The 115,343-nt window shown below is 33.7% G+C and carries 116 protein-coding genes, 12 tRNA genes, 6 rRNA genes and 1 other annotated feature (2 of these 135 running past the window's edge); of the genes, 2 read left to right on the top strand and 132 right to left on the bottom strand.

What is annotated here, in order from left to right:
* The 107 genes from H3N56_RS07875 to H3N56_RS07345 form a co-directional block, all read right to left on the bottom strand.
* Nucleotides 1-1,213 carry the 5' portion of a peptidylprolyl isomerase gene (locus tag H3N56_RS07875; protein WP_185880654.1) on the bottom strand. It extends 530 nt beyond the left edge of the window, so 1,213 of the gene's 1,743 nt are visible here — the first part of the coding sequence; the start codon lies at nt 1,211-1,213; its stop codon lies off the left edge, out of view.
* 123 nt (nt 1,214-1,336) lie between these two features.
* A complete protein-coding gene (locus H3N56_RS07870; protein ID WP_185880653.1) occupies nt 1,337-2,722 on the bottom strand; it encodes a sigma-54-dependent Fis family transcriptional regulator in 1,386 nt (461 codons plus the stop codon).
* An 86-nt stretch (nt 2,723-2,808) separates the two neighbouring features.
* Complete coding sequence (locus H3N56_RS07865; RefSeq protein ID WP_185880652.1) at nt 2,809-5,820, bottom strand: efflux RND transporter permease subunit; 3,012 nt, start codon at nt 5,818-5,820, stop codon at nt 2,809-2,811.
* Nucleotides 5,821-6,894, bottom strand: coding sequence for an efflux RND transporter periplasmic adaptor subunit (locus H3N56_RS07860; protein ID WP_185880651.1), 1,074 nt, complete (start codon nt 6,892-6,894; stop codon nt 5,821-5,823).
* Between the two features lie 40 nt (nt 6,895-6,934).
* The gene (locus tag H3N56_RS07855) at nt 6,935-7,954 is read right to left on the bottom strand and encodes an RIP metalloprotease (protein ID WP_185880650.1); all 1,020 of its coding nucleotides are present in this window, start codon (nt 7,952-7,954) and stop codon (nt 6,935-6,937) included.
* 11 nt (nt 7,955-7,965) lie between these two features.
* On the bottom strand, nt 7,966-8,640 hold the full coding sequence (locus tag H3N56_RS07850; protein WP_185880649.1) for a thymidylate kinase: 675 nt from the start codon (nt 8,638-8,640) through the stop codon (nt 7,966-7,968).
* A gap of 8 nt (nt 8,641-8,648) precedes the next feature.
* A complete protein-coding gene (locus H3N56_RS07845; protein WP_185880648.1) occupies nt 8,649-9,800 on the bottom strand; it encodes a 1-deoxy-D-xylulose-5-phosphate reductoisomerase in 1,152 nt (383 codons plus the stop codon).
* Between the two features lie 48 nt (nt 9,801-9,848).
* The gene (locus H3N56_RS07840) at nt 9,849-10,670 is read right to left on the bottom strand and encodes a phosphatidate cytidylyltransferase (RefSeq protein ID WP_185880647.1); all 822 of its coding nucleotides are present in this window, start codon (nt 10,668-10,670) and stop codon (nt 9,849-9,851) included.
* Nucleotides 10,667-11,359: an isoprenyl transferase gene (locus tag H3N56_RS07835; RefSeq protein WP_185880646.1), complete on the bottom strand. Its 693-nt coding sequence runs from the start codon at nt 11,357-11,359 to the stop codon at nt 10,667-10,669. The genes H3N56_RS07840 and H3N56_RS07835 overlap by 4 nt, the downstream gene beginning before the upstream one ends.
* Nucleotides 11,360-11,457: 98 nt before the next feature.
* Entirely contained in the window at nt 11,458-12,018 is a 561-nt protein-coding gene (gene frr / locus H3N56_RS07830; protein WP_185880645.1) for a ribosome recycling factor, read from the bottom strand.
* Between the two features lie 18 nt (nt 12,019-12,036).
* A complete protein-coding gene (pyrH, locus tag H3N56_RS07825) occupies nt 12,037-12,753 on the bottom strand; it encodes a UMP kinase (RefSeq protein WP_185880644.1) in 717 nt (238 codons plus the stop codon).
* A gap of 69 nt (nt 12,754-12,822) precedes the next feature.
* Nucleotides 12,823-13,713: a translation elongation factor Ts gene (tsf, locus tag H3N56_RS07820; protein WP_185880643.1), complete on the bottom strand. Its 891-nt coding sequence runs from the start codon at nt 13,711-13,713 to the stop codon at nt 12,823-12,825.
* A gap of 93 nt (nt 13,714-13,806) precedes the next feature.
* Complete coding sequence (gene rpsB, locus H3N56_RS07815) at nt 13,807-14,550, bottom strand: 30S ribosomal protein S2 (RefSeq protein ID WP_185880642.1); 744 nt, start codon at nt 14,548-14,550, stop codon at nt 13,807-13,809.
* A gap of 224 nt (nt 14,551-14,774) precedes the next feature.
* Entirely contained in the window at nt 14,775-15,092 is a 318-nt protein-coding gene (locus H3N56_RS07810; protein WP_185880641.1) for a rhodanese-like domain-containing protein, read from the bottom strand.
* 244 nt (nt 15,093-15,336) lie between these two features.
* The gene (gene rplQ / locus H3N56_RS07805) at nt 15,337-15,687 is read right to left on the bottom strand and encodes a 50S ribosomal protein L17 (RefSeq protein ID WP_185880640.1); all 351 of its coding nucleotides are present in this window, start codon (nt 15,685-15,687) and stop codon (nt 15,337-15,339) included.
* A 24-nt stretch (nt 15,688-15,711) separates the two neighbouring features.
* Nucleotides 15,712-16,689, bottom strand: coding sequence for a DNA-directed RNA polymerase subunit alpha (locus tag H3N56_RS07800; protein WP_185880639.1), 978 nt, complete (start codon nt 16,687-16,689; stop codon nt 15,712-15,714).
* 27 nt (nt 16,690-16,716) lie between these two features.
* Nucleotides 16,717-17,304, bottom strand: coding sequence for a 30S ribosomal protein S4 (gene rpsD, locus H3N56_RS07795; RefSeq protein ID WP_185880638.1), 588 nt, complete (start codon nt 17,302-17,304; stop codon nt 16,717-16,719).
* A gap of 82 nt (nt 17,305-17,386) precedes the next feature.
* Nucleotides 17,387-17,776, bottom strand: a complete 390-nt coding sequence (gene rpsK, locus H3N56_RS07790; protein WP_185880637.1) for a 30S ribosomal protein S11 — start codon at nt 17,774-17,776, stop codon at nt 17,387-17,389.
* 55 nt (nt 17,777-17,831) lie between these two features.
* Complete coding sequence (gene rpsM / locus H3N56_RS07785; RefSeq protein ID WP_185880636.1) at nt 17,832-18,188, bottom strand: 30S ribosomal protein S13; 357 nt, start codon at nt 18,186-18,188, stop codon at nt 17,832-17,834.
* A 167-nt stretch (nt 18,189-18,355) separates the two neighbouring features.
* Complete coding sequence (gene rpmJ, locus H3N56_RS07780; RefSeq protein ID WP_185880635.1) at nt 18,356-18,469, bottom strand: 50S ribosomal protein L36; 114 nt, start codon at nt 18,467-18,469, stop codon at nt 18,356-18,358.
* A 28-nt stretch (nt 18,470-18,497) separates the two neighbouring features.
* The gene (infA, locus tag H3N56_RS07775; protein WP_185880634.1) at nt 18,498-18,716 is read right to left on the bottom strand and encodes a translation initiation factor IF-1; all 219 of its coding nucleotides are present in this window, start codon (nt 18,714-18,716) and stop codon (nt 18,498-18,500) included.
* 80 nt (nt 18,717-18,796) lie between these two features.
* Nucleotides 18,797-19,564, bottom strand: a complete 768-nt coding sequence (gene map / locus H3N56_RS07770) for a type I methionyl aminopeptidase (RefSeq protein WP_185880633.1) — start codon at nt 19,562-19,564, stop codon at nt 18,797-18,799.
* A 26-nt stretch (nt 19,565-19,590) separates the two neighbouring features.
* Nucleotides 19,591-20,232 (bottom strand): adenylate kinase, encoded by a 642-nt coding sequence (locus tag H3N56_RS07765; protein WP_185880632.1) that lies wholly within the window; start codon nt 20,230-20,232, stop codon nt 19,591-19,593.
* A gap of 57 nt (nt 20,233-20,289) precedes the next feature.
* Nucleotides 20,290-21,570 (bottom strand): preprotein translocase subunit SecY, encoded by a 1,281-nt coding sequence (secY, locus tag H3N56_RS07760; protein ID WP_185880631.1) that lies wholly within the window; start codon nt 21,568-21,570, stop codon nt 20,290-20,292.
* 57 nt (nt 21,571-21,627) lie between these two features.
* Nucleotides 21,628-22,104, bottom strand: a complete 477-nt coding sequence (rplO, locus tag H3N56_RS07755) for a 50S ribosomal protein L15 (RefSeq protein WP_185880630.1) — start codon at nt 22,102-22,104, stop codon at nt 21,628-21,630.
* 1 nt (nt 22,105) lies between these two features.
* A complete protein-coding gene (gene rpmD / locus H3N56_RS07750; RefSeq protein ID WP_185880629.1) occupies nt 22,106-22,288 on the bottom strand; it encodes a 50S ribosomal protein L30 in 183 nt (60 codons plus the stop codon).
* Between the two features lie 11 nt (nt 22,289-22,299).
* Nucleotides 22,300-22,803: a 30S ribosomal protein S5 gene (rpsE, locus tag H3N56_RS07745; protein ID WP_185880628.1), complete on the bottom strand. Its 504-nt coding sequence runs from the start codon at nt 22,801-22,803 to the stop codon at nt 22,300-22,302.
* A 24-nt stretch (nt 22,804-22,827) separates the two neighbouring features.
* Nucleotides 22,828-23,196, bottom strand: a complete 369-nt coding sequence (gene rplR, locus H3N56_RS07740; RefSeq protein WP_185880627.1) for a 50S ribosomal protein L18 — start codon at nt 23,194-23,196, stop codon at nt 22,828-22,830.
* 43 nt (nt 23,197-23,239) lie between these two features.
* Nucleotides 23,240-23,776 (bottom strand): 50S ribosomal protein L6, encoded by a 537-nt coding sequence (gene rplF / locus H3N56_RS07735; RefSeq protein WP_185880626.1) that lies wholly within the window; start codon nt 23,774-23,776, stop codon nt 23,240-23,242.
* A gap of 21 nt (nt 23,777-23,797) precedes the next feature.
* Nucleotides 23,798-24,193 (bottom strand): 30S ribosomal protein S8, encoded by a 396-nt coding sequence (gene rpsH, locus H3N56_RS07730; RefSeq protein ID WP_185880625.1) that lies wholly within the window; start codon nt 24,191-24,193, stop codon nt 23,798-23,800.
* A gap of 31 nt (nt 24,194-24,224) precedes the next feature.
* The gene (gene rpsN / locus H3N56_RS07725; RefSeq protein WP_185880624.1) at nt 24,225-24,512 is read right to left on the bottom strand and encodes a 30S ribosomal protein S14; all 288 of its coding nucleotides are present in this window, start codon (nt 24,510-24,512) and stop codon (nt 24,225-24,227) included.
* A gap of 21 nt (nt 24,513-24,533) precedes the next feature.
* Nucleotides 24,534-25,085, bottom strand: a complete 552-nt coding sequence (gene rplE, locus H3N56_RS07720) for a 50S ribosomal protein L5 (protein WP_185880623.1) — start codon at nt 25,083-25,085, stop codon at nt 24,534-24,536.
* 18 nt (nt 25,086-25,103) lie between these two features.
* Nucleotides 25,104-25,445, bottom strand: coding sequence for a 50S ribosomal protein L24 (rplX, locus tag H3N56_RS07715; RefSeq protein ID WP_370521060.1), 342 nt, complete (start codon nt 25,443-25,445; stop codon nt 25,104-25,106).
* A gap of 22 nt (nt 25,446-25,467) precedes the next feature.
* Entirely contained in the window at nt 25,468-25,836 is a 369-nt protein-coding gene (gene rplN, locus H3N56_RS07710; protein ID WP_185875511.1) for a 50S ribosomal protein L14, read from the bottom strand.
* A 30-nt stretch (nt 25,837-25,866) separates the two neighbouring features.
* Entirely contained in the window at nt 25,867-26,118 is a 252-nt protein-coding gene (gene rpsQ / locus H3N56_RS07705) for a 30S ribosomal protein S17 (protein ID WP_185880622.1), read from the bottom strand.
* Between the two features lie 47 nt (nt 26,119-26,165).
* Nucleotides 26,166-26,348, bottom strand: a complete 183-nt coding sequence (gene rpmC / locus H3N56_RS07700) for a 50S ribosomal protein L29 (RefSeq protein WP_185880621.1) — start codon at nt 26,346-26,348, stop codon at nt 26,166-26,168.
* Complete coding sequence (gene rplP / locus H3N56_RS07695; RefSeq protein WP_185880620.1) at nt 26,348-26,770, bottom strand: 50S ribosomal protein L16; 423 nt, start codon at nt 26,768-26,770, stop codon at nt 26,348-26,350. The genes rpmC and rplP overlap by 1 nt, the downstream gene beginning before the upstream one ends.
* 2 nt (nt 26,771-26,772) lie before the next feature.
* Nucleotides 26,773-27,429, bottom strand: coding sequence for a 30S ribosomal protein S3 (gene rpsC / locus H3N56_RS07690; RefSeq protein ID WP_185880619.1), 657 nt, complete (start codon nt 27,427-27,429; stop codon nt 26,773-26,775).
* Between the two features lie 15 nt (nt 27,430-27,444).
* A complete protein-coding gene (rplV, locus tag H3N56_RS07685) occupies nt 27,445-27,777 on the bottom strand; it encodes a 50S ribosomal protein L22 (RefSeq protein ID WP_185880618.1) in 333 nt (110 codons plus the stop codon).
* Nucleotides 27,778-27,825: 48 nt separating this feature from the next.
* On the bottom strand, nt 27,826-28,107 hold the full coding sequence (rpsS, locus tag H3N56_RS07680; protein ID WP_023050808.1) for a 30S ribosomal protein S19: 282 nt from the start codon (nt 28,105-28,107) through the stop codon (nt 27,826-27,828).
* 24 nt (nt 28,108-28,131) lie between these two features.
* Nucleotides 28,132-28,962 carry a 50S ribosomal protein L2 gene (gene rplB, locus H3N56_RS07675; RefSeq protein WP_185880617.1) on the bottom strand — a complete coding sequence of 277 codons (831 nt, stop codon included), beginning with the start codon at nt 28,960-28,962 and terminating at the stop codon, nt 28,132-28,134.
* A 61-nt stretch (nt 28,963-29,023) separates the two neighbouring features.
* Nucleotides 29,024-29,311, bottom strand: coding sequence for a 50S ribosomal protein L23 (gene rplW, locus H3N56_RS07670; RefSeq protein ID WP_185880616.1), 288 nt, complete (start codon nt 29,309-29,311; stop codon nt 29,024-29,026).
* On the bottom strand, nt 29,311-29,943 hold the full coding sequence (gene rplD / locus H3N56_RS07665) for a 50S ribosomal protein L4 (protein WP_185880615.1): 633 nt from the start codon (nt 29,941-29,943) through the stop codon (nt 29,311-29,313). The genes rplW and rplD overlap by 1 nt, the downstream gene beginning before the upstream one ends.
* Before the next feature lie 30 nt (nt 29,944-29,973).
* Nucleotides 29,974-30,600: a 50S ribosomal protein L3 gene (gene rplC / locus H3N56_RS07660; RefSeq protein WP_185880614.1), complete on the bottom strand. Its 627-nt coding sequence runs from the start codon at nt 30,598-30,600 to the stop codon at nt 29,974-29,976.
* Between the two features lie 173 nt (nt 30,601-30,773).
* Nucleotides 30,774-31,085: a 30S ribosomal protein S10 gene (gene rpsJ / locus H3N56_RS07655; protein WP_185880613.1), complete on the bottom strand. Its 312-nt coding sequence runs from the start codon at nt 31,083-31,085 to the stop codon at nt 30,774-30,776.
* A 229-nt stretch (nt 31,086-31,314) separates the two neighbouring features.
* Nucleotides 31,315-32,499, bottom strand: coding sequence for an elongation factor Tu (tuf, locus tag H3N56_RS07650; protein ID WP_185880612.1), 1,185 nt, complete (start codon nt 32,497-32,499; stop codon nt 31,315-31,317).
* Nucleotides 32,500-32,591: 92 nt separating this feature from the next.
* Nucleotides 32,592-34,673: an elongation factor G gene (fusA, locus tag H3N56_RS07645; protein WP_185880611.1), complete on the bottom strand. Its 2,082-nt coding sequence runs from the start codon at nt 34,671-34,673 to the stop codon at nt 32,592-32,594.
* A gap of 24 nt (nt 34,674-34,697) precedes the next feature.
* Entirely contained in the window at nt 34,698-35,168 is a 471-nt protein-coding gene (gene rpsG / locus H3N56_RS07640) for a 30S ribosomal protein S7 (protein ID WP_185880610.1), read from the bottom strand.
* A gap of 24 nt (nt 35,169-35,192) precedes the next feature.
* On the bottom strand, nt 35,193-35,561 hold the full coding sequence (rpsL, locus tag H3N56_RS07635) for a 30S ribosomal protein S12 (protein ID WP_078694761.1): 369 nt from the start codon (nt 35,559-35,561) through the stop codon (nt 35,193-35,195).
* Between the two features lie 101 nt (nt 35,562-35,662).
* Entirely contained in the window at nt 35,663-37,570 is a 1,908-nt protein-coding gene (locus tag H3N56_RS07630) for an ABC-F family ATP-binding cassette domain-containing protein (RefSeq protein ID WP_185880609.1), read from the bottom strand.
* A 14-nt stretch (nt 37,571-37,584) separates the two neighbouring features.
* Nucleotides 37,585-38,070: a 2-C-methyl-D-erythritol 2,4-cyclodiphosphate synthase gene (gene ispF, locus H3N56_RS07625; RefSeq protein ID WP_185880608.1), complete on the bottom strand. Its 486-nt coding sequence runs from the start codon at nt 38,068-38,070 to the stop codon at nt 37,585-37,587.
* Nucleotides 38,071-38,072: 2 nt separating this feature from the next.
* Nucleotides 38,073-39,062, bottom strand: coding sequence for a D-glycero-beta-D-manno-heptose-7-phosphate kinase (rfaE1, locus tag H3N56_RS07620; RefSeq protein ID WP_185880607.1), 990 nt, complete (start codon nt 39,060-39,062; stop codon nt 38,073-38,075).
* 19 nt (nt 39,063-39,081) lie between these two features.
* Nucleotides 39,082-40,641 (bottom strand): general secretion pathway protein GspD, encoded by a 1,560-nt coding sequence (locus H3N56_RS07615; protein ID WP_185880606.1) that lies wholly within the window; start codon nt 40,639-40,641, stop codon nt 39,082-39,084.
* Nucleotides 40,641-41,066, bottom strand: a complete 426-nt coding sequence (locus H3N56_RS07610; RefSeq protein WP_185880605.1) for a hypothetical protein — start codon at nt 41,064-41,066, stop codon at nt 40,641-40,643. The genes H3N56_RS07615 and H3N56_RS07610 overlap by 1 nt, the downstream gene beginning before the upstream one ends.
* A gap of 200 nt (nt 41,067-41,266) precedes the next feature.
* Nucleotides 41,267-42,067, bottom strand: a complete 801-nt coding sequence (locus H3N56_RS07605) for a PilN domain-containing protein (RefSeq protein ID WP_185880604.1) — start codon at nt 42,065-42,067, stop codon at nt 41,267-41,269.
* The gene (locus H3N56_RS07600) at nt 42,042-42,587 is read right to left on the bottom strand and encodes a hypothetical protein (RefSeq protein WP_185880603.1); all 546 of its coding nucleotides are present in this window, start codon (nt 42,585-42,587) and stop codon (nt 42,042-42,044) included. Before H3N56_RS07600 ends, H3N56_RS07605 begins: the two co-directional genes overlap by 26 nt.
* A complete protein-coding gene (locus H3N56_RS07595; RefSeq protein WP_185880602.1) occupies nt 42,568-43,110 on the bottom strand; it encodes a prepilin-type N-terminal cleavage/methylation domain-containing protein in 543 nt (180 codons plus the stop codon). Before H3N56_RS07595 ends, H3N56_RS07600 begins: the two co-directional genes overlap by 20 nt.
* Nucleotides 43,097-43,447 (bottom strand): prepilin-type N-terminal cleavage/methylation domain-containing protein, encoded by a 351-nt coding sequence (locus H3N56_RS07590; protein WP_185880601.1) that lies wholly within the window; start codon nt 43,445-43,447, stop codon nt 43,097-43,099. Before H3N56_RS07590 ends, H3N56_RS07595 begins: the two co-directional genes overlap by 14 nt.
* Nucleotides 43,444-43,905 carry an A24 family peptidase gene (locus tag H3N56_RS07585; protein WP_185880600.1) on the bottom strand — a complete coding sequence of 154 codons (462 nt, stop codon included), beginning with the start codon at nt 43,903-43,905 and terminating at the stop codon, nt 43,444-43,446. Before H3N56_RS07585 ends, H3N56_RS07590 begins: the two co-directional genes overlap by 4 nt.
* Nucleotides 43,890-44,357: a type II secretion system protein gene (locus tag H3N56_RS07580; protein ID WP_185880599.1), complete on the bottom strand. Its 468-nt coding sequence runs from the start codon at nt 44,355-44,357 to the stop codon at nt 43,890-43,892. The genes H3N56_RS07585 and H3N56_RS07580 overlap by 16 nt, the downstream gene beginning before the upstream one ends.
* Nucleotides 44,358-44,377: 20 nt before the next feature.
* Nucleotides 44,378-45,544 (bottom strand): type II secretion system F family protein, encoded by a 1,167-nt coding sequence (locus H3N56_RS07575; RefSeq protein ID WP_185880598.1) that lies wholly within the window; start codon nt 45,542-45,544, stop codon nt 44,378-44,380.
* The gene (locus H3N56_RS07570; protein ID WP_185880597.1) at nt 45,541-46,644 is read right to left on the bottom strand and encodes a GspE/PulE family protein; all 1,104 of its coding nucleotides are present in this window, start codon (nt 46,642-46,644) and stop codon (nt 45,541-45,543) included. Before H3N56_RS07570 ends, H3N56_RS07575 begins: the two co-directional genes overlap by 4 nt.
* A gap of 185 nt (nt 46,645-46,829) precedes the next feature.
* Entirely contained in the window at nt 46,830-47,411 is a 582-nt protein-coding gene (locus H3N56_RS07565; RefSeq protein ID WP_185880596.1) for a type II secretion system protein, read from the bottom strand.
* A 53-nt stretch (nt 47,412-47,464) separates the two neighbouring features.
* A tRNA-Thr gene (locus H3N56_RS07560) sits at nt 47,465-47,540 on the bottom strand.
* 36 nt (nt 47,541-47,576) lie between these two features.
* The gene (locus H3N56_RS07555) at nt 47,577-47,750 is read right to left on the bottom strand and encodes a 4Fe-4S binding protein (RefSeq protein ID WP_185880595.1); all 174 of its coding nucleotides are present in this window, start codon (nt 47,748-47,750) and stop codon (nt 47,577-47,579) included.
* A 46-nt stretch (nt 47,751-47,796) separates the two neighbouring features.
* A complete protein-coding gene (locus tag H3N56_RS07550; RefSeq protein ID WP_185880594.1) occupies nt 47,797-47,970 on the bottom strand; it encodes a 4Fe-4S binding protein in 174 nt (57 codons plus the stop codon).
* Between the two features lie 167 nt (nt 47,971-48,137).
* Nucleotides 48,138-48,254: ribosomal RNA gene (rrf, locus tag H3N56_RS07545) — 5S ribosomal RNA — on the bottom strand.
* Between the two features lie 53 nt (nt 48,255-48,307).
* Nucleotides 48,308-51,221, bottom strand: a 23S ribosomal RNA gene (locus H3N56_RS07540).
* A 112-nt stretch (nt 51,222-51,333) separates the two neighbouring features.
* Nucleotides 51,334-51,409, bottom strand: a tRNA-Ala gene (locus H3N56_RS07535).
* A 45-nt stretch (nt 51,410-51,454) separates the two neighbouring features.
* Nucleotides 51,455-52,968: ribosomal RNA gene (locus tag H3N56_RS07530) — 16S ribosomal RNA — on the bottom strand.
* The 16S, 23S and 5S rRNA genes sit together here with 1 tRNA gene alongside, the layout of an rRNA operon.
* A 186-nt stretch (nt 52,969-53,154) precedes the next feature.
* A complete protein-coding gene (locus H3N56_RS07525) occupies nt 53,155-54,273 on the bottom strand; it encodes a D-alanyl-D-alanine carboxypeptidase family protein (protein ID WP_185880593.1) in 1,119 nt (372 codons plus the stop codon).
* A gap of 87 nt (nt 54,274-54,360) precedes the next feature.
* Nucleotides 54,361-54,735: a Fe-S cluster assembly scaffold protein NifU gene (gene nifU, locus H3N56_RS07520; protein ID WP_185880592.1), complete on the bottom strand. Its 375-nt coding sequence runs from the start codon at nt 54,733-54,735 to the stop codon at nt 54,361-54,363.
* Between the two features lie 18 nt (nt 54,736-54,753).
* Nucleotides 54,754-55,920, bottom strand: coding sequence for a cysteine desulfurase NifS (nifS, locus tag H3N56_RS07515; RefSeq protein ID WP_185880591.1), 1,167 nt, complete (start codon nt 55,918-55,920; stop codon nt 54,754-54,756).
* Nucleotides 55,921-56,009: 89 nt separating this feature from the next.
* Nucleotides 56,010-56,645, bottom strand: coding sequence for an endonuclease III (nth, locus tag H3N56_RS07510; protein WP_185880590.1), 636 nt, complete (start codon nt 56,643-56,645; stop codon nt 56,010-56,012).
* 56 nt (nt 56,646-56,701) lie between these two features.
* The gene (locus tag H3N56_RS07505; RefSeq protein WP_185880589.1) at nt 56,702-57,175 is read right to left on the bottom strand and encodes a GNAT family N-acetyltransferase; all 474 of its coding nucleotides are present in this window, start codon (nt 57,173-57,175) and stop codon (nt 56,702-56,704) included.
* A gap of 31 nt (nt 57,176-57,206) precedes the next feature.
* Nucleotides 57,207-58,433 carry a tyrosine--tRNA ligase gene (tyrS, locus tag H3N56_RS07500; protein WP_185880588.1) on the bottom strand — a complete coding sequence of 409 codons (1,227 nt, stop codon included), beginning with the start codon at nt 58,431-58,433 and terminating at the stop codon, nt 57,207-57,209.
* Between the two features lie 108 nt (nt 58,434-58,541).
* Nucleotides 58,542-61,736: an efflux RND transporter permease subunit gene (locus H3N56_RS07495; RefSeq protein ID WP_185880587.1), complete on the bottom strand. Its 3,195-nt coding sequence runs from the start codon at nt 61,734-61,736 to the stop codon at nt 58,542-58,544.
* A gap of 3 nt (nt 61,737-61,739) precedes the next feature.
* Nucleotides 61,740-62,837 (bottom strand): efflux RND transporter periplasmic adaptor subunit, encoded by a 1,098-nt coding sequence (locus H3N56_RS07490; RefSeq protein WP_185880586.1) that lies wholly within the window; start codon nt 62,835-62,837, stop codon nt 61,740-61,742.
* 9 nt (nt 62,838-62,846) lie between these two features.
* Nucleotides 62,847-65,120, bottom strand: a complete 2,274-nt coding sequence (locus H3N56_RS07485) for a TolC family protein (protein ID WP_185880585.1) — start codon at nt 65,118-65,120, stop codon at nt 62,847-62,849.
* A gap of 132 nt (nt 65,121-65,252) precedes the next feature.
* Complete coding sequence (gene eno, locus H3N56_RS07480; protein ID WP_185880584.1) at nt 65,253-66,560, bottom strand: phosphopyruvate hydratase; 1,308 nt, start codon at nt 66,558-66,560, stop codon at nt 65,253-65,255.
* 53 nt (nt 66,561-66,613) lie between these two features.
* Nucleotides 66,614-68,023 (bottom strand): pyruvate kinase PykF, encoded by a 1,410-nt coding sequence (gene pykF, locus H3N56_RS07475; protein ID WP_185880583.1) that lies wholly within the window; start codon nt 68,021-68,023, stop codon nt 66,614-66,616.
* Between the two features lie 228 nt (nt 68,024-68,251).
* Nucleotides 68,252-70,234: a sodium-translocating pyrophosphatase gene (locus H3N56_RS07470; protein ID WP_185880582.1), complete on the bottom strand. Its 1,983-nt coding sequence runs from the start codon at nt 70,232-70,234 to the stop codon at nt 68,252-68,254.
* Nucleotides 70,235-70,313: 79 nt separating this feature from the next.
* The gene (locus H3N56_RS07465; RefSeq protein ID WP_185880581.1) at nt 70,314-71,303 is read right to left on the bottom strand and encodes an FAD:protein FMN transferase; all 990 of its coding nucleotides are present in this window, start codon (nt 71,301-71,303) and stop codon (nt 70,314-70,316) included.
* A gap of 4 nt (nt 71,304-71,307) precedes the next feature.
* Complete coding sequence (gene rpoZ / locus H3N56_RS07460) at nt 71,308-71,517, bottom strand: DNA-directed RNA polymerase subunit omega (protein ID WP_185880580.1); 210 nt, start codon at nt 71,515-71,517, stop codon at nt 71,308-71,310.
* A 12-nt stretch (nt 71,518-71,529) separates the two neighbouring features.
* Complete coding sequence (gmk, locus tag H3N56_RS07455) at nt 71,530-72,084, bottom strand: guanylate kinase (RefSeq protein WP_185880579.1); 555 nt, start codon at nt 72,082-72,084, stop codon at nt 71,530-71,532.
* 1 nt (nt 72,085) lies between these two features.
* Complete coding sequence (locus tag H3N56_RS07450) at nt 72,086-72,331, bottom strand: extracellular matrix/biofilm biosynthesis regulator RemA family protein (RefSeq protein ID WP_370521070.1); 246 nt, start codon at nt 72,329-72,331, stop codon at nt 72,086-72,088.
* A gap of 6 nt (nt 72,332-72,337) precedes the next feature.
* Entirely contained in the window at nt 72,338-73,216 is an 879-nt protein-coding gene (locus H3N56_RS07445) for a YicC/YloC family endoribonuclease (RefSeq protein WP_185880578.1), read from the bottom strand.
* Nucleotides 73,217-73,273: 57 nt separating this feature from the next.
* Complete coding sequence (gene rpoC, locus H3N56_RS07440; protein WP_185880577.1) at nt 73,274-77,218, bottom strand: DNA-directed RNA polymerase subunit beta'; 3,945 nt, start codon at nt 77,216-77,218, stop codon at nt 73,274-73,276.
* Between the two features lie 129 nt (nt 77,219-77,347).
* Complete coding sequence (gene rpoB, locus H3N56_RS07435) at nt 77,348-80,845, bottom strand: DNA-directed RNA polymerase subunit beta (RefSeq protein WP_185880576.1); 3,498 nt, start codon at nt 80,843-80,845, stop codon at nt 77,348-77,350.
* A 181-nt stretch (nt 80,846-81,026) separates the two neighbouring features.
* On the bottom strand, nt 81,027-81,389 hold the full coding sequence (gene rplL / locus H3N56_RS07430) for a 50S ribosomal protein L7/L12 (RefSeq protein ID WP_185880575.1): 363 nt from the start codon (nt 81,387-81,389) through the stop codon (nt 81,027-81,029).
* Nucleotides 81,390-81,470: 81 nt separating this feature from the next.
* Entirely contained in the window at nt 81,471-81,983 is a 513-nt protein-coding gene (gene rplJ, locus H3N56_RS07425; protein ID WP_185880574.1) for a 50S ribosomal protein L10, read from the bottom strand.
* 20 nt (nt 81,984-82,003) lie between these two features.
* Nucleotides 82,004-82,151 (bottom strand) — a sequence feature (ribosomal protein L10 leader region).
* A gap of 32 nt (nt 82,152-82,183) precedes the next feature.
* The gene (gene rplA, locus H3N56_RS07420; protein ID WP_185880573.1) at nt 82,184-82,888 is read right to left on the bottom strand and encodes a 50S ribosomal protein L1; all 705 of its coding nucleotides are present in this window, start codon (nt 82,886-82,888) and stop codon (nt 82,184-82,186) included.
* 83 nt (nt 82,889-82,971) lie between these two features.
* The gene (gene rplK, locus H3N56_RS07415) at nt 82,972-83,397 is read right to left on the bottom strand and encodes a 50S ribosomal protein L11 (protein WP_185880572.1); all 426 of its coding nucleotides are present in this window, start codon (nt 83,395-83,397) and stop codon (nt 82,972-82,974) included.
* A gap of 71 nt (nt 83,398-83,468) precedes the next feature.
* Nucleotides 83,469-84,068 (bottom strand): transcription termination/antitermination protein NusG, encoded by a 600-nt coding sequence (gene nusG, locus H3N56_RS07410; protein WP_185880571.1) that lies wholly within the window; start codon nt 84,066-84,068, stop codon nt 83,469-83,471.
* 1 nt (nt 84,069) lies between these two features.
* Nucleotides 84,070-84,252: a preprotein translocase subunit SecE gene (gene secE / locus H3N56_RS07405; RefSeq protein ID WP_185880570.1), complete on the bottom strand. Its 183-nt coding sequence runs from the start codon at nt 84,250-84,252 to the stop codon at nt 84,070-84,072.
* Nucleotides 84,253-84,293: 41 nt separating this feature from the next.
* A tRNA-Trp gene (locus tag H3N56_RS07400) sits at nt 84,294-84,369 on the bottom strand.
* Between the two features lie 29 nt (nt 84,370-84,398).
* Nucleotides 84,399-84,551, bottom strand: coding sequence for a 50S ribosomal protein L33 (gene rpmG / locus H3N56_RS07395; RefSeq protein WP_023051526.1), 153 nt, complete (start codon nt 84,549-84,551; stop codon nt 84,399-84,401).
* Nucleotides 84,552-84,713: 162 nt separating this feature from the next.
* Nucleotides 84,714-84,830 (bottom strand): 5S ribosomal RNA (rrf, locus tag H3N56_RS07390).
* Nucleotides 84,831-84,882: 52 nt separating this feature from the next.
* Nucleotides 84,883-87,796, bottom strand: a 23S ribosomal RNA gene (locus tag H3N56_RS07385).
* A gap of 111 nt (nt 87,797-87,907) precedes the next feature.
* Nucleotides 87,908-87,983: transfer RNA gene (locus tag H3N56_RS07380), tRNA-Ala, on the bottom strand.
* Nucleotides 87,984-87,986: 3 nt separating this feature from the next.
* Nucleotides 87,987-88,063 (bottom strand) — tRNA-Ile (locus tag H3N56_RS07375).
* A gap of 46 nt (nt 88,064-88,109) precedes the next feature.
* Nucleotides 88,110-89,623, bottom strand: a 16S ribosomal RNA gene (locus H3N56_RS07370).
* Between the two features lie 231 nt (nt 89,624-89,854).
* The gene (leuS, locus tag H3N56_RS07365; protein WP_185880569.1) at nt 89,855-92,464 is read right to left on the bottom strand and encodes a leucine--tRNA ligase; all 2,610 of its coding nucleotides are present in this window, start codon (nt 92,462-92,464) and stop codon (nt 89,855-89,857) included.
* A gap of 108 nt (nt 92,465-92,572) precedes the next feature.
* Nucleotides 92,573-93,175 carry a sigma-70 family RNA polymerase sigma factor gene (locus tag H3N56_RS07360; protein WP_185880568.1) on the bottom strand — a complete coding sequence of 201 codons (603 nt, stop codon included), beginning with the start codon at nt 93,173-93,175 and terminating at the stop codon, nt 92,573-92,575.
* A gap of 18 nt (nt 93,176-93,193) precedes the next feature.
* On the bottom strand, nt 93,194-93,904 hold the full coding sequence (gene rlmB, locus H3N56_RS07355) for a 23S rRNA (guanosine(2251)-2'-O)-methyltransferase RlmB (protein WP_185880567.1): 711 nt from the start codon (nt 93,902-93,904) through the stop codon (nt 93,194-93,196).
* A gap of 12 nt (nt 93,905-93,916) precedes the next feature.
* Nucleotides 93,917-95,185, bottom strand: coding sequence for a UDP-N-acetylglucosamine 1-carboxyvinyltransferase (gene murA / locus H3N56_RS07350; RefSeq protein WP_185881096.1), 1,269 nt, complete (start codon nt 95,183-95,185; stop codon nt 93,917-93,919).
* Entirely contained in the window at nt 95,185-95,757 is a 573-nt protein-coding gene (locus H3N56_RS07345) for a DUF1694 domain-containing protein (protein WP_185880566.1), read from the bottom strand. The genes murA and H3N56_RS07345 overlap by 1 nt, the downstream gene beginning before the upstream one ends.
* A gap of 108 nt (nt 95,758-95,865) precedes the next feature.
* Here H3N56_RS07345 and H3N56_RS07340 point away from each other — a divergent pair, with 108 nt between their 5' ends.
* Nucleotides 95,866-96,714, top strand: a complete 849-nt coding sequence (locus H3N56_RS07340) for a carboxypeptidase-like regulatory domain-containing protein (RefSeq protein ID WP_185880565.1) — start codon at nt 95,866-95,868, stop codon at nt 96,712-96,714.
* 26 nt (nt 96,715-96,740) lie between these two features.
* Here the strand turns inward: H3N56_RS07340 and tsaD are convergent, their stop codons facing one another.
* The 21 genes from tsaD to H3N56_RS07235 all read right to left on the bottom strand — a co-directional run bounded on the left by tsaD (nt 96,741) and on the right by H3N56_RS07235 (nt 109,795).
* Complete coding sequence (gene tsaD / locus H3N56_RS07335) at nt 96,741-97,754, bottom strand: tRNA (adenosine(37)-N6)-threonylcarbamoyltransferase complex transferase subunit TsaD (protein WP_185880564.1); 1,014 nt, start codon at nt 97,752-97,754, stop codon at nt 96,741-96,743.
* Nucleotides 97,755-97,801: 47 nt separating this feature from the next.
* Nucleotides 97,802-98,530, bottom strand: a complete 729-nt coding sequence (gene pflA / locus H3N56_RS07330; RefSeq protein ID WP_185880563.1) for a pyruvate formate-lyase-activating protein — start codon at nt 98,528-98,530, stop codon at nt 97,802-97,804.
* A 66-nt stretch (nt 98,531-98,596) separates the two neighbouring features.
* A complete protein-coding gene (gene pflB / locus H3N56_RS07325) occupies nt 98,597-100,837 on the bottom strand; it encodes a formate C-acetyltransferase (RefSeq protein WP_185880562.1) in 2,241 nt (746 codons plus the stop codon).
* A 188-nt stretch (nt 100,838-101,025) separates the two neighbouring features.
* Nucleotides 101,026-101,757 (bottom strand): 1-acyl-sn-glycerol-3-phosphate acyltransferase, encoded by a 732-nt coding sequence (locus H3N56_RS07320; RefSeq protein WP_185880561.1) that lies wholly within the window; start codon nt 101,755-101,757, stop codon nt 101,026-101,028.
* A 10-nt stretch (nt 101,758-101,767) separates the two neighbouring features.
* Nucleotides 101,768-102,322, bottom strand: a complete 555-nt coding sequence (locus tag H3N56_RS07315; RefSeq protein ID WP_185880560.1) for a regulatory protein RecX — start codon at nt 102,320-102,322, stop codon at nt 101,768-101,770.
* A gap of 19 nt (nt 102,323-102,341) precedes the next feature.
* Nucleotides 102,342-103,322, bottom strand: a complete 981-nt coding sequence (locus H3N56_RS07310; protein ID WP_185880559.1) for a glycosyltransferase family 9 protein — start codon at nt 103,320-103,322, stop codon at nt 102,342-102,344.
* Nucleotides 103,319-104,005 carry a lipopolysaccharide core heptose(II) kinase RfaY gene (locus H3N56_RS07305; protein ID WP_185880558.1) on the bottom strand — a complete coding sequence of 229 codons (687 nt, stop codon included), beginning with the start codon at nt 104,003-104,005 and terminating at the stop codon, nt 103,319-103,321. The genes H3N56_RS07310 and H3N56_RS07305 overlap by 4 nt, the downstream gene beginning before the upstream one ends.
* The gene (locus H3N56_RS07300) at nt 103,999-104,991 is read right to left on the bottom strand and encodes a glycosyltransferase family 9 protein (protein WP_185880557.1); all 993 of its coding nucleotides are present in this window, start codon (nt 104,989-104,991) and stop codon (nt 103,999-104,001) included. Before H3N56_RS07300 ends, H3N56_RS07305 begins: the two co-directional genes overlap by 7 nt.
* A 9-nt stretch (nt 104,992-105,000) precedes the next feature.
* Complete coding sequence (locus H3N56_RS07295) at nt 105,001-106,014, bottom strand: glycosyltransferase family 9 protein (protein WP_370521059.1); 1,014 nt, start codon at nt 106,012-106,014, stop codon at nt 105,001-105,003.
* A complete protein-coding gene (locus H3N56_RS07290) occupies nt 105,989-106,774 on the bottom strand; it encodes a glycosyltransferase family 2 protein (protein ID WP_185880555.1) in 786 nt (261 codons plus the stop codon). The genes H3N56_RS07295 and H3N56_RS07290 overlap by 26 nt, the downstream gene beginning before the upstream one ends.
* 152 nt (nt 106,775-106,926) lie before the next feature.
* Nucleotides 106,927-107,003, bottom strand: a tRNA-Met gene (locus tag H3N56_RS07285).
* A gap of 110 nt (nt 107,004-107,113) precedes the next feature.
* Nucleotides 107,114-107,491: a desulfoferrodoxin family protein gene (locus H3N56_RS07280; RefSeq protein WP_185880554.1), complete on the bottom strand. Its 378-nt coding sequence runs from the start codon at nt 107,489-107,491 to the stop codon at nt 107,114-107,116.
* Nucleotides 107,492-107,524: 33 nt separating this feature from the next.
* Nucleotides 107,525-107,935, bottom strand: a complete 411-nt coding sequence (locus tag H3N56_RS07275) for a Fur family transcriptional regulator (RefSeq protein WP_185881095.1) — start codon at nt 107,933-107,935, stop codon at nt 107,525-107,527.
* 77 nt (nt 107,936-108,012) lie between these two features.
* On the bottom strand, nt 108,013-108,462 hold the full coding sequence (locus H3N56_RS07270) for an N-acetyltransferase (RefSeq protein ID WP_185880553.1): 450 nt from the start codon (nt 108,460-108,462) through the stop codon (nt 108,013-108,015).
* 9 nt (nt 108,463-108,471) lie between these two features.
* A complete protein-coding gene (gene truA, locus H3N56_RS07265) occupies nt 108,472-109,203 on the bottom strand; it encodes a tRNA pseudouridine(38-40) synthase TruA (RefSeq protein WP_185880552.1) in 732 nt (243 codons plus the stop codon).
* A 69-nt stretch (nt 109,204-109,272) separates the two neighbouring features.
* A tRNA-Leu gene (locus H3N56_RS07260) sits at nt 109,273-109,356 on the bottom strand.
* A 2-nt stretch (nt 109,357-109,358) separates the two neighbouring features.
* Nucleotides 109,359-109,434, bottom strand: a tRNA-Lys gene (locus tag H3N56_RS07255).
* A gap of 18 nt (nt 109,435-109,452) precedes the next feature.
* A tRNA-His gene (locus tag H3N56_RS07250) sits at nt 109,453-109,528 on the bottom strand.
* A gap of 11 nt (nt 109,529-109,539) precedes the next feature.
* Nucleotides 109,540-109,616, bottom strand: a tRNA-Arg gene (locus H3N56_RS07245).
* Nucleotides 109,617-109,637: 21 nt separating this feature from the next.
* Nucleotides 109,638-109,713 (bottom strand) — tRNA-Gly (locus tag H3N56_RS07240).
* A 5-nt stretch (nt 109,714-109,718) separates the two neighbouring features.
* A tRNA-Pro gene (locus tag H3N56_RS07235) sits at nt 109,719-109,795 on the bottom strand.
* 134 nt (nt 109,796-109,929) lie between these two features.
* Between H3N56_RS07235 and H3N56_RS07230 the strand changes: the two genes are divergently transcribed.
* The gene (locus tag H3N56_RS07230) at nt 109,930-110,577 is read left to right on the top strand and encodes an OmpA family protein (RefSeq protein ID WP_185880551.1); all 648 of its coding nucleotides are present in this window, start codon (nt 109,930-109,932) and stop codon (nt 110,575-110,577) included.
* A 31-nt stretch (nt 110,578-110,608) separates the two neighbouring features.
* Here H3N56_RS07230 and H3N56_RS07225 read toward each other — a convergent pair whose 3' ends face one another.
* The 4 genes in view from H3N56_RS07225 to H3N56_RS07210 are tightly spaced (at most 22 nt apart) and all read right to left on the bottom strand, a layout consistent with a single transcriptional unit that may run on beyond the window.
* Entirely contained in the window at nt 110,609-110,968 is a 360-nt protein-coding gene (locus H3N56_RS07225) for an FMN-binding protein (protein WP_185880550.1), read from the bottom strand.
* A 22-nt stretch (nt 110,969-110,990) separates the two neighbouring features.
* Complete coding sequence (locus H3N56_RS07220) at nt 110,991-112,523, bottom strand: 5'-nucleotidase C-terminal domain-containing protein (RefSeq protein ID WP_185880549.1); 1,533 nt, start codon at nt 112,521-112,523, stop codon at nt 110,991-110,993.
* 18 nt (nt 112,524-112,541) lie between these two features.
* Nucleotides 112,542-114,389, bottom strand: a complete 1,848-nt coding sequence (locus H3N56_RS07215; RefSeq protein WP_185880548.1) for a bifunctional UDP-sugar hydrolase/5'-nucleotidase — start codon at nt 114,387-114,389, stop codon at nt 112,542-112,544.
* Nucleotides 114,389-115,343: the 3' portion of a YibE/F family protein gene (locus H3N56_RS07210; protein WP_185880547.1), read on the bottom strand. 176 nt of this gene lie beyond the right edge of the window; 955 of the gene's 1,131 nt are visible here — the last part of the coding sequence; its start codon lies off the right edge, out of view — the gene reads right to left on this strand; the stop codon is at nt 114,389-114,391. Before H3N56_RS07210 ends, H3N56_RS07215 begins: the two co-directional genes overlap by 1 nt.

Genomic DNA, 115,343 nt, shown 5'->3' with positions numbered 1-115,343 from the left:
ACGGTTGAACCATGTCTCCTTTAGAGAATGTCCCTAAATCTCCACCATTTGGAGCACTTGGACCTTGAGAATTCTTTTTAGCTATTTCAGCAAAATTTTTAGGTGTAATTTTTTTAATTAGTTCTTCAGCTTTTGTTTTAGCTGCTAATTTATCTTCATCCGATGGCTCTACCTTAACAACTGCAACATCAGCTGTTGCTGCTGGGAATGTATCGTAAACCATTTTATTATCATCAAAATATTTTTTTAAGTCCTCATCTGTTACCTTAACATCAGATTTTAGCTTTTCATATAACCCTTTTTGGTATTCAGCTAATTTATAATCTAGAGGGAAAGATTCGTCAACAAGTACTCCTTTTTCTTTAGCAATATTAGCTATTTTTATTTGATTTTCTATACTTGTTTTAGTCATTTCTTCAGCTTTTTCCTTATCACCATTAGTCATAAGAAGATTTCCTAAAGTTCTTTTTGCCATGTCAAGATTTGTAACTTTGAATCCATCTTTTTCAAAAGCTGTAGTTTCCAAATATTGTTTATATTCTTCAGAAACTCCTTCTAACTTCATTTTTTCTCTAGCTTTAGATAAAAGTAAGAAATACTCTTTTAATCCTTTTTCTTGCTTTAAGTTATTTTCTATTTCTGGAGTTGCTTCTTCTAGTGTTTTTCCAGAATAAAGTGTATACTCATTAGCTATATAATTTTCTTTAATATCCTCTGGAGTTAATTTTGTATTTGCTTTTAAATCTTCTAATGTTTTTTCAATAAGAAGATTCTCTTCTATTTCCTTTTTAAAAGTACTTCTTGTATATCCCTGCGCAGCTAAAGCTCTCTTAAACTGCTCTGCATCTGGGAAAGATTTTTCGATTGAATTATATTGTTCGTCAATCTCATTTCCTGGAACTTTCACTTTCAATTGCTTAGCAATCTCAAGAGTTAAGTACTTGTTTATTAATTCATTAAATGCTAATTGGCTTACTAAGTCTTTATCTGCATTTGGTCCTAAATAATTTCCATAGTTTTCAATGAAATTATTTATTGTTCTCGCTGCTTCATATCCTTCTACTTTTTTTCCATTTACATCAAATGCAATGTTTTCTTGTTTTTTGTTTCCTGTAAATGACATAACATAACCTGCAACTAAAGTGATTAAGAAAAATATTGTAATTATCCATACTACAGGTTTCATATTTTTTCTAAACTTTCTAATAGCCATAACTCACTCCCCTATATTCTTTAGATACTAATTTGGATTATACCAACAAATATCCATTTTTTCAATATCTGACACAATATAAAAATAAAGGGTTCATTTCCAGAACCCCTTATTTTTGTATTTCTATTTAAAATCTAAACCGTATTTTCTTATTTTTTCATACAGAGTTGTTCTTCCAATTCCTAGTAATTTAGAAGTTTCTTGCTTATTCCATCTAGTTTTTTGTAGTGCCATAGCTATAACTACTTTTTCAACTTCGTCTAAGCTGTATATTTCTTGCTCTAATATATCTTTTAATGGTCCAACACCAATAACAGTTTTATTTTCAACTGTATCTGATTTCATCTTTATTTCAAGAGGAAGATCTTCTACTCCAATAGTTCTATCATTAGATAAAATAACCATTCTTTCTATCATATTTTTTAATTCTCTAATATTTCCAGGATATGAGTATTCCATTAAATATTTCATAGCCTCTCCTGAAATAACTGGGATATCTCTATGTAAATCTCTAACTATTTTGTTTAAGAAGTAGTTAGCTAATATAGGAATATCATCTTTTCTCTCTTTTAATGGAGCAACTTCGATTGGGAAAACTGTAAGTCTATGGTATAGATCTTTTCTGAATTTTCCTTTTTCTGTCTCATCTTTTAAATCTTTATTAGTAGAAACTATAAATCTTACATTTACTCTTCTAGTTTTATTTCCACCAACTCTTCTAAATTCACCATACTCTATAACTCTTAAAAGTTTAGCTTGTGCTTTTAAATCCATTGCTGAAATTTCATCTAAGAATACTGTTCCACCATCTGCTTCTTCTAATATTCCTTTTTTACTTGAAGTAGCTCCCTGGAAAGCTCCTCTTTCATATCCAAATAATTCTCTTTCAATTAATTCTTCAGGAAGAGATGCACATGAAATTGTTATAAAACTTTCTTTTCTTCTATCACTTTTTTTGAATATTTCTTTAGCTATTAACTCTTTTCCTACTCCATTTTCTCCAGTAACAAGAACAGTTAAGTCACTCTCTGCAACTTTATCAATTAGATTTTTAACTTCTTTTACTCTAGTTGACTGACCGATTATTTCATTTTCCTCTTCAGTATCATAAAGCTTTTCTTCTAATTTTCTCTTCTCTTTTAATATTTCAAGATTTCTTAGAGCTGGAACAATAATTCTATTCATCTCTTTTATGTCTACTGGTTTTAATAAATAGTTATAGATATCTGCATCTTTCATCTCTTGTATTACTTCATCTTTTTCCTCATCAAGTAATCCAACAACTACAAAATCTTTTCCTATTCCACTTAACTTTCTCTTAGCCTCCGAGAAATTAAACCATGTAAGATACTCATCTAATAAGATAATATCAAAATCGCTCTCTCTTAACATATCTAATCCATCTAATAAATTATTAAAAGTTATTATTTCATAAGAATCAGAAAGTTCTTTTCTTATCTGCTTTAATGTCTCTTTTCTTTCTGAAATCGCAAGTATAGAGTGTTTCATATTTCATCCTCCCAATCTATTTTATTTATTTATGTTATTTTTCGTTTTCCGGTAACACTGTATTATAATAGATAAAATGTCATTTTTCAAGACTTTTTTATTTTTATTGTATAATAAATGAAAAACAATACTGGTATAAATACCAAAGTAAGAACAGTTGAGAACCCTAAACCGAATATTACAGCTATAGCCATTCCCTTGTAAGTCTCACTACCTTGTCCAAGTCCTAAAGCCAAAGGCACCATTCCAAAAATTGTAGTCATAGTTGTCATTAAAATTGGTCTTAATCTTACCTCTCCAGACTTTATTATGGATTCTTTTAGACTCAATCCTTTTTCTAATAATATCTGTGTATAATCGATTAAAACTATTGCGTTATTAACAACAATTCCGGCAAGCATTATTATTCCAACAAAAACCATGGTGTTTGTTTTTTGTCCTGTTAAAATCAGTCCAGCATAAACTCCAATCACTGATAATGGAACTGTTCCCATTACTATTAAAGGTAGAATATATGATTCAAACTGAGCTGCAAGTATAAAGTAAATCAAAAATATTGATATTACAAAGGCAAATTTAAGTTGAGCATTAACTTCTTGTAAATTTCTTCCCTGTCCACCAAAACTATAACTTACTGTTTTAGGTAAATTTAACTCTTCTATTACTTCTTTTATAAATTTTTGTCCTGTTACTAAATCCATTTTCCCAATCGTATTTGCTTGTATTGATATTTTTCTTATTCTATCCTCTTTTTCAATTCCATAAGCTCCCTCAGCTATTTCAAACTGAGCTATATCTCTTAGCTTCACAGAATTTCCACTTGGATTTTTTATCCTTATATCTTTCAAACTATCCAAACTACTTCTATACTTTTTATCCAATTGTAGAGTAACATCTAACTCATCATTTCCAGTTTTTATCTTTATTGGAGCTCCTCCCAATATTTGATAACTTACAGCAAATGTTAAGTCATTCATATTCATTCCATAATACTCTAATTTTTTTCTATCTAGTATTATTCTAGTTTCTGGATTTCCATTCAACATAGAGTTTGTTATATCTGTAAATCCAGGATTTTTAGACATCTCTTCCTCTATCAATCTAGAAAAATAATTTAGTTGATTACTATCATCAGATTTTAAAATAAGGGTTATATCTCTATCCCCTCCTCTACCCCAAGTCATTTTTGGGATAACATTTAATTTAACATCTGGAGTATCCACTAATTTTTTTCTTACTTCTCCCATGATTTCAAAAACAGTTTTATCTCTTTGATCTGGTTTTCCGATATCCACTATAACTGCTATTGAATTTTTTCTAACTGATGTAGTAAATAATTTTGTATATGAATCCTTTGCTACAACATCTTCAAATTTCTTTGAAATTCTATTAGATTTCTCTATATCTAATCCACTTGGTAGCTCCCCTACAACTGTATATACTCCATCGTCTGTATAAGGAATGAACTCTCCACCAATCTTGGTTCCACCGTAGACTACAACCAGTAAAAATAATCCTAATATAGATAAAATTAACAAAGTTTTTCTTCTTAAAGATTGTACCAACAATTTTACATAATTCTTTCTTAAAAATTTTAAAATTTTTCCATCTTCATGTTCTGCATCTTTTCTTTTTAAAATTTTACTAGCCATCATAGGCACAAATGTTAGCGCTATGACTAAAGATGCAAGTAAAGAAAATGTTATTGAGTAACTTAAATCTTGATACATCTCTTTGGCTCTTCCTTCTTGTAGAACAACTGGAAGGAAAACAGCAATTGTTGTGGCCGTAGAGGCTATTATAGGTACAATAACTTCGGTAGCACCTTTTTCGGCTGCTACTTCACTAGTTTCTTTATACTCAGTTAAATGACGGAATATATTATCTATAACTACTATCGAGTTATCTACCAGCATTCCAATTCCCAAAGATAACCCCATAAGTGAAGTTATATTTATAGTCATTCCCTTTGCTCCAAAGAATCCAAATGTTGCTATTACAGAAACCGGTATAGAAACTGAAACTATAAGTGTAGCTCTAATATCTTTTAAAAATACATATAAAACAACAGTAGCAAGAATTAAACCTAGTATCGCACTCTTTGTTACTGAATCTATTGAATTTTGAATATCTATAGAACTATCTCTATTTATATTAAATTTCGCTCCTCTAGGTAGCATAGACTCAATTTTATCAAGTTCATTCTTCACTGTATCTGATATAACGATTGCATTTCCATTATCAGTTTTTTCAACACTTACTATTATATTTTCAGAACCATTAGTTCTTCCATAACTTTCTAAATCTTTAACTGATAAACTTACATCTGCAACATCCGTTAGATATACCGGATTATTTTCATCATTTTTTATAACAATCTCTTTTATATCTTCTAATGTCTTTGCTTCTCCGTAAACTCTTACAAGATATTCCTTATCCCCTTCTCTAATGTATCCAGCAGGGAAATTCAAACTAGATTTCTTTAAAATAGAGTAAAGTTCTGAAATATTTAAATTATATGCTTCTAGTTTATTTGGATCTAAGCTTATTAGAACTTCTCTTTCAAATCCACCAAAGACTGATATCTCTCCAACACCTTCAATTCTTTCTAATCTTGGAATTAAAAGATTATCAGCAAAACTCTTTAGCTCTACTTGATTTTCACCAGTTATACTAAACATCATAACCCTATCAGCAAATGCTCCAGCTTTACTTACCCAAGGCTCATCCATATCTTCTGGTAAATTATTTCTTATTCTACTAATTGCAGTTGTAATGTCATTAACCTTAGAATCAACATCTGTTCCAAACTCAAATTCAACTGTTACACTTGATTTTCCCATAGATGAATCAGTTGTAACCCTTTTTATTCCTTCAACTTTTGTTAATCCATCCTCTATCTCTTGAGTGACAAGCTTTTCCATATCCTCTGGAGAAGCTCCCTTCCAGCTAGATCTAACTGTTACAGTTGGAATATTATAATTTGGAAGTAATTGAGTTTTTAAATTTATAAGAGTCATTATTCCAAAAATTACCATTGAAACAATTATCATTGTTGTTACTACTGGTCTTTTTATTGAAAATTGAGAGATATTCATTTATACCTCCTCAGAAAGTACTTTAACTGTATCTCTGTCTTCTAATATAAATTGACCATCTATGACAATATTTAAAGGCTCTTTAAGTTGATCACTTATAATTTCCTGATTTTCTCCGTTAGAGTAACCTCTATCTATTTTTATTCTTCTTACTACATCTGAATCTACTACAAATATATAAGATGAAAGATCTTTAATTACAATAGAAGATTTTGGAACTACATATCCAAAATTCTTTCCCGACTCAACACTTACATCACTATACATTCCTTTTCTTAATTTTTTGTCATCATTATCTAAACTTATTTTTATTTGATATTTTTTACTATCTTTTTGAGCAACAGGATTTATTTCATATACTTTTCCAAGTAATTCATTTTTTAATCCTGAAACTTTTAATTTTGCATTTGCTCCAACTTTTAAATCTTCTATTTCATCTGAAGATACGTATGTCTTTACTAACATGTTTTTATCATCTACCAAAGTATACACAACTGTATTTGGCATTATTTTTTCATGCATCTTAACTTCTAAATCTGTTATTACTCCATCTTCTTTTGCTAAAAATCTTAAGTTTTCATAATCGTCTTTGGCCTTCAAATAACTAGCTCTATTTCCCTTAACCGTTGCTTCAGCATGATTAAAAGCATTTTTCGAATTCAAATACTCATCTTCTGAAACTAGCTGTTTTTTATAAAGACTTTCAATCTTTGTAAAATTGATTTTTTTTATTTTGTAATCTATTTCTCCAGACTTTTCCAAAGCTTCAGCTTTTAAATAATTTGATTCAACATCTTGATCGTGAAGTTCTAATACCATCTGACCTTTTTTTACTCTATCGCCATTTTTAAAATTGATTTTAGATACAATTCCACCAGTTGTACTTATTCTCTTTATCTCATTTGCTGGTTCTATTATTCCACTAGAACTGCTGATTTTAATAATATCACTCTGGTAAATTTCCTCTACTTTTACACTTTTAACTCTCGCTTCTTTTATCTTATTTTTTTTACCTGAATCCCCACATCCTACAAACAACAATGTGCCAATCAGAATTATGTATAATTTCTTCAAAATTTACTCCTCCCTGATTTTCTCTTAACCTCATTTAAAATTAATGACTTAAATTAAATAAATCATTTGCTGTTGCAAAAATTATTAATCCAAATAGAATAAACATTCCAATCATATGGAACTTCTCTTCTAATTTTTTATTAACTTTGATTCCAACCATCTCAAGAATAACAAATATTATTCTTCCACCATCTAAAGCTGGGAATGGTAAAAGGTTGAAGATTCCAACATTCACTGAAAGTATTGCAATCAACCAAAACATTACAAGTCCACCACTTTTACTAACTTCTCCAACTATCTTTACTATTCCTACTGGTCCACTTATTTCTTTGGCTTTAACTTTTCCAGTTACAAGCATTTTAAGACCATTTAAAGTTTCTTTAAACATAGACCCAAACATTTTAAAACTTGCACCTGCTGCATCTATAACTCCATACTTTTGGATACTGTATTCTGGAACTATACCTAGCATGTATCTGTCATTTTCTGCTTTAGTTAAAGGAGCATTTATACTTAAATCTTTCCCTTCTCTCTCTATAACTATAGGTGGATTTTCTGTTTTCTTACTTGCATCCTGAACAGCTTTTCCTATGTCTTCCCATTTATTTATCTCTATTCCATCTATACTTTTTATTTTATCACCTTTTTCAAGTACTGATGTTATATTGGCTTGTTTCATAACCTCACCAATTACAGGTTCATGATTTTGTATAGCTTTTCCACTTATTAAAAGCATCATGAAGATTGCAATATAAGCTAGAGTAAAATTCATAAATACTCCAGCAAAAAGTACTACAAATCTTTGAAAAGGAGTTTTACTGTTAAATCCATTTTTTACCTTACTATCAACTTCCATTCCATCTATATTAACATATCCTCCGATAGGAATAGCTCTCAATGAATAGCTTGTTCTCCCACCATAGTATGAATAAATTTCTGGTCCCATTCCTATTGCAAATTCCGATATTGGCATTTTAAATAATCTAGCAGCTAAAAAATGTCCGAGTTCATGTATTATTATTATTATCCCTAATACTAAAAGTGCTATCAATATATTCATTTTTCCTCCATCTATTTAATTAGTTTTTCTACTAGGTCATATATTTCTTTTGATATTTCTTCTCTAGTTTTCAATCTATCTCCATCTACACATTTTACTTCTGCCCAATTGTATTTTTTAGCAATTTCACAAGCATTTTCATATGATTTTTTTAAATATTCTTTATCACTTTCATGGATATCTTTTTGATCCTCACCAGTAATTTTATTTTTTCTCTCCTCCATAAGTTTTATAGCTACTTCTGTAGGCATGTTTAAAAATATTACTAAATCTGGTTTTGGAATTCCAATTTTATTATATTCAAGATCTTCTAACCAATCTAAATATTCATATTTTTCCTTTAAATCTGAAATTTTAGAAGCTTGATGCACCATATTTGATGTAACATATCTATCCGTTATAATGATTCCATCACTGTTATAGAAATTTTCCCAATCCATTTTAAAAGATGCATATCTATCAATTGCAAACATTGTAGATACAGGATATGGATTTATTTTTGTTGCTTCTTTTCCAAAATTTCCAGCTAAATACATTTTTACTGGCTCACAAGCTGGACTACTATAATTTGGAAATGATATTTTCTTTATATTTTTCTTCTCATTTAAAAGAGTTTCATAAATTCTTTCTGTTTGAGTTTGTTTTCCACTGCTATCTGTTCCCTCTATAACTATAAGTTTTCCCATCTTTTCTCCTATTTGTTGTAATTTTTATTAACCCAATTTCTTGTTTCTAAATCAGATTTTTTAACAGTTTCTATATTTTCTATCTCCAAGATTTCATGTTGATCCATTGCAGATTCTATTATTTTATATATTTCTAAAAATTTTATTTTCCCTTTTAAAAATAGGTCTACAGCAACCTCGTTAGCGGCGTTAAACACTGATGGCATTGTTCCACCTGCTCTTCCAGCTCTAAATGCTAAATCTATCCCTTTAAACGTCTCTCTGTCTGGTTCTTCAAATGTAAGCGTACTAGCTTTTCTAAAATCAATAGATTCAAATATTTTATTCTCTTTTCTTTCAGGATATGTAAATGCATATTGAATAGGTATCTTCATATCAGGAACACCCATTTGAGCGATTATTGATTTATCACAAAATTCAACCATAGAATGAACTATACTCTGTGGATGAACTAAAACCTCTATATCATCATAACTAACTCCAAATAGTTCATGAGCTTCAATTATTTCAAGACCTTTATTTACAAGAGTTGATGAATCGATAGTTATTTTTTTTCCCATTGACCAATTTGGATGTTTTAGAGCATCCTCTACTTTCACATTTAAAAGATCCTTTGTTTTTTTCCCTCTAAAAGTTCCACCACTTGCTGTTATTATAAGTTTTGATACCTCATTCTTTTTTCCACCCAAAAGAGATTGGAATATTGCTGAGTGCTCACTATCTACTGGAATTATCTCAGCTTTTGGATTTTCTTTTAAAAGTTTATTTATATATGGTCCCGCAGCTACCATAGTTTCTTTATTTGCTAGAGCAATTCTTTTTCCATTTTTAATTCCAGCAACTGTTGCTTCAATTCCAACAGCACCACTTACTGCCGTTAATAAAATATCTGTTTCTTGCAGTTCTCCAAGAGTCTTTAGTCCTCTCTCACCAAAATAAATCTCTATATTTTCAAATGTTTTTTTTACTTGATTATAACCTTCTTCTGTTCCAACACAAACATATTTCGGATTGAATTCTTTTATCTGTTCAATAAGTAACTTATAATTAGAATGTCCACTTAATCCTATAACTTCAAATTTTTCATCAGAATTTCTAATTACTTCAAGAGCATTTGTCCCTATACTACCAGTTGACCCAAGTATTGTTATCTTTTTCATCTGTCTCTCCTTGTAAAAAAGGCAGCTCTAAAGCTGCCTTTATATTTGTTAAAATATAAATAATTTCAAGATATAATATACAGTCGGAACAACAAACAGCATACTGTCGAATCTATCTAGTACTCCACCATGTTCTCCCAATACTCTTCCTGAATCCTTTATTTTAAATTCTCTTTTAAACATAGATTCACCTAAATCACCTATTTGAGCCACTACACTTATTGCAAATCCTAATAGAACTATTACATATGTAGAGTAACTAACAGTTATTAATCCAACGTATTTATTTAAAAAATACAGAGCTAAAATTGTAAATAGAGTTCCTCCAATTGATCCCTCTATCGATTTTTTAGGACTTATTATACTAAAACCATCTTTGAATATTTTTCTTCCAATACTCATTCCTGTAAAGTATGCAAATGAATCACAAACCCAAACTAAAATTTGGACTGATAATAACCACTTTCCACCATTTGGTAGGTAACTCATAAGTAATAAATGACTAAATAATACCGAAACATACACTACACCTAAAAGCGTGATTCCGACATCAGTACTAGAATTTTCTACTTTATTTTCTAAAACCCTTTTACTCATACAGCCTAAAACTGTTAATACAATTGGAAAAGCAATTGCAACTCCAATGTTATCAGGACTACTAAAATAAATTAAATTTGGTATAAGAATACCTGCAACATACCCTAATCTTTTAGAAGGTCTTTTTCCACCTAACTCAGCCATTCTATAAAACTCGTACATTCCTATTGCTATTATCAAATTACAAAATATAAGCAGTAAGAACCCACCCTTAATTAGAACTAAAATTAAAATAGGAATTCCTATAAGTGCAACTAACAATCTATTTATCATACTTCTTTAACTCCTCCAAATCTTCGTTCTCTACATTTATAACTTCTAATAGCTTTATCAAATTCCTTTTCATCAAAGTCTGGCCAATGAGTTTCTGTTATATAAAATTCAGAGTATGCTATTTGCCACAATAAAAAATTGGATATTCTCATCTCTCCACTAGTTCTTATTACAAGCTCTGGATCTGGAATATCTCTATATAAATATTTTTTAAAACTTTCTTCTTCTATCTCTTTTACGCCGTCTGATAAAATTTTATTTACAGCATCAATTATTTCAGATCTACCACCATAATTAAAAGCAATATTTAATGTCGTTCCCGTATTCATTGAACTTATATTTTCTAAATTTTTCATTTCTTGTAACAAAGATTTACTAACTCCTTCTTCTCTACCAGAAACTATAAATTTTATATTATTTTCCATAATATTTTTTCTTTCATTTTTTATATAAGTTTTGAATAAAAACATCAAAGCATCAACTTCTTCTTTTGCTCTTTTCCAATTTTCTGTTGAAAAAGCATATACCGTCAAATACTTAACTCCCATTTCACTCGCATGTGTTAGAATTTTTCTAAGAGTTTTTGCTCCTTCTTTATGTCCAAAAGTTCTAGGTAAACCTTTTGACTTAGCCCATCTTCCATTTCCGTCCATAATTATGGCTACGTGCTCTGGAATTTCAAATTTCATAATTTTTAATCACCTCACCATATCTCAATAAATTTTAACATATTTATCAGAATTTTTCTATAAAAAAAGAGGTTCTATTAAGAACCTCTGTGCATTTATTATACAGTTGTTATCTCTTTTTCTTTTTTAGCTAATAAATCATCTATCATCTTGATAGTGTTATCAGTTAACTTTTGAACGTCATCTTCCATTCTCTTAAGATCATCTTCAGTTATTTCTGAATCTTTCTCTAATTTTCTAAGGTGGTTGTTAACATCTTTTCTAACGTTTCTTGCTGCAATTCTTCCGTTTTCAGCTTCTGATTTAGCAAACTTTACGTATTCTTTTCTTCTATCTGCAGTTAATTCAGGTATCATTAATCTGATAACTTTCCCATCATTGTTTGGAGTAAGTCCAAGGTTTGATTGCATAATAGATTTTTCTATAGCAGGTATAACTGACTTATCCCAAGGATCGATTACAAGTAATCTAGCCTCTGGAGATGACACTGATCCTAATTGATTTAGTGGCATTTCAGAACCATACTGAGTTATTTTTATTCCATCTAACATTGCAACGTTAGCTCTTCCAGCTCTGATACTAGCAAATTTATTTTTTGTAGCTTCTATTACTTTATCCATTTTATCTATACAATCATTCATTAAAACTTTTGCACTCATTTATTTTCCCTCCTAAAATTATCCTTCTATTACTATAGTTCCGATGCTTTCACCCATAACTACTTTCTTTATATTTCCTTCAACTAAAGAATCAAATACTATTATTGGTAATTTATTTTCTCTACATAATGAAATAGCAGTTGCATCCATAACTTTTAAATCTTTATTTAAAACTTCTGTGTATGTAACTTCATGATATTTTACTGCATCCGCAAATTTAACTGGATCTTTATCATAAATTCCATCTACCTTTGTAGCTTTTATAACTACATCTGCGTGAATTTCAATGGCTCTTAAAGCCGCTGCTGTATCTGTCGTGAAATAAGGATTTCCTGTTCCAGCTCCAAATATTACAACTCTACCTTTTTCAAGATGTCTTTGAGCTTTTCTTTTTATGAAAGGTTCTGCTATTTGTGGCATTTCTATTGCAGTTTGAACTCTTGTTGGAACTCCTAAACTCTCAATAGAGTTTTGAAGAGCTAAAGAGTTGATTACTGTAGCAAGCATTCCCATATGATCTCCAGTAACTCTATCAATTCCTTGCGAAGCTCCCGATAATCCTCTGAAAATATTTCCTCCACCAATAACTATCCCTACTTCTACCCCTAAGTCTGCAACTTCTTTTATTTGCTTAGCATAAGAAGAAATAACCTCTGAAGAAATACCAAATTCTTGTTCCCCCATTAGAGCTTCTCCACTCAACTTTAATAAAATTCTTTTATATATAGGTTTCATGCGCTTCTTCTCCTCAGCATTTATTTTTTTAAAAAAAGGGGATGCAGATGCATCCCCTATGCTTTTTTATTACCCTTTAATTTGAGCTGCAACTTCTGCTGCGAAATCTACTACTTCTCTCTCGATTCCTTCTCCAACTTTGTATCTAGCAAATGATACAACTTTGATGTCTCCTGCATATTGAGCAACTGTTTCTTTGTTTTCAGCTTTAACAAATATTTGATCAACTAGACAGTTGTCTTCAAAGAATTTGTTCATTTTTCCAACAAGTATCTTTTCGATAATTTGAGCTGGTTTCCCTTCAGTTTCTAATTGTTTTCTAGTGATTTCTTTTTCTCTCTCTAAGTCATCAGTAGTAACAACCGATCTATCAACATACTTTGGATCCATAGCAGCAACGTGCATAGCGATATCTTTAGCTTTTACTATGTTAGCTTCTGTAGGCTCTCCAGTCATCTCAACGATAACTCCAAGCTTTCCTCCAAGGTGGTTATAAGTAGTTACGAAACCAGTTGTAGTAACTTTTTCGAATCTTCTTATAGACATGTTTTCTCCGATTTTAGCGATTAACTCAGTAACAGCAGTTTCAACAGTCTTTCCTGGTACAAATTCAGCAGCTTTTAATTCTTCAACAGTATTGATTGCTGGAGTTAAAGCTAACTCTACTAATCTGTTTCCGAATGATTTAAACTCATCATTTTTTGCAACGAAATCTGTCTCAGAGTTGAACTCTAATACTACTGCAGTTTTTGAATCTGCAGAAATTCCTTCGAATATTAATCCTTCAGCTGCAGTTCTTCCTGATTTCTTAGCAGCTTTAGCTATTCCTTTCTCTCTTAAGTAGTCAATAGCTTTTTCTATATCTCCATTAGTTTCTCCTAATGCTTTTTTACAATCCATCATTCCAGCACCAGTTCTATCTCTTAGTTCTTTTACTAACTTAGCTGTAATCTCTGCCATTTTAATCCTCCTTAAATTTTAACTCGAATTTATAACCTATATAGTACAAGGAATTGAGTACTAGTACTCAATTCCTTAATTTTTATGTATTAATTACTCAGCTGAACCTTCAGCAATTGCTAATTCTGCAGAAGCAACATCAGCATTTTCTCTTCCTTGGTTTCCTTCGATGATAGCGTTAGCCATTACAGATGAAATTAATTTTACTGATCTGATAGCGTCATCATTTGCAGGAATTGGGTAAGTTATTAGATCTGGATCTACGTTTGTATCGATCATAGCGAATACAGGTATTCCTAATCTAGCTGCTTCTACAACTGCTAGAGTTTCTTTCTTAACGTCAACTACGAATATAGCTGCAGGAACTGTTTTCATATCTTTGATTCCAGAAAGGTTCTTAGAAAGCTTTACTAATTCTTTTCTGAAGTTAGCTGCTTCTTTCTTAGTGTAAGCAGTATCTAAAGTTCCGTCTGCTTCCATTCTTTCTAATTCTTTTAATCTCTCTACTCTAGTTTGGATAGTTTTGTAGTTTGTTAACATTCCACCTAACCATCTGTTGTTGATGTAGTACATTCCTGATCTTTCAGCTTGTTCTTTCACAGCTTCTTGAGCTTGCTTTTTAGTTCCAACGAATAATACTTTTCCTCCAGCTGCAGAGATTTCTCTCATAACTGAGTAAGCTTCTTCAATTTTCTTTAAAGATTTGTGTAAATCGATTACGTGGATTCCGTTTCTCTCAGTGAAGATGTACTTAGCCATCTTTGGATTCCATCTTTTAGCTTGGTGTCCGAAATGAACTCCAGCTTCAAGTAATTGTTTCATAGTAATTACTGCCATATTTTTTTCCTCCTAAAATTTTGGTTATTCTTCCACTGACCTCAAAACTAAACATCCCCAAAAGGGCACCCTGTCTAGAAATAATCAGTGTGCATTTTAATAGCAAGTTATTCTATCATTTTTTTGGGGTTATGTCAAGATTGATTTAAATGTTGTTCAACACTCTGAACTATGTGAATTTATTTATTTTGTTATTCTAACCTAGAAATATAGTATTAAAACCCTCAGCAAGAGTTATCTTTATCTAATCCAGTTAATCCTTCTGTTAAGTTGTAAATTGTTTCAAATCCTTTTTCTTCCAGAATTCTAGCCAGTCTTATTGAAGCAATTCCATTATTTGAATAAATTAAATATTCAAGATCTTTAGAAAGCATTTCTACCATCATTTCAAAATGATCTTTATTAGATATATCTAAATTTATTGCATCTTCTGTCAATAACTCAGAGTCATCTATTTCATAAGGCGTTCTTGCATCAATTACCATAATACTATTATTTTCTAAAAGTTCTAAAGCTTTAGCGTTATCAATTTCTATTATCATTATTATCCTCCTTTTATAAAATTTATTCCAAAAAATGGGAGAGGCCCGCGTATAGCGGGCCTTTTGGGGGGAGTATTTGTTAAGTTACTTGGGGATCAACCCCATTTAAAACCAACAATAGAAAATTACTTTTACTATTCGCTCCTCCCTTATGCCCATATTATACATCAATATTCTGGTCTTTCCTCTTTTTAGTAAGAAAAAAAAGATCGACAAAAGTCGATCTCTCCCAAAGAGCTAGTAATTAAACTAACTCGATTATAGCCATCTCTGCAGAGTCACCTTTTCTTACAGAAGTTTTGATGATTCTAGTGTATCCACCATTTCTCTCAGAGTACTTAGGTGCTAGTTCATTGAATATCTTAGCAACGGCCTCTTCACTTCTTAAGAATGCAAATGCACTTCTTCTAGAAGCTAAAGTTCCTTTTTTACCAAGAGTTACCATTCTGTCAGCAAACTTTCTAAGTTCCTTTGCTCTAGTTACTGTTGTTTCTATTCTATTAGATAAAATTAGAGATATAGTTAAGTTCATTAGCATTGCTTTTCTATGATCAGATCTTCTACCTAATTTTCTATATGATTTATTGTGGTTCATTAGTTAGCTATCCTCCTTGTCTAATTATTCAGCAGATCCATTGCCATTCAGATCGAATCCTAATTCTTTCATCTTCTCAAGGATCTCATCTAGGGATTTTCTTCCTAGATTTTTTATTTTCAGAAGTTCGTTCATTGACATTCTAGCCAATTGCCCAACTTCCTCAATTCCAGCTTTCTTTAAACAGTTAAATGATCTAACTGTTAAATCTAGCTCTTCTATTTTTATGTTTAGTACATTATCATCTTTAGCTGTATAAGCAGGAGATTCTTCCTCTTCTTCTATATCCAGTCTTAAATGATCCATTTTGTTTCCTAAGTCTAGGAAAGGATCTAGATGCAGTTTTAATAGTTCTACTGCATAAGAAATAGCATCTCTTATTGCAATACTACCGTTAGTTTCTACCTCAAGAGTAAGTTTATCAAAGTCTGTCATTCTTCCTACCATTGTATCTTGTACAGAGTATGATACTTTTCTAATTGGAGTATATATAGCATCAACTGCTATATAATCTACTGCCCAATCTTTTTTCTCAATATCTTCAGATACAACAAACCCTTCACCTGTATCAACAAGGAATTCCATGTCGATTTCTCTATCTGTAGTTAACGTACAGATAATTTGATCTGGGTTTACAATTTCTAAGCCAATATCAGGTATGATATCAGCTGCAGTTACTACTTTTGGTCCTTTTGCAGAAAGAGTCATTCTTCTTTCTCCAGCAGATTCAGTTTTTATAACTACTTCTTTTATGTTAAGAATTATTTCAGTTACAGCCTCTTTAACACCTTCTACAACTGAAAATTCACTTAGAACTCCGTCAATTCTTATTCCCTTGATAGCTGCACCAGGTATAGATGAAAGTAATACTCTTCTTAAAGCATTCCCGATTGTATGTCCGTATCCTCTATATAAAGGTTCAATTATGTATTGCCCTTTGAAGTCACTTTCTTTTAATTCGGTAATGTTAATACCTCTTGCATGTTTTTCGATTTTTAACATCTGATCAACTCCTATTAAAGGGTTTTATTATCTAGAGTAGAACTCAACTATTAAAGCTTCGTTTAGATCGAAATCTAAGTCATCTTTACTAGGGTTCTGAAGAACTTTACCAGAGAAGTTAGCTCTATCAAGCTCTAACCAAGCTGGAACTGTGCTTCCTTCAACTGCAGTTTTAATTATATCTATATTTTTAGAGTTTTCTATTACTGAAACTACATCTCCAGCTTTTACTCTATAAGAAGCTATGTTAACTTTTCTTCCATTTATAGCTATATGTCCGTGAGCAACGATTTGTCTAGATTGTCTTCTTGTTTTAGCGAATCCTAATCTGTAAACTACGTTCTCTAATCTTCTCTCAAGGTATTGGATAAGGTTTAAACCTGTAACTCCATCCTTTCTTGAAGCTTCCTCATAAAGCTTTCTAAATTGTTTCTCCATCACGTTGTATATGAATTTAGCCTTTTGCTTTTCGTTTAATTGAATTGCGTATTCAGTAGGCTTTTTATTTGCATTAGGTCTTGGCCCTCTTTTTGAAGATTTGTTAACTCCTAAAACAACTGGGTCGATCCCAAGAGCTCTACATTTCTTTAAAACAGGCTGTCTATTTCTTGCCATCTCTTATCTGTTCCTCCTTCACTTATTAAATTTAGCTCCGAAAATGAGCACACATTCTTAGTAGAATCAATTAAAGTCGAGATTACACTCTTCTTCTTTTTGGTGGTCTACATCCGTTATGTGGAACTGGAGTTACATCAGTTATTTTTGTAACCTCTAATCCAGCTGCCGAAAGAGATCTTATACAAGCTTCTCTTCCTGATCCAGGACCTTTCACTTTAACTTCTACTTTTTTCATTCCATTTTCCATTGCAATATGAGCAGCTTGCTCAGCAGCGATTTGTGCTGCGAATGGAGTACCCTTCTTAGTTCCTTTGAATCCAGAAGTTCCTCCTGATTTCCAGCTTATTACTTTTCCTTCAGTATCAGTAATAGCAACTATTGTATTGTTGAAAGTTGAATGTATATGAGCAACTCCGTTAGGAATATTTTTCAGTTTTTTCTTGATCTTAGCTACTTTCTTTTTAGCCAACTTAAGCTACCTCCTTACTTTAAAATCAATTTTAGTTATTAAAAATTAGATTTAATTATCTTTTTATAGGCTTCTTAGGACCTTTTCTAGTTCTTGCATTTGTTTTAGACTTTTGTCCTCTTACTGGTAGGTTCATCTTGTGTCTTGATCCTCTGTAACATCTAATGTCCATAAGTCTCTTGATAGCAAGTCTAACCTCTTTTCTAAGGTCTCCCTCTACTTTGATACCTTCAACTATCGCTCTGATTTTATTTAACTCTTCTTCAGTTAAATCTTTTACTCTTGTATCAAAGTTTACTCCTGCTTCTGTTAAAACTTTTTGTGAAGTTGGTTTTCCAATTCCATAAACGTAAGTTAATGCAATTTCAACTCTTTTGTTTCTAGGAATATCTACTCCTGCGATTCTAGCCAAAATTCGTTCCTCCTATTCCGAAAATTTATATATTTGCTGATATTTAAAATCAGCTAAAGACTTTCTTCGGTATGCCCCGTACCAAATTACACGAGAGACAGCTCTACAGCCCAGCATACCTTTACAGTACTTCCAATGTCAGTACTAGTTTGTTAAAAAACTTCAAGTTATCCTTGAACTTGCTTATGCTTAGGATTGTCACAGATTACTCTGATCTTTCCATGTCTCTTGATAACTTTACATTTGTCACAAATAGGCTTAATTGATGCTCTAACTTTCAATTCGTTACCTCCTTTCGTGATTATAAAATTATTTTTTTCTGTATACTATTCTACCTCTTGATAAATCGTAAGGTGAGATTTGTACCGTTACCTTGTCTCCTGGTAAAATTTTAATGTAATTCATTCTCATTTTTCCAGAAATGTGACCTAATATTGTGTGACCATTCTCTAATTCAACTTTAAACATCGCATTTGGAAGGGCCTCAACAATAGTGCCTTCTAATTCGATAACATCCTTTTTTGACATAATTCCTCCTATCGAACAGAACTTCAAAATATTCTAACATTTTTACCACAAAAAGTCTAGGTCTTTTTTGATAAATTTTATCAGTCCAGTTCACTCAAAATAATAGGTTTTCCATCAACTATTGCAATAGAATGTTCAAAATGTGCAGACCTTTTTCCATCTCTTGTAACTACAGTCCATCCATCATTTTCAATGGCAACTTTATAGCTTCCAACATTTACCATAGGCTCTATTGCTAAAACCATACCGTTTTCTATTTTAAGTCCTCTTCCTCTTCTTCCAAAGTTAGGAATACAAGGATCTTCGTGCATACTTTTACCTACTCCATGCCCTGAAAAATCCCTTACAACAGAAAACCCATTTTTTTCAACATGCTCTTGAATCGCATAACCTATATCACCAAATCTATTTCCTACAATAGCAGCTTCAATTCCGATATCTCTAGCTTCTTTAGTAACTTTAAGTAATTTTTTTGCTTCTTCGTCTATTTCTCCAACTGGGAATGTTATAGCTGAATCTCCAAAAAATCCATTTAAATTTGTTACTACGTCAATTCCTACGATATCTCCATCCTTTAAAATTTTATCCGCTTTTGGAATTCCATGAACAACTTCATCATTCAAAGAAATACAAGAACCAGCAGGATAAGGATTAAAAGGACCACCTACACCAATAGTTGCTGGAATTGCTCCCGCACTTCTGATATAGTCTTCTATAATTTTATTTAACTCCATTGTAGAGATTCCAGCTTTTATATATTTTGGCAGAACTTCTTCATAAAGTCTGGCAATAATTTGATTAGCTTTTCTTATCTCTTTTATTTCGTCTAAACTTTTTAATATTATCATATCAATCCTTTCTAGATTCTAAAAAATTATCCTAAAATTGAGAATATCTCATTCTTAATTTCTTCTATTTCTTTAGTTCCATCTAATTCAGCTAAAACTCCCTTTGCTTTGTAAAAATCAAATAATGGAGCTGTCTGATCATGATAAGCTTCTAATCTCTTAGTAACTGTTTCTTTTGTATCATCTTTTCTAGTAATAAGTTCTCCACCACAATAATCACAAACACCTTCAGATTTTGGAGGATTAAATTCTACATGGAAAGATGCTCCACATTTAGAACAAACTCTTCTGCCTGTAATTCTTCCAACTATTAATTCATCAGGAACATCTAAAGATATAACTTTATCTAAAGATATATTTAATTCCTTCATTAATTCGTCCAAAGCTTCAGCTTGAGCTAAAGTTCTTGGGAAACCATCTAAAATAAATCCATTTTTGCAATCTTCTTCAGATAATCTCTCTTTTATAATTCCTATTATTGTAGAATCAGGAACTAATTTTCCTTCATCCATAAATTTTTTAGCTTCCATACCCATAGGTGTTCCTGCAGCTATAGATGCTCTTAAAATATCCCCCGTTGAAATTTGAGGTATATTATATTTGTCTATAATATACTTTGCCTGTGTACCTTTTCCGGCTCCAGGTGCTCCAAATAACATAATATTCATTTATCCATCTCCTTTTAATAAAAAAAATGACACGACTTTCTTGCCGTGCCATAGATATTATAAGAATCCCTTATACTCTTTCATGATAAGATGAGCATCTATCTGTTGTATAGTATCTAGAGCTACTCCAACAACTATTATTATTCCTGTTCCTCCAAAGAAAATTGGAAGTCCAAAAGACTTGAATAAGATCATTGGTAATATGGCAATAGCAGCTAAAAATATAGCGCCTCCCCAAGTTATTCTAGTTACAACTCCTTCAAGATAATCAGCTGTATCTGATCCAGGTCTAATGCTTGGAATTGTTCCTCCACCTTGCTTTAAATTTTCAGCAACCTTTTCAGGATCGAAAACTATAGCTGTATAGAAGAATGAGAAAAATATAATAACTAAAGCATACAGTATTAAGTATACCGGGTGCTGATCATTAAACAGTCTCGCAAGCATTACTCTTCCAGGAAAAGTTCCCGGTAGCATATTTACAATCAATGATGGTATCATCATTACAACTGACGCAAAGATTACTGGCATTACACCAGAACTGTTAAGCTTTAAAGGAATATATGAGTTTTGACCCATTCCACCTTTTCCACCAAATCCTCTACCCACATAGTGAACAGGAATTTTTCTTTGTCCCAATTGAAATATAACTATTCCCATTACAGATAACACAGCAGCAAAACCAACTAATAATAAAACAGGTATTAAGAATTTACTTCCTTGCATATCCTGAATAGTTTGAATGATTGCTCCTGGTGCACCAGAGATTATGTTTAAGAATATCAGAAGAGATACTCCATTTCCGATTCCTTTTAAAGAAATCTGTTCTCCAACCCACATTAAAAATACTGTACCAGCAGTTAATGTAGTAATTGTAGTTAACATAAATATAAATCCTGGTGTAGTTACAAGTCCTACAGACTGTAACCAAGTACATACTCCAATTCCTTGTACTATGGCAATTGCAATAGTTAGGTATCTTGTCCATTGAGAAATTTTATTTCTCCCAGACTCCCCTTCTTTTTGGACCTCTTCGAGTTTTGGTATTATTACTGCTAATAAACTAAATACTATTGAAGCATTGATATATGGAACTATTCCCAATGCAAAAATAGAAACTCTTTGAAAAGCTCCTCCTGAGAACATATTAATATATCCTAGTAGATCGTTTTGCGCAGTCATCTGTGCTAAACGATCTATATCTACACCAGGAGCAGGGATGTAAGTCCCTACCCTAGCTACTAGGAACATCAATAAGGTGAAGATAATTCTATCTCTCAGTTCAGGAATTTTAACAATACCTCTAAGTTTCATGCTAACCTTTTCAATTAACGTCACAACTCTTCACCCCACCCTTAATAACTAATTTTTTCTACTTTTACAAGTATACTATGATTAGTTATTTTTTGCAACATCAGCAAAAGTTTTTACTTCGATTATCTCTACAGATCCACCTTTTGCTTCGATTGCAGCTTTTGCAGTTTCAGAAACCTTGTGAGCTTTTAAAGAAACTTTCTTCTCTAACTCTCCGTTTCCTAAAACTTTAACTCCAGCTTGAAGTTTCTTTAGTAATCCAGAAGCTACTAATAGCTCAGGAGTTACTTCAGTCCCATCTTCAAATCTATTTAAATCAGATAAGTTTATGATAGCATAATCTTTTCTGAATAGTGCGTTAGAGAAACCTCTTTTAGGAACTCTTCTGTAAAGAGGCATTTGCCCCCCTTCGAAGTAAGGTTTAACTCCTCCACCCGCTCTTGATTTTTGTCCGTTACTTCCTTTTCCAGCTGTCTTTCCAAGTCCTGAAGATTCTCCTCTTCCAACTCTCTTTCTAGCTTTCTTAGGTATAGAAGGCTTTAATTCGTTAAGTTTCATATTATTGCACCTCCTCTACTTTTAATAGGTAAGAAACAAGAGCGATTTTCCCTTTTAATTCAGGAGTCACGTTATGCTCTACTACATCGTTCATCTTCTTAAGCCCTAGCGACTTTACAGTTGCTATATGGTTAGGCTTTCTTCCGATTATGCTTTTAACAAGCTCTATTCTCAGCTTTGCCATTTTTTTACCTCCTAGCTTAAGATATCCTTTACTTCTTTTCCTCTTAAAGCTGCAACCTCTTCAGCAGTTCTTAACTGTCTTAAAGCCTCGATTGTAGCTCTTGCAACGTTATGCTTATTTCTCGATCCTTTGATTTTAGTAAGAATATTGTGTACTCCTGCTAATTCAAGAACCTCTCTACAAGATGATCCTGCGATTACTCCTGTACCTTCATAAGCTGGGGCCATCCATATAGATGTTGCTCCCCATTTACCTACTAGTTCGTGAGGAATAGTTGTACCTTTTAAAGATACCTTTATCATATTTTTCTTAGCCGCAGCTATAGCTTTTCTGATTGCATCAGGAACGCCATTGGCCTTTCCTAATCCTATTCCAACATTACCTTCAGCGTCTCCAACACCGGCTAAAACTGAGAAAGATATAGTTCTTCCTCCCTTAGTCGTTTTAGAAACTCTAGAAATCTTTAATAATTTCTCTTGAAATTGTTTCTCTTCTCTATTTACAAACTTAGACAAGTCAAGTCCTCCTCTCTACAAGAATTAGAAGTTTAATCCCGCTTCTCTTGCAGCTTCTGCAAGGGCAGCTATTCTTCCTGTGTATTTATATCCAGATCTGTCAAATACTACTGCAGAAATTTCTTTCGCAGTTGCTCTCTCAGCAAGAACTTTTCCTACTAATTTAGCTGATTCAACATTTCCTCCGTGTTTTACAGTTGCTTTGATCTCTTTATCGATAGTAGATGCAGAAGCTAAAGTTACCCCATTTACGTCATCGATTAGTTGAGCAAAGATGTTGTTGTTAGATCTATATACAGAAAGTCTTGGTCTCTCAGCTGTACCAGAAATCTTGTTTCTGATTGATAAGTGCTTTCTTCTTCTTATAGCGTCTCTATTAACTTTCTTAAACAACGCACTAACCTCCTTCATTAAAGCAAACTAGTTTAATCTAGTTTTACGATTTCTTACCTTCTTTTCTTCTGATAACCTCATCAGAATACTTAACTCCTTTTCCTTTGTAAGGCTCTGGAGCTCTCTTAGATCTGATGTTAGCGGCAACTTGTCCAACTACATCCTTCTCTATTCCTTCAACGTTGATAGTAGTGTTTTTCTCTACTGTCATAGCGATTCCAGGAGCAGCATCGATAACAACTGGATGTGAATAACCTAAAGCCATTTCTAATCCACCGTTTTTCTCAGCAGCTCTGTATCCAACTCCTACTAATAGAAGAGTCTTCTTGAATCCTGAAGAAACACCCATTACCATATTGTTTATAAGAGCTCTAGTTGTTCCGTGTATAGCTCTTACAGTTGGTAAATCATTTGGTCTTTCTACAGTTATTTCGTTGTTTTCCATTTTTATAGTTAATTCTTTGTTAAATTCTTTAGTTAAAGTACCTTTAGGACCTTTTACAGTTACTACATTTTCAGGAGTAACTGTAACTTCTACCCCAGCAGGTACCACTATTATCTTTTTACCTACTCTTGACATTAATGGTCACCTCCCAAGTTATTACCAAACGAATGCAAGAATTTCTCCACCAACGTTTTCTCTTCTAGCGGCTCTATCTGTGATGATACCTCTTGAAGTTGAAACGATAGCGATTCCTAATCCTGATAATACTCTTGGCATATCTTCTACTGAAGCATATACTCTTCTACCAGGTTTAGAGATTCTCTTGATTCCTTTGATTATTCTTTCTCTTCCTTCATACTTTAAGTAAACTCTTATGTTCTTTTTATTTCCATCAGTTACAACTTTGAAATTTGAAATGTATCCTTCTTCCTTTAAGATTTCAGCAATCTTTTCTTTAAGGTTTGAATGAGGCATATCAACTTTCTCATGCATAACTGCGTTAGCATTTCTAATTCTTGTTAACATATCTGCGATTGGATCTGTTAAAAACATCTATTAAAATCCTCCTTTCATCATCAATTAATTACCAAGATGATTTTGTAACACCTGGTACAAGTCCAGCACCAGCAAGTTGTCTGAACTTAATTCTTGAAATTCCGAATTCTCTCATGAATCCTCTTGGTCTTCCATCTAATTGACATCTATTTTTCTTTCTTACAGCAGAAGAGTTTTTTGGTAGTTTATTAAGTTCGAACATAGCTTCCATGTCTCCCTCATTAACTCTCTTCTTTAGCTCTGCTCTTTTTTCAGCATACTTATCACTAAGTTCCGTTCTTTTAACATCCCTAGCGATCATTGACTTTTTAGCCATTTATTCTTAACCTCCTCACTATTACTTTTTGAAAGGCATTCCAAACGCCTTAAGTAAAGCTCTTCCTTCTTCATCTGTTTTAGCTGAAGATACGATAGTGATAGACATTCCTAAAAGCTTGTCAACTTTATCAAACTCGATCTCAGGGAAAACTAATTGATCTCTTAATCCTAAAGAGTAGTTTCCTCTTCCATCGAATGAATCAGCTGGAACTCCTTCGAAGTCTCTTACTCTTGGAAGAACTACATTAACTAATCTATCTAGAAAATCGTACATTCTCTCTTGTCTTAAAGTAACTTTTGTACCGATTGGCATTCCTTCTCTTAACTTAAATCCAGCTTCTGATTTTCTTGCTTTTCTTACAACTGGTTTTTGTCCTGTTATGATAGCTAAATCTCCCATAGCAGCGTCAATTAACTTAGAGTTCTGAGTAGCTTCTCCAACTCCCATGTTAACAACTATTCTGTCTAATTTAGGACATTGCATAACATTTGATAGTCCTAACTCTTTCATAAGAGCTGGTATCATTACTTCGTTATATAATTTATGATATCTAGAAACGTATTTAGACACTTACGTTCTCCTCCTCTCTTATAAAGTTTCTCCAGATACTTTAGAGTATCTTACTTTTTTACCATCTACAAACTTGTAACCAACTCTAGTTGGTTTACCAGCTTTCTCATCAAATAGCATTACTTTTGAAGAGAACATTGGAGCTGGTTTAGTTACAACTCCACCTTGTGGGTTTATTTGAGATGGCTTCATATGTTTAGTAACCATATTTATCCCCTCAACCACAACTTTACCTTTTTTAGGGAATACTTTTAATACTTTACCAGTGTTTCCTTTATCTTTTCCAGAAATTACGAAAACTGTATCTCCAGTTTTAACGTGTATTGTTTCTGGCACAAATTTAATCTTAGGTTTAGCCACGACAATTAGCCTCCTCTCTCAATTATATTACTTCTGGAGCTAGTGAAACTATTTTCATGAAGTCTTTAGCTCTAAGTTCTCTTGCAACAGGTCCGAAGATTCTAGTTGCTTTTGGTTCGTTGTTATTATTTAAAATAACTCCTGCGTTATCATCAAATTTGATGTATGATCCGTCTTCTCTTCTTAATTCTTTTCTAGTTCTAACAATAACTGCTTTTACTACGTCTCCTTTTTTAACGTTTCCACCAGGTATTGCTTCTTTAACTGATGCCACAACAATGTCACCGATTCTACCGAATCTTCTTCTCGATCCACCAAGAACTCTTATAACCATAAGTTTCTTAGCTCCTGAGTTATCAGCGACATTAAGGATAGTTTGTTGTTGTACCATTAAAATATCCTCCTCTCAACAATAATTGGATTATTTAGCTTTTTCTACGATTTCAACTAGTCTCCATCTCTTATCTCTAGATAATGGTCTAGTTTCCATAATTCTTACTTTATCTCCAGTTTGAGCTACATTGTTCTCGTCATGAGTCTTAAACTTTGTAGTCTTCTTCATTCTCTTCTTGTAGATTGGGTGTAATACCATTGTTTCGATTGCAACAACTATAGTTTTATCCATTTTGTCAGAAACAACGATCCCTTCTCTCATTTTTCTCTCGTTTCTCAAGATTTTGACCTCCTCTTCTTAAGAATCTATATAAACTGTAGATTTAATTATCTATCGTTTAATATAGTGTTTATTCTTGCGATTTCTCTTCTAACTTCTCTAATCTTAGCAGTGTTAGTTAGTTGCCCTAATGAAAGTTGAAACTTTAGGTTGAATAATTCTTCCTTCAGCTCTTTGCACTTAACTACTAAGTCTTCAGTAGATATTTCTCTTATTTCCTTAGCTCTCATTAGTTATCACCACCGTTCTCTCTTTTTACTATTTTACATCTGATTGGAAGTTTCATAGTAGCTTTTCTTAAAGCCGCTAATGCTTTCTCCTCAGTCACTCCAGAAACCTCAAACATGATTCTTCCTGGCTTAACTACAGCAACCCAACCTTCTACATTTCCTTTACCTTTACCCATTCTCACTCCAGCTGGTCTAGCAGTGATTGGCTTATCTGGGAATATTCTAATAAAAGTTTTACCTTCTCTTTTGAATGTTCTGTTGATTCCAACTCTACAAGATTCAATTTGTCTGTTTGTGATCCATGCAGGCTCAAGAGCTTGTAATCCGTAATCTCCGAATGCTACAGTATTACCTCTTTGGGCAGTACCTTTCATTCTTCCTCTAAACATTTTTTTATGTTTCGTTCTTTTTGGCATTAACATGATTAAGCTTCCCCTCCTTCCCTCTTAGTTGGAAGTACTTCACCGTGGAAGATCCATACTTTTATACCAAGAGCTCCGTAAGTTGTATGAGCTGTTGCAGTTGCATAGTCGATATCTGCTCTTAGTGTATGAAGAGGTACTTTACCTTCTACTACCCACTCAGATCTAGCGATTTCAGCACCGTTCAGTCTTCCAGAAACCATAACTTTGATTCCTTTTGCTCCTGATTTCATTGCTCTCATTACAGCTTGACCGATTGCTCTTTTAAAAGCTACTCTCTTCTCAATTGATGTAGCTATGTTTTCAGCAACTAATGTTGCATCTTTATTGAAGTCTTTAACTTCTTGTATTTTAACAGTTACTTTTCTTCCAGTTAACTTTTCAAGATTAGCTCTAAGTACTTCTATTTCAGCACCTTTTCTTCCAATGATTATTCCTGCTTTCGCAGTGTGAATCAGAACAACTACGTTAGATGGAGATGTTCTCTCTATCTTAGTTTTTGCTATTCCAGCATGGAAGTAATTCTTCTTGATAAGTTCTCTGATTTTTGCATCTTCGTGGAAATACTTAGCGTATTCCTTTTTATCTGCATACCAAATAGAATCCCAAGTTCTTGTTATTCCAAGTCTCAGTCCTCTAGGGTCTACTTTTTGTCCCACAGTCTTACCTCCTTACTACTTTTCAGATACTGCCACAATAATGTGCGCTGTCGGTTTTCTTATTATATCTGCTCTTCCCATCGCTCTTGGCATAATTCTCTTCAGAGCTGGTCCTTGGTTTATCATCATAGTCGATACTACTAACTTCTCTTCATCTAATTTGAAGTTGTTAGTTGCATTAGCAATTGCTGATGCTAGTGTCTTCTTTATAAATCTAGCTGCTTTTTTATTAGTAAATTCTAATATATCTAAAGCTTCTAAAGCTGATTTTCCTCTCACTAAGTCTGCTACAAGTCTAGCTTTTCTTGGAGATAATCTTACGAATCTAGTTATTGCTCTAGCTTCCACTAGTCCAACCTCCTTTATTACTTATCAATTAAATCTTAATTAAATTGATTATTTTTTCTTTTTCTTTTTGTCAACACCGTGTCCATAGTAAGTTCTAGTAGGTGCGAACTCTCCTAATTTGTGTCCAACCATTTGCTCAGTAACGTGTACTGGTATATGCTTCTTTCCGTTGTAAACACCAAATGTTAATCCTATGAAGTTAGGGAATATTGTTGATCTTCTAGACCAAGTCTTTATTACCGCTTTAATGTTTTCAGTAGCTACCGCTTCTTCAACTTTCTTCATTAAATGGTGGTCACAAAAAGGTCCTTTTTTTAATGATCTAGCCATTACCTATTAGCCTCCTCTCGAAAATTACTTTTCGTTTCTTCTTCTTACGATAAACTTATCTGAAGTTTTCTTTCCTCTTGTTTTAACACCAAGAGTAGGTTTTCCCCATGGAGTAAGTGGAGATTTTCTTCCAACAGGAGTTCTTCCTTCTCCTCCTCCGTGAGGGTGATCACATGGGTTCATTGCTGTTCCTCTTACATGAGGTCTTCTTCCCATATTTCTGTTTCTTCCAGCTTTTCCGATTACTACTAGGCTATGCTCTGCATTTCCTACTTCACCGATTGTAGCCATACATTCTCCGTGAACTAATCTAAGTTCTCCAGATGGTAACTCAACGTGACAGTAAGTACCTTCTTTTGCAACTAATCTAGCTGCAGTTCCAGCAGATCTTACTAGTTGTCCACCCTTTCCTCTTTGTAGTTCAACATTATGTATTTGAACCCCAACTGGCATATCTTTTAATTTTAAAGCGTTTCCTGGCTTGATCTCAGCATTAACACCAGCCATTATAACGTCACCTTTCTTAAGTCCTTTTGGAGCAAGGATGTATCTCTTTTCTCCATCAGCATAAGATAGTAAAGCGATATTCGCAGTTCTGTTTGGATCGTACTCTAAAGATACAACCTTTGCAGGTATATCTAATTTATTTCTCTTAAAGTCGATTATTCTGTAAAGTCTTTTGTGTCCCTTGTCTCTGTTTCTACAAGTTCTGTGTCCATAGTTATCTCTACCATAAGCAGATTTTAATGGGACAGTTAAAGACTTTTCAGGTCTAACTTTATCTAACTCGTCGTTAACTAATCTAGACATATGTCTAGTACCGTTAGTTATAGCATTCATCTTTCTAATTGCCATTTGTTAACCTCCAAAATTTTTCCCTGACCTATAATTATCTTTAGCCGTTTATTCTACTCGATTAAACTTCTGTGAAGTAAGTTATAGTGTTTCCAGCTGCTAATTTAACTACAGCTTTCTTCTTAGCTTGAGTTTTGTAAAGCTTCATACCATGTCTCTTAGTTACTGGCTTTACATTTAAAGTAGCAACGTCCTCAACTTTAACGTTAAATAAAGTTTGGATAGCTTTCTTTATCTCAATCTTGTTTGCTTTCGTATTTACTTCGAAAGTGTATTTGTTGTAATCTCTTCTTAAGATTTCAGTCTTTTCAGTGATTACTGGCTTCTTAACGATATCGTAAGCAGTCATTATGCAAGCACCTCCTCGATTGTAGTTAGCGCTTCCTTAGTAACGATAACCTTCTCTTGCTTTAGTAACCAGTAAACTCCAATCTCATTTGGTTGAAGAACTACTGCGTTTTCTAGGTTTCTTACTGATAAATATAAATTGTAATCAGCTTGAGCAGCAAGGTCGTTTACAACAAATAATTGCTTAGTCATAGCTTTAACAGCATTTGTTAGAGCAATTATTGTTTTTGTTCTTGGAGTTTCGATAGTTCCATCAAGAACTAAGATTTCTCCAGCAGCAACTTTAGCAGAAAGTGCAGATCTTAAAGCAAGGTTTCTAACTTTTTTGTTTACCTTTTTTTCATATGATCTTGGGTGTGGACCAAATGTAACTCCTCCACCTACCATGTGTGGAGCTCTTGTAGAACCTTGTCTTGCTCTACCAGTACCTTTTTGTTTGAAAGGTTTTCTTCCTCCACCTCTAACCATAGCTCTAGTTTTAGTAGCTGCAGTTCCTTGTCTAGCAGCTGCTAATTCTGCAGTTAACACTTCGTGTAGTACTGCTTGATTTGGCTCGATTCCGAAAACAGAATCTTTAACTTCTACAGTACCAGTTTGGTTTCCTGCTAAGTCATATATGTTTAAAACTGCCATTATTTTCCTCCTTCCTTATTTACTAATCAATTATTTTTTTACAGCTGGTTTAACAACGATGTAACCGTTCTTTGGTCCAGGTACTGCACCTTTGATTAGTAATAAGTTGTTTTCAACGTCAACTTTAACTACTTTTAAGTTTTGCACAGTTACAGTTGTGTTTCCGTATTGTCCAGCCATTTTTTTGTTTTTAAGTACTTTTCCAGGCCAAGTAGACATACCGATAGATCCACCTAATCTGTGGTTTCTAGAAACACCGTGAGATGCTCTGTTTCCACTGAAATTATGTCTCTTCATAACTCCTGATGTTCCTTTACCTTTTGAAGTACCAGTAATATCAACAAAAGTAACTTCTGCTAGAGTATCAACTTTGATCTCTTGACCAAGTTCAAGCCCCTCTACTGAATCTACTTTAAGTTCCTTAACAAATCTTAATGGCTTAACTCCTGCTTTGTTAAAGATTCCCATTAATGGCTTAGTAGTATTTTTTTCTCTTTTCTCATCGAATCCTAATTGTACTGCTGAATATCCATCAGTCTCAACTGTCTTCTTTTGAAGAACGAAGTTTGGACCAGCTTCAACAACAGTAACTGGAATGAATTTCCCATCTTCAAATATCTGAGTCATTCCAATTTTCTTAGCTAAAATTCCTGACATGTTTTACCTCCATCAAATAATATATTGGTTGACAACTTGACCTCGTGGTTCTACCACTCTTCTTTAAAAAAAACCGCCAACTTGTATTATTCTGTAAGGATAATTTAATTTTTATAATATCAAATTACCCGAAAATCAGTTGTTTGCTTTTTTAAAATCGTTTTAAGTAGCTATTACGCTTGCTTTATTTCGATTCCAACACCAGCTGGTAAGTTCACTGCTGTTAAAGAAGCAATTGTCTTTTGGTTAGAGTTTTGAATCTCTACCATTCTTCTGTGTACTCTCATCTCGAATTGTTCTCTCGAGTCTTTGTTTACGTGTACTGATCTTAGTACAGTATATTTTTTGATTTTAGTAGGCAGTGGCATAGGTCCAGCAATTTCTGCTCCAGACTTTTTAGCAACTTCCACTATTTTCTTTGCCGACTGATCTAATAGAGTGTGATCATAAGCTTTTAAGTAAATTCTTAACTTGTTAGAAGCCATTTACCTTTCGCACCTCCTTAAAAGTTTCGATTAAAAGAATAGTAACTATCCTTTGTACACTTCAATCAGTATATCACATTTATAAAAAAATGCAAACTCTTTTTTGATGTTTTTGAAAAGTTTTTTGTTACTACTTTTTTCTCTTACCTTCGATAAGTTTTTTAATAAAAATTGAGAAAGGGAGGTTCTCCCTTTCTCAATGAAAAGAACATTTTCTATTTAGAAAGAATTACTTAGTAATTTCTGCAACAACTCCAGAAGCTACTGTTCTTCCTCCCTCTCTGATTGCGAATCTTAATCCAGGTTCCATTGCGATTGGGTGGATTAACTCTACAGTCATCTCTATGTTATCTCCTGGCATTACCATTTCCACTCCCTCAGGAAGGTTGATTGCTCCAGTTATATCTGTAGTTCTGAAGTAGAACTGAGGTCTGTATCCAGAGAAGAATGGAGTATGTCTTCCACCCTCTTCTTTAGTTAATACGTATACCTCTGATTTGAATCCTGTATGTGGTAAGATTGATCCAGGTTTAGCTAATACTTGACCTCTTTCAACGTCTTCTTTCTTGATTCCTCTTAATAGAGCTCCAACGTTATCTCCAGCTTGACCTTGATCAAGAAGTTTTCTAAACATTTCTACTCCAGTACAAGTTGATTTGATTGTTGGTTTAATTCCTATTATCTCAACTTCTTCTCCAACTTTAACTATTCCTCTTTCTACTCTTCCAGTAACTACTGTTCCTCTTCCAGTTATCGTGAATACATCCTCGATTGGCATTAGGAATGGTTGGTCTACTGCTCTTGCAGGTGTTGGAATGTAAGAATCTACTTCGTTCATTAGATCCTTAATTTTTTCTACCCATTTCTCTTCTCCGTTCATTGCACCTAAAGAAGATCCCATTATTACTGGTACTTCGTCCCCTGGGAATCCGTACTCTGTTAATAACTCTCTTACTTCCATTTCTACTAACTCTAGTAATTCCTCATCGTCTACCATATCTGATTTGTTTAGGTATACTATGATGTATGGAACTCCAACTTGTCTTGATAGTAAGATATGCTCTCTTGTTTGAGGCATTGGACCATCAGCTGCTGAAACTACTAATATAGCTCCATCCATTTGTGCTGCTCCTGTTATCATGTTCTTAACGTAGTCAGCATGTCCTGGACAATCTACGTGAGCGTAGTGTCTTTCTAATGTTTCATACTCTATATGAGCAGTATTGATTGTGATTCCTCTTTCTCTCTCTTCTGGAGCAGCATCGATGTTTGCGAAATCTACTCTTTTAGCTAGTCCCATATCTGCTAGAACTTTAGATATTGCTGCTGTAGTTGTTGTTTTTCCATGGTCAACGTGCCCTATTGTTCCAATGTTAACGTGGGGCTTGCTTCTTTCAAATTTTTCTTTAGCCATTTAAATTCTCCTCCTAAATCGTTAAATATATTTATGGTTTTGCTAAAACTCTTTCGAGTTTTAGCATTTTTAAATTTGAGTTATGTAATTAATTACTTTCCTCTTTGCTCTTGGATAGCTTTTTGAACTGAGCTAGGTACTTGAGCGTACTCTTCAAAGTCCATAGCGTAAGTTGCTCTTCCTTGAGATTTAGATCTTAAGTCAGTTGCATATCCAAACATTTCTGATAGAGGTACTTTAGCTGTTATTATTTTAGCTCCGTTTCTATCGATCATTCCACCGATCATTCCTCTTCTAGAGTTCAGATCTCCAATGATATCTCCCATGTAATCTTCTGGAGTAGTTACTTCTACTTTGAAGATTGGCTCAAGGATTACTGGTTTAGCTTTTGCAGCAGCTTGTTTAAGAGCCATTGATCCAGCTATTTTGAATGCCATCTCAGATGAGTCAACCTCATGGTATGATCCATCATAAAGAGTTACTTTTACGTCAACTAAAGGATATCCAGCTACAACTCCAGCATCTAGTGCTTCTCTACATCCCTTTTCAACTGCAGGAATATATTCTCTAGGAATTGCTCCTCCAGTTACTTTGTTAACGAATTCGAATTCTTTACCTGGGTTTGGCTCAAGAGTGATCTTAACGTGTCCGAATTGACCTTTTCCTCCTGATTGTTTAGCATACTTAACTTCTTGATCTTGTGCAGCAGTGATAGTCTCTCTGTAAGCAACTTGTGGTTTTCCAACAGTTGACTCAACTTTGAATTCTCTTCTCATTCTGTCTACGATAATCTCAAGGTGAAGTTCTCCCATTCCAGAGATGATAACTTGACCTGTTTCTTCGTCAGTTTTAACTCTGAATGTAGGATCTTCTTCAGCAAGTTTAGAAAGTGCTAATCCCATTTTTTCTTGGTCAGCTTTTGTTTTTGGTTCAACAGCAACTGAAATTACTGGCTCTGGGAATTCCATTTTCTCAAGAACGATTGGTGCATTCTCAGCACATAGAGTATCTCCAGTAGTTGTATCTTTTAATCCAACTGCTGCTGCGATATCTCCACAGTAAACTACTTCAATCTCTTCTCTTTTGTTAGCATGCATCTGAAGTATTCTTCCCATTCTTTCTTTCTTACCTTTTGTTGAGTTAAGAACATAAGAACCTTTCTCTAAAACTCCTGAGTAAACTCTGAAGAATGTTAACTTTCCAACAAATGGGTCAGTCATGATTTTGAATGCTAATGCTGAGAATGGAGCCTCATCTGTAATTTCTCTTGTTAGAGCAATTTCAGAATCTTTCATATCAGTTCCGTTTATGATTTTTCTATCAGTTGGAGCTGGCATGTATTTAATAACTGCATCTAGTAAAGCCTGGATACCTTTATTTTTGAATGCTGTTCCACAAGTAACTGGTACGATTTGGTTAGCTATAGTAGCTAGTCTTAATGCATGGTTGATTTCATCTGTTGAGATTTCTTCTCCACCAAAGAACTTTTCCATTAAAGCATCAGAAGTTTCTACTACTGATTCGATCATGAATGTTCTAGCTTCTTCAGCTGCATCAAGTAATTCAGCTCTGATTTCTCTAACTTCGAAGTTTTGTCCGTTGTCAGAATCTTTTGGCCAAACTATTTCTTTCATTTCTATAAGATCAATTACACCTTCGAAATCATCTTCTGCTCCGATTGGTAATTGGATAGGTACAGGATTAGATCCTAACTTTTCTCTTATATCATTAACACACATTTCGAAGTTAGCTCCAATTCTGTCCATCTTGTTAAAGAAAGCCATTCTTGGTACTTCATACTTGTCTGCTTGTCTCCATACAGTTTCTGATTGAGGTTGAACTCCATCAACTGCTGAGAATACAGCAACAGATCCATCTAGAACTCTTAGAGATCTTTCAACCTCTACAGTAAAGTCCACGTGTCCTGGTGTGTCTATTATATTAACTCTGTGATTTTTCCAGAAACATGTAGTAGCAGCAGAAGTAATTGTTATACCTCTCTCTTGCTCTTGCTCCATCCAGTCCATTGTAGCGGCACCTTCGTGAACCTCTCCAATTTTATGAGCAACTCCAGTATAGAATAAAATTCTTTCTGTTGTAGTTGTCTTTCCTGCATCGATGTGAGCCATGATACCAATGTTTCTAGTCATTTCTAACGAAACGTTTCTAGCCATTTAGTTTTTCCTCCTCGATATAAATTAGAACTTGTAATGTGCGAATGCTCTGTTAGCTTCTGCCATTTTGTAAGTATCTTCTTTCTTCTTAACAGTAGATCCTTCACCGTTTGAAGCAGCTGTTAATTCTGCAGCTAACTTTTCAATCATTCCGTACTCTTTTCTTTGTCTTGTGTAAAGAGTTAACCATCTGATTGCTAGAGTTTGTTGTCTTTCGATTCTAACTTCTACTGGAACCTGGTAAGTAGCTCCTCCGATTCTTCTAGATCTAACTTCGATCTGTGGCTTTATGTTATCTAAGGCTTGCTTAAATACATCATACCCCTCTTGACCAGTTTTCTCTTTTATTAAGTCCATTGCTGAATAAAATATTGACTCAGCGATTGATTTTTTTCCATCTACCATGATTGAGTTGATAACTTTAGTTACAACCTTATCTGAATATCTTGAATCAGGTAGTACATCTCTTTTTACTGCTGCTCTTCTTCTTGACATTTTTAACTGTCCACCTCCTTATTATTATGCTTTTTTAGCTCCGTATTTAGATCTTGATTGTTTTCTCTTAGCAACTCCTGCTGTATCTAGAGCTCCTCTGATAACTTTATATCTAACTCCCGGTAAATCTTTAGTTCTTCCCCCTCTTACTAGAACGATTGAGTGTTCTTGTAAGTTGTGTCCTTCTCCTGGGATATAACTAGTAACTTCTATTCCGTTAGTAAGTTTTACTCTGGCAACCTTTCTTAACGCTGAGTTTGGTTTCTTAGGAGTAGTAGTATATACTCTTACACAAACTCCTCTTCTTTGTGGGTTTCCTTGTAATGCTGGTGATTTTTTAGTCTCTTCTAGAGTCTGTCTTCCTTTTTTTACTAATTGACTTAAAGTAGGCATTTGACCCTCCTTCCTCGAATTTTATTTATTATTTTAAATAATATTATAACTTAGATATTATAATCGCTTTATTTCAAAAAGTCAACATTGTGTTTTTTAATTTACAAACCTTTTTTTAGTTCCTCTAATTCATTGCCTGTTTTTTCCCATTCTTCTAAGCACTCCAGTATGTCTAAATCGGCTTTATCGATTTTTTCTTGAATGTCCATAAGAGCTGTCACATCATTTTTTATTCCTGCTTTTTCATACTCAACCTCAAGCTCACTTTTTTTACTTTCTAACTTCTCTAATTTTTCCTCAAACTGAGCATATTTTTTTTCTAAGCTCGATATTCTATTTCTTATTTTCTTCTGTTCCTCATAATTTATTGATGCCGATTCATCCTTTATTTTTACACCATCTCTTTGAGAAACGTAAGCTTCGTAGTCCCCTTTGAAAAGAGTTGCTCCATCAGAATTTACTTCATATATATTATTTACAACAGCTTCCAAGAAGTGTCTATCATGAGAAACAACTATTATAGTTCCATCATAATCTTCTAGTGCTTCTTCTAAAATTTCTCTAGAATATATATCTAAATGGTTTGTTGGCTCATCCAGTATCAAGAAGTTTGGTTTATTTAAAATAAGCTTCATAAAAGCAACTCTTGCTCTCTCTCCTCCGGAAAGAGATTTTATCTTCTTATTTATATCTTCATCCGTAAATAAAAATCCTCCAGCCGTTGTCCTAGCTGCTTCTTCACTCATCGGGAAATTATAAATAAGCTCTTCAAGAATTGTGTTTGATAAACTTAACCCCTGATGATTTTGATCATAATATCCAACTTTTAATCTTTCACCAAGTTCAACTGTTCCACTAGTAGGTTTTTCCAAATGATTAATTATTCTAAGAATAGTTGATTTTCCAACTCCATTTTTCCCAATTATTCCTATTCTGTCCCCTTTATAAATTTCTAAATTTAAATTTTTGAAAAGTTGTTGTTCTCCAAATCTTTTTGTTAAATTACTAATTTTTAGAACTCTGTCTGTACTTACACTCTCAACTTCAAATTTTAATTTTATTTTTCTAACTGGAATTATTGGATTATCCATTTTTTCCATTCTATCCAGAAGTTTTTGTCTTCCTCTAGCTTGCTTACATTTTTGACCAGCTTTATACCTTCTTACAAATTCTTCCATTTTTCTAATTTTGTCCTGTTCTTTATCAAATGATTTAACAGCACCAGATAAGAATGCTTCTTTTTGTATAGTGTAATCTGTAAAGTTCCCTTTATAATCTTTTAATGTTTGTCCTTCCATTTCAAATATTCTATTAACAACATTATCTAGGAAATATATATCATGGGAAATAAGTATAAATGCTTTAGAATAATCTTTTAAAAATCTTTCCAGCCACTCTATTGCTACTAAATCTAAATGGTTTGTTGGCTCATCTAATATTAGTAGTTCTGGCTCTTCTAAAAGAATTTTTCCTAGAGCGACTCTTGACTTTTGTCCTCCAGATAAATCCTTTATCTCATTATGCCAAATTTGTTCTGGTATATTAAGACCTATCAATATTTGTTTAATTTTATACTCTATAGCATAACCCTCTTCTTGCTCATATCTAGAACTTAGCTCAGATAGTTCTTCCATCAGAATATCAAAGTCATCTATATTTGTAGCTATTAAACAATTAAGCTCTTGAATTCTCTCGTAGTCAGATCTTAAAGAACTGAATACTCCCATTAACTCATCAAAAACTTTATTTTCTTCATTTAAATTAGGATGCTGCGAAAGATATCCAATTTTAAGATTCCCTTTTTTTGAAATTGAACCTCTTAGGTTAGTTGCTGGATCTACATCATTCTCTTCTTTTTCAAGTAACATCTTTATTAAGGTTGTTTTCCCGGCACCATTTACACCGATTATTCCTATTCTATCTTTTTCATCTATTGAAAAGTTAATATTTTTAAAAAGAGTTTCTCCTGCAAACCCTTTATAAATATTATTTACATGTAGTAAAGCCATTTTTTTCTCCTTATTTAAACAGTCTTCTTTAATAAAACTACACAGTAAGATTTTATACCTTCTTCTCTTCCTGTAAATCCAAGGCACTCCTCAGTTGTAGCTTTCACACTAACTTGATCATTTGAAATTTTTAGAACTTTTGAAATTGAATTTCTCATTGACTCTATATAAGGCTTAACTTTAGGTCTTTGTGCAACTATTATAGAATCTAGATTTATTATTTCATAACCCTTTTCTTTCATAATTTTATTTACATGATCAAGTAAAATCATACTATCTATACCTTCGTACTTATCTTCAGTATCAGGAAAATGTTGACCTATATCGCCAAGACTTAATGCACCTAATATTGCATCCATAATTGCATGCACTAAGACATCTCCATCCGAATGTCCTAAAACTCCTTTTGTATGAGGTATCTCCACTCCACCTAAAATAAGTTTTCTTCCCTCTACTAAAGTGTGAACATCGTATCCATTTCCGATTCTTAAATTAGTCATAACTAAACCCACTCTTTATAAATTCTATTATAGAACTCTATTATTTCTTCTTTGGTAACTGTTGAAGTTCCCATTTTACCAACTACTACACCCGCTGCTGTATTAGCAATCTTTGCAGCTTCATGCCAAGTTGTTACTCCAGTTGCTGCTGCTAAAGTGAATACAGAAATAACAGTATCTCCAGCTCCAGTTACATCAAATACTTCTTTTGCATATGTTGGGATATTAATTACTTGATCTTCATCAAATAAACTCATACCCTCTTCACTTCTTGTTAAAAGTAAATTGGTCAAATTAAGTTTTGATTTCAGTTCCTCTCCAACCGCTATCATATCATCGGATCTTGTCATACCTAGACACTCCATAGCCTCTTTTCTATTTGGAGTCATAGATGTTGCTCCGATATAATTCATAGCATTTTTTGGTTTTGGATCTACAGTAACTATTATAGCTTTATCTCTTGCTATCTTTATAATCTCTTTAGCAACTTTTGGTGTAAGTACACCTTTATCATAATCAGATAGAATTATCGCATCAATTCCATCTAAATTTCTTTTTATATTTTCAAGTAAAGTATTCTCTAAATCTGAATTTATAGGTCTTGAATCCTCCCAATCAATTCTTAATAACTGTTGGTTTCCAGCAATTATTCTTCTTTTTACTATTGTAGGTCTATCTTCTGTTCTTATAACTCCAGATGTCTCTATTCCCATTTTTCTAAATTCATTTAGAAGTCTATCTCCATCTGAATCATCCCCTATAACACCAAAACATAATGTTTTTGCTCCAAGTGTAGCCAAGTTATTTATAACGTTTGCCGCTCCACCTAAAACAAATCTTTCTTTTTTTACAGATACTACAGGTACAGGAGCTTCGGGAGATATTCTTTCTACAGTTCCTATTATATAATCATCTAGCATCATATCCCCAACAACAGCTACTCTCATATTTTTAAAACAACCCAATATCTGTTCTAATCTATCTTTTACCATCGAAACTTCCTCCTAATACTTACTCTAAAACTTCTACATTTAATTTTATATATAAATCTGTTATTTGTTTTTTTACACTTTTGCTTTTAAAAAACACTCCCAAATATGGAATATCTCCTAAAAATGGAACTTGACTCTTTAAATTCTGTTCTATTGTTCTTTTTAATCCACCGATGAAAATAGTTTCATTATTTCTCACTGTAACATTTGTGTTAAGAGATCTTGAAATCTTTGATCCACCATTGGAATTAAAAGTCCCACCATTTTCTGACTCATGATTTTTAAGAGGCTTGTTTAATTTAAAGTCGCTTACTTCAAGCCAAATAGTAAGTTCAATACTATTTTTATCTTTTATTTTAGGTAAAACTTTCAAAATAATTCCAGCTTCTTTAAATAAAGGAGTTGAAAAAACTCTTCCACTCTCTTCATTCTCATCTTGGGATTCTCCAACAATGACCTCTTCAGTCATTTTAAACTCGCCTATTTTATTATTCATTATTATTAAGGTTGGAAGTGCACTTACGTATAAATCCTGAGTTCCTTGTAATAAATCTATTCCAAGTCCTAAAACATCGTTTCCACCATTATATTTTCTCACTAATTTTATTCCAGAACTATAGACTTCTCCGATTCCCTCAATAATTGTATTTTCAAGAACCCCAACTTCTAATCCAGAGTTTTTACTTCCATTTTCACTATAGAACCATTTTATTCCTATGTTTTGAAAAAGATTATCAGTTACATCTAAAATTTGAGCCTCTACTCTAGCTTGTCTATACTCTTTATCTAGACTAGCTAAAAGTTTTTTAGCAACAACCACCTCTTTGTAGTTTCCTCTTATTATTATTCCGTTGCTCCTATGACTCAAAGATAAATTCAATTCTCTGGGAAAACTTTTCAATAAAATCTCTTCAGCTTCCTCTGGAGCTAGATTTTTCAATGCAATATGCTCTATTATAGCATTTTTTTCAAAATTTGTATTGTATTCTTCCTTTTCTTTTTCTCTATCAGAATTATTATATTCTTTGGTTAAATATATATCTTGCTTTGTAACTCCATCTTTTATCTCTATAAACTCACCATTTGATAGAAATCCATTTTTTTCTGCAAACAACATATGAACTCCAGCCGGAATCCCCTGTACTATATATGTTCCGGCCTCTCCAGATATTCCAATTGGATCTTCATTTTTGCTAAGTTTTATTCTTGCTCCACCTATTCCAGAGCCAGTTTTTTGATTTATAACCTTCCCTACTATCGTACTTTTTCCTTTAATATTTTCCCTTGAAAATATTATTCCTCTTTCATTTCTTACCATTTTTAATCCGTAAGCTTTTTCTATACTCTTTAAAATATCACCCACACTTGTCTGAGGTTTAAAATATACATCTATTATCTCATTTTTACATTCTCTATCTGCTAAAATTGTAATTCCTGAAAATTTTGAAAGTTCAGCAAAAACATCAGTTATACTAGCTTCTTTTATATCTAATTCTCTGGAATATAAAATATTTTCCAGTTCTAAAGAGAAAATTTTAAAAATGACCATAACAAAAATTATTCCGACTTTAAAAATCATCAAATTCCCCCTCTGACTCCTGTTATTCTCCTATTTTTTTCTTTAAATTTAAAAACTTCGTCTCTATCTGAAGTTTCTTCTTTTATTTTTGAAATTGGTTTATAGAGCCAACCTATTCTTCCCTTAAATGAAATAATTTTACTTCCCATCGATTCGATAACCGTAGAGGTTTCTCCCAGATAAAATCTTTTTTTGTCCTCCTCCAATCGCTTAATAAAATTAATAATCTTTAACTCCTCTCCATAAAATTCAATATATACATAATTTTTTTTGATTTCAAATTTATTCCAAAACTCTTCTGTTCTCCCTATGTTTAATACTGTTATATCTTCTTGTTTTAAAATTTCACCTACGTATCTTTTAAACTCTCCCGAATTATAAAAAGCAATCTTATCAATCTCTTTATCCAAAGGATTATTTTCCATATTTTTCTCCATTTGTTCAAATCTATTTTTCTCTATTTCTAATAGATTTTTTGATTTCTCTAGAGCACTAGAATTTTGCTCTTTGCGTTTTAGAGTTTCTTTCTTTTCGTTAATTTTATCTAGTTTATTAAATATAAATAAATATGATAAACTTAGAAATAAAACGACAACAAACAGATATACAACTTTTTCTTTTCCAATTAAAAAACTTCTAATTCTATCAAATATTCAAAATCCCCTCCTGTATTTTTAATAAAATCACTATTCACTTTAGATATGACTTCTAGATTATCTAACTTTTTTTCAAACTCATATACCAACTCTATAAACTTTGAATTCCCATAAAGTTTAATTTTTTTATTTTCTATATCTATACTTTTTAAATAAACTTCACTTGGAACTATATTCCTAATTCTATCAAACAAAATATTAAATTTCGTTTTAGTATTCAACTCTTCTTTCATCTTATTATACTCAATATTTTCCAATTCAAATTCTTCTATACTTTTTCTTAAAACTCCAATTTCTTCACGTAATATTTTTTCCGAAATATCTATATTCTGAATTTTTTTATCTATTTTTTTGAGATTATTCTCTAAATAAATAGATCCCGAAATTAATATAAAAATGCTCACTAAAGATAGTATTATCGAATATTTTATTTTAATTATTTTTTTCTCATAACCAAAAGCATTATTGAAATCTAGATTTTTTTCAATAAAAGAAAAACAACCAATTTTACCATTCTTTTCTTTTACCAAATCTATAATTGCATAGAAAATTTCTGAAGATATAGAAACTCCTTTATAGGTCAGAATATCTCCTTCATCCTCTAGTAAGATTTCGTCAAAAAATATTTTAATCTCTTTTAGTTCTTCAATATCGCTTATCAATTCATAGACTTTTAAAAATATTTGATTCTTATGATTAAATAAAAGTTTACTTACCATTTCTTCTTTTTTATATAAAACTATCTCATTTGATAAAATTTCTATTTTCATCGTATTCCACCCACATTTCTTTAATCTCCTCAATGTCTGGAAGATTTACATCTTTATTTAGTGAATCATAATATAAAAAAATATCCACAAAAAATAAAATATTTTCTTCTCCTATTTTTAATTTCTTCAAAAGTCTTATCTCAAATTCATTCCTTATTCCAGAGGATAGAACTACTTTATCTACAAATGAGGTTTTATTTTTATATATATGTTTAACTTTGTAATTTCCAAATGATTTATCGGATTTGGATATCCATATTCTAGGATTTCCACCGAAGTAATCCACCACACCTTTTAACTCTTCATTATTTATAAAATCATCAGCTTTTTTGAGTTCATATTTTCCAAACTCCAATAAATCTTCTAACTCCCACTGATCTTTATAAAACTCTTTTTGCGTTTGATATCTTTCTATTCGTCCACTCTCAATTCTTACAAAACTTGATAAAATCCATAAAAAAATTGTGCTCATGACAATAAGTGTAAGAGTTATAAATCCGTTAATTTTTCCACTCTTCAACTTTTTTCCCTCCAAGGAATTTAAACTCAAACTTTATAAATGTTCCCACTTTTAAAAATATTCCATCATCTATATTTTCTAAAATACTATCTTTTGTTTTTAGATCTATTCTTATAACTCCATAGGTACTTTCTTTTGCATAGTATGCTTCTAACTTTCTAGAATTAAATCTATACAACTTATAAGAATTATGGAGTTGTCCATTCTTGAATTCAGGGATTTTTAGAACTAATGTATTCCCACTTGTCTTAGGATTATTTAAAAGTGAACTTGTCAAACTATCTTCTTTTAAAATTCTAATATCATATATTTCTGAAAGAGATATCGCTATTTTTAAATCTCTAGATATTTGTTGTAAATTTTTCTTTCCTGTTCTTTCATATCCATAGTCTCTTTCTAAATCTTTATTTAGAATAAAAAATATTTTCATAGTACTTCCAAGAATTAAGGATACTAAGGATAAAATTCCAATAGTTACTACTACCTCTAGAAATGAAATCCCCTTATTTTTATTTCGCAACATAAACTTTAACTTCCCTTATCATTTTTTTATTCAGGATAGAATTGAAAGAAATTTTAATATCAACTCTTAAAATTCCAGGTTCTAAAATTTTTACCGTATATTCATTTTTAAATTTTTCTGTTTCTTCTATAAAATGAGTTTTTTTTGAAAGTTTTTCATACCCGATTTTTTTCAAATCTATTCTAGAATGTTCTGCCATTTTATTCAATTCTTCATAATCTAAAGTTATTTTTCTTGAAAACTTCAATTTTTGGACATAAAAAATCGAAGGAATAAAAACAAACGAAATAATTCCCAAGCAGATTATGATTTCAATTAAACTAAATCCTTTTTTCATATAAAACCTTCTAATATTGGGTAAATAATTGCCATAAAGGAAATAAAGGGAGCGAATGGAATTTCTTGATTTTTTTTAATTTTTTTAAAAAATAATAATACGACAATTAAAGCTATAGTAAATATTCCATTTATAAAAATTAAGAAACTATACAAATCGGTATAACCTAAAAAACAACCTATAGCAAAGATAAATTTTACATCTCCAAAACCTAAACATTCTTTTTTGAAAAAATCATACCCATAACCATATATGAGCAAAAACGGAGAGGCGAAAACTCCGCCCCCTATAATTGATCTTTCAATACTTCCAAAATATATATAATTATATATAATCCCTAATAAAATTAACGATAATGTAAATATATTTGGAATAATTTTTTTATTCATATCTATAATAGCTACCAATATAACTATTCCTATATACATTGCCCAAAAGAATATCAAAAGTTTTTCCATAATTCTCCATTTGTATTATATTCTCCTGTTTCTTCTACTGGAGTAAGTTTTAACTCTCCAGCTTTAAAGACTAATTTTAATTTCCCACCATATAATAAAGTTCCATCTTTGGAATCTCTATGTCCTCCAGACTGTATATTTGCCACTGTCCCAGTTATACTATCCTCAGTAAATCCCAATGTTTTTTTTATTCCACCTGATAAAAACTCTTCCAATGAATCAAAGTGTTCTTTTGTAAATTCTGTATTTTCTTCAACTGTTGGCATCTCCACTCCATCTATACTTTTTAATTCTACAGCAGTTCTAAGAATTGAAAGAGCATTTATCGCCGATGTGTCTTTAGCGACAGCTAAATATTTTCTAGTTTTTGGAACGGCAAAACTTGATAGAATAGCTACAATTCCTAACACAACAATCATCTCAATAAGTGTAAATCCTGAATTTTTATTCATTTTTTCCTCCCACATATTTTTTAGATATCAAAATTGTCTATTATATTAAATATTGGCAAGTATAGTGCTATTACGACTATCCCTAAAGATATTCCAATAACTAAAATTAAAATAGGTTCTAAAAGTTGAAGAAAAAGCTCTATTCTCTCATTTATTTTAAACTCGATATTTTTAGAAACCTCTTCTAACATTTTGCCTATTTCTCCACTTTCTTCTCCCAATTTGATTAAACCTAAGTTTTCTCTAGATAATAGATTTATCTCTTTGAAAATTAAAGAAGGAACAGTCCCTTCTTTTACACTAATTCTTATTTTACTAAAATCTATTTTCAATTTATAAGTCTCTAAATCTTCTGTAGCTATATCAAAAGCCATGCTAAAATGAATCCCAGCTTCAAGAAGTAAAAATAATGTCCTACAAAATTCCATAGCTATCTTATCTCTGTAAATTTTTCTAAAAATTGGTATTTTAAGATAAATATTATTATTATTTGAAAACTTTTTTAAAAATATAACTATAAAAAAAAGAGCTACTAAAATAGAAAAATAATTTTCTTTAAGTAGCTCTAATCCGAATATAATTATGCTCGTGATTATAGGTAATTCTTGATTATTTTGAGTGAACATTTCTAAAAAATTGGGAAGTATAAAAAATACCATAAAATTTATTATTACTAACGACGTTCCAATAACAACAATTGGATATATCATGATATTTCTAATTTTAATCTTATAGTACTCTTGAAGTTTCATAAGTTCAAATACTTTAAAAAAGCTTTCTCCCAAGTTTCCTGAAACTTCTCCAACTCTTAATAAATTTATATAGGTTGGCTTCAATATATTTTGTTTTTCGAAAGATTCATAGAGTTCTTCTCCCATTTGTATATCATCTTCTATCTTTTGAAGTTTTCTTATTAAAGTTTTATTTTCTATGCTTTCTCTTTGAAATTGCAAACTTTTTTTTATAGTTAGACCTGTCTTTATAAGTTTTCCTAAATTTCTCATAAGCATCTGTATTTCTTTAGATTTTATTCTCTTAGTTTTTTCTAATTTTAATTCATTGGCCTTTAAAAGTAGCTGTGAATTTTCCTTCAATTTTAATTCCAGTTCAGCTTTATCTTTCCCTCTGTAAATGCCTTCAATTTTTTTACCACTATAATCATAAGCTGTATAACTAAATTCCTTCATAGGCTACACTCTCTTATAATTTCACTCATTGAAGTTATTCCATCTTTTACTTTTATTTTTCCATTTTCTATGAGAGATATCATACCTTTTTCTAGAGCCTTTTCTTCTATTTCAAAAGACGAACTCTCTTTTAAAATCATTTCTTTTATATCAGAATCTATCTCTAATGTTTCTTCAACAGCAATTCTACCTTTAAATTCTTTTCCATCAAATTTTCTAACTAACCTTTGACTTTGAATAAGAGTGACTCCAGCCGCTATCATATAACGATCTATTCCAAAATTAATGAGTCTTTCTATAGATGAAATTGCATCTTTTGTATGTAATGTAGTGAGGACTAAATGTCCTGTCAAAGAAGCCCTTAGTGCAATTTCTGCAGTTTCTACATCTCTAATTTCTCCAATTAAAATTATATCTGGATCTTGTCTTAAAAATCCTCTCAGTACTTGTGAAAAATTAAGTCCTATCTCGCTCTTACATTGAACTTGATTTATTCCTTCAATTTGATACTCAATAGGATCTTCTATCGATAATATATTTACTCCTTCTTTATTCAACTCATTTATAATACTATATAGCGTTGTTGTTTTTCCACTTCCTGTAGGACCGGTTATTATAATCATTCCACTTCTTTTTTTTATGTTTTTTAAAAGAATTTCATAATTTCTATCGCTAAAACCTAAATCTTTTAAACTCTTTTTTTCTATAAATTTATCTAATATTCTAACAACACACTTTTCACCGTAAATAACTGGAATAGTCGAAACTCTAAAATCTATTTCTGTTTCCAGATACTTACCTTTAAATCTTCCATCTTGCGGAAATCTTTTTTCTCCAATATCTATTTCAGATAATATTTTAATTCTGGATACCAAAGCTATCCCTATCTTTTTGTCTATTGATTTTACTATTTCTAAAATTCCATCCACTCTAAATCTAATTCTATAAGAATCTCTAAAAGGCTCAATATGTATGTCACTGCTATTTTTTTTAAGAGCAGATAAAATCATATCATTGAATTGAGAAATTATATTTGAATTTTCAAATACGCCCTCTCTTATCTCTGTAACCTCTCTTTCAAACAATATACTCTTATTCATAGTCATCACTCATATCTTTCAGGATATTTTTCTACTGCTACAACCTTAAAACTATTTTTAGTTTCTAACGTTGAAATTTGAATATACATTTTTGCAGTCTTTAATTTTTTAGGTAAGTTAGCCCTTAAAAGAACAATCGTAAATACTAGCTGTGTAATTAAAATAATTTTTATTTAAATCACCTCTTATTCTTTTTGCCACCCTATATGATTTTGTCCCTCACTCGATTTGTGATATTTTTCAATGTTTGAATAAGTTGCTCCGCTAGCATTTATATTTTCATAAATGTTAACTTGCAAAAATTTATTTGTTTGATAGATATAAAAAGCTATTCTGTATTTTGCTAAATCTTTATAGTCGAAGATATAAACTGTAAAAGATTTATTTAAATTCCCAGTTATAGTAGTCTTAGCTCTAATTTCAGTCAAAACCGAATTGTCGTAAACAGTAGCATATCTCAATTTTTTAGGCAGTTGTATTTTCTCTTTTTTTTCGATTTTATCTATATTACCTACCAGTACAAGCTCAGTATCAATATATTTCTCTTTCATAAATAAATCAACTTTAAAAGATTGTTGGAGATCCAAAGATTTAATAGCACATAAACTATATGTTTCAACTATTTTTAATTTTGCATCTTTTAAATCTACCATTTCTAATACTTTAATATATTTTAAATAACTACCTATTGTTAAAAATCCTATGATTGAAATTACAACTAAAACTTCTAAATAAGTCATACCTTTAGAATATTTATTTTTGGACATAAAAAAACCCCTCCGAATACTTTCTGAAAGGTGTCTGATGTAATATTATATTGTGGTGCCACCTACCGGAATTGAACCAGTGACCTCTACCTTACCATGGTATTGCTCTACCAACTGAGCTAAGGCGGCAAAAGAGTAGCTTAAAAATAAGCTACCCTTATATAATTAGTTTCCTGCTGATATTGCATCTACTGGACAAGTAGCTGCACAAGCTCCACAGTCAATACAAGAATCGTTTATTTCTCTTTTTCCATCTGCATCAGCTGATATTGCTGATACTGGACATACTGCTTCACATGCTCCACATGCAATACATATTTCTTTATCGATTACGTACATTTTTTACCTCCGTTTTGGTTTTGGTTTTTGGTTTTTTTATTAAAAATTAGTTTCCTGCTGATATTGCTTCTACTGGACAAACTCCTGCACATGAACCACAATCGATACAAGCATCACAAATTTCATATTTTCCGTTTGCATCTGCTGATATTGCTGATACTGGACAAGTTCCCTCGCAAGCTCCACACCCAATACATATTTCCTTATCTATTACGTACATTTATTGTACCTCCCATTTTTTAAAGTAATCATCACTACCAATATAACTAAAATACCGAAAATTGTCAAGTTATTTACTTGAGTTTTTTTCACTTTCAATACAAAAGGTTTGATAACCAAATTATTATTTTGAATAGAACTAAAACATTTTATCCAAAAAATAAAAAAGATTGGCAACTACTTATCCTCCCAGGGGGCTGCCCCCCAAGTACTTTCAGCGTTTATGAGCTTAACTTCCAGGTTCGAAATGTTACTGGGTGTACCCTCATAGCTATCGTTGCCAATCAATATTCAAATGTCTTTGGAACACTTGAAACTATATAGTAGTTGAGATTTATTAGGTTAAAACTTCGACATATTAGTATTGGTCAGCTAAAAGTATCGCTACTCTTACACCCCCAACCTATCAACCTCCTAGTCTCGAAGGTGTCTTAAAGAATACTTATCTTGAAGTCAGTTTCCCGCTTAGATGCTTTCAGCGGTTATCTGTTCCAAACGTGACTACCCAGCTGTGCCACTGGCGTGACAACTGGTACATCAGAGGTTTGTCCATCCCGGTCCTCTCGTACTAAGGACAGATCTTCTCAATATTCTAACGCCTACAGTGGATAGGGACCGAACTGTCTCACGACGTTCTGAACCCAGCTCACGTACCGCTTTAATGGGCGAACAGCCCAACCCTTGGGACCTTCTCCAGCCCCAGGATGCGATGAGCCGACATCGAGGTGCCAAACTCTACCGTCGATATGGACTCTCGGGTAGAATCAGCCTGTTATCCCCAGGGTAGCTTTTATCCGTTGAGCGACGACCCTTCCATTCGGAATCGCCGGATCACTATGTCCTGCTTTCGCACCTGCTCGACCCGTCAGTCTCGCAGTTAAGCTCCCTTCTGCCATTGCACTCTCCGGTTGATTTCCATCCAACCTGAGGGAACCTTTGAACGCCTCCGTTACTCTTTCGGAGGCGACCGCCCCAGTCAAACTGCCCACCTAGCACTGTCTCCGAGGGTACAAACCTCAGATTAGAATTTCGATGTAGTATGGTTGGTATTCCACCGTTGACTCCGCGTAATCTAGCGACCACGCATCATAGTCTCCCAACTATCCTATACATACGACACCAAAACCCAATACCAAGCTACAGTAAAGCTCCATGGGGTCTTTCCGTCCTACTGCAGGTAATCGGTATCTTCACCGATAATACAATTTCACCAGGCCTCCCGTCAAGACAGCTCTCAGATCGTTACACCATTCGTGCAGGTCGGAACTTACCCGACAAGGAATTTCGCTACCTTAGGACCGTTATAGTTACGGCCGCCGTTCACCGGGGCTTCAATTCGGAGCTCTCACTCCTCCTCTTAACCTTCCGGCACTGGGCAGGTGTCAGCCCATATACATCGCCTTACAGCTTAGCATAGACCTGTGTTTTTGTTAAACAGTCGCCTGAGACTCTTCACTGCGGCCTCTCACAGCTTTGCGACGCGTGTTCGCTGACCATGAAAGGCACCCCTTCTCCCGAAGTTACGGGGCAATTTTGCAGAGTTCCTTAACGAGAGTTAGCCTGTCCGCCTTAGATTTCTCATCCTGACCACCTGTGTCGGTTTGGGGTACGGGCACTAATATCTTTAAACGCTTAGAAGCTTTTCTCGGCAGTGTGGTATTTGCACCTTCATCTTACGACTCCGTATCACGCCTCAGATCTAGTCTCGCGGATTTTCCTACGAGACCACCCTACACGCTTACACTGGCACTTCCGTTCGCCAGCGTGCATAACCTCCTGCGTCCCTCCATCACTCAATATCAGTGGCACAGAAATATTAATCTGTTTTCCATTCGCCTACGCATTATAGCCTCGGCTTAGGACCCGGCTTACCCAGGGAAGACAAACTTTACCCTGGAACCCTTGGTCTTCCGGCGTGGGAGATTCTCGCTCCCATTCTCGCTACTTATTCCTGCATTCTCACTTCTGATACCTCCAGAGTCGCTTACGCTTCTCCTTCAACGGCCTACAGAACGCTCTCCTACCAATTGCTTACGCAATTCCACAGCTTCGGTTTATAACTTAGCCCCGTTACATTGTCGGCGCAGAGACTCTCGACCAGTGAGCTATTACGCACTCTTTAAAGGTATGGCTGCTTCTAAGCCAACCTCCTGGTTGTTTGTGAATCTCCACCTCCTTTCCCACTTAGTTATAATTAGGGACCTTAGCTGGTGGTCTGGGTTGTTTCCCTTTTGACCATGGAAGTTAATTCCCATAGTCTCACTCCTGAGCTCTTAAATTATGGTATTCGGAGTTTGATTGATTTCGGTAAGCAATATGCCCCCTAGATCATTCAGTGCTCTACCCCCATAATTGAACACTCAAGGCTGCACCTAAATGCATTTCGGAGAGAACGAGCTATCTCCTGGTTCGATTGGCTTTTCACCCCTAAACCTACCTCATCTCCCAACTTTTCAACGGCGGTGAGTTCGGGCCTCCACTGTGTCTTACCACAGCTTCACCCTGGACAGGCTTAGATCACCAGGTTTCGCGTCTACGCCCAGCGACTATGTCGCCCTATTCAGACTCGGTTTCCCTTCGGCTCCGTTAAACTTAACCTTGCCACTGAACGTAACTCGCAGGATCATTCTCCAAAAGGCACGCCATCACCCCGAAGGGCTCTGACCGCTTGTAAGCACATGATTTCAGGTTCTATTTCACTCCCCTCCCGGGGTTCTTTTCACCTTTCCCTCACGGTACTATGCGCTATCGGTTAGTAAGAGTATTTAGCCTTACGAGATATGGTCCTCGCTGATTCACACAGAATTCCTCGTGTTCCGTGCTACTTGGGATTAGTTACGCATTTGAAACAGGTTACCTGTACGGGGCTATCACCCTCTACGGCGAACTTTTCCAAGTTCTTCCAGTTCGGTGTTTCAAAATGCTGAAAGCTTTACAGACTTTCTAGAGACTATCCCGCTACCCCATATACACAACGGCTGTAACCTTGACATGTATATGGTTTAGGCTCACCCCCGTTCGCTCGCCGCTACTTAGGGGATCGTTTTTACTTTCTTTTCCTCGCGTTACTTAGATGTTTCAGTTCACGCGGTTCCCTCTTTCGTGCTAAGACTCCATCTTAGCAGATTTCTCCATTCGGAAATCCTAGAATCAATGTTCGATTGCAACTCCTCTAGGCTTATCGCAGCTTACCACGTCCTTCATCGGCTCTTACTACCAAGGCATCCTTCATGTGCCCTTAATATCTTAACCTATTTTTATTTGACAGACTAACTACTCAAAGATTATTTGAATTGTTAGTTATTTGTTAATTATTCTCTCAATATCTACTATATAGTTTCCAATGTCCAAACGATAATATTTATGGTGGAGATAAGCGGAGTCGAACCGCTGACCTACGCAGTGCAAGTGCGTTGCTCTCCCAACTGAGCTATATCCCCTCAGAACATTATCAATCGAATAGAGAAAGATTGTAGTCTCCTTAGAAAGGAGGTGATCCATCCGCACGTTCCCGTACGGATACCTTGTTACGACTTCACCCCAATCGCTAATCACACCTTAGGAACATCCCTCCCTTACGGGTTAGGCCTGCCACTTCAGGTGCAACCAACTCTCGTGGTGTGACGGGCGGTGTGTACAAGACCCGAGAACGTATTCACCGCAACATAGCTGATTTGCGATTACTAGCGATTCCAACTTCATGTACTCGAGTTGCAGAGTACAATCCGAACTAAGAACAGCTTTAAGAGATTAGCTCACCCTCGCGGGTTGGCGACTCTCTGTACTGCCCATTGTAGCACGTGTGTAGCCCAGCGTATAAGGGGCATGATGACTTGACGTCATCCCCACCTTCCTCCTGCTCGTCGCAGGCAGTATCGCATGAGTGCTCAACTTAATGGTAGCAACATACAAAAGGGGTTGCGCTCGTTGCGGGACTTAACCCAACATCTCACGACACGAGCTGACGACAGCCATGCACCACCTGTCACCAAGTTCCGGCAAGCCGGCACATCTCCATCTCTGGAAACTTCTTGGGATGTCAAACGCTGGTAAGGTTCCTCGCGTTGCGTCGAATTAAACCACATGCTCCACCGCTTGTGCGGGTCCCCGTCAATTCCTTTGAGTTTCATACTTGCGTACGTACTCCCCAGGCGGATCACTTATCGCGTTAGCTTGGGCGCTGAGGTTCGACCCCCAACACCTAGTGATCATCGTTTACGGCGTGGACTACCAGGGTATCTAATCCTGTTTGCTCCCCACGCTTTCGCGCTTCAGCGTCAGTATCTGTCCAGTGAGCTGACTTCTCTATCGGCATTCCTACAAATATCTACGAATTTCACCTCTACACTTGTAGTTCCGCCCACCTCTCCAGTACTCTAGACTAGCAGTTTCCAACGCAATACGGAGTTGAGCCCCGCATTTTAACATCAGACTTACTAATCCGCCTAGACGCGCTTTACGCCCAATAAATCCGGATAACGCTTGCGACATACGTATTACCGCGGCTGCTGGCACGTATTTAGCCGTCGCTTCTTCTGTTGGTACCGTCATTTTTTTCTTCCCAACTGAAAGCACTTTACGATCCGAAAACCTTCATCGTGCACACAGAATTGCTGGATCAGACTTTTGGTCCATTGTCCAATATTCCCCACTGCTGCCTCCCGTAGGAGTAAGGGCCGTGTCTCAGTCCCCTTGTGGCCGTTCACCCTCTCAGGCCGGCTATCCATCGTCGCCTTGGTGGGCCATTACCCCACCAACTAGCTAATGGAACGCAAAGTTCTCTTCTAGCGCATATAGCTTTCATGAAAATCCCATGCGAGAAATCCATAATATCCGGTATTAGCTGTCGTTTCCAACAGTTGTCCCAGACTAAAAGGCAAATTCTTTACGCGTTACTCACCCGTCCGCCACTTTCCATTCCGAAGAACTTCAAGTCGACTTGCATGTGTTAAGCATTCTGTCAGCGTTCATCCTGAGCCAGGATCAAACTCTTCATTCAAATATATTTTTAAAGTCTTACGACTTAATGTACACCATTTAATGGTTGTTATTGCATAACTTTTGACTATCTTTCTCTATTCGGTTGCTAATGTCCTTATTTGTTTTCGTCCGCAAATGTTTCTCGCTGACAAAAATAATAGTACCATAATAAACAATTATCGTCAATAGTTTTTTTTAATTATTTTTATTTTTTAAACTTACTTTTTAATATATCTAAAATATTCTTCTTTTGAATGTTTTCCTTTACAATTAAATTATCTGTAAAAACCTTGTTTCCATCTACATATATACCATATTCTCCAACTACTGATCCTGCTTGTACTGGAGCTAAAAGTACTGGAACTCTTTCTAGCTGAAGTTTAACATCTGAATCTTCAGATAAAACACTTACATAATTATTTTCTGGATATGCCTCTATATAATCTTTAAGTCCATTTTGAACTGGTATTTTTACAACAGGAGTTGACTTATTAACTATATTCTTAGCTTTATACTTTTCATGAAAACTTTTTTCTAAACTAAGTATCTTTTCATCTCTTATTTTTGTACTTTTTCCACCTAAAACTACAACTATAGTATCTATTCCCTCTTTATTACTAGCTATCGCAATATTAAATCCTGATCTTGTGTGATATCCAGTTTTTATTCCATAGATTCCATCTTTTCCTAAAAGGTGGTTTGTACTTCTCAATAAAATTTCTCCATTCTTTATTGTAGCTTTAGGCAATGATGCATATTGCATATATCCTTTATACTTAATAGCTTCTCTTGAAAGTTCGTATATTCCTCTTGCAGTTCCCACATCCATTGGTTTTTTTGTCATATGAGCAGGTAATCCAGCAGGCGTATAAAATTCCAATTCATTTTCTAATCCTAAATCTTTTGCTTTTGCATTCATTTTAGCAACAAAATCATTTATACTTCCTTTTCCAGCATGCTTTGCAATGGCATATGCTGCATTATTAGCCGATTTTATCGCAGCAGCTTTTATCAAATCTCTTAAAGTAAATACTTCTCCACTTTTCATAGGTATACTACTTCCACCAACACTCACAATTTCCCAATCAATAACTACTTCATCATCAAGGCTTATATTCCCCTTATTTATTTCATCAAATACCACCATAATATTCATCATTTTAGTAACAGATGCAAGAGGTAATTTAGCATTTTCATTATTTTTAAAATAAATTTTTCCATGAGAATCCCCAAGTATATAAGACTTGTAGTCTGGTTGCTCCCCTTGTGACGAAAACAATATAGTTTGGATTAATAAAAAAGCTGTGAACATTATTTTTTTCATAGAATTAACTCTCCTGTAACCTAATATTAAAAGAACTCCTTGTAAGTAATACTGCAATTACTAAGGAGTTCTTTTTTATATTATAAACTATTTATTTTTTTTAGCCAAGTAATCTTCTATAGCTTTTTTTAAAGCTTCTTCTGCAAGCACTGAACAATGCATCTTTACTGGTGGCAATCCCCCTAAAGCTTCAGCTACTGCTTTATTAGTTATTATTAAAGCTTCGTCTATATTTTTTCCTAAAACCATCTCTGTTGAGATTGATGATGTAGCAATTGCAGAAGCACAACCAAATGTTCTAAATTTTACATCAACTATTACATCATTTTCTATTTTCAAGAAAAGCTCCATGATATCTCCACAAGAAGGATTTCCAACCTTTCCGTATCCATCAGGATTTTCCATTGTTCCTACGTTTCTTGGATTCATAAAATGTTCCATTACTTTTTCTGAATATTGCATCTATATCACAACTCCTTTTTATCTATTAAATTCATTCCATAAAGGTGAAAGTATTCTTAGTTTTTCTATAACTTTTACAACTTGCTCAACTGTATAGTCGATTTCTTCTTTTGTATTATATTTACCTAAACTAAATCTGATAGTTCCATGTGCAAATTCAGCTGGGATTCCCATAGCTAGTAACACATGTGAAGCTTGTAATTCATCAGATGAACAAGCTGAACCTGAACTTACTGCAATTCCTAAATAACTTAGAGAAAGAAGTATTGACTCCCCTTCAAGATATTTAAACGTTATGCTCGATGTTCCTGGTAATCTTTCTACAGATTTTGCATTTATAACCACTTCTGGTATTTTTTCTACTATTTGGCTTTCAAAATAGTCTCTTAATTCTGTTTCTCTAGCTATCTCTTCAGGCATATTTGCATAAGCTAACTCTAAAGCTTTTGCCATTCCAACAATTGCTGGCGTATTTGTAGTTCCAGGTCTTAATTTTTTCTCTTGACCTCCACCAGTAATTATCTTTGCAACTCTTACTCCACTTCTTATATATAGAGCTCCTATTCCTTTTGGTCCATAGAATTTATGTCCAGAAAAAGATAGTAAATCTATTCCTAATTCTTTAGGTGAAAATGGAATTTTTCCAACTGTTTGAACTGCATCAACATGGAAAATTATTTTATTTTTTTTAGCTAATTCTCCAATTGCAGCAATTGGCTCTATTGTTCCAACTTCATTATTAGCATGCATAACAGAAATCAGTATTGTTTCTGGTCTAATAGCAGCTTCTAACTCGTCTAATTTTAGTACTCCATTTGAATCTACAGATACGAAAGTAACTTCATATCCATCTTTTTCTAAATCTTTTAATGTATTTTTTATAGCTGGATGCTCTATATTACTTGTTATTATATGATTTCCTCTATTTTTATATGCTTTAGCAATTCCTCTTACAGCGATATTATCTGATTCAGTTCCAGAAGCAGTAAATATTATCTCTGTAGACAACACTCCTAAAAGCTTAGCTATTTCTTCTCTTGATCTAGATACAGCGGCACCAGTTTCTCTTCCGAATAAATGCATGCTAAAAGCATTTCCATATTCTTCTGTTAAGAATGGCATCATTGCTTCTAAAACTTTTGGATCCATTTTTGTTGTAGCATTGTTATCAAGATAAACTCTCATATTTACCCTCTCCTTGAATAAGTTCGTAACTCTGTTGTCTATATTATATACCATTCTTTATCCACCTTGTCAAGAATTAAAATTAAGTTTTATTTGTTTTTTCCATAGTTACAATACTCTTTTATCTCACAAATAGAACATTTAGGCCTTCTTGCTATACAAATCTCTCTTCCTTGTAGTATTAAAAAATGTGGAAAGTCAATCCAATCTTTTTTATCAACAATTTTCATAAGCTCTTTTTCTATCTTTAAAGGATCATCTGAATTTACAAGTCCAATTAAATTTGTAAGTCTTTTTACGTGTGTATCAACCGTTATTCCATCCGCCAATCCCCATATCTCTCCTCTGACAACATTGGCCGTTTTCCTTCCAACACCTGCCAGAGATGTTAAATCTTCCATCGACTGAGGAACCTCACCATTAAATTTCTCCAAAATTCTTTGACTACAAAGTTTTATATTCTTAGCTTTATTTCTGAAAAAACCAGTACTTCTGATTAAGTCCTCTATTTCTGACAAATCCATATTTGCAAACTCTTCAGGTGTATTCACTATTTTAAACATATGCTTAGTAACTATATTGACCCTTACATCTGTACATTGTGCTGATAATATTACAGATACAAGTAATTCAAATGGTGTCTTATAATCTAGAGCGCATTTTGGATGTCCAAATTTCTCCCTAAATATTTCTATAATTTTTTTTACTTTTTCTTTTTTAGTCATATTCAACACTCCCATTTAAATTTTATAAAAAATGGGCATCTATACAGATGCCCATTTTAGTTTCTATCTATCCATTTGACATACAGAAGATTATCTACTCCTTCATACTCTTCCATTCCTTCATAGATAAATCCTGATTTTTCAAAACTTAATATTGATATTTCATTTTCTTCTAAAATATATGCTAGAACCACACTAACTTCTGGTTTTTCAAATTTCATTTCGTCAATGCTTGATTCTATTATAATTTTAGAATATCCCTTTCCTCTCAGTTCTTTAGCAATAAAAATACATATTATAGAGGTTTCATTTTCTATCTCAAATTTTATGCTTCCTAAAAACTTACCCCCTATATCTTCAATCGTGTATAGTATATACGATGATGAATTTATTAAAAAGGTATACCACTTTTTATGAATTTCCCATTGAGCTTCCTCTTCACCTTTACAATATTTCTTTACATAATTTAAATGTAATTGCTCGTAGATATTTGGAATATCTTCTAAAACTGCTTTTCTTAGAACTATCAATAATAACCATCCTTAAAGTTTAATGTCAATTTTATTTTATAACTATTCTATTATATTTTTTCTTCCCTTGCTTAACTAAAATTTCTCCATCTTTAAATAAATCTTTTGTTACTGGTAAATTAAAATCAGTGACTTTAACATCATCTATAGAAAGTCCGTTTTGTTGAACAAGTCTTCTTCCTTCACTCTTAGTTTTTAAAATTTCAAGTTCAACTAAAAGATCAACTAATCCTATTCCTAATTTCTCTTCAGAAATTTCACTTGTTGGAACATTACTCATATCCATACCTACTCCACCAAAAAGAGCTTCTGCTGCTTGCTGAGCTTTAATAGCTTCCTCTTCTCCGTGAACTATTTTAGTAACTTCATAAGCTAAAACCTTCTTAGCTTCATTTATTGCTGCTCCTTCTAATGCTGCTAATCTTCTAACCTCATCCATTGGAATGTATGTAAGAAGAGCTAATGGTCTTTCAACGTCAGCATCTGGAAGATTTCTCCAGTATTGGTAGAAATCATAAGGTGATGTTTTCTCTGGGTCTAACCATAAAGCACCTTTTGCTGTTTTACCCATTTTATTTCCTTCACTATTTGTTAAAAGAGAACAAGTCATTGCATATGATGATTTTCTGTCTTTTCTTCTAACTAAATCTACTCCAGCTATCATATTAGACCACTGGTCATCTCCACCTAACTGCATAGTACAGTTATGCTTTCTATTAAGAACTAAGAAATCATATCCTTGCATCAACATGTAGTTGAACTCTAAGAAAGATAATCCTCCGTTTTCCATTCTTGATTTAAAACACTCTGCCGATAACATTCTGTTTACCGAGAATTGAGATCCGATATCTCTTATAAACTCTACATAGTTTAATCCAAGTAACCAATCAGCATTGTTTTCTAAGATAGCTTTTCCATCTGAAAAATCAATGAATTTTTCCATTTGTTTTTTTATAGAAGCTACGTTATGGGCAATCCCCTCTTCTGTTAGCATCTGTCTCATATCAGTTCTTCCACTTGGATCTCCTATCATAGCAGTTCCACCACCTATAAGAGCTATAGGTCTGTGTCCATGTCTTTGCATATGAGACATAAACATCATAGCAATAAAATGTCCTACATGTAGACTATCTGCTGTTGGGTCAAACCCTATATAAAAAGTTACTTTTTCTTTCCCTAGTAACTCTCTTGTTTCTTCTTCATGAGTAAGTTGTTTTAAATATCCACGTTCTTGTAAAACATCAAATACATTTGACATAATTTACCTCCGATTATCTATCTTTTCTTTATATATTTTTCTATTTTAACACAAAGATTTTTAATTTAAAAGCTCTTATTTACCAATAAAAAAGAAAGGGACTAAAAATTAGTCCCAGCTCTCTTTATTATCTTCATTTAGTTTATCAGGGTCATATTCATAATCTTTAAAATCTATCTTAAAGAATATAGCATAGAATACTGGTACTATTCCAAGTGCTAGTACTGTATCCATCATAAGTCCAAATATTAAAACTACTGCCAGTGGTTGGAACAAAGGTCCTCCAAATAAATATAGAGGTAAAAGTCCAACTAATGTTGTCGCAACAGTTAGGAATATCGGTCTTAATCTTTCCTGACATCCAAACACTACTGAATCTTGATCGTTTCTTCCGTTTTCTTTTTCGACGGTCATTTTATCAACCAGTATTATCGCATGGTTTAGAACTACTCCAGCAAGAGCAACTATTCCTACTATTGCCATAAATCCTAGCTGCGTCTTTGTAACTATTAATCCAATTGCAATTCCCAAAATCGAAAGTGGAATTGCTAATATAATTGCAAATCCTTTTCTTATCGAATTAAACTGTCCAATTACTAGAATAATCATTATAAGTAAGGCAGTTGGAACTTGTGCAAATAGTGCTTCTTTATTTTCAGAAGATGTCTGTTCAATACCAGCAAGCTCATACTTCACAGATGGTCCCCACTCTTTTAACTTTTCATCTATCCAAGGTTGAATAAGCTTGTTTAAGTTTGCTGCCGTATAACCAGGATCCACCGCGGCATCTACTTCAATTGTATATGAAAGATGTCTCGTAAATATAAACCCTTGAGAATACTCAACTTTTATATTTGCTATTTGTTTTAAAGGTACTGATTGTCCATTAGCTGGATTTATTATTTCCAATCCTTCGAGTCCCGTTATATTATCTTTATATGAATTTGTTCCTTTTAATAAAATTGGTATAGCTGTACTCTTTGGCGGTGCTTTGAAGTCTCTAAATAAAGTTGCTGGATAACCTTGCAGTGCAAACTGTAATGATTCTCCTATGTCTTTACTTGTAAATCCAGCATTTTTAGCTTTAACTTGATCAATTTCTATATATATTCTAGGAACATCATTTCCCCAGTTGTCACTTATAGCTCTAGTTCCTTCCATTGATTTTATTTTCTCTTTTACTTCTTCTGCTACTCTTTTTAGAAGCACCACATCATTTGAAATAAATTGATATCCTAAATCTTTTTCAAGGGTAACACCACTGGCAACACCCTTAGTTACTATATCTATATCTGGGTATTTATTCTCCATGTATTTATCTACTTCATTTGATATTTTTCCTATAAGTTTATAATCTGTTAAATTATACATTGTATATGAATACTCAGTTAATCTAGCCTCTGGAGTATATCCTGTTGAATACTTCGGAGCCCCTCCTCCGACAAAACTTGCCCAGCTAAGCACTCCTGGTTTTTCATATTTTTTAATTGTTCCACCAGTAGTCATATAATCATAAATAGATGGATTTAATGGTACTTGTGATCCTGTTGCAAAGTTTTCCTGTATAAAATTACTTAAATCTTGCGTTACCGCTGTTGTTACTTCTATATTTGTACCTTTAGGTAACCTTATACTTGTAGACATAATTGGATCTGTAGAATCTGGCATAAAAGTGCTTGGAATAAATCTAAATAGCCATAATCCCAAAATAAATGAAGCCAGTACTACCCCTACTGACATTTTTTTATACTTTAACATTTTTATTAAACTTTCTCTATAAAAAACATAAGCCTTATTATTAAAGTTCTGTTCATCTTTTTCTTTAACTTGAATAAAATCATAACAAAGTAATGGAATTATCGTCTGATTTATTAACCAAGAACTTATCAGTGCTAAAAATACTACAACTGCTAATGGTCCAACATATTGTCCCATGTTTTGATTATTTAAAATTATTGGTGAAAATGCAGTTACCGTTGTTAAAGAACTCACCAATAGAGGTATTGCTAGTGATCTGGAAGATTCCATACAGGCATCCATTCTAGATTTACCTTTTTGAATCAATACCATTATATTCTCTGACATAACAACTGCGTTATCTACTAACATTCCCAGAGCTATTATAAGACCGGCTAAGGTTATTTGATTTATACCATACCCCATGTAATACATAGCCATTAGGGTAAAAGCTATTGAAGTTGGTGTAAGTGCTGCTACAATAAGTCCCGAACGTAACCCTAAAAATATAAACATTACGGCTACTATAGTAGCTATTGCTTGTACTAAGTTCACTACGAAAGCAACTATCTTATCATCTACCAAACTAGGTTGATAATAAATAGTTCCAACATCTAATCCTACCGGAAGTTGATCTTTAAATTCTTTCATTAAATCTTGAATCCCTTTTCCCATCTTTAAGATATCTTGCCCAGCTCCTAGAGCTACCGCTAAAGTAATAGACGGTTCTCCATTATAAAATACCATATAAGTAGATGGATCTTGATAACCTTTTTCAACAGTTGCAATCTCTCTTAAATAGATACTCTGAGTTCCATCATCATTAGTTATAACTGTATTTTCGATTTGTTCTAAATTTGTAAAATTTCCCGTTGGAATAAGTAGAATTCTAGAATTATTATCAACTACATTTCCACTTTGTACAATTACATTCAAACTTGAAAGAGAGTTAGTTAAATTTTGAAGAGTTATCCCTGAAGATGATAACTTATTATTATCTATGTTTATATAAATAGTTTCGTTTTGAACTCCACCTATATCTACTTGACCAATTTCTGGAACATAGAATAGTAAATCTTCTTTTAACTTTTCGGACATCCTATATAATTCAGCATATGAGTATCCACTTCCACTCACCGTAATTAGTGTTCCGTATACATCTCCAAAATAAGTATTTATAATTGGTGTCTGTACTCCCGGAGGAAGTTGAGGTACTACAAATGTATTTACTCTATTTCTTAGTTCTTCCCAAACCGGTTGCATATCTTTATATTGAGCTTTTATATTTACATATACATTTGATTGCCCATCTATATTTTTTGAAGTAACATAATCCAAAGAATCCATACTTTGAATTTCATCTGCCATTCTTTTACTGACAAGTTCAGCCATCTGGTTAGCTGTGGCTCCAGGCCAGTTTGTTGTAATTAAAGCTACTTTTATAGTAAAACCTGGGTCTTCTGCTTTCTCAGATTTTACATATGATATATAACCAAAGACTAAAAGTAACGTAGCGAGAAGATAGGTAGTTACTCTGTTTTCTATGGCTAGTTTTGTAATTTTCATTCTCTATTCCCCTCCTTTTGTAGATACCTTTACCTTCTCCCCATCTTGAAGCCTATTCATTCCCATAGTAATTAAATAGTCTCCCACATCAAGTCCACTTTTCACCTCCATACCTAAATTTGAAGCGATTCCCAACTCTATATATTTTCTTTTAGAAATTCCTACTCCATTTTCTATATCTGTTACTACATATACGTAAGGTCTTCCCTCTGAATCTTTCATCACAGTTGCTATTGGAACTACTATCATACTCTCTTTAGTATTTCCCCCTAATTCTATATCCACATAAACATTGGTTGTCATTCCAACTCTAAGTTCTTGATTTGGATCTTTTATAGTTACTTTAATAGGATAAGTGTTTCCAAAACTATTTCCAACTGTACCTATATTTCTAATTTCACCTTCAAGTTTTAAATTATTTAATGATTCTACAACGATTTGAACTTTCTCTCCAATAGAAAGTAGTGGAATTATAGTTTCCGATACATTAAATTCAATATATTGATCTCCTGCTGAATTTAAAGTAAATACGACACTCTGCGGAGTAACTGATTGGTTTACTTCAGTTTTAATACTTCCTATAGTTCCGTCCATCGGAGCTACTAGTTTTGTATATCCAAGTTGCACTTTTGAATATTCTACTTGTTTTGTTAAAGCGTCAACTGTAGAAACACTTGATTGATAGTTTGCCAAAGAACTTTGATACTGAGCTTTTGAAACACTGTTTTCTAAATATAAAATTTCATTTCTTTCAAAGTTGGCTTTTGCATCAGCTAGTACTGCCTTTCCTTTTTGTAAATCAGCAATTGCTTGTTGGTACTTTATTTCGTATTCTATTGGATCTATTGCTGCTAAAATTTCACCCTCTTTTACTTTATCTCCTATATCCACATTTCTTCTTATCATTGTTCCAGAAACTCTAAAACTCAGATTTGAAAGAGCTTCTGATTTTACAGTTCCAGCATAACCTCTTTTTACAACATTAGTCGTCTCATGCACTTTTTGATATGTTATAGGTCTAATGGGCTTTTCTTCTTCTTGCTTCTTTCCGCACCCAACAAGTGATGCCAGTATCAAAATAAATAAAATAACTTTCTTCATTTTTTCCTCCTAATTACCAATTATAGATTTAAGGTTTCTAACCATCTGTTCTCTTTCAGCAACACTTTTTGTTATAGAGTACTCTCCATAGATGTTCTCAAGTTTTACAGTTGAATTAAGAAGACTATAATTTGATATAACGTTATTTAATTGAGATGTTAAAGCAGTAGTTTGTGCATCCAAAAGATCTGTTATGGTAACGCTTCCCTCTGCATAAAGATTTGTAACTATTTTTAAGTTTTTTTCAGCAGCAGTTGCTGAAATTTCTGTTGTATATGTTTGAACATAATCAGTAAGTAGGGTTGTGAATGTTTGTGAAATCAACTGAGCTAACTGATTTTCATAGGCTGCTTTTTGATATTCTAATGATCTCTTCTGACTTTTTAATAAATTATCTGTTTGCATTATTTCTCCACCTTTTATTAGTGGAAGTTGTACAGAAATTCCTGCTTGCCAGTATTCAGCTTCTCCTAAAGCATCAGTATTTGCTCCCCAAGGAGTGATTATATTATTTTTATTATAATTACCAACAGCCTGAACAACTGGTAAATATCTCTCTCTTGAATTAGCTAAAACTTTTCTATCAGTTATTTTAAGAGAGTTATCTAACTGTCTAACAGATTGCGAATTTTTTATAGATCCATTTATTAAAAATTGTAATAGAGCTTCTGTTCCTTTTGATCCATAAGCATACTTTTGTAAAAAATCCTTTTCTATAGAGAATGTTTTAGCAATACTAGCTAAATCTTCATATTCATATGACCTATTCACAGGATAATTCAATAAATTATTTAAATATGCCTCTTGAACCTTCATCTCCCCTTCTGCTGATGCTATATCAGAAAGTGCTTGTGCAAGACTAGCTTCCAGTCTATATACATCTTGTACTCCACCAGAACCAACCTTATAGTTAATCTGTGCAACGTTTAAAGATTGTTTTACAAGAGCATAGTTACTCTTTTGAATTTTAATTTGAGCCTTTAGTTGTAAAATATTCAAGTAAGTTGAAGCTACATAATATATAGTATTTAATTCTTCTTGTTTAGACTGAGCTCTATTATTATCTAGAGCGATCTTTTGAATATAAACATTAGAATTCAATTGGTCACTAAACAAAACTTGAGATAGTTGTAAATATGAATCAACACTATTTTGTGGTGTTAAAACATTTGCCGCTTTTCTCTCCACTCCGTTATAGTTGGCATTAGCAGTAATTTGTGGAAGTTTTGCAGAATTTGTTACCTTAACATTGTAAATACCACTTTGTATATCTTGAATTGAGCTTAAAACTGTAGGATTACTTGTTAGAGATCTATCAATCGCTTCTCTCATGCTCAATCTCATTTTTGGTTTTTTATACTCATTTATCGTAGATATCTGTTGTAAAAATACTAAGCTTGGATAATATTCAATTTGGTGTGCTACTCCCATATTAAAGAAAATATTTTTACGGATATCTCCTATATTTGAAATCATTCCTCTTTCTTGCTCAGTTGTATATGTCATATAATTTAGTGCTGCTGCTCTTGCTCTTCTTTTTATCTCGTCTGTTAAATCATACCCCAAAAGAGTTTGTTTATTCATATGAGAACTAAAGTCTACGGATAAAGTTGGCAATTTTTTTGAATTAGCTAAATTTAAAACTTTATTAGATCCTTCACCATAAGATAAAAGATAAACAGCCTGAACATTATCTAGAGCATTGTTGATTTGTTCATCTGAATCAGTGTAATTAATTACTTCTAATCCAATTCCTTGGTCATTAAACATTTTTTTTAATAATTTTTTATGATTCTCATGAACTCTAGAGCTAACACCATCCGGCATAGCTAAAGCTACTCTTTTTAGGTCTGTAAGCTCTTTTAGAAGAAGAATATCTTCTTTCAAATTCAAATCTCCATAAACATAATTTACATTAGATGGTAATTTTTCTTCATTTACAGGGAAAAATCCTAAAGGAAAAGAATAAAATTTATTTTTATTTAATGTCTTAATATCCTTTGGAACCTCAAAAGACATTATAAATATTGCATCTACCTTAGGATTTTTTTCCAAAGATGATATAGCCTTATCTAATCCCATATTTTCTTCATAAACAATTTTTATAACTTTAGGAGTATAGTCAGTTCCAGCAAAATTTGAAGTTAACTCCTTTTTTAATTGAAACTCTAGTTCATTTGAAACTGGAGATTCGTTTAGTATTATTCCAATTCCTAGCTCCTTGGAGTAAACAGTATTAAATATAAAAACCATACAAAGCAAAAAAGGTAATATTTTTTTCATAAATCACACCCCATTTTTATTTCTTGTCAACTAGGTTTATACTTTAATATTTATTTCATTCCTTTTCATTGAGAAGAGTTTTGTGTAAAAATAAAAAAAATCTAGGCTTTTGACCTAGATTTTTCATTTTAACTATTTAGAGATGTTGTAAAAAACACCTAATCCTTTGTATTGAGCAACTGATCCTAACTCTTCTTCGATTCTTAATAGTTGGTTATATTTAGCCATTCTATCAGTTCTTGAAGTTGATCCAGTTTTTATTTGTCCTGCATTTGTAGCAACTGCTATATCAGCTATTGTTGCATCTTCTGTTTCTCCAGATCTATGTGAAATTACTGCAGTCATGTTAGCAGTTTTTGCCATTTCAATAGCATCTAAAGTTTCAGTTAAAGTACCTATTTGGTTAAGTTTTATTAAGATTGAGTTAGCAGATTTAGTTTCGATTCCTCTTGCTAATCTCTCTGTGTTAGTTACGAATAAGTCGTCTCCAACTATTTGAACAGTTTTTCCAACTTTAGCTGTTAACTTTTGGAATCCAACCCAGTCATTTTCTCCTAATCCATCTTCGATAGATTTGATTGGATACTTTTTAACTAATTCAGCATACCATTCGATCATTTCATCAGTAGTTCTGATTACTCCACCTTCTCTTTTGAAATGGTATTCAAATGTTCCATCTTCTTTTTCAACACAGAATTCAGTTGCAGCAGAATCTAGAGCAAATGTAATATCTGTTCCTAACTCATATCCAGCAGCTTTAACAGCTTCAGATATTATATCAAGAGCTCCTTCAGTTCCGTTGATGTTAGCAGGTGCATATCCACCCTCATTTCCAACGTTTGTAGAATCTCCGTTTTTCTTAAGAATTTTTCCTAATTGGTGGAATATTTCTGATCCCATTCTAAGACCTTCAGCAAAGCTCTTAGCTCCAACTGGTTGAATCATAAACTCTTGAACGTCTACTGCTGAGTCAGCATGGCTTCCTCCGTTTAAGATGTTCATCATAGGTAGAGGTAACTCTTTAGCGTTTACTCCTCCTAAATATTTGTATAATGGCATTCCTAAAGCTTCTGCTGCTGCTTTTGCAACTGCTAAAGAAACTCCTAGTATTGCATTAGCACCTAATCTATCTTTATTTGGAGTTCCATCTAAAGCGATCATAGCCTCATCTATTTCAACTTGGTTTGTAGCATCCATTCCAAGTACTAATTCTTTTAATTCAGTGTTTACGTTATTTACAGCTTTTAAAACACCTTTTCCTAAATATCTAGATTTATCTTCATCTCTTAACTCAACTGCTTCGTAAGCTCCTGTTGAAGCTCCAGAAGGAACTGCTGCTCTTCCCATTGCTCCACATTCTAATCTTACATCTACCTCAACTGTAGGGTTTCCTCTTGAGTCTAGGATCTCTCTTGCTTTTACATCAACTATTCTTGTCATTGTAATATCCTCCTTGAATTTAAAGTATAATATCTATTATAAAAAGTTTTTTATTATTTTACTTTGATAACTTTTAATGAGTTTGTTGTTCCAACAGCGAAAACTTTCTCTCCACAAGTTGCAACTAAAATATCTCCTGCTCCTACAAGCCCTAATTCTTTTGCCTTTACTTCAGCAAGTTTGTAGAAATCATCAAGTGTTGAAGCTGTAGTATCTAAACAAGGTATAGTTCCTTTTGTTAATACTAATTGATTAGCTGTCTTTTCATTATTAGTTATCGCTAAAATGAAGGCTGCTGGGAAGTACTTTCTAAGAGCGTTTGCTGCTCTTCCAGATTGTGTTCCAACAACTATTAGTTTAGCATTTAGAGCTTCTGCAACATCTACAGTTCCTCTTGCTACTGCTTCAGTTATAGACGCATCCTCTTCTATAGCGAATTGGAATGCTACCATTGGATCTGTTTTCTCAGCTATTTTAGTCATTACTGTAACTGCTTCTACTGGATATTTACCTTTTGCTGTTTCTCCAGATAGCATTATTGCATCTGTTCCATCTAAGATTGCATTAGCAACGTCTGTAGCTTCTGCTCTTGTAGGTCTTGGATTTTTTATCATTGAATCTAGCATTTGAGTTGCAGTTATAACTACTTTTCCTGCTAAATTACATTTTTCTATCATCATCTTTTGTGCAAATGGAACTTCTTCAACTGGGATTTCTACTCCTAGATCTCCTCTTGCTACCATTATACCATCAGATAACTCTAATATCTCATCAAAATTATCTAAACCTTCTTGATTTTCTATTTTTGATATTATTTTTATAGCGCTTCCACCATTAGAATCTAAAACTTCTCTAACAGCTTTAACGTCATCAGCTTTTCTTATAAATGAAGCTGCTACAAAATCAACATTTTGTTCGCAACCAAATTTAAGGTCATTTATATCCTTTTCAGAAAGAGCTGGAAGTTGAACTGCAACATTTGGTAAGTTAACACCTTTATTTTCTCCAAGGTCTCCGTTGTTTTTAACGATACATCTAACTTCGTTTCCAACAATTTCTTTAACTTCCATCTCTATTAGACCATCATCTAATAAGATTATATTACCAGGTTTTAAATCTTTTGTTAACCCTTCATATGTAACTGCTACAATTTTATCATTTCCTACAACCGTTTTGTCTGTAGTTATTGTAAAGTCTTGTCCAGCTACTAATGCAACGTCTTTTCCATCTACAAGTTTTATAGTTCTAATTTCAGGTCCTTTAGTATCTAAAAGAACTGCTGCTCTTATTTTTGTCATCTTCATAGCTTCTTTTAGGTTTTCTATTCTCAAACCATGCTCTTTGTAATCTCCATGAGAAAAGTTTAATCTCATAACATTCATTCCAGCTTTTAAAAGATCTGATAATACTTTTACCGATTCAGTTTTTGGTCCAATTGTACAAACTATTTTAGTTTTTTTCATATAATCACCCCGAAAATATTTTCTTTAAATAATTTTAAAAATTTATTTAGTAACACAATTTGTGAGTTTTAATTTTTTATTCATATTCTCACTTCAAAGTTTATCCAATTCCCTTTGTAAAGTCAAGAAAGTAATAGGTTATTTTTTAACCTTTTTTAGCTCGATTCTTTCCTCAGAGCTAAGAAATATTCTTTACATAAAAAAATCCTCCCAAACGGGAGGATCAATTTATACAAACAATGGTACTAGTACAAGTGAAACTATTGTCATTAATTTAATTAGAATATTTAAAGATGGACCTGAAGTATCCTTAAATGGATCTCCAACAGTATCTCCAACAACGGCTGCTTTATGTCTTTCAGAACCTTTTCCGTCACCTTTATATCCCGCTTCAATTTGCTTTTTAGCATTATCCCAAGCTCCACCAGCATTGGCCATCATTATAGCCATTAAAATTCCAGTTACAAGAGCTCCTGCTAAAAGTCCACCTAGAGCATGTGGAGACCAAAGTCCTACAACTACTGGTGCACCTATTGCAAGAATTCCAGGAACCATCATTTGTCTAAGAGATGATCTTGTTGAAATTTCAACACATCTCTTATAATCAGGTTTTACTGTCTTATCCATAATTCCAGGCATTTCTCTAAATTGTCTTCTAACTTCTTCAACCATTTCCATAGCTGCTTCTCCAACTGCTGTCATAGTAAGAGCTGAGAATAAGAAAGTTAACATTCCACCTATAAATAGTCCTACGATTACTTTCGGATCAATTATATCTAGTGTGAAAGCAACTCCACTTTCAACTTGGATAGCTTCTTTATAAGCTGCAAATAATGATAAAGCAGTCAGTGCTGCTGAACCTATTGCAAACCCTTTTCCTACTGCGGCTGTTGAGTTTCCAACTGCATCAAGTTTATCAGTACACTCTCTAACTTCAGGTGGAAGCTCAGCCATTTCAGCTATTCCTCCAGCATTATCTGCAACTGGTCCATAAGCATCAACTGCAACAACCATTCCTGTAGTAGAAAGCATTCCTACTGCAGCTATAGCGATTCCATATAATCCACCAAATGAATATGCTACCATGATAGCTATACATATAATAATTATTGGAGCAACAGTTGATTCCATTCCTACTGCTAATCCTTCAATTATAGTAGTTGCTGGTCCAGTTTTAGCTGCATCTGAAATTCTATTTACAGCTTTTTTACCTGTATCAGTATATAATCCTGTAAAATATGCTATTACAAGCCCTGCTAAAAGACCTGCAACGATTGACCAAAAAATACCCATTGGCATATTTAGATATTTTATTATTCCAAAAGCACCAATAAGAGAAAGAACTCCTGCTATTCTAGTTCCATTCTCAAGTTTATGATAAACTTCATCTGGATTACTTGTTTTAACAGTTATTGTTGCTAATATTGAAGCTATTATTCCAAAAGATGAAATTAATAGAGGCGCTAACATATATGAAGCCTTATCATCCATAGTCCATCCAATAGCTAGAGTCGCTATTATTGAACCAACATAAGATTCAAATAAATCTGCTCCCATTCCTGCCACGTCTCCAACGTTATCTCCAACGTTATCTGCTATTGTTGCTGGGTTTCTAGGATCATCTTCTGGTATTCCAGCTTCAACTTTTCCAACCAAGTCAGCCCCAACGTCTGCTGCTTTAGTGTAAATCCCTCCTCCAACTCTAGCAAATAAAGCTATCGATGAAGCTCCCATTCCAAATCCTGTTATAATTTGAATATCCCAGTTAAAAATAATAATCATAATAGTTAGACCAAGCATTCCAAGCCCAACAACTGATAATCCCATTACTGCTCCACCAGCAAATGCAACGTCTAGTGCCTTAGAAAGTCCTCCCTCTTTAGCAGCTATTGCTGTTCTACCATTTGCTTTTGTAGCAATTCTCATACCAATATTTCCTGCTAGAGCTGATGTACAAGCACCAATTATGAATGTTACCGCTACCATAGGCGAAAGGAATATTCCCAATAACACTGCAACAGCTGCAACGAACCAAACTAAAATCTTGTATTCAGCTGTTAAAAATGCCATTGCTCCTTCTCTAATTGCCTCTGTTATTTCGGCAACTTTGGGAATGTTGATTTGATAAGTTTCAACTTTTTTCGCGTAGAACCATGATGCAGCAAGTGCTGTAAGTCCACCAACGATTCCTAAATAAACCAATTGTTCCATTATTAAACCCCCTGCTTAATTTTTGTAGTGCTACAATTATATTTTATGTTTGGGGTTATTTCAAGAGCTCAGGAACAATTTATTTTATTTTTTGGTATTGAAAGTTTTCACTAGTCACTATTTCATCCTTATCTGTTACAATAAGAACTTCCAAGTCTTTTTTGTTATTAACATAATTCATAACCTCATTAGTATCCATTAAGAAGAATGCTGTTGAATACATATCTGCCATCAAACCATCTTCAGTTATAACAACAACTAACTTTTTATCCTTAACTGGATATCCTGTTGCTTTATCAAGTATATGGTGATATTTTTTCCCATCAATTTCAACATAAGTTTGATAATCTCCAGATACTCCCATACTTTTTCCATCTAAATCTACTACTCCTAAAATCTCAGATGGATTGTTTGGATTTTGAAGTCCAACTCTCCAAGGTTTATCTTGAGGTTTTGTTCCAATTGTATCTATACTGGAAATTGATGTTAAAAATCCACTCTTTATATTATTTGCTTCCATCTTTTGTCTGGCTTTACTAAGAGCATATCCCTTTAAAAATGAACCTGTATCTAGCATTTTTATAGGTTTTTCTAACCTCACATTATTACCTTCTATTTTAACCTTTTCAAAATTTACTTCTTCTAATGCATTCTTTATATCTTCATCTTTTGGAAGAGAACTCTCTCCCTCTTCTGTAAATCCCCAAAGATTTAACAAAGGGGAAATAGTCACGTCATATTTCCCCTTTGAAAGATTATAAATATATGTAAGTTGATTTAAAAGCATTATTCCCTCATCATCAAACTCAACTTCTTTGTTCTCAGCCTCATTTAATTTTGATACTAAGCTTCCTTCTACCTTACTGTTATATTGTCTATCTATTCTTTCTATCTCTTTAAAGGCCTCATTTATAGAAGTTTTAGCTAATTTTTCATCCTCGTCATAAGCAACAATTTTAATATAAGTTCCAAAGAAAAATTTCTCTTCCTCGATTTTCTTAATCTCTTTTTTTCCACAAGATAAGAAAAGTAGCATTATAGTAATTATTAGAGATAGTTTTTTTATCATGATATTATAGAATCTCCTCTTCTATTCCAAAAGTTAATTTATCTTCCATGATTTCTCTGAATGTTTTTCTAACATCAGTATCTTTTTTGTTAGCTTTAATAAGTAAAGGAGCACCCTTTCCAATATCTCTAGCTCTTTTTCCTGCAATTATAGTAAGAATATACTTGTTTGGTATTTTTTCTAAAAGTTCATCATAGTTTATATTTTTTTTCATATTCAATTCCTCCTAGTTTTTTGATTTAATTATGTTTATAAGATCTTCGCAAGATTTTTCTACTTCATAGTTTATAATAGTTGTATCATAATCTTTTTCATATTCTAATTCTTTTAAAGAGTTAGCAAGTCTAAGTTGAATAGTTTCCTCATTATCAGTTTTTCTTCCTCTTAGTCTTTTCTCTAAATCCTCACTAGTTGGAGTTTTAAAGAATATTAAATGAGCTTCTGGATAAACTGCTTTTACTTGAAGTCCACCTTGAACGTCAATTTCAAGTATAACATTTTCTCCTTTTAAAAGTCTTGCTTCTACTTCTGACTTTAAAGTTCCATAGTAATTTCCATGAACTGTTGCACACTCAAGAAAGTCACCATTTTCCATTTTTTTTAAGAACTCATCTTTTGGAAGGAAATAATAATCTCTTCCATTCAATTCTCCATCTCTAGGAGCTCTTGTCGTAGCAGATGTTGCTAAATTTATTCCTAGCATTTTTCTAACCAATCTGCAGATAGTAGATTTTCCAGCTCCACTTGGACCAGATACAATAAATAAATTTCCCTTGCTCATCTTATTCTCCTTTTTCTATTCTTGCAGCTATAGTTTCTGGGTTTATAGCTGACATTATAATGTGATTTGAATCTGTAATTATTAAAGTTTTTGTTTTTCTACCAGAACTAGCATCTATCAATCTATTTTGAGCTTTAGCTTCCTCTTTCAATCTTTTACTAGGTGCTGAGTCTGGACCAACTATAGCTATTATTCTTCCATCCATCACAATATTTCCAAATCCTATATTAACAGGCTTCACTATTATCACTTCCTACTCAATGTTTAAAGCTTGTTCTCTTATTTTTTCAATCTCATTTTTACAATCTACAACAAGTTTAGAAATTTCATATAGATTACATTTTACTCCAGTTGTATTTAACTCTCTAAATATTTCTTGAAGTATAAAATCTATTCTTTTTCCTATACTTTTGCTATTACTTTCTAGTTCCACTTTTAATTGTGTTAAATGACTATCAAGTCTTGAGATTTCTTCAGATATATCTGACTTATCTGTAAAAATAAGAATTTCTTTTAGAATATCTTCCTCTTTGAAGTTTATATCACTCTTCATTTTAGAAAGTCTATCTAACAGTTTCTCTTTATATGTTGAAACAACAATCTCTTTATATGCTTTAATCTCTTCAACTTTTACTTCCAAGAAAGCTAATCTTTCTTTAAAGTAAGTTCTCATTCTTTCACCCTCTAAAACTTTCATTTCAACAAAAGAATCTAAAAGTGTATGAAGATTTTGTAATATAAAATCATTGTATTCATTTTCATCAATTTCAACTTCATTTCTTTTTATTACATTTAAGTTTTTAACTAAAAGGTCTAGTTTATTACTAAATTTTTCTTTGAATTCTTCTTCCATAGAGTTAAGTATTTCCATATAAGAATTACTTAAATTTCTATCATATTCAAACAAGTTTTCTGTTTCTCTTTTATCTTCGAAATCTATTTTTAAATCTATTGTTCCTCTAGAAACTTTTGAGGCAACCTCTGTTCTAATTTTATTTTCTAAAAAATTCAGACTATATGGAACTTTAGTTTTTATATTCAAATTTTTGTTGTTAACACTTTTTATTTCAAAATTAATAGCAAATTTCTCATTTTGAAATACTAATTTAGCGTATCCTGTCATACTTCTCATTCAAAGACCATCCTTCTTAAGCATATATTAAAATAGGCGACAACTGTCGCCTACTTATTAGTCTTCTATTTCTACTGGTACTACATTTTTGTATGCAATATAACCAGTACCTGCTGGTATTTTCTTACCAATTATTACATTCTCTTTTAATCCTTCTAAGTAGTCTACTTTTCCTTCTATCGCTGCATTTGATAGAACTTTTGTAGTCTCTTGGAACGATGCTGCTGAGATAAAGCTTCCTGTATTAACGGCAGCTTTAGTTATACCTTGAATAACTGGCTCATACTTGATTTCTGCTTTTCCGATTTCTCTTAATTTAACATTTTCAAGTTCAATTATTCTCTTTTCAACAACTTCATCTTCTAGGAATAATGAAGCTCCTGAATCAACTATTCTAACTTTCTTAAACATCTGCTTAACGATTATCTCGATATGCTTATCGTTTACTGTAACCCCTTGGTCTCTATATACTTGCTGAACTGACTCTAGTATAAACTGCTCTGCTGCAACAAGTCCTTTGATGTTTAGAACGTCAAATGGAGATATAGCTCCCTCAGTTATTTTATCTCCAGCTTTTATAAGCATTCCATCTGTTACAACTAAATGCTCTCCAACTGGTGCTAAGTACTCTCTGTAATCATCAGAGTTAGTAATAGATCTGATTATGATTACTCTCATACCTTTTTTCTTTCTTCCAGTAACTTCTACCTTACCTTCTATCTCAGTAAGCATAGCTTTTCCTTTTGGATTTCTAGCTTCGAATAGCTCTTGAATTCTAGGAAGACCTCCGGTAATATCCTTCGTTCCCTCTCCTTCTTTGATTATCTTAGCTATGATTTGTCCAATTTTAACTTCTTCGCCTTCTCTTACCATTAGGTAAGCTCCGAATGGAATTGGATAACTTCCTATAGTGTTTCCTTCTGCATCAAAAACAACAACTCTTGGGTTAGTGTCTCCTGATTCAACTGGCTTTATAGCCATGTACTCAGTAACATCATACTTTTCGTCATAATTTTCTTTAACATAAAGTTCTCTATATTCAATTCTTCCATTTTGGTCAGCGATGATAGGGATGTGGTATGGATCGAAAGTTACAAGTACATCTCCAGCTTTCACTTCTTGTCCTTCTTCAACTTGAAGAACTGAACCTGAAGCTATTTCATAGTCATAGTTTCCTATGATTATTTTAGCTGATTGAGTAACAACTATTCTTTCGTCTGTAGAAGGATTATCTAGTATTTTAACCTCTTTAAATACAACCTTACCATTGTTCTCAGCTTTGATACTTCTTGCTGCAGCAGTTGCAGTCGCAACTCCTCCAGTATGGAAAGTTCTCATTGTAAGCTGTGTTCCTGGTTCTCCGATTGATTGAGCTGCAATAACTCCAACCGCTTCTCCAAGTAAGATTTCTTTATGGTTAGCTAGGTCCATTCCATAACATTTCTTACAAACTCCTTTTTCAAGGTCACATGTAAGAGGTGATCTAATCTTAACTTTTCTAATTCCAAGCTCATCTATTTTCTTTATAGCATCTTTGCTTATCATTTCGTTTCTAGAAGCAATTAATTCTCCTTCGAAAACTACATCTTCAGCAAGTACTCTACCTTTTAATCTTTCAGATAATGTCTCGATAACTTGTCCATCTGAAACTAGCTCTGCTACTTCGATTCCTTCATAAGTTCCACAATCTTCTGCATTTACGATAACCTCATGAGAGATATCAACTAGTCTTCTTGTTAGGTATCCTGAATCGGCAGTTCTTAGAGCTGTATCCGCTAGTCCTTTTCTTGCTCCATGTGAAGACATGAAGAACTCAAGAACTGTTAGTCCCTCTCTAAAGTTCGCTTTAATAGGTACCTCGATGATTCTACCTTGTGTATCGGCCATGTTTCCTCTCATAGCTGCTAGCTGTCTCATCTGTGCGATAGATCCTCTGGCTCCAGAGTTCGCCATCATATAAACTGGGTTAAATTGATCTAGTCCACCCATCATGGCTTGAGTTACTGCTTCAGTAGTCTCAGACCAAACTGCGATAGTCTTTCTATATCTTTCTTCGTTTATAATCTTACCAGATTTGTAGTCAGCATCTATTTCAGCTACTAATTTATCAGCAGCTTCTAGGATAGATTTCTTAGATTCTGGAATCTCAAGATCTTCTATTCCAACAGATACTCCAGCAAATGTTGCATAATGGTATCCGAAATCTTTAATGTCATTTATAAGTTCAGCTGTTCTAGCAAAACCATGCATTTCATAAAGTTTTCCTATTAAATCTTTAAGTTGCTTCTTACCGAATGTAACATCATATTTCTTGTTTTCATCAGGTAAAATATCATTAAACATTATTCTTCCAGGAGTAGTCGAAACCATTTCTCCATTGATTCTTACAGAAACAACAGCATGAGTATCTAATATTCCATTGTGATAAGCAGTTAGAACCTGTTCTTTATTAGAGAACATTTTTCCTTCTCCTTTAGCACCTGGTCTATCTTTAGTCATATAGAAACATCCCATAACCATATCCTGAGAAGGAACAGCTATTGGCTCTCCATTTGAAGGTGAGATAATGTTATTTGGAGCAAGCATAAGTAATTTAGCTTCCATTATAGCTTCTGGAGATAGCATTAAGTGAACTGCCATTTGGTCTCCATCAAAGTCAGCATTGAATGCAGAACATACTAGTGGGTGAAGTCTTATAGCTTTTCCCTCTATCAGAACTGGTTCGAACGCTTGAATTGAAAGTCTGTGTAGTGTTGGTGCTCTATTTAATAGAACTGGGTGATCTTGAATTACATCCTCAATTACATCCCATACTTTGTCATCTGCATCTTCAACTAATTTTTTAGCTGTTTTTATGTTACTAGCAAGTTCTCTCTTAACTAGTTCTCTCATAATAAATGGCTTGTAAAGCTCAAGTGCCATTTTCTTAGGGATTCCACATTGGTGCATTTTTAATGATGGTCCTACAACGATAACCGATCTCGCTGAATAGTCAACCCTTTTACCAAGAAGGTTTTGTCTAAATCTTCCTTGCTTACCTTTAAGCATATCTGATAGAGACTTCAGTTCTCTGTTGTTTTGAGCAACAACTGGTTTTCCTCTTCTTCCGTTATCTATAAGAGCATCTACTGCTTCTTGAAGCATTCTCTTTTCATTTTTAACAACGATTTCTGGAGCTCTTATTTCTAAAAGTTTCTTCAATCTGTTATTTCTGTTGATAACTCTTCTATATAAATCATTAAGGTCAGAAGTTGCAAATCTTCCTCCATCTAATTGAACCATTGGTCTTAAATCAGCTGGTATTACTGGAACATTTTTAAGTATCATCCACTCAGGAAGGTTATTAGAAGCAATAAAATCTCTAACGATTTTTAGTCTTTTAACAACTTTCTTTCTCTTTTGTGATGAGTTAACTTCCTCTAACTCTTTTTCTAATTCAACTCTTAATTCTTCTAGATTAATCTTTTGTAAAAGCTTAAGAATAGCTTCTGCACCCATTAGGGCTTCGAATTGCTTTCCATACATTTGCTTATAAAGCTTGTATTCTTTTTCTGTAAGAATTTTACATGGTTTTAAAGTTGGCTCTACGCTCTCAGTAACAACGTATCTAGCAAAGTATAGTACTGATTCTAATTCTTTTGGAGATAATCCAAGAATTAGAGACATTTTATTTGGAGTTCCTTTTGAATACCAAATATGAGAAACTGGAGCTGCTAAAGAAATATGTCCCATTCTTTCTCTTCTAACTTTAGATCTAGTTACTTCTACTCCACACTTTTCACAAACTAAACCTTTATATCTCATTCTCTTGTACTTTCCACAAGCACATTCCCAATCTTTTGTTGGTCCAAATATCTTTTCGCAGAAAAGACCATCCATTTCTGGATTTAAAGTTCTATAGTTAATAGTTTCTGGTTTTGTAACCTCACCGAACGACCACTCTTGGATTTTCTCGGGAGAAGCTAATCTGATTCTTATCTTCTCAAAACTTTTTATTCCCATATTAAATGCAAAGCCTCCTTAATTGAGATAAAGCTTTTATCTATCTTCATATTTTTTTTCTCTAGAATATTAGAGAAGGGTAGGCACCCATATGCCTACTACCTCGTCATTTTTATTCAAATTTAATTATTAGTCTTTTAGTTCTGATAAAGAGAACTCTGTTATTGTCTCCTCTTTACCTAGTTCTTCATTAACGTTGATTAACTCATTGTTAATGTCAAACAGTTCTACATCTAGTGCAAGAGCTTGGAACTCTTTTAATAGAACTTTGAATGATTCTGGTAAGTCAGCTTCTGGCATTTCCTCACCTTTTACGATTGCCTCGTAAGTTTTAGTTCTTCCTGTTACGTCATCTGACTTAACTGTTAACATTTCCTGAAGTATGTTTGAAGCTCCATATGCTTCTAGTGCCCAAACCTCCATCTCTCCAAGTCTTTGTCCACCGAACTGTGCTTTTCCTCCAAGAGGTTGTTGAGTAACTAATGAGTAAGGTCCAATCGCTCTAGCATGCATCTTATCCTCAACAAGGTGATGAAGTTTAAGCATATACATTCTTCCAACTGTTACTGGATTGTCAAACTTATCTCCAGTTCTTCCATCAAATAGAGTTACTTTTCCTTTTCTTGGATATCCAGCTTTCTCTAGGTAATCCTTAACTTGCTCCTCTGTTCCACCATCGAATACAGGAGTTGCAATGTAAGTTCCACCATCAAGTTTACCCATGGCCATTCCTAAGTGAACCTCAAGAACCTGACCAATGTTCATACGTGAAGGAACTCCCAGTGGGTTGATTACTACGTCTAGGTGAGTTCCATCTGCTAAGAATGGCATATCCTCAGCCGGTAATACTCTAGAAACAACACCTTTGTTTCCATGTCTACCTGACATTTTATCTCCAACTGTTATTTTTCTCTTCTCTGCAACGAACACTCTAATTACTTTATTTACTCCAGCTTTTAACTCGTCTCCGTTTTCTCTAGAAAGCTCAAGAACTTCAACAACAGTTCCTTTTGATCCGTGAGGCATCTTAAGAGATGTGTCTCTTACGTCTCTTGCTTTCTCTCCGAAGATTGCTCTTAGAAGTTTCTCTTCTGCTGGTGGCTCAGTTTCTCCCTTAGGAGCTGTTTTACCAACTAGGATATCTCCTGGTCCAACTTCAGATCCAACTACAATAACTCCAGTAGAGTCAAGATTTCTTAGTGCTTCTTCCGAAACATTTGGAATCTCTCTAGTAATTTCTTCGTCTCCAAGCTTAGTGTTTCTAGCTTCTATTTCATATTCTTCTATATGTATAGATGTAAATACGTCTTCTTTTCTTAATCTATCAGAAATTAGGATCGCATCCTCATAGTTATACCCTTCCCAAGGCATGAATGCCATAAGAATATTTCTTCCAAGTGCAAGATCTCCACCTCTTGTAGCTGGTCCATCAGCAATAACTTGCCCTGAAACAACTTCTTGTCCTAAATCTACAAGTGGCTTTTGGTGTAGACACATAGCTTGGTTAGATCTTTCGAAGTTAAGAAGTCTGTAGTTATACTCTTTTCCTTCTAAATCTTCAATAACTATTTTCTTAGCATCAACATAAATAACTTTACCGTCTGTCTTAGAAACTAAAACAGCTCCTGAATCTACTGCAACCTTTCTCTCAAGTCCTGTTCCTATGTAAGGAGCTTCTGTTCTTAAAAGTGGTACAGCTTGTCTTTGCATGTTAGATCCCATTAGGGCTCTGTTCGCATCGTCATGCTCAAGGAATGGTATTAGTCCTGCTGAAACTGATACAACCTGTTTTGGAGAAACGTCTAGGAAATCTACTTTTTCTCCAGAAATGCTTACTATCTCATGTCCAAATCTACAAACAACATCTCCAAGAAGTTCTCCATTGTCAGCAAGCTTAGTATCGGCCTGTGCTATGAATAATCCTTCTTCTTCGTCTGCTGCTAAGTATTGTATTTGATCTAGCTTAGCTACTCCATCTTCTACTTTTATGTATGGAGTTTCTATGAATCCATACTTATTAACTTTTGCATATATTGCAAGAGATCCAATAAGACCGATGTTTGGTCCCTCAGGAGTTTCTATTGGACAAATTCTTCCGTAATGAGAGTCATGAACGTCTCTTACCTCGAATCCTGCTCTTTCTCTCGAAAGTCCTCCAGGTCCTAGGGCTGATATTCTTCTTTTATGTGTAAGTTCTGCAAGTGGATTAGACTGATCCATGAACTGCGAAAGCTGTCCAGAACCAAAGAAATCTAAAATTAGAGCATTTAATGGTCTAGTATTTAATAACGATTGCGGTGTCAGAGTTTCTGCATCCTGAACAGTCATTTTTTCCTTTACCATTTTACCCATTTTAGAAAGTCCTGCTTTAATTTGCATTAACAGAAGTTCTCCAACTCCTCTAACTCTTCTGTTAGATAGGTTATCGATGTCATCTGTATGTCCTGTTCCATTATGTAGTGATATTACATATTTTATAGTCGCTAAAACGTCTTCTCTAGTTAAAAGGATATCGTCATCTGCAACATTTAATTTTAATCTTTTGTTCATTTTGTATCTTCCAACTGGCTCAAGATCATATCTTTGAGGGTTGAAGAACATTTGTTTGATAAGAGATCTAGCTGAATCTATAGTTACTAAATCACCTGGTCTTAACTTTTTAAATACTTCAGTTACAGCTTCTTCTTTGCTCTCTCCTGAATCACCTAAAAGCGTGTTTGCTAGAAGTTTATCTTCTGGCTTAACTTCCCAGTATGTTACTGTAGAGATTTTAAAGTCAATTAACTTAAGAATTAGAGCTTCGTCTATCACTTGTTTAGATTCTGCAATTATTTCTCCAGTTTCTTCGTCGTAGATATCCTCTTTAACGAAACTTCCTTCAAATTTTGTTCTAAGAACGCTTACTAGCTCTTCTCTATTTTTGTATCTGTCATAATACTTGTTTAAGTCAAGTTCTTTTACTGATAAAAATTCATTCATTATTTCTTCATTATCACTGAAGAAATCAACAGCTTTTAAGAATACAGTAGCCAGTACTTTCTTCTTTCTGTCAATTTTAACACTTAAGAAATCATTCTTATCTGTTTCAAATTCAAGCCAAGTTCCTTTGTAAGGAATAATTTTTCCTGAGAATAAGTCTTTTCCTGTCTGAATATTCACTTCTTTATTGAATGATACTCCTGGAGATCTGTGCAACTGTGATACTACTACTCTTTCTGCTCCATTTATTATGAAAGTTCCTCTTTCTGTCATCATCGGAACTTCTCCGAAATAAACTAAAGATTCCTGTATCTCATTTCCACTCTTCTTATTGATAAGTCTTAATCTTACCTTTAAAGAAGCCGAATATGTTTTCCCTCTTTTTTTACATTCAAGCTCATCATTCAATGGAGCTTCTGCCTCATGTAGTTCGTAAGAAACATACTCTAGTTTTATATCTCCATTTGAAGATTCAATAGGGAATATTTCTCTAAAAGCTGATTCTAGCCCTCTATCTTTTCTGTTTAGTGGAGCTTCCTTTGCTTGTAGAAAATCTTCATAGGAATCCAGTTGGAACTCTAGGAAATGAGGCATTGTACCTCTTTCTTTGATTCTTCCGAAATTCAATCTTTCAACGAGTTTCCCCATCAATTCACACCCCTTATAATTCTTTAATGGTCAATACTTAACCTTTTGAAAATAAAAAGGCAAAATCTATTTTCAAAAGACTAAGTATTAACTTTTTATTATTAATATATTTTTATAATGAGTAAAAAGGCACTCCATGAAGAGTGCCTATTTTTTTTAATTTTAGTATACCAAGAAGTTATTACTTAACCTCTACTGTAGCTCCAGCTTCAGTTAATTTAGCTTTTATTGCTTCAGCTTCGTCTTTAGCAATAGCTTCCTTTATTTTTCCACCGTTATCTACTACTTCTTTAGCTTCTTTTAGTCCTAATCCAGTAATAGCTCTTACTTCTTTAATTACAGCTATTTTGTTTGGTCCTGCAGCAGTTAAAACTACGTCAAACTCAGTTTTCTCCTCAACTGCAGCTACCTCTGAAGATGCAACTGCAACTGGTGCAGCAGCAGTAACACCGAAGTGCTCCTCTAAAGCTTCTACTAACTCTTTTAATTCTAATACAGTCATAGCTTCTAATTCAGCTATAAATTGATCTTTATTGAATGCCATTTTATTTCCTCCTTGTAATATTCCGAATTTTTTCGAATAATCTTTTTTTATTAATCAACAATTTTTTTCTTATTAAGAAAATTACTCAGCTGCAGCTTCTTTCTTATCAGCTATTGCAACAGTTGCATAAGCAAGCTTTCTGATTGGTCCAAGCATTGAGTTTAGTACCATAGATAGAAGTTGATCTCTCGATGGAAGTTTAGCAAGAGCCTCTACTTGATTAGCTTCTACTCTCTTTCCAGTTACAAGTCCACCTTTTATTTTGAATACTTCTTGCTTAGATTTTAACTTAGCTTTTGATAGTTCGAAAACAACTTTTGCTGGAGTTACAGCGTCCGCATATCCAAATGCAAATGCAGTAGTTCCTTCTAGTAAATCGTCAAATTTATCTGCTATCCCAGCTTCAGCCAAAGCTATCTTGAACAGTCTGTTCTTAGCAACTAGATACTCAGCTCCATTTTCTCTCATTTCTTTTCTTAACGCAGTCTCTTCATTAACTCTAAGACCTTGATAATCAACAAGTATTATAGATTGAGCTTTAGAAATTTTTTCAACTAACTCAGCTACAAGTTCTTTTTTTAATTGAGTTGCCATTATTGATTCACCTCCTCTTTTCAACTTAAAAATTACCTCCGGTCCAAAGAATTGGAACGGAGGTTTCTGTTACTACTCTAATGAGGCTAGCGAATACCTTCTTCCAACCTCGGTAGGGTATTTAAAGCCTAGGCCACCTACGGTCTTTGGTTTGGATCTATATTTAATTATTTATCCAACTTTTTTATGTAAAAACGTTATTACGCGTTCTTAGCAACTAATACTGGGTCCATTTTGATTCCTGGTCCCATTGTTAATGAAACTGCTACAGTTCTTAGGTATTGTCCTTTAGAAGCTGAAGGTTTGATTCTTACAATTTCATTGATGAATGCTGAGAAGTTCTCTAATAGAGCTTCTTCAGAGAAATCTGCTTTACCGATTGGTACGTGAATTGATCCTAATTTGTCAACTCTGAAAGCAAGCTTTCCTTTCTTGAACTCAGATACTGCTGAAGCGATATCTGGAGTAACTGTTCCTGACTTAGGGTTAGGCATTAATCCTTTTGTTCCAAGAACTTTTCCTAATCTTCCTAATTTAGGCATCATGTCTGGAGTTGCGATTACTAAATCGAAATCGAACCATCCTTGTTGAATTTTCTCTATGTACTCTTCAGCACCTGCATAATCAGCACCTGCTGCTAAAGCTTTCTCTACGTTAGCTCCTTGAGTTATAGCAAGAATTTTTACAGTCTTTCCAGTTCCGTTTGGAAGTACAACTGTACCTCTAACTTGTTGGTCAGCATGTCTAGGATCTACTCCTAATCTTAATGCTACTTCTACAGTTTCAGTAAATTTAGCAGTTCTTGTTTTTCTAACAAGTTCTACAGCTTCCTTTACGTCATATAACTTACCGTTCTCAACTAATTTAGCTATTTCTAGGTATTTTTTACCTCTTTTGTTTGCCATTGAAAATTTCCTCCTTTTGTGGTTAAGCGGATTTTAATCCTACCACTTATTAATTCCCTCTATAATAAGAATGGACTATTTAATTAGTCAGCTATTTTAATTCCCATTGATCTTGCTGATCCTGCAATGATGTTCATAGCAGCTTCTACAGATCCTGCGTTTAAGTCAGGCATCTTAGTTTCAGCAATTTCTCTTAATTTAGCAGAGTTTATTGTTGCTACAACTTCTTTCTTAGAGTTCTTAGCTCCAGATTGAATTCCAGCAGCTTTCTTTAATAAATCTGATGCTGGTGGAGTTTTTAGTACGAATGTGAAAGATCTGTCGTTGTAAACAGAGATTTCAACTGGAATGATCCATCCCGCTTTATCTTGAGTTTTTGCGTTGAACGCCTTACAAAACTCCATTATGTTAACTCCATGTTGTCCTAGTGCTGGTCCAACTGGTGGAGCTGGATTAGCTTTACCTGCTGGTAATTGTAGCTTTATTAATTTAATTACTTCTTTTGCCATTGTTAAGTACACCTCCATAAAATATGTGGTAATGATTGTAACAATCTCCCACTGGCCAGATTTAAATAAATCTAAGCCTTTTCAACAGCGTTAAAATCTACTTCGATTGGAGTCATTCTTCCAAACATTTCAATCATAACTTTCGCTTTTCTATGTTCCATATCGATTTCAGCTACTTTTCCTTCTTGGTCAGCGAATCCACCATCTAGAAGTTTAACGTAGTCTCCTACTTCAAAGTCGATTTTCACAACTTCTTTTATAGCTTTATCTTCATTAAAATCATTAAGTCCAATAACATCGAAAATATTTTCAACTTCCTCTTCTTCCATCGGAATTGGATCAGAACCTACTCCTACGAATCCTGTTACACCATTTGTATTTCTAATAATATACCAAGCATCAGAATCAACTCTAAAATTAATTCCTTCTGAACTTTCCTCTTTCGTTGCTATCATTTCAAGCATAACGTATCCAGGGAAAAGTTTTCTTGTAACAGCCTTCTTTTTTCCTCTTCTGATTTCAATACTTTCTTCTTCAGGAACTAAGATTCTAGTAACAATATCTCCCATACCTAGAGTCTCTATCTTTTGCTCTAGATCTGTTTTTACTTTCTTTTCATACCCCGAATAGGTATGTATCATAAACCATTTTTTAACTAAGGTTTTTTCCATCTTATCCTCCAAAGAGAGATACAAGCATCTTTATAAGTCTTGAAGCAGCCAAGTCGAAAACTCCTAAATATATTCCTAAAAATATACTCATTACTACAACCCAAAGAGTCGCAGTTATAACTTCATTTTTTCCAGGCCATTGAACCTTGGAATATTCCATTCTAACATTTTTTAACATTCCCATAGTTGCACCACCTATATTTTTTTATTGTTTGTAAAAAAAAATGGCAGGTCAAGAGGGAATCGAACCCCCAACCCTCGGTTTTGGAGACCGATGCTCTGCCAATTGAGCCATTGACCTGCATGTTGCAAACTTTTTTTAGCTAAAAATTACTTTTTAGTTTCTTTATGTAATGTTACTTTTTTGTCCCACTTACAGTATTTATTTAATTCTAATCTTTCAGTAGTGTTCTTCTTATTCTTTGAAGTACTGTAGTTTCTTCTCTTACACTCTGTACACTCTAATTGAATATTTACTCTCAATTCTTACACCTCCACTCATCTAACGGATATTTAAAATCCTCCCATATGAAACCATATGGTAACATAGAGTTTCCTTTTTCGCTTTTCTAAGACATAGATGATAATATCACTTTTTTTTAATTTTGTCAATAAAATAATTACTTTTTTTAAAAAATAAAAAAAGATTGGCAACTACTTATCCTCCCAGGGGGCTGCCCCCCAAGTACTTTCAGCGTATATGAGCTTAACTTCCAGGTTCGAAATGTTACTGGGTGTACCCTCATAGCTATCGTTGCCAATCAATATTCAAATGTATTTGAACACTTGAAACTATATAGTAGTTGAGATTTATTAGGTTAAAACTTCGACATATTAGTATTGGTCAGCTAAAAGTATCGCTACTCTTACACCCCCAACCTATCAACCTCCTAGTCTCGAAGGTGTCTTAAAGAATACTTATCTTGAAGTCAGTTTCCCGCTTAGATGCTTTCAGCGGTTATCTGTTCCAAACGTGACTACCCAGCTGTGCCACTGGCGTGACAACTGGTACATCAGAGGTTTGTCCATCCCGGTCCTCTCGTACTAAGGACAGATCTTCTCAATATTCTAACGCCTACAGTGGATAGGGACCGAACTGTCTCACGACGTTCTGAACCCAGCTCACGTACCGCTTTAATGGGCGAACAGCCCAACCCTTGGGACCTTCTCCAGCCCCAGGATGCGATGAGCCGACATCGAGGTGCCAAACTCTACCGTCGATATGGACTCTCGGGTAGAATCAGCCTGTTATCCCCAGGGTAGCTTTTATCCGTTGAGCGACGACCCTTCCATTCGGAATCGCCGGATCACTATGTCCTGCTTTCGCACCTGCTCGACCCGTCAGTCTCGCAGTTAAGCTCCCTTCTGCCATTGCACTCTCCGGTTGATTTCCATCCAACCTGAGGGAACCTTTGAACGCCTCCGTTACTCTTTCGGAGGCGACCGCCCCAGTCAAACTGCCCACCTAGCACTGTCTCCGAGGGTACAAACCTCAGATTAGAATTTCGATGTAGTATGGTTGGTATTCCACCGTTGACTCCGCGTAATCTAGCGACCACGCATCATAGTCTCCCAACTATCCTATACATACGACACCAAAACCCAATACCAAGCTACAGTAAAGCTCCATGGGGTCTTTCCGTCCTACTGCAGGTAATCGGTATCTTCACCGATAATACAATTTCACCAGGCCTCCCGTCAAGACAGCTCTCAGATCGTTACACCATTCGTGCAGGTCGGAACTTACCCGACAAGGAATTTCGCTACCTTAGGACCGTTATAGTTACGGCCGCCGTTCACCGGGGCTTCAATTCGGAGCTCTCACTCCTCCTCTTAACCTTCCGGCACTGGGCAGGTGTCAGCCCATATACATCGCCTTACAGCTTAGCATAGACCTGTGTTTTTGTTAAACAGTCGCCTGAGACTCTTCACTGCGGCCTCTCACAGCTTTGCGACGCGTGTTCGCTGACCATGAAAGGCACCCCTTCTCCCGAAGTTACGGGGCAATTTTGCAGAGTTCCTTAACGAGAGTTAGCCTGTCCGCCTTAGATTTCTCATCCTGACCACCTGTGTCGGTTTGGGGTACGGGCACTAATATCTTTAAACGCTTAGAAGCTTTTCTCGGCAGTGTGGTATTTGCACCTTCATCTTACGACTCCGTATCACGCCTCAGATCTAGTCTCGCGGATTTTCCTACGAGACCACCCTACACGCTTACACTGGCACTTCCGTTCGCCAGCGTGCATAACCTCCTGCGTCCCTCCATCACTCAATATCAGTGGCACAGAAATATTAATCTGTTTTCCATTCGCCTACGCATTATAGCCTCGGCTTAGGACCCGGCTTACCCAGGGAAGACAAACTTTACCCTGGAACCCTTGGTCTTCCGGCGTGGGAGATTCTCGCTCCCATTCTCGCTACTTATTCCTGCATTCTCACTTCTGATACCTCCAGAGTCGCTTACGCTTCTCCTTCAACGGCCTACAGAACGCTCTCCTACCAATTGCTTACGCAATTCCACAGCTTCGGTTTATAACTTAGCCCCGTTACATTGTCGGCGCAGAGACTCTCGACCAGTGAGCTATTACGCACTCTTTAAAGGTATGGCTGCTTCTAAGCCAACCTCCTGGTTGTTTGTGAATCTCCACCTCCTTTCCCACTTAGTTATAATTAGGGACCTTAGCTGGTGGTCTGGGTTGTTTCCCTTTTGACCATGGAAGTTAATTCCCATAGTCTCACTCCTGAGCTCTTAAATTATGGTATTCGGAGTTTGATTGATTTCGGTAAGCAATATGCCCCCTAGATCATTCAGTGCTCTACCCCCATAATTGAACACTCAAGGCTGCACCTAAATGCATTTCGGAGAGAACGAGCTATCTCCTGGTTCGATTGGCTTTTCACCCCTAAACCTACCTCATCTCCCAACTTTTCAACGGCGGTGAGTTCGGGCCTCCACTGTGTCTTACCACAGCTTCACCCTGGACAGGCTTAGATCACCAGGTTTCGCGTCTACGCCCAGCGACTATGTCGCCCTATTCAGACTCGGTTTCCCTTCGGCTCCGTTAAACTTAACCTTGCCACTGAACGTAACTCGCAGGATCATTCTCCAAAAGGCACGCCATCACCCCGAAGGGCTCTGACCGCTTGTAAGCACATGATTTCAGGTTCTATTTCACTCCCCTCCCGGGGTTCTTTTCACCTTTCCCTCACGGTACTATGCGCTATCGGTTAGTAAGAGTATTTAGCCTTACGAGATATGGTCCTCGCTGATTCACACAGAATTCCTCGTGTTCCGTGCTACTTGGGATTAGTTACGCATTTGAAACAGGTTACCTGTACGGGGCTATCACCCTCTACGGCGAACTTTTCCAAGTTCTTCCAGTTCGGTGTTTCAAAATGCTGAAAGCTTTACAGACTTTCTAGAGACTATCCCGCTACCCCATATACACAACGGCTGTAACCTTGACATGTATATGGTTTAGGCTCACCCCCGTTCGCTCGCCGCTACTTAGGGGATCGTTTTTACTTTCTTTTCCTCGCGTTACTTAGATGTTTCAGTTCACGCGGTTCCCTCTTTCGTGCTAAGACTCCATCTTAGCAGATTTCTCCATTCGGAAATCCTAGAATCAATGTTCGATTGCAACTCCTCTAGGCTTATCGCAGCTTACCACGTCCTTCATCGGCTCTTACTACCAAGGCATCCTTCATGTGCCCTTAATATCTTAACCTATTTTTATTTGACAGACTAACTACTCAAAGATTATTTGAATTGTTAGTTATTTGTTAATTATTCTCTCAATATCTACTATATAGTTTCCAATGTCCAAAATGATAATGTATGGTGGAGATAAGCGGAGTCGAACCGCTGACCTACGCAGTGCAAGTGCGTTGCTCTCCCAACTGAGCTATATCCCCGTATGGTGCGTTTGAGTGGACTCGAACCACCGACCTCACGCTTATCAGGCGTGTGCTCTAACCACCTGAGCTACAAACGCATCGAAGAACACTATCAATCGAATAGAGAAGATGTTGTCTCCTTAGAAAGGAGGTGATCCATCCGCACGTTCCCGTACGGATACCTTGTTACGACTTCACCCCAATCGCTAATCACACCTTAGGAACATCCCTCCCTTACGGGTTAGGCCTGCCACTTCAGGTGCAACCAACTCTCGTGGTGTGACGGGCGGTGTGTACAAGACCCGAGAACGTATTCACCGCAACATAGCTGATTTGCGATTACTAGCGATTCCAACTTCATGTACTCGAGTTGCAGAGTACAATCCGAACTAAGAACAGCTTTAAGAGATTAGCTCACCCTCGCGGGTTGGCGACTCTCTGTACTGCCCATTGTAGCACGTGTGTAGCCCAGCGTATAAGGGGCATGATGACTTGACGTCATCCCCACCTTCCTCCTGCTCGTCGCAGGCAGTATCGCATGAGTGCTCAACTTAATGGTAGCAACATACAAAAGGGGTTGCGCTCGTTGCGGGACTTAACCCAACATCTCACGACACGAGCTGACGACAGCCATGCACCACCTGTCACCAAGTTCCGGCAAGCCGGCACATCTCCATCTCTGGAAACTTCTTGGGATGTCAAACGCTGGTAAGGTTCCTCGCGTTGCGTCGAATTAAACCACATGCTCCACCGCTTGTGCGGGTCCCCGTCAATTCCTTTGAGTTTCATACTTGCGTACGTACTCCCCAGGCGGATCACTTATCGCGTTAGCTTGGGCGCTGAGGTTCGACCCCCAACACCTAGTGATCATCGTTTACGGCGTGGACTACCAGGGTATCTAATCCTGTTTGCTCCCCACGCTTTCGCGCTTCAGCGTCAGTATCTGTCCAGTGAGCTGACTTCTCTATCGGCATTCCTACAAATATCTACGAATTTCACCTCTACACTTGTAGTTCCGCCCACCTCTCCAGTACTCTAGACTAGCAGTTTCCAACGCAATACGGAGTTGAGCCCCGCATTTTAACATCAGACTTACTAATCCGCCTAGACGCGCTTTACGCCCAATAAATCCGGATAACGCTTGCGACATACGTATTACCGCGGCTGCTGGCACGTATTTAGCCGTCGCTTCTTCTGTTGGTACCGTCATTTTTTTCTTCCCAACTGAAAGCACTTTACGATCCTAAAACCTTCATCGTGCACACAGAATTGCTGGATCAGGCTTGTGGCCCATTGTCCAATATTCCCCACTGCTGCCTCCCGTAGGAGTAAGGGCCGTGTCTCAGTCCCCTTGTGGCCGTTCACCCTCTCAGGCCGGCTATCCATCGTCGCCTTGGTGGGCCATTACCCCACCAACTAGCTAATGGAACGCAAAGTTCTCTTCTAGCGCATATAGCTTTCATAAGAATCCCATGCGAGAAACTCATAATATCCGGTATTAGCTGTCGTTTCCAACAGTTGTCCCAGACTAAAAGGCAAATTCTTTACGCGTTACTCACCCGTCCGCCACTTTCCATTCCGAAGAACTTCAAGTCGACTTGCATGTGTTAAGCATTCTGTCAGCGTTCATCCTGAGCCAGGATCAAACTCTTCATTCAAATATATTTTTAAAGTCTTACGACTTAATGTACACCATTTAATGGTTGTTATTGCATAACTTTTGACTATCTTCTCTATTCGGTTGCTAATGTCCTTATATGTTTTTTCCGTTCCGGCATTTCCTGCTGGACAAATATAATAGTATCACATTCTAAAAAGTTCGTCAACAAGTTTTTTTATTTTTTTTACAAATAAAAAAATAGGCGAATATTCATCCGCCTATCTTCTCTTTATTTTACAACTATATTTACAATCTTTCCAGGTACTATTATAACTTTAGCCACAGTTTTATCTTCTAAATGTTTCTTAACATTTTCAATGTTTAAAGCAAGTTCTTCCAATTCTTCTTTAGAGATATTTCTATCTACTTCAACAGAACCTCTTACCTTTCCATTAACTTGAACAGCAACAACAATTTCATCAGCAATAGTTAGTGCTTCAACGTGCTCTGGCCAAGTTTCATTATATAGATATCCTTCGTTACCCATTTCAGCCCATAGCTCATCACAGAAATGAGGAGTAAATGGAGATAACATAATTACTACATTTTTCATAACTTCTCCAAATATTTTCTTAGACTCTGAACTACCTTTTCCAGCTTCTAAAATATTTGTTTTGAAATCTTGAGCTTCATTTATTAATTCCATAGTCGCAGCTATTGAAGTATTGAAATGATAATCAGCTTCGATTGATTCAGTTACTTTTTTTATAGTTTGGTGAAGTTTTCTAACTAAAGCTTTATCTTCCTTAGTTAATAAATTATAATTTACTTCTCCATTTTCCATAAATTCTTTATTTTCAAAGATTAATCTCCAAATCTTTGTTAGGAATCTATATGCTCCCGCTAGACCATTTTCATTCCACTCTAACTCTTTTTCTGGAGGTGCAGCAAACATTATAAATAATCTTGTTGTATCCGCTCCATATTTATCTATCATTATCTCTGGATCTACTCCATTATTTTTAGATTTAGACATTTTCTCTATTTTAACAACAACTTCTTCTCCTGTTGTCTTTAAGAATGCCTTTTCTCCTTTTATAGTTACATCTTCTGGATATAAGAATCTATTTTCTGCAACTGAATAATATGAAGGTCCAAGTACCATTCCTTGAGTTAGTAATCTCTTGAAAGGCTCGTTTGTAGAAATCAATCCCATATCTCTTAAAACTTTGTGGAAGAATCTTGAATATAAAAGATGCATTACAGCATGCTCTATTCCACCTATATACTGATCAACTGGAGACCATAAGTCAACTATTTCTTTACTGAATGGTAAGTCCGTATTTTTTGGATCACAATATCTTAAGAAGTACCAAGATGAATCCACGAATGTATCCATAGTATCAGTATCTCTTCTTGCCTCTCCTCCACATTTTGGACAAACAGCATGCTTGAAGCTTTCTGAAGTCTCAAGTGGGTTACCATTTCCTGTAAACTCTACGTCTGTTGGAAGTTTTACTGGAAGATTTTCATCATTTTCCATTACTACTCCACATTTTTCACAATAAAGTGCAGGAATTGGTGTTCCCCAGTATCTTTGTCTAGAAACTCCCCAATCTTTTAGTCTGTATTTAGTTGTTCTCATACCGTAACCTTTATTTTCAATGAATTCAGCTACTTTAGTAAGAGCTTCTTTCGAAGTCATTCCATTGAACTCTTCAGAGTTTGTCATTATTCCTGATCCAACAAAAGCATTTTTCATTTCATCAGCCACTATAGCTATTTCTTTTTTAGTTTCTTTATCTATAGGATTAATAACTACTTTTATAGGTAAATCGTATTTCTTTGCAAATGCAAAGTCTCTTTCATCATGAGCAGGTACGGCCATAACTGCACCAGTTCCATAGTTCATAAGAACATAGTCAGCTATCCAAAGTTGAACTTTTTCTCCATTTACTGGGTTTATTATATGCCAACCAGTAAATACTCCGTTTTTCTCTTTTCCTTCTGCTGTTCTTTCTATCATATCTGTATTTTTCATATTAGAAATAGCTTCTCTTATAGAAGGATTTGCTTTTACTATCTCTTCAACTAAAGGATGCTCAGGAGCTATAACTGCATAACTTACACCGTATATAGTATCTATTCTAGTTGTGAAAGCTGGAAGATTTTCTCCAGTTTCAGCTATTTTAAAGTTTATCTCTGTTCCATAAGATTTTCCAATCCAGTTCTTTTGCATTGTTAAAACTTTTTCAGGCCAACCTTCTTTAAGTTCCTCATGTCCTTTTAACAATTCTTCAGAGTAGTCAGTAATTTTAAAGAACCACTGCTCTAAATCTTTTTGAATAACTGGAGTTTTCGAATGTCTCCAACACATTCCATCTTCAACCTGCTCATTTGCTAAAACTGTTTGACATTCTGGACACCAGTTTACTGTAGATTTTTTCTTGTAAACAAGACCTTTTTCATACATTTTTTTGAATATCCACTGATTCCATTTATAATATTCAGGTGTATAAGAAGCTATTTCTCTATCCCAGTCATATGATAATCCTATCATTTTAAGTTGTCTTCTCATATTATCTATATTAGATTTTGTCCAAAGTGCTGGATGAACTCCGTTTTGAATTGCTGCATTCTCTGCTGGAAGTCCGAAAGAATCCCATCCCATAGGATGTAACACGTTAAACCCTTTCATTCTTTTATATCTAGCTATAACATCACCTATTGCATAGTTTCTTGCATGTCCAACGTGAAGTTTTCCAGATGGATATGGTAACATTTCAAGTACATAGTAATTTTCTTTACCTTCAACAGAATTTTCTGTTTTAAATATATTTTTACTAGCCCATTTCTCTTGCCATTTGCTTTCAATTTCTTTAAAGCTATACTCCCTCATTATATCTCACCTCTATCATCATTTTTTCTTTCATTTTTCATATAAATATACCATATATCTCTATTCTCTACAAGAAAAAAAGGGGTATAGTCTCGCACCCCTTTTTAATTACTTCTTATTCATCCAAAACTCAGTTTTTCTTTTAATTCTTTGGATACTATTGTCTATAGTTTTAAGAGTTTTATCTAATTTCTCAGCAATTTCTCTATAATTGTAACCTTTGACCATATATTCGAAAACTTCTTTTTCAAAACAACTGAAATCTTTATTGATAAAGTTTCTGAATGCCTCCATTTTTTCTTTACCAAGATAGAGTTCTTCAGGATTGTAGCTCACATATGATTCCAATCCTTTAGAATAAGCCACTTCACGTCCTTCTGAAGTTTCAATAGAACTTCCTAAGGCCGAATTTAAAGCCATGTTCTTCTGAGCATTTGCTGCCTTTATAGCCGTAACAATTTGTCTTTTAATACAAAGTGTTGCAAACGTTTTAAATGAAGCTTCCTTGCTCTCATCGAAGGCCCTTATAGCTTTTATAAGCCCAATCATCCCTTCTTGTAAAAGGTCATCCTTATCTGCTCCAACCAAAAAATAGTTCCTAGCATTAAGAAAAATAAAATTTTCGTAATTTTTTAAAATCATATTAATTGATTCCTGATCACCTTGTTGCGCTCTTAATATAATTTCTTGAGTTACTGCTTCTACAGCCATTAGTCCCCCTTTCCACTACTAATATATGGATTTGGCAATTTCTGAAAGAATTATTCCTCCCGCTACTGATACGTTTAGAGAGTTAATTTTTCCGTGCATAGGTATTTTTACTAAGAAATCACAATTTTCCTTTACTTTTTTTCTAATTCCTTCTCCTTCACTTCCCATAACAAGAACTGTCTTGTTTGGATACTTCTCATCGTAGTAAGCTTTTGCCCCTTCTCCTTCTGCTCCATATATCCAGAAATCAAGCTTTTTAAGCTGTGACATAGCTTCAGAAACATTAGTAACTTTAACTATATCAACGTGTTCTATAGCTCCTGTTGATGTCTTTATTACAGTCTCATTTATTTTAACTGAATTTCTCTCAGGAATTATTATTCCTCTAACTCCAAATATTTCAGCACTTCTTATTAAAGCACCGAAGTTTCTTGGATCTTGAACACCATCTAGTACAAGAACTATTGATTTTTCATCTTTAGCTATCTTTTCTATGAAAGCTCCAAAATCAACATAATAATCATGCTCAGTTATTAAAGCTACTATACCTTGAGAATTTTCTTCTTTTTTTGTAACATAACTTATTTTTACGTTTCTTGCTGCTGCTAAAGCTCTTAGCTTTCCTAACTTATCTTCTTTGATTCCTTTAAAAATCTCAATTTGCTCAATATTTCTTTCCTTGTTCTGTAATAACTCGATTACAGGGTTCATTCCAATTACTTTTTCCATTTATCCTCCAAATTATATTTCAACTTTTATTCTTTCTATATCTGCTCCGATAGCTCTTAATTTATTCTCAAGCTTTTCGTATCCTCTATCCACGTGGTAGATTCTATTAACTGTACTTTCTCCAGTTGATTTTAACGCAGCTAGTATAAGAGAAGCTCCAGCTCTTAAATCACTAGCCATAACCTCAGCAGAAGAGAAGTTTTCTATTCCTCTTATTATTGCAGTATTGCTATCCGCACCAATATTTGCTCCCATTCTATTAAGCTCAGGAACATGCATAAATCTATTTTCAAATATAGTTTCTCTAATTTCACTTACACCATCAATTAGACACATAAGAGTCATCATTGGTGATTGTAAATCTGTTGGGAAACCTGGATGAGGCATAGTTATAGCCACTGCAGATTTTAAGTCAGAAAGTTTAGAATTAACTTTTAAAACATCTCCGTCCAATTCAAACTTAGCTCCCATCTCTTCAAGTTTTGTCATAAAACTTTCAATGTGAGGTCTTATAACACCTTTAACTGTTATAGCTCCGTCAAACATAAGAGAAGCAACTATAAATGTCCCAGCAACTATTCTATCAGGTATGATAGAGTATTCACAAGGATACAATTTTTTCACTCCAACTATTTCTAATCTTGAAGTTCCTATTCCAGTTATTTTAGCTCCCATAGCATTTAAGAAATTACAAAGATCATCTATTTCAGGTTCTCTAGCTGCATTTTCTATAACAGTTGTTCCTGTTGCTTTTACTGCCGCCATAACAACATTTTCAGTAGCTCCAACACTTGGGAAATCAAATACAATTTTTCCACCTTTTAATTCCTCAGTGATTCCTTCTACATATCCATGCTCTATATTTATTTCAACTCCTAAAGCTTCAAATCCCTTTAAGTGAAGATCAACTGGTCTTGCCCCTATAGCACAACCACCAGGTAAAGAAACTCTAGCTCTTTTTTCATGAGCTAACATAGGTCCCATCACCAAAAATGATGCTCTCATTTTCTTTACTAAATCATATGATGCCACTAAGTTTGTTAGTCCTGTATTTTCAATTTTATATGAATGAGCATCTAATTTTTCTATTTTTAACCCTAAACTTTCCAATAAACTGATTAGAGTTTTTATATCCATAAGATCTGGAATATTTCTTAAAATATAAGTTCCTTTTTCTACCAATGTAGCAACCAATATAGGAAGTGCTGCATTTTTAGCTCCTTCTACACTAAGCATTCCTGATAAAGGTTTTCCACCATTTATTTTGAAAGCATCTACTATCATTTACTTCTCCCCTTTTCTCTTTCAAATTTATCTATCGGACATTCTTTTCCTAAAAGTACGTCCCAAATTCCAAATTTTTTGAAATTTCCAATATGAGATGGCATTTTTTCTTTAAGCTCTTTATAATGTTTTCTAGAAATTTTCTTTCCCATAGCGTAGGCATAACCCTCACTAAGACCAGATTGTACAAATTTTTGGCCTGCATTTTCTAAAGTCACATCATAATCACTGTTATCTAAAGCTTCTTTTGCCACAACTACTAATCCGATATCTCCCAATAAAGTTATTCCATCCATCAATGTGTATCTAAGACCTATTTTTTCAGCCTCTTGAATATATGGTTTGAAATATTTTAGTGGAATGTCTCTTCTCATCTTTAAAAGTACTGCATCGTGTTCTTTCATAGCTTCTAGAACTTCGATATAAGGTTTCCCATTCTCTATTTCGTCCTTATTTAAAGCTATTATGACATTTTCCTTAAACTCACCTAAGTAGTAATTTTTTTCCATTTGAGTTTTAAAAAACTTCATTCTTGCTTTTTCTTGCTGATTAATTAACTCTCTTTCCAATCAAATCACCCTTATAATAAATTTAGGTTTTTCTTGATAATTATAACATATATTTAAAAAAAAGTGTTATAATTTAAATATCACATTAAATGCGAGGAGGTCGTTTTGATGAAGCAATTTGTATTTTTTTTACTTATAATATCTCTTTTTCATCTTTCAAAAGATATTTCTATTTCCTCTTCTGAATCCCCTATAAAAATTAGCGGAATTGTAAAATCTAAAGATGTTTCTCTTGGAAATACCCAAGTTTCTTTTATAAACAGTGAAAACGAAATTTTTTCCACACAGGCTGATTTTGCAGGTAGATTTTCAATTTATCTTCCCAAAACTAAATACCGAATAGTTGCTGAAAAATTTGGATATAGACTTGAAAATCCTAATAAAATGATGCAAAATTTTCTAAAAGATGGAAATGAAAAATCTCTTGTTATCGAGATGATTAAGTTTCCATCCGTTGTAGAAGGAAGAATTTTAAATCAAGACGGCGAACCAATACCTAAGGCTTCTGTTAAAATAAAAGCTGGTGAAAATACAATTGACATTCAAGCCAATGAATTTGGAATTTTCAACTCAGAAACTCCAAGTGGATTAGTTTCTATATTTGCTACGAAATCGGGATATTTCGGAAATGGAGTAGCTGTACTTTTAGAAGAAGAAATTTTAAGAAACAACATAACAATTATGCTTCAAAAAAAATTACATAGTATCTCTGGAGTCGTAAGTGATGGAGTTGAAGCTATGCAAGATTTAGAAATACTATTAATAGATAGAAATTCAAATTTTATACTTCAAAAAACTAAAACTAACAACATTGGTTTTTATGAACTTTTAGATATTCCAAGTCAAAAAAATGTCCTGTTAAAAATAAAAGGAACAGATAAAAACGAGGATTTCATATCTCAAAGTATAAAAGTCGATTCAAATATAAAAAATTATAATATATTTCTAGTAAAATAAAAAAGGAGGAATTTTTCCTCCTTTTTTTAGTCTTTCATTATATCAAGTGTGGCTTTCGCATTCAAATCTAGTCCTGCAAAAACTTCTTTTCCATTTGGAAATTCCATCTTATAATGTCCAGCTACCGCTATCATAGCAGCATTGTCTGTACATAAACTCATAGATGGATAAGCAACCTTTATTCCTTTAGACTCAGCCCTTTTAGCAAGTTCACTTCTTAAAAGAGAATTTGCTGCAACTCCACCTGCTACAACTATTTGTTTCACATTTTTATCTATAGCAGCTTTTAGTGTCTTTTTACAAAGAATATCCACAACTTTATGTTGGAAAGAGGCCGCTAAATCTTCTGGCTTAAATTCTTCATTTTTCATTTTCATTTTATTTACAAAATTTATTACTGAAGTTTTTATTCCAGAAAAACTAAATTCATATCCATCTACCTTTGGCTCTGGTATTGGAAGAAAATCTTTATTCCCTTTGTAATACATCTTATCTACAACTGGACCACCTGGATAACCAATCCCCATTACTCTAGCAACTTTATCATAACTTTCACCAACAGCGTCATCTAAAGTTCCACCTAAATTCACAAAATTATGTTGTTCATCTATATATATGATATTTGTATGTCCACCAGATACAACTAATGCAATACATGGCAATTCAACATCATGTTCTATAAAGTTTGCATAAATATGAGCTTTTATATGATGAACTGGTATTATTGGAATATTGTGAGCATAAGAAATTCCTTTGGCAAAAGAAACTCCAACTAACAAAGCACCAATCAACCCTGGAGCATAAGTCACTGCAATATAATCTACATCATCTAAAGTGATTTTAGCTTCTTTTAAACTTTCATCAAGTATTGTTGCTATATTTTTTATATGATGTCTTGAAGCTATCTCGGGTACAACTCCACCATATTCTTTATGAATCTCTATCTGTGAAGAAATATTATTCGAAAGAATCGTTTTCCCATCTTTTATTACAGCTACTGAAGTTTCATCACAAGATGTCTCTATTCCTAAAATTATCATTTATATCACCCTTTACATTCTTAATGCTATAGATTATACCACAATTATTATCTTACAGATAATCCTCTTTTTCTAAAAATCTCTCTAGCATTTTCTAATCTTTCTGGACTTAGAGCTTCAGTTCCTTTTAATGAGTAATGTTCTCCAATATTTTCCCACTTATATTCTCCCATGCTGTGATATGGTAGAAGTTCAACTTTTTCAACATTATCAAGAGTAACTACATAATCTGCCAATTTATTTAAGAAGGCATCATTATCTGTAACTCCTGGAACTATTACGTGTCTAATCCATACTTTTTTACCTATCTCTTTTAAATACTCAGCGAACTCTAAAACCGGTCCAAGTTCAACTTTAGTTAAACTCTTATGAGCTTCTGGATCGATACATTTTATATCTAAAAGAACAAGGTCTGTATATTCAAGAGCTTCTTTAACTTTATCATTTAAAATATAACCAGAAGTATCTACTGTTGTATGTATTCCATCTTCTTTACAAAGCTTAAAAAGCTCTTTAACGTACTCAGGCTGAATAAATGGTTCTCCTCCTGTTATTGTAACTCCACCAGATTTTATATAACTTTTATATTTGCTTATTTCTTTGAAAGTTTCTTGTGGAGTCTCACGATATTTAGCATCTTCCTTTTTCCAAGTATCTGCATTATGGCAATATCTACATCTCAATGGACATCCTTGTGTAAACACAACATATCTTATTCCAGGTCCATCAACTGTTCCGAAGCTCTCGTGTGAATGTATAAATCCTTTTGTTTCCATCTTTTCCTCCATTTTTTCAAAAAAATAGGGAGACTATATAGTCTCCCTAACATTAATTTCTGTAAATTACATTGCTCCGTTTATTGTTCTAGAGATAACATCTAGTTGTTGAGCTTTAGTTAGTTTTACGAAGTTTACTGCATATCCTGAAACTCTGATTGTTAATTGAGGGTAGTTTTCTGGGTTTGCCATAGCATCCTCAAGTAAGTTTCTATCAAATACGTTAACGTTTAAGTGTTGTCCACCATTTGGAGTGAAGTATCCATCCATTAGGTTAGTCATGTTGTCTATTCTCTCTTCTGGTGTTTTTCCTAAAGCAGCTGGAGTTATAGCGAAAGTATAAGAAATTCCGTCTCCTGCGTGCTCGAATGGAAGCTTAGCAACTGAAGCAAGTGCAGCAACAGCTCCTCTAGTATCTCTTCCGTTCATTGGGTTAGCTCCTGGTGAGAATGGAGTTCCAGCTGGTCTTCCACAAGGAGTAGTTCCAGTTTTCTTTCCATAAACAACGTTTGAAGTTATTGTTAATATTGATTGAGTAGCTTTTGCTCCTCTGTATGTTTCATGAGTTCTGATGTAGTTCATGAATTTCTCAGTAATTTCTACTGCTAATTTATCTGTGTTGTCATCGTTGTTTCCGAACGCAACGTATTCTCCTTCTCTTTCGAAGTCTACTGCGATTCCTCTTTCGTCTCTGATAACTTTAACTTTTGCATCTCTAATTGCAGCAAGTGAGTCAGCAACTATTGAAAGTCCAGCGATACCTGAAGCTTGGATTCTTCCAACTTCTGCATCATGTAGAGCCATTTCGAAAGCCTCATATGAATACTTATCATGCATGTAGTGGATAACTTTAAGAGCATTGATGTAAACTCCTGCTAACCATTTTAACATTGCATCATATTTTTCCATAACTTCATCGAAATCTAAGTACTCAGAAGTGATTCCTTCGAATCTTGGAGCAACTTGTACTCCAGACTTCTCGTCTTTTCCTCCGTTTATAGCATATAGTAAAGCTTTTGGTAAGTTTACTCTAGCTCCGAAGAATTGCATTTGCTTACCAATTTTCATTGGAGATACGCAACAAGCGATTCCATAGTCGTCTCCGTACTCAGGTCTCATTAAGTCATCGTTCTCATATTGGATAGCTGATGTATCGATAGATACTTTTGAACAGAACTTTTTCCAGTTTTCTGGAGATTTAACTGACCATAATACTGTTAAGTTAGGCTCTGGAGCTGGTCCTAGGTTGTAAAGAGTATTTAAGTATCTGAATGAAGTTCTAGTTACTAGAGTTCTTCCGTCAACACCTTCTCCTCCTAGAGATTCAGTTACCCAAGTTGGGTCTCCTGAGAATAAATCGTTATATTCTGGAGTTCTTAGGAATCTTATGATTCTTAATTTTATGATAAATTGGTCGATCATTTCTTGAGCTTCTTGCTCAGTGATGATTCCAGCTTTTAAATCTTTTTCAATGAAGATGTCTAAGAAAGTTGAAGTTCTTCCGATTGACATTGCAGCTCCATCTTGATCTTTAGTTGCAGCTAAGTAACCAAAGTATAACCATTGTACTGCTTCTTTTGCGTTTGCAGCTGGTCTAGTTACGTCGAATCCATAAGATGCACACATCTTAACAAAAGTCTTAAGAGCACCGATTTGATCACTAGTCTCTTCTCTTCTTCTTAAGATATCTTCAGTTAATTCAGGAGCCTCAAGCTTTTTAAGTTCAGCTTTTCTTTCCTCTATTAATCTGTTTACTCCGTATAGAGCTACTCTTCTGTAGTCTCCTATTATTCTTCCTCTTCCGTAAGCATCTGGTAATCCAGTAACGATTCCTGATCTTCTTACAGCTTTCATATCATCAGTATAAGCAGAGAATACTCCTTCATTATGAGTTTTTCTGTATCTTGAAAATATTTCTTTAGTTATTGGATCTATTTCGTATCCATAAGCTTCAAGAGAGTTCTCAACCATTCTTAATCCACCTTTAGGGTAGATTCCTCTTTTTAGAGGAGCATCAGTTTGAAGACCAACGATTACTTCTGCATCTTTTTCGATGTATCCAGGTCCATAAGTATCAATTGCTTGAGGTGTTCTAGTTTCTGCGTCATAAACTCCTCTTTCATTTTCCTCTTTGAACATTTCTGTTAACTTGTTCCAAACTTTTTTAGTATTTTCAGTAGCACCTGCTAAGAACTTATCATCACCTGTATAAGGTGTGTAGTTATTCTGGATAAAATCTCTAACATTAATTTCTTTCTTCCAAAGATCCCCTTTGAAATCTTGCCAATAAGACTGTAAATTCTCCATGCTTCCTCCTAAAGTTTCATATATTAAAAATATGTATAATATAATTTAAAAAAATAATTTCTTTAAAATTTAAGTTCTGTTTAACAATATGTTGTGATTATAGCACCTTTTTTAATCACTGTCAAACATAAACTATTTGAAATTGATGATTTTTTGAAAATTATACTTTTTTTGTATAGTTGTATGATTTATACGATATTTTTGTTCGTTTCTATTATCTTTTTAACTTCTGTATGCAATACTTTTAACTCTTCATGAGACAATTTTTTTACATGAATGGGTTTTCCGATAACTATTTTTACTCTTTTTCCAATGTTAATTAGAACTGAACTTCTTTTTTGTATCTCTCTAGTCCCAACTATTGTTATCGGGATGATTATTCCATCTGTTTCTACAGCTAATTTGAAACTTCCTTTTTTAAATTCTCCAATATTTCCGTCTGAACTTCTCTCTCCCTCTGGAAAAATAACCGTTGGATATCCATTTTTAGCTATCTCCACAGCTTTTTTTATACTCTTTATTCCCTCTCTAGGATTGCTTCTATCTAAAAATATACAGTTACTTTTCTTCATCCAAGTCGAATAAAAAGGCCAATTTTCCATCTCTTTTTTAGCGACAAATCCAACAAGCATTGGAAACGAAGATATTATAACCGGTATATCAAAATTACTTTCATGATTTGAAACTAAAACTATTCCTTCACTTTTATCAAGTTTCATAATAGCTTCTTTATCGACATACTGAACCTCTACCTTTACTCTTAGAACTTTAAGTAGAGATGTTCCAAGAAATTTCATTTGCTTTCTAGCCTCATCTACTGCGAATCTTTCTTTCATTTTGTTAATTCTTGATAAATGAAATATTGTAATATAAATAAAAATTGCTACTGCCGTAAAAATTGCGAGTATTAATCCTAACATTATTTTCCCCCTAATCTTTATTTATAATTTTTTTTATATCTTCGTATTGATATCCTTTCCTCATAAGTGAGGCTATTTTTTTATTTTTGTCTCTATCTCCAAGTTTTTCCCATTCTTTTTGTAAATCTTCGGTCTCTTTTTGACCATTTGAATCTAAAACCTCTTCTACTATAGATGAAGGTACACCCTTTAACCTCAAATTATATTGAAGTTTCACTCTTCCACCTCTATGAGTGTTCACATAATTCTTTGCAAATTCATAGTCATCTAGGTATCCTTTTTCTTCAAGAATAGATATAATTTTCTTCAAAATTGAATCCTGTTTGTATTTTAAAAGTAATTTTTGATAAAGTTCTTTTCTAGAATAATCTCTTTTTGCTAGTAGATAATACGAAGTAGAGAGAGCAGCTATCTCAATTAGCTCAAAATATTCTTTTTGAGTCAGCTCCTCTCTCTTTCTTAAGTTATATTCACTTATTTTATCAAAACTCAGTCCTATTATAACTCCATTTGCAAAAAGAACTTTATTTCCACTTATGCTCTCTATTTTAATAATATTTCCCACAATCTTTCGCCTCGTTCTCTTATGACTTTTCTATATACTGCATAACAGTTTCAGGTGTAAGAAGCTTCATACAGTTAAAATGCCCTTTTGGACACTCTTTATCTCCGTGCAAACTACACGGAGAACAGCTCTCTTTTCTATATATCAAAATACTATTTTCATCATAATCAAACATCCAAGGACTTGTTGGTCCAAATATAACATAGGCCTTACACTTTACACCTCTTGCAATATGAAACGGTCCTGAATCATTTGTTACTAAAAATTTTGACTGAGATAATAATGCTCCGCTCTCTTTTAACGAAAGTTCTCCAGCTAAATTTATAGCCACATTTCCACTTATTTCTCTTATTTTTTCGCATATGGCTCTTTCATCTTTGGAACCAATGATAATTGGGGCTACTCCATATTTTTCAAATATAATTTTAGCTAATTTTCCAAATCCTTCCGGTGTCCACTTTTTAGTTTCCTTTGAAGCTCCAGGAGCTAAAACAGGATGACCTACATATTCTTTAACTTTATCTTTATCTGATTCCGAATATGGAAAATTTAAATCTTCACCTTTATACTCAAGACCAAAGTCTTCAAATGCACCAAAATAATTTTTTACTATCGTATTATCTACTTCATATTTAGAAAGTTTTAGCTTAACTAAAATTGTTTTTTCCCAACTACGTTTTTTATATCTGTATGTCTTAACTCCAATAGCTCCACTTATTATTATAGATCTTGCTTTTGCATGTAAATCAAATATATAATCATATCCATTCTCTTTTAGCTTTTTTCCAAATTTAACAATATTTGAAATTCCATCATTTTCACCCTTTTTAAAGAGAATCACGTTATCTACATAGGGTGATCCTTCTATTGCATCTTTAAATTTATCTAAAACTAAAAAATCAATAATTGAATCTGGATATTTTTCTTTAAACTCTTTCAATACTGGAGTTGTTAAAATTACATCTCCAATTGAACTTAATCTTATCACTAATATTCTCAACTTTTTTTTTCCTTTCCCCTAAAAAATTTTTTAATTTTCTTTCTTAGCTTTCCATAAAAATGGAGATACTCATTTAATAATTTTGCACCCCTATAATAAATCGAATTATCATATTCAAAAACCTTCTTATGACAACTTTCTTCCAAATAAATAAACTCGTATGATGCTCCAAATCCTCCGTAGATATTTCTCTTCATTTTAGCATCTATCAGATAAATTTCATCTTCAACTATCATAAAATTTGAAAGTTGTGAGTCCCCATGTAAATATCCACTTTCATGAATCTTTCTTAACTCCTTTTCCACTAAACTTAAATCTTCTAGTTTAGAGTTTCTTCCATCAAGAAAAGATGATACTAAAAATGAATCTACAACAACTGGACCTATCTTTTTTTCAAAATATCCAATTCCTTTTGGACCCTTAAATCCTTCGTCTAATATCTTGTTATAGTTATCAAACTCTCTTTTACTTTCACTACCTCTAAAAATAGATAAAAATCTTTGCCAAACTCTTTTATTCTTTTCAGTTGGAACTTTATAAACATATCTATTTCCTAAAACTTCTACCAAATAAACTTTACTTCTTTGATCATCTTTTAAAGTTTTTAAAACATTAAAATTTTGATTTTTAATCGCCATCAAAATGTCTTTTTTACTCTCTTTTTCAGAATAAAATTTCAACATAATTTATCCAATACTTTTTCCGGCGTAATATCCATCATGCATTTAAAATGACCTTTAGGACATTTATCTCCACCATGTATAGAACACGGTCTACAATCTAAATTTTCTATCTGTAAAACTTCACTATTTGTTGACCAAGGAGTAAATCCAAATTCTTTTATTGTTGGACCAAATATTGCTAATATATGAGGTTTTTCCCAAGCAGAAGCAATATGGATTGGAGATGAATCATTTGTTAAAACAATGTCCGCTCTTTTCAGTACCTCAGCTAGTCCAAGAAGAGTCGTACAACCTCTCAAATCTATTGTATAATCTGAATATACAATATTTAATCCCTTCTCATCTGCTCCACCAACTATTATAACAGTAATATTTTCTTTTTTTTCTAATTCTTTTATAACTTGATTAAAATAATCCAAAGGCCATTTTTTTGTAAACCATCTGCTTCCTGGTGCTATAACAATTACTTTTTTATTTGAAAGGTTTTTTTCTTCCCAAAATTTATCAACTTTCTTTATATCTTCATCTCCGGGATAAAGTTCAATTTTATAATCTCTAGCTGGTTTCCCACCCTCTATAAAAGAAAGAATTTTTTCTACTTCATGAAGTTTTTTATCATACTTTATTTTTTTTGTAAATAAAAATGATCCACTTGCTACATCATACCCTAATCTTATTGGAGCTCTTGTTAACCAAGAAAGAACCGAACTTCTTAAATATCTATGTAAACTTATCACCATATTAAAATTTTCATATCTCAATCTTTTTCCTAATTGAAAAATACCATTTATTCCACTATGTGCTTTTCTCTTATCATATTCAATAATTTCAGAGATATCTGGATTATTTCTTAAAATTTGAGCTCCAACTGGAGTTGTAACATAAGTAATTTTACTTTCAGGATATATATCTTTTATTTTTCTAATCAATGGAGTAGAAAGAACTATATCTCCTATAAATGCCGTATGTATTATTAATATTCTCATAATCGTCTCCTACTTATCTAACACTTTTGAAATCGCTTTTAAAATCTCTTTTTCAACATCTTCATTATAGCTGTCGAAATTTTTATGAGAGTAATTTTCTTTTTTATTATTTAAATCTGGAATTACATATTCCACTTTATCGTTTCCAAATACTCCCCATCTTTTAGGACTTTGGCTTGGTTTTTTAGGATATATGGCAACTATATCCTTCTGTAATGATCCAGCTATATGTGTAGGTCCTGTTGATCCACCCAAATAAACTGTAGCCTTTTCTATTATAGCAGCAATATTCAATAATTCTCCGCCATTTGCATAAAGATAAACTCCTTCTCTATCAATTTTATCAACAAGAGCTTCTCCTCTTTCTTCTTCTGATATATGAGAGGTAATAATTATATCTGTATCTTCATGCTCATCTTTTACTTTTCTTAATAAGTTAGCATACTCATCATCACTTATATTTTTAGCTGATCCACCCATAAATGGATTCACAACCAATGTTTTACTCTTTATATTTTTGGCACTAAAGAATGCTTCAGCTGCCAATCTATGTTTTTCTTCTAAAATAATATTGGTATTTATTTCAAATTTCTCTTCGAACATTTTAGAATTAATTTTTTTAACCAAATCTAAATTATATTCTGCCTCATTTTTTATAGAACTAGAACGTTTTTGCCATACCCCTTTATTGAATGCAAAAATCGAATACAATTTTGATATTGGGCCTATTTTCATTTTAGCTTTACTCGCTCTTGCTAATTCTGCAACAAATTTATCCACATATAAAGCTATAAATATATCAGCTTTAAAATATGAAATTTTTTCTAGTAATTCTTTTTGTCTATAATCATCTATTTTCAAAACTCTATCTATATAAGGTAGATTTTTAACAATCTCATAATTATATTTTCTTACCAGAACAGTTATTTCTGCCTCTGGAAACATTTTTCTTACCATATAAAAACTGGGAATAGAAAGTACTAAATCTCCAATTTTATCAGTTCTTGATATTATTATTTTCATTATAAGCTCCATTTTTATATATTTCTCTAAGTTTAAAATATTTTACCATAGAGTACATAGCACTTGTAGTTGCAATTACAAATCCTTCTACTCCGTCCAAAAATCCAAGTCTAATTATATACATTCTTATAAATTTAAAAAGGGGATTAAATACTATTTGAAAAATAGAACTTTTCTTTCCTTTTCTATAATAATCTAGAGCTCCCTCAGTTGTATATCTATTAAATTTAGTAAAGTAGTCCTGTAGAGTCAAATAGCTATGATGATAAATAATATCTTTCTTATTTATTTTGTAGATTTTATCCTCAGTTACAAACTGCTCATGTACTGTATTATCATTAAATTTTCCACTCGTTTTTGTAAAAAGTCTAACTGCGTAAGATTTTCCCCAGCCTCCATGTTTTAAAACTTTTCCAAAACATACTGAAACTCTATTTATTTCAAATACTTTTTTTTCACTTTCATTCTCTATAATCTCTTTAATTTTATCTGCTAATTCCAAACTAACTTCTTCGTCAGCATCTATAGCCAATATCCATTCTCCATTACTATTCTCTATAGCAAAGTTTCTTTGTAAACCGTACCCCTTCCACGGATGGAAAATAAATTTAGCATTATACTTTTCAGCTATCTCTTTTGTTTTGTCCGTAGAACCACTATCAACTATTACTATTTCATCTGCAATATTTTTTATTGAATTTAATGTTCTATCTAAATTCTTTTCTTCATTAAAAGTTATCATAGCAACTGTTAGCTTCATATTTCTCCGTTTCTTCTCTTTTTTTACCATAATTATAGCAAAAAAAAAGAAAATAAGCGAGCCGGGTAAACTCGCTTATTTTCTTAAAAATATTTAGGGTTAGACTAAAACATATGAATCTAAAAAGTGGGGTTTAAAAATTATTTGGAATATGGTGCCTGAAGACGGATTCGAACCATCGACCGCTCGGGTATGAACCGAGTGCTCTAGCCAACTGAGCTATTCAGGCTTATGATTATTTATAATACATTATAATATATATTCTGTCAATGGTCTTTTTGACAGTTTTTGATATTTTTTTAACAAAAAAAGAGAGCTTTAAGCTCTCCCTTGATTCTCTTATTTATCTTTCCATAGCCCATGAATATTACAATATTCTTTTGCAGAAACCTTAGATCCTTTAGGAACTTTAAAATAAGCTTCAGGTGCTTCACCAGGTTTTAAGAATTTTCTATACTGAAAATCATCTACAAAAATCTCTATAAATTCAATATAATGTTCAGGTAGCATTGGATGCGCAGCATCTTTTCCAACCTTCACTAAATAACCATCTTCTTTTTCTTCAATATAAGGCACATGTTTTTCTGTAGATGCATCCTGAGTTTTAGGAACTAAAAGCTCTAAATTTTCAAGAACATGCTCAGAATCACCATTAACAATAATTGACTCTAATAATACTCCACATTTTCCACACTTGTAAATATCAAACTGTTTCATAATATTATCAACCTCCTTAAATTTAAACCTGATTTATTTATTCAAACAACTTTTACAAATTCCTTTAAAATATAAGTGACGCTCATCTATTTTGTAATCGCTTAGTTGTGAAATATTTAACTCACCAAAATTAATATCTAAGTCCTCTATTTTGCCACATTTTTCACATTTAAAATGTCCATGAACTCCTGTATCTACATCGTATCTAGTCTCATTTTCCTCTATAACTAGAACTTTCACAATGTTTTTCTCAATAAATAAACCTAAAGTATTATATACTGTAGTTTTAGATAATGTTGGAATCTCTGGAGCTAAAGCTTTATATATGGTATCTACATTAGGATGATTTTTATGTTCCAAAAGATATTGAAATATTTTAATCCTTTGATATGAGGGTTTTATATCATGTTTCTTTAAATGAATTCCTATCTCCTCTATGTTCATCATACCTTTTTTCTCCTTCCTAATTTGAAATGAATACATACTTAATAATATACCATTTTTGTATGCAAGTCAAATAATTAAAGATTTTTTTCCATGACGTATCTATCTATTCCTAATCCATACTCATTTTTTTGCAATTCTGTTACAGAATACCCCGTACCCTCATATAACTTAATTGCAGAACTATTTTCTGGAGCTACTGTTAATATAACTTTTTTTATCCCTAAATCTTTTAATTCTTTTTCGCTCTCCAATAATAATTTTTTTCCATGGCCCTTCTTCTGATGTTTATTTACAGTCGAAAACCCATAAAGAAAAACTTCGTCTTTACCAAAAATTGGCATATATTGAGCTACAGAAAGTAGTTCATTTTTTTGATTTAAAAGAACATACAGTTTTCCATATCTAATAATAGATTTTATTAACCACATATCCGCATTTCCGATTCCTGAAAACGTATCATTTTCATTTTCTACTATTTTTTCTATTAACTCTTGATTCTCTGGCCTGACTTCAATCAACCTCATAAATACCTCCTAATATCCAATTTCGCAAAGATATAATCCCTGTGGCTCGGCTACTATTTTAGGGTAATAAACTTCGGGATTATTCAACATGTCTTTCAGCTGATTTTCATCCGTTTTCTTAGAATATATACTAAGAGCTGTCCCTACTATTATTCTTATTTGAGATTTTAAAAAAGCATTCCCTCTGATGTAAACTCTAACATCAGTCTCACTAGTATTATAGCACTTAATTTCATGAATTTCTCTATTTGTTGTTCTACTACAACAATCGCTTAACCTAAAATTAGCAAAATCATGCTCTCCAAGAAGTGGATTTAATATTTCTAAAAATTTTTTACAGTCAATTTTTTCAGGATAATATGTTGCATATCTTCTTTTAAAAGTTGTCTTTTCTGAAGTAATATCATATTCATAGGCTCTATGCCTAGCAGAGAATCTAGCACTGAAAGCTTCATCTTTTTCCTCTACTAAAAAAATATTTATATCTATCGGTAAAAGTCCATTTAAAACTCTTTCAAGTCTATGAACTGGTATGCTAGAATTTGTAAAAAAGTTTGAAACTTGATGTTTTGAATGAACACCACGATCTGTTCTTCCTGCTGAAACTAGATTTATCTCCTCTTTCAAAACAACTTTTAAAGCTTTTTCTATTTCTCCTTGAACAGTCCTCATTCCAGGTTGTCTTTGAAATCCAAAAAAATCACTTCCATCATATTCATAGGAAATTTTTACATTTTTCATTTTTATCACCTTTTTCTTATTTTTATATAAAAAAAAAGGGCTCTAATTAGAACCCTTAAAGTATCAAAGTGGTGCGAGAGGAGGGACTTGAACCCTCACGTCTAGGACGCCAGATCCTAAGTCTGGTGCGTCTGCCAATTCCGCCACCCTCGCAGTGGTGCGTCATACTGGGCTCGAACCAGTGACAACACGATTAAAAGTCGTGTGCTCTACCATCTGAGCTAATAACGCGGTTTTTATAAATTTTAATGGGGTGAACGACGGGGCTCGAACCCGCGACAACCAGATCCACAAACTGGCGCTCTACCAACTGAACTACGCTCACCATAAAATTTATGGCGTGTCTGAAGGGATTCGAACCCCTGACCCACGCCTTAGAAGGGCGTTGCTCTATCCAACTGAGCTACAGACACATATGTTTTTATTAAATTGTTTGGAGCGGGAAACGAGGATCGAACTCGCGACATTCAGCTTGGAAGGCTGACGCTCTACCATCTGAGCTATTCCCGCGTAAATGGTCGGAATAGCAAGATTCGAACTTGCGGCCCCCTGCTCCCAAGGCAGGTGCGCTACCGGACTGCGCTATATTCCGTACTATTTTTTTTGTCCCTCAAGACACTAATGATTATATCACCGAAAATATTTTCTGTCAACAAGTTTTTTTAGTTTTTTTTATTTTTTTATGCTAAAATAAATATAAGTTAAGATTTATGGAGGTATTATCAAATGACAAGCAAGAAAAAATTTGCATCTATGTTTTTAATCACAACTTTATTTGGAGCATGTACTGCTGCAGGTGGAACTACTCAATATAATAAAAAAACTACTGGAACTGCTGGTGGAGCCGCTTTAGGTGCCTTAGTTGGTCAAGTTATTGGAAAAGATACGAAAGGAACTCTTATTGGTGCTGGAATCGGTGCTTTAGCAGGACTTGGATGGGGAGCTTATAGAGATAAGCAAGCTGCGGAGTTAACTCAACGTCTTCGTAATACAGATGTTGTAGTTTCTAATCAAGGAAACTATATTAACTTAAATCTTCCTGGTGGAGTAACATTTGCAACTAATAGTTCAACTATAAATAGAAGTTTCTATAGTCCTTTAGATTCAATAGCTTCTGTTATAAATCAATATGGAGAAACTAGAATTGAAGTAGCTGGATTTACTGACAATACTGGTGCATATGATTACAATAGAAGACTTTCTTTAAGCAGAGCTCAAAGCGTTGCTAACTTCCTAGTTTCTAAAGGAGTTAACGGAGCAAGAATAACTGCTGTTGGATATGGACCTGATATGCCTATAGCTAACAATAATTCTGTGGCTGGAAGAGCACAAAATAGAAGAGTAGAAATTAAAATTTACCCAGCTTATAAATAAAAAAAAGGCCAATTGGCCTTTTTTTTATTGCTTATTTTACAGATTCTACAGCTTTTTTTAATCCCTCTTTGTACCCTTCAGAAGTATATGTTGCTCCTGAAACTGCGTCCACTTCATAACTTTGTTTAGCAAGTGTTTGAGAAATTAATTTTTCTAATGCAGGTCCTGCAATAGCTGGAGTATCTTCATTTATAGCTTCAACTTTTAAAATTCTTACTTCATTTTTACTGTTTCTTTTTGCAGTAATTTTAACTGTTATCTTATCGTTGTATCCTTCTCCAGTTCCTTCATAAACTACAGGTGCTGGCTTACTGTTTTCATAGTATATTCCACCTAATCCAACTAGTATAAATAGCGATACTAAAGCTTTTCTTATCTTGTTCTTATCCATTTTTCCCCCACATTTCTAGTAATTATTTTTTAGGAACTAATCTCTTTTGAGTTACAGCTCTATTTTTAATTCCTACCTTTTGGATATATTCTATTAAAACTTCATCTAAACCACCAAAATGAGCTATCTCTTTTCCTGGTTTCAGAGTTGCATACCCGTCTCCTCCTACTGCCATAAAGTCATTTGTAGCTACTACGTAAGTTTTATTTGGATTTAATAATTTTCCCTTAATTTTAATCTCTGATATTTTTTGTCCTTCTGGCTTTTTAGGATCAAATTTAACAGTTAATCCAGCAACTTGTGATAATCCACCAAGAGATTCTGGATAAGCTCTTAATCCGTGCTCTAAAGCAGCTTTTAAATCAGAACCTTTAACTTCTTTTGTAACAACGTAATTTCCAAATGGAAGTACAGTTATTACATCTCCAACAGTTATATCTCCAGCATTGATAGAAGCTCTTATTCCTCCACCATTAGTTAATGCCACGTCAGCTCCTGTTTTCCAAATCATTGAATCTGTTATCAGTTGAGCTAAATTACTCTCTCCAGTTCTAACAACCGATCTATCCCCTTCTAACTTTATAGGAGATTTTCCAATCTTTACACTTGTGATTGTCTTTTGACTAGCCTTTATTGTCTCTATTTTTTCAACTACTTTAGCGTCTCCTTCAACAGCTATTTCATCTTTGCTGATAAGTCTGTAATCTATAGCATTTGATAAATCATCTAAATCTATTCTTACAACACCAACATTTTTAGTATATTCTCCAGTTTGAACTATAGTTACTCCATTTACAACTTTCTTTTCTTTTAATTCAGTATGGCTATGTCCATCAACTATTAATCCAATTTCTGGAACAGCTTCTGCAAGACCTATACTTTGATATTTCTTTTCTGTAGACTCATCATCACCTAAGTGAGTTATAGCTATTATATATTTAACATTTTCTTTTTTAAGTTTAGCTACTATCTCTTTAGCTACTGGAATTGGATCTAAGAACTCTATATCCTCTACATTCTTTGGATTTGTTTTGAAATATGTTTCAGGAGTTGAAAGTCCAAAAATACCAACTTTCATACCATTTACTGTCTTTATATCATATTCTTTTCCTAAAGGTTTTCCAGTTGTTTTATCTATTACGTTAGCAGTTAAAATTCCAAAATTTGCAGTTTTCATAAGTTCTTTTAATCTCTTATCTCCATAATTGAAGTCATGGTTTCCAAGAGCCATATAATCAAGTCCTGTTATGTTTAAAACCTCTACTATTGATTCACCTTTATTTAAAGTGGCAAAAGTAGTTCCATGAAGAGTATCTCCAGCATCTAAAATTAGAACTTCTCCGTTATTCTTGTCAGCTTGGTAATTTTTAGCAATAGTAGATACTTTAGCATATCCTACTCCATCAAATTTTGATTCTTCTGCTCTTCCATGAACATCATTTACATGAATTAGTGTCAATTCATAATCTTTCTCTTTTGTTCTACCTAAAGAACTACATCCTGCAACTGATATTAAAAGCGCTAATACTCCAATTAACTTAACATTACTCTTCACTATAGCCTCCCGTTAGATTTAGATTTGATTTATATTTATAGATTTAACATTGATAGTTCTTTCATCGCTTGATTTAGGTATTGTAATTTCACCAGTTTTAATTTTTTCAATAACTGCTTCTCTTCCTGGAATATTTTCTTCTATTCCAATAATTTTCCAGTTGTTGTCAATTTTTGGTGAAAGTTGACCTTTAAGATTTTCTTGAACATACTTAACAATCATTTCTCTAACTCTTCCACCATCTTGTAACTCTTCATAAGAATCGTAGTACTTATCTTCTGGCTTTATTAACCCAAGGTTTTGAAGAGTTCCAAATCTGTAGTTATTTACTGCAACTTTATATATTTTGTTAGGATCTATTGGTTGTCCATTTATAGTTGCATTTTTTATTCTATTTCCAGGCTCTTGTGATATATCTATAACGTAATTAACTCCATCAAACATATCATAGTTATATCCTCTTACTTTTTCGTCAAATGAAATTGTGATATCTCCAGGTACAGCTTTATTGTAGTAATTTGCTGACCATTCCATATACTTTAATAGATTTTCTCCAGTCATATTTACACCCATAAGTGTATTTGTATATTTATATATGAAAGCTACGTCCTTTTTCTTAAAATCTCCAGGTTGTAGGTTAGAATCCACATTAAATATAGCTGCTGATGATACATCTGCCTTAGAATAATGCTTTTGAACTTCATTTATAAGTTCAACTATTGAAGTATCTTCAATTTGAGATGTTGGCATAGTTGTAACTTTTTCTGCACCAGTTATGTAATCAACTCTAGGTATAAATACTTCCGTTACTTTTCCTATAACTTGATTTGCATCCTCTCTTGACTTCTCGTGAACCGGTTTGAATTTTTCAATAATTTCAGCATCTGCTTCATAGTTCTTACTTTCTATATTCTTAGCAGTTACGTCTTTTATTTCCCATTTACCATTTTCTTTCTTTACTTTTATTTCTCCTGTTGCAACACCCCAACCGTAAGCTCCTGGCTCTAATACTAGAGTATTGTTAACTTCAGTTACATATTTAGCATGCTCATGACCTGCAAATATAAGATTAAACTCTGGAACTTCCTGTGCTAAATCAAAAGCACCAGTTGCACCATACTCGTCTTTTCTTCCAAGATGCACTGCACCTATTAAAACATCATACTTACCTTTTAGTGCTTCTACAGTTCTTTTTACAGCTGGCATAGGATCTTCAAATTTTAATCCTTTAAAATGCTCAGGAGCTGATGCTTCCCACATAGGAACGTGAGGTGGAATAACTCCAATTACAGCTACTTTTACTCCCTCGATATCAAATATTTGATATGGAAGAACAAAGTCAGAACCGTCTACTTCATTTTGGATATTAGCATTTACAACTGCTCCGTTGAAGTTTTTAATATTTCTTGTTATAAACTCTTTTTCAAAGTTAAATTCATGGTTTCCAAGAACCCAAACATCATAGTTCATAGTGTTCATAGCCTCAACCATTGGATGTGTATCTAAGTTATTAAATAGTTCAGCACTATTATCTTGAACAGTATCTCCAACATCAATTAAAACAAGATTAGGATTTTTTTCTCTTAATTCTTTTACTATGCTATTTGTTTTAGCAAATCCTGAACTTTTATCTTCAGAATCAATTGCGTACTCGTAAGGGTATATTCTTCCATGCATATCAGATGTAGCTGCGAAAGTTAAAGTTATTTCTTCAGCTTTTGCTTCTCCCTTTTTAACAACCTTTTGCTCTAACTTTAAAGGTTCTTCTTTAAACTCTTTTGCTTGTACTTCAGGTTCAGCTGGTTTGTTACATCCTGTAAACAGAGCAGCAAGTATCAAACTACCAACTAAAAACTTAATTTTCATTACTTCATCTCCCTTTTTTCTCTTTTTATAAACATAATAGATATAGCTGCTGTAAATGGCACCGTAGCTATAATTCCTATACTTCCTGCTAGTCCATTTGTTATTTCTATAGCTATTGATGGAATATTGATAAATTGATTATAACTCATATCATATCCCCATATCATCATTATCATTGGAAGTGAGCTTCCTGCAAAAGCTAAAATTAGGGTATTTACCATCGTCCCCATTATATCTTTTCCAATATTCATACTTGAAATAAAAAGTTGTCCCATGCTTATATCCCTTTGATGTTCATAGAGCTCGTTTGTAGATGATGCTATAGACATAGCAACGTCCATAACTGCTCCGAGTGATGCAATAAGAATAGATACAAACAGAAGTCCCTTTATTTTTAAACTATAATCCTTAGCTATGTAGAGAAGTTGTTCTCCACCCTCCATATTTATTCCTGAAAGATTCATGACCTCTCCTGAAAAATATGATATGAGTCCTCCCAATGTTATTCCAAATATTGTTCCTACAATCGCTGAGTAAGTTTTTCTATTAAAACCTCCAATTAGCAAGAAACTTATTAGTATTATTATTGAAACTAAAGCTATAGAACTAGGTATAGGTTCGACCCCTGCAAAGAGCATCGGTAACAATAAATATATTATCACAGCTCCAGTGAAAATTAAAGATAAAATTGATTTAACTCCCTTCATTTTACCCATAATAAACACTAAGAGTAAAAATACCGTACTAAGTCCATACAAAAAAATATCTCTTTTTTGATTATAGAGCCACACAATTTTCTTTCCATCTTTTTCTCTAACTGTAAATATTGCCTTTAAATCTTTTGTGGCGTATGTGTTATGGAGGTTGCTAAGAGTGTTATATACAGGGTGAATATTCCCCTTTTCACTCCCCTCCAAAATTTCAACTTCTAATTTTTGACTTCCCCTAAATTTC

Origin of the sequence: Cetobacterium sp. 2A, from assembly GCF_014250685.1 — a bacterium.
Lineage (GTDB): Bacteria > Fusobacteriota > Fusobacteriia > Fusobacteriales > Fusobacteriaceae > Cetobacterium.
The sequence above is the reverse complement of the archived record's forward strand: the minus strand, read 5'-3'. Positions and strand labels throughout refer to the sequence as shown.

What these genes read in the sequence shown, in the direction of transcription:
- H3N56_RS07465 (WP_185880581.1), bottom strand. Translation starts at nt 71,303, where the DNA reads ATGATAAAAAAACTATCTCTAATAATTACTATAATGCTACTTTTCTTA.
- H3N56_RS07865 (WP_185880652.1), bottom strand. Translation starts at nt 5,820, where the DNA reads ATGAATATCTCTCAATTTTCAATAAAAAGACCAGTAGTAACAACAATG.
- rpmC (WP_185880621.1), bottom strand. Translation starts at nt 26,348, where the DNA reads ATGAGAGCTAAGGAAATAAGAGAAATATCTACTGAAGACTTAGTAGTT.
- H3N56_RS07615 (WP_185880606.1), bottom strand. Translation starts at nt 40,641, where the DNA reads ATGATTTTTAAAGTCGGAATAATTTTTGTTATGGTCATTTTTAAAATT.
- secE (WP_185880570.1), bottom strand. Translation starts at nt 84,252, where the DNA reads ATGGGAATGTTAAAAAATGTTAGAATGGAATATTCCAAGGTTCAATGG.
- leuS (WP_185880569.1), bottom strand. Translation starts at nt 92,464, where the DNA reads ATGAGGGAGTATAGCTTTAAAGAAATTGAAAGCAAATGGCAAGAGAAA.
- H3N56_RS07580 (WP_185880599.1), bottom strand. Translation starts at nt 44,357, where the DNA reads ATGAATAAAAATTCAGGATTTACACTTATTGAGATGATTGTTGTGTTA.
- H3N56_RS07800 (WP_185880639.1), bottom strand. Translation starts at nt 16,689, where the DNA reads ATGTTAAAAATCGAAAAACATGCAAGAGGTATTAACATTACCGAATTA.
- rpmD (WP_185880629.1), bottom strand. Translation starts at nt 22,288, where the DNA reads ATGGCAAAGCTGAGAATAGAGCTTGTTAAAAGCATAATCGGAAGAAAG.
- infA (WP_185880634.1), bottom strand. Translation starts at nt 18,716, where the DNA reads ATGTCAAAAAAGGATGTTATCGAATTAGAAGGCACTATTGTTGAGGCC.
- H3N56_RS07810 (WP_185880641.1), bottom strand. Translation starts at nt 15,092, where the DNA reads ATGATAATAGAAATTGATAACGCTAAAGCTTTAGAACTTTTAGAAAAT.
- rplQ (WP_185880640.1), bottom strand. Translation starts at nt 15,687, where the DNA reads ATGAACCACAATAAATCATATAGAAAATTAGGTAGAAGATCTGATCAT.
- nth (WP_185880590.1), bottom strand. Translation starts at nt 56,645, where the DNA reads ATGACTAAAAAAGAAAAAGTAAAAAAAATTATAGAAATATTTAGGGAG.
- tuf (WP_185880612.1), bottom strand. Translation starts at nt 32,499, where the DNA reads ATGGCTAAAGAAAAATTTGAAAGAAGCAAGCCCCACGTTAACATTGGA.
- H3N56_RS07610 (WP_185880605.1), bottom strand. Translation starts at nt 41,066, where the DNA reads ATGGAAAATAATCCTTTGGATAAAGAGATTGATAAGATTGCTTTTTAT.
- rpsS (WP_023050808.1), bottom strand. Translation starts at nt 28,107, where the DNA reads ATGGCTAGATCATTAAAAAAAGGACCTTTTTGTGACCACCATTTAATG.
- H3N56_RS07305 (WP_185880558.1), bottom strand. Translation starts at nt 104,005, where the DNA reads ATGTTGAAATTTTATTCTGAAAAAGAGAGTAAAAAAGACATTTTGATG.
- pflB (WP_185880562.1), bottom strand. Translation starts at nt 100,837, where the DNA reads ATGGAGAATTTACAGTCTTATTGGCAAGATTTCAAAGGGGATCTTTGG.
- H3N56_RS07590 (WP_185880601.1), bottom strand. Translation starts at nt 43,447, where the DNA reads ATGAAAAAAGGATTTAGTTTAATTGAAATCATAATCTGCTTGGGAATT.
- H3N56_RS07850 (WP_185880649.1), bottom strand. Translation starts at nt 8,640, where the DNA reads ATGGGAAAACTTATAGTTATAGAGGGAACAGATAGCAGTGGAAAACAA.
- rplB (WP_185880617.1), bottom strand. Translation starts at nt 28,962, where the DNA reads ATGGCAATTAGAAAGATGAATGCTATAACTAACGGTACTAGACATATG.
- H3N56_RS07765 (WP_185880632.1), bottom strand. Translation starts at nt 20,232, where the DNA reads ATGAATATTATGTTATTTGGAGCACCTGGAGCCGGAAAAGGTACACAG.
- rpsB (WP_185880642.1), bottom strand. Translation starts at nt 14,550, where the DNA reads ATGGCAGTAATTACTATGAAACAATTACTTGAAGCTGGAGTTCATTTC.
- H3N56_RS07870 (WP_185880653.1), bottom strand. Translation starts at nt 2,722, where the DNA reads ATGAAACACTCTATACTTGCGATTTCAGAAAGAAAAGAGACATTAAAG.
- nifU (WP_185880592.1), bottom strand. Translation starts at nt 54,735, where the DNA reads ATGCAATATTCAGAAAAAGTAATGGAACATTTTATGAATCCAAGAAAC.
- rplD (WP_185880615.1), bottom strand. Translation starts at nt 29,943, where the DNA reads ATGGCAGTTTTAAACATATATGACTTAGCAGGAAACCAAACTGGTACT.
- rpsD (WP_185880638.1), bottom strand. Translation starts at nt 17,304, where the DNA reads ATGGCAAGAAATAGACAGCCTGTTTTAAAGAAATGTAGAGCTCTTGGG.
- H3N56_RS07300 (WP_185880557.1), bottom strand. Translation starts at nt 104,991, where the DNA reads ATGAGAATATTAATAATACATACGGCATTTATAGGAGATATAGTTCTT.
- pyrH (WP_185880644.1), bottom strand. Translation starts at nt 12,753, where the DNA reads ATGAAACCTATATATAAAAGAATTTTATTAAAGTTGAGTGGAGAAGCT.
- H3N56_RS07485 (WP_185880585.1), bottom strand. Translation starts at nt 65,120, where the DNA reads ATGAAAAAAATATTACCTTTTTTGCTTTGTATGGTTTTTATATTTAAT.
- rplO (WP_185880630.1), bottom strand. Translation starts at nt 22,104, where the DNA reads ATGAAACTTAACGAATTAAAGCCTTCTATACCTAAGAAAGCTAGAAAG.
- H3N56_RS07340 (WP_185880565.1), top strand. Translation starts at nt 95,866, where the DNA reads ATGAAGCAATTTGTATTTTTTTTACTTATAATATCTCTTTTTCATCTT.
- frr (WP_185880645.1), bottom strand. Translation starts at nt 12,018, where the DNA reads ATGAGTGCAAAAGTTTTAATGAATGATTGTATAGATAAAATGGATAAA.
- fusA (WP_185880611.1), bottom strand. Translation starts at nt 34,673, where the DNA reads ATGGCTAGAAACGTTTCGTTAGAAATGACTAGAAACATTGGTATCATG.
- truA (WP_185880552.1), bottom strand. Translation starts at nt 109,203, where the DNA reads ATGAAAAATGTAAAAATTTCCTATGAATATGATGGAAGTGATTTTTTT.
- rpsH (WP_185880625.1), bottom strand. Translation starts at nt 24,193, where the DNA reads ATGTTTTTAACAGATCCAATCGCAGATATGTTAACAAGAATTAGAAAT.
- rplW (WP_185880616.1), bottom strand. Translation starts at nt 29,311, where the DNA reads ATGACTGCTTACGATATCGTTAAGAAGCCAGTAATCACTGAAAAGACT.
- pykF (WP_185880583.1), bottom strand. Translation starts at nt 68,023, where the DNA reads ATGAAAAAAACTAAAATAGTTTGTACAATTGGACCAAAAACTGAATCG.
- rplF (WP_185880626.1), bottom strand. Translation starts at nt 23,776, where the DNA reads ATGTCAAGAGTAGGTAAAAAGATAATAGTGGTACCTGCTGGGGTAGAA.
- pflA (WP_185880563.1), bottom strand. Translation starts at nt 98,530, where the DNA reads ATGGAAACAAAAGGATTTATACATTCACACGAGAGCTTCGGAACAGTT.
- H3N56_RS07570 (WP_185880597.1), bottom strand. Translation starts at nt 46,644, where the DNA reads ATGAATAAGAGTATATTGTTTGAAAGAGAGGTTACAGAGATAAGAGAG.
- rplN (WP_185875511.1), bottom strand. Translation starts at nt 25,836, where the DNA reads ATGGTACAACAACAAACTATCCTTAATGTCGCTGATAACTCAGGAGCT.
- H3N56_RS07280 (WP_185880554.1), bottom strand. Translation starts at nt 107,491, where the DNA reads ATGAAACAGTTTGATATTTACAAGTGTGGAAAATGTGGAGTATTATTA.
- H3N56_RS07550 (WP_185880594.1), bottom strand. Translation starts at nt 47,970, where the DNA reads ATGTACGTAATAGATAAGGAAATATGTATTGGGTGTGGAGCTTGCGAG.
- rplL (WP_185880575.1), bottom strand. Translation starts at nt 81,389, where the DNA reads ATGGCATTCAATAAAGATCAATTTATAGCTGAATTAGAAGCTATGACT.
- H3N56_RS07605 (WP_185880604.1), bottom strand. Translation starts at nt 42,067, where the DNA reads ATGAAAATAGAAATTTTATCAAATGAGATAGTTTTATATAAAAAAGAA.
- H3N56_RS07215 (WP_185880548.1), bottom strand. Translation starts at nt 114,389, where the DNA reads ATGAAAATTAAGTTTTTAGTTGGTAGTTTGATACTTGCTGCTCTGTTT.
- H3N56_RS07270 (WP_185880553.1), bottom strand. Translation starts at nt 108,462, where the DNA reads ATGAGGTTGATTGAAGTCAGGCCAGAGAATCAAGAGTTAATAGAAAAA.
- tsaD (WP_185880564.1), bottom strand. Translation starts at nt 97,754, where the DNA reads ATGATAATTTTAGGAATAGAGACATCTTGTGATGAAACTTCAGTAGCT.
- gmk (WP_185880579.1), bottom strand. Translation starts at nt 72,084, where the DNA reads ATGAGCAAGGGAAATTTATTTATTGTATCTGGTCCAAGTGGAGCTGGA.
- rpsN (WP_185880624.1), bottom strand. Translation starts at nt 24,512, where the DNA reads ATGGCTAAAAAGTCAATGATCGCTAGGGATGTTAAAAGAACGGAACTT.
- H3N56_RS07490 (WP_185880586.1), bottom strand. Translation starts at nt 62,837, where the DNA reads ATGAAGAAAGTTATTTTATTTATTTTGATACTGGCATCACTTGTTGGG.
- nusG (WP_185880571.1), bottom strand. Translation starts at nt 84,068, where the DNA reads ATGGAAAAAACCTTAGTTAAAAAATGGTTTATGATACATACCTATTCG.
- rpoB (WP_185880576.1), bottom strand. Translation starts at nt 80,845, where the DNA reads ATGGGGAAACTCGTTGAAAGATTGAATTTCGGAAGAATCAAAGAAAGA.
- rplC (WP_185880614.1), bottom strand. Translation starts at nt 30,600, where the DNA reads ATGTCAGGAATTTTAGCTAAGAAAATTGGAATGACTCAGATATTTGAA.
- ispF (WP_185880608.1), bottom strand. Translation starts at nt 38,070, where the DNA reads ATGACTAATTTAAGAATCGGAAATGGATACGATGTTCACACTTTAGTA.
- eno (WP_185880584.1), bottom strand. Translation starts at nt 66,560, where the DNA reads ATGACAAGAATAGTTGATGTAAAAGCAAGAGAGATCCTAGACTCAAGA.
- rpoZ (WP_185880580.1), bottom strand. Translation starts at nt 71,517, where the DNA reads ATGAAAAAAAATATAAACTATGATGAACTTTTAGAAAAAATACCAAAC.
- H3N56_RS07835 (WP_185880646.1), bottom strand. Translation starts at nt 11,359, where the DNA reads ATGAAATTTGAAATTCCAGAGCACGTAGCCATAATTATGGACGGAAAT.
- H3N56_RS07585 (WP_185880600.1), bottom strand. Translation starts at nt 43,905, where the DNA reads ATGGAAAAACTTTTGATATTCTTTTGGGCAATGTATATAGGAATAGTT.
- H3N56_RS07320 (WP_185880561.1), bottom strand. Translation starts at nt 101,757, where the DNA reads ATGTTAGGATTAATACTCGCAATTTTTACGGCAGTAGCAATTTTTATT.
- rpsJ (WP_185880613.1), bottom strand. Translation starts at nt 31,085, where the DNA reads ATGGCTTCTAACAAGTTAAGAATTTACTTAAAAGCTTATGATCACACT.
- rplK (WP_185880572.1), bottom strand. Translation starts at nt 83,397, where the DNA reads ATGGCAAAAGAAGTAATTAAATTAATAAAGCTACAATTACCAGCAGGT.
- tsf (WP_185880643.1), bottom strand. Translation starts at nt 13,713, where the DNA reads ATGGCAGAGATTACAGCTAAGTTAGTAAAAGAACTAAGAGATAGAACT.
- H3N56_RS07840 (WP_185880647.1), bottom strand. Translation starts at nt 10,670, where the DNA reads ATGATAAATAGATTGTTAGTTGCACTTATAGGAATTCCTATTTTAATT.
- map (WP_185880633.1), bottom strand. Translation starts at nt 19,564, where the DNA reads ATGATAATATTAAAAAGTTTAGACGAAATAAAAGAGATAAGAAAAGCT.
- H3N56_RS07445 (WP_185880578.1), bottom strand. Translation starts at nt 73,216, where the DNA reads ATGAGAAGTATGACAGGATACGCTAAATTAGTATTTCAAAATGAGAAA.
- nifS (WP_185880591.1), bottom strand. Translation starts at nt 55,920, where the DNA reads ATGAGAGTTTATCTTGATAACAATGCTACAACAAAAATGGATCCAAAA.
- tyrS (WP_185880588.1), bottom strand. Translation starts at nt 58,433, where the DNA reads ATGTCAAATGTATTTGATGTTTTACAAGAACGTGGATATTTAAAACAA.
- H3N56_RS07295 (WP_370521059.1), bottom strand. Translation starts at nt 106,014, where the DNA reads ATGAAAATAATAATATCAAGAACTGATAAAATTGGAGATTTAGTACTT.
- H3N56_RS07855 (WP_185880650.1), bottom strand. Translation starts at nt 7,954, where the DNA reads ATGAATATATTGATAGCACTTTTAGTATTAGGGATAATAATAATAATA.
- H3N56_RS07230 (WP_185880551.1), top strand. Translation starts at nt 109,930, where the DNA reads ATGACAAGCAAGAAAAAATTTGCATCTATGTTTTTAATCACAACTTTA.
- H3N56_RS07290 (WP_185880555.1), bottom strand. Translation starts at nt 106,774, where the DNA reads ATGAAGCTAACAGTTGCTATGATAACTTTTAATGAAGAAAAGAATTTA.
- rpsG (WP_185880610.1), bottom strand. Translation starts at nt 35,168, where the DNA reads ATGTCAAGAAGAAGAGCAGCAGTAAAAAGAGATGTACTACCTGATTCA.
- rlmB (WP_185880567.1), bottom strand. Translation starts at nt 93,904, where the DNA reads ATGGAAAAAGTAATTGGAATGAACCCTGTAATCGAGTTATTACAGAAC.
- rplJ (WP_185880574.1), bottom strand. Translation starts at nt 81,983, where the DNA reads ATGGCAACTCAATTAAAAAAAGAACTTGTAGCTGAGTTAGTTGAAAAA.
- rplP (WP_185880620.1), bottom strand. Translation starts at nt 26,770, where the DNA reads ATGTTAATGCCAAAAAGAACGAAACATAAAAAAATGTTTAGAGGAAGA.
- H3N56_RS07565 (WP_185880596.1), bottom strand. Translation starts at nt 47,411, where the DNA reads ATGTCCAAAAATAAATATTCTAAAGGTATGACTTATTTAGAAGTTTTA.
- H3N56_RS07525 (WP_185880593.1), bottom strand. Translation starts at nt 54,273, where the DNA reads ATGAAAAAAATAATGTTCACAGCTTTTTTATTAATCCAAACTATATTG.
- H3N56_RS07495 (WP_185880587.1), bottom strand. Translation starts at nt 61,736, where the DNA reads ATGAAAATTACAAAACTAGCCATAGAAAACAGAGTAACTACCTATCTT.
- rpoC (WP_185880577.1), bottom strand. Translation starts at nt 77,218, where the DNA reads ATGGGAATAAAAAGTTTTGAGAAGATAAGAATCAGATTAGCTTCTCCC.
- H3N56_RS07360 (WP_185880568.1), bottom strand. Translation starts at nt 93,175, where the DNA reads ATGGCTGTAGAAGCAGTAACTCAAGAAATTATATTAAGAGCGCAACAA.
- H3N56_RS07595 (WP_185880602.1), bottom strand. Translation starts at nt 43,110, where the DNA reads ATGTTGCGAAATAAAAATAAGGGGATTTCATTTCTAGAGGTAGTAGTA.
- H3N56_RS07470 (WP_185880582.1), bottom strand. Translation starts at nt 70,234, where the DNA reads ATGGAACAATTGGTTTATTTAGGAATCGTTGGTGGACTTACAGCACTT.
- H3N56_RS07555 (WP_185880595.1), bottom strand. Translation starts at nt 47,750, where the DNA reads ATGTACGTAATCGATAAAGAAATATGTATTGCATGTGGAGCATGTGAA.
- rplA (WP_185880573.1), bottom strand. Translation starts at nt 82,888, where the DNA reads ATGGCAAACAAAAGAGGTAAAAAATACCTAGAAATAGCTAAATTAGTT.
- rfaE1 (WP_185880607.1), bottom strand. Translation starts at nt 39,062, where the DNA reads ATGGTAAAAGATAGATTAGAACAGATATTGGGTTGTTTTAAAAATATG.
- H3N56_RS07225 (WP_185880550.1), bottom strand. Translation starts at nt 110,968, where the DNA reads ATGGATAAGAACAAGATAAGAAAAGCTTTAGTATCGCTATTTATACTA.
- H3N56_RS07630 (WP_185880609.1), bottom strand. Translation starts at nt 37,570, where the DNA reads ATGGCTTTACTACATGTAAATAATATTTATAAAGGGTTTGCAGGAGAA.
- H3N56_RS07275 (WP_185881095.1), bottom strand. Translation starts at nt 107,935, where the DNA reads ATGAACATAGAGGAGATAGGAATTCATTTAAAGAAACATGATATAAAA.
- H3N56_RS07575 (WP_185880598.1), bottom strand. Translation starts at nt 45,544, where the DNA reads ATGAAGGAATTTAGTTATACAGCTTATGATTATAGTGGTAAAAAAATT.
- rpsL (WP_078694761.1), bottom strand. Translation starts at nt 35,561, where the DNA reads ATGCCTACTTTAAGTCAATTAGTAAAAAAAGGAAGACAGACTCTAGAA.
- H3N56_RS07845 (WP_185880648.1), bottom strand. Translation starts at nt 9,800, where the DNA reads ATGAAAAAGATAACAATACTTGGGTCAACTGGTAGTATAGGGACAAAT.